General features: G+C 64.9%; 97 protein-coding genes (1 of these 97 running past the window's edge). 61 read left to right on the top strand and 36 right to left on the bottom strand.

The genetic code is table 11. From position 1 onward, the window contains the following. The 3 genes from IFT60_RS15050 to IFT60_RS15040 all read right to left on the bottom strand — a co-directional run. Nucleotides 1-694, bottom strand: the 5' portion of a protein-coding gene (locus IFT60_RS15050; protein ID WP_192052893.1) for a type II asparaginase. 398 nt of this gene lie to the left of the window's left edge; only the first 694 of its 1,092 coding nucleotides appear in the window; the start codon lies at nt 692-694; its stop codon lies off the left edge, out of view. Nucleotides 695-719: 25 nt separating this feature from the next. Beyond that, nucleotides 720-2,003 (bottom strand): metal-dependent hydrolase family protein, encoded by a 1,284-nt coding sequence (locus IFT60_RS15045; RefSeq protein ID WP_192052891.1) that lies wholly within the window; start codon nt 2,001-2,003, stop codon nt 720-722. A gap of 74 nt (nt 2,004-2,077) precedes the next feature. Beyond that, entirely contained in the window at nt 2,078-3,346 is a 1,269-nt protein-coding gene (locus tag IFT60_RS15040) for a dicarboxylate/amino acid:cation symporter (protein WP_192052888.1), read from the bottom strand. Nucleotides 3,347-3,472: 126 nt separating this feature from the next. Here IFT60_RS15040 and IFT60_RS15035 point away from each other — a divergent pair, with 126 nt between their 5' ends. The 7 genes from IFT60_RS15035 (at nt 3,473) to IFT60_RS15005 (ending at nt 9,013) form a co-directional block, all read left to right on the top strand. Then, nucleotides 3,473-4,198 (top strand): amino acid ABC transporter ATP-binding protein, encoded by a 726-nt coding sequence (locus IFT60_RS15035; RefSeq protein WP_192052886.1) that lies wholly within the window; start codon nt 3,473-3,475, stop codon nt 4,196-4,198. Between the two features lie 95 nt (nt 4,199-4,293). Next, entirely contained in the window at nt 4,294-5,208 is a 915-nt protein-coding gene (locus tag IFT60_RS15030) for a transporter substrate-binding domain-containing protein (RefSeq protein ID WP_192052884.1), read from the top strand. Nucleotides 5,209-5,226: 18 nt separating this feature from the next. After that, nucleotides 5,227-5,949, top strand: a complete 723-nt coding sequence (locus IFT60_RS15025; protein WP_192052882.1) for an amino acid ABC transporter permease — start codon at nt 5,227-5,229, stop codon at nt 5,947-5,949. Between the two features lies 1 nt (nt 5,950). Beyond that, complete coding sequence (locus IFT60_RS15020) at nt 5,951-6,646, top strand: amino acid ABC transporter permease (protein WP_192052880.1); 696 nt, start codon at nt 5,951-5,953, stop codon at nt 6,644-6,646. A gap of 31 nt (nt 6,647-6,677) precedes the next feature. Then, complete coding sequence (gene pyrC, locus IFT60_RS15015; protein WP_192052878.1) at nt 6,678-7,727, top strand: dihydroorotase; 1,050 nt, start codon at nt 6,678-6,680, stop codon at nt 7,725-7,727. A gap of 48 nt (nt 7,728-7,775) precedes the next feature. After that, nucleotides 7,776-8,573 (top strand): DUF3025 domain-containing protein, encoded by a 798-nt coding sequence (locus IFT60_RS15010; protein ID WP_229510883.1) that lies wholly within the window; start codon nt 7,776-7,778, stop codon nt 8,571-8,573. Between the two features lie 98 nt (nt 8,574-8,671). Then, the gene (locus IFT60_RS15005; protein WP_197986341.1) at nt 8,672-9,013 is read left to right on the top strand and encodes a hypothetical protein; all 342 of its coding nucleotides are present in this window, start codon (nt 8,672-8,674) and stop codon (nt 9,011-9,013) included. Between the two features lie 351 nt (nt 9,014-9,364). Here the strand turns inward: IFT60_RS15005 and recG are convergent, their stop codons facing one another. Continuing rightward, on the bottom strand, nt 9,365-11,425 hold the full coding sequence (gene recG, locus IFT60_RS15000) for an ATP-dependent DNA helicase RecG (protein WP_192052876.1): 2,061 nt from the start codon (nt 11,423-11,425) through the stop codon (nt 9,365-9,367). Between the two features lie 208 nt (nt 11,426-11,633). Between recG and queA the strand changes: the two genes are divergently transcribed. Continuing rightward, complete coding sequence (gene queA / locus IFT60_RS14995; RefSeq protein WP_192052874.1) at nt 11,634-12,656, top strand: tRNA preQ1(34) S-adenosylmethionine ribosyltransferase-isomerase QueA; 1,023 nt, start codon at nt 11,634-11,636, stop codon at nt 12,654-12,656. A gap of 21 nt (nt 12,657-12,677) precedes the next feature. Then, nucleotides 12,678-13,817 (top strand): tRNA guanosine(34) transglycosylase Tgt, encoded by a 1,140-nt coding sequence (tgt, locus tag IFT60_RS14990; RefSeq protein WP_192052872.1) that lies wholly within the window; start codon nt 12,678-12,680, stop codon nt 13,815-13,817. A gap of 329 nt (nt 13,818-14,146) precedes the next feature. Here tgt and IFT60_RS14985 read toward each other — a convergent pair whose 3' ends face one another. After that, on the bottom strand, nt 14,147-15,247 hold the full coding sequence (locus tag IFT60_RS14985) for an NADH:flavin oxidoreductase/NADH oxidase (RefSeq protein ID WP_192052870.1): 1,101 nt from the start codon (nt 15,245-15,247) through the stop codon (nt 14,147-14,149). Between the two features lie 583 nt (nt 15,248-15,830). On the opposite strand from IFT60_RS14985, the gene yajC reads away from it, so the two are divergent. The 3 genes from yajC to secF all read left to right on the top strand — a co-directional run bounded on the left by yajC (nt 15,831) and on the right by secF (nt 19,136). Beyond that, on the top strand, nt 15,831-16,163 hold the full coding sequence (yajC, locus tag IFT60_RS14980) for a preprotein translocase subunit YajC (RefSeq protein WP_192052868.1): 333 nt from the start codon (nt 15,831-15,833) through the stop codon (nt 16,161-16,163). A gap of 63 nt (nt 16,164-16,226) precedes the next feature. Continuing rightward, nucleotides 16,227-18,104, top strand: coding sequence for a protein translocase subunit SecD (gene secD, locus IFT60_RS14975; RefSeq protein WP_192052866.1), 1,878 nt, complete (start codon nt 16,227-16,229; stop codon nt 18,102-18,104). A gap of 12 nt (nt 18,105-18,116) precedes the next feature. Continuing rightward, on the top strand, nt 18,117-19,136 hold the full coding sequence (gene secF / locus IFT60_RS14970) for a protein translocase subunit SecF (protein ID WP_192052863.1): 1,020 nt from the start codon (nt 18,117-18,119) through the stop codon (nt 19,134-19,136). A 638-nt stretch (nt 19,137-19,774) separates the two neighbouring features. Here secF and IFT60_RS14965 read toward each other — a convergent pair. The 3 genes from IFT60_RS14965 to IFT60_RS14955 form a co-directional block, all read right to left on the bottom strand. Next, entirely contained in the window at nt 19,775-20,608 is an 834-nt protein-coding gene (locus IFT60_RS14965; RefSeq protein ID WP_192052861.1) for an HDOD domain-containing protein, read from the bottom strand. Between the two features lie 80 nt (nt 20,609-20,688). Then, nucleotides 20,689-20,973 carry a hypothetical protein gene (locus IFT60_RS14960; protein WP_192052858.1) on the bottom strand — a complete coding sequence of 95 codons (285 nt, stop codon included), beginning with the start codon at nt 20,971-20,973 and terminating at the stop codon, nt 20,689-20,691. Beyond that, nucleotides 20,970-21,440 carry a MarR family winged helix-turn-helix transcriptional regulator gene (locus IFT60_RS14955; RefSeq protein ID WP_192052856.1) on the bottom strand — a complete coding sequence of 157 codons (471 nt, stop codon included), beginning with the start codon at nt 21,438-21,440 and terminating at the stop codon, nt 20,970-20,972. The genes IFT60_RS14960 and IFT60_RS14955 overlap by 4 nt, the downstream gene beginning before the upstream one ends. A 112-nt stretch (nt 21,441-21,552) precedes the next feature. On the opposite strand from IFT60_RS14955, the gene IFT60_RS14950 reads away from it, so the two are divergent. Together IFT60_RS14950 and IFT60_RS14945 are read left to right on the top strand one after the other, a co-directional pair. Further along, nucleotides 21,553-22,455, top strand: a complete 903-nt coding sequence (locus IFT60_RS14950) for a DMT family transporter (protein WP_192052854.1) — start codon at nt 21,553-21,555, stop codon at nt 22,453-22,455. A gap of 21 nt (nt 22,456-22,476) precedes the next feature. Continuing rightward, nucleotides 22,477-23,418 (top strand): GlxA family transcriptional regulator, encoded by a 942-nt coding sequence (locus tag IFT60_RS14945; protein WP_192052853.1) that lies wholly within the window; start codon nt 22,477-22,479, stop codon nt 23,416-23,418. A gap of 5 nt (nt 23,419-23,423) precedes the next feature. Here the strand turns inward: IFT60_RS14945 and IFT60_RS14940 are convergent, their stop codons facing one another. The 4 genes from IFT60_RS14940 to IFT60_RS14925 all read right to left on the bottom strand — a co-directional run bounded on the left by IFT60_RS14940 (nt 23,424) and on the right by IFT60_RS14925 (nt 26,140). Beyond that, nucleotides 23,424-24,800 (bottom strand): VWA domain-containing protein, encoded by a 1,377-nt coding sequence (locus tag IFT60_RS14940; protein WP_192052850.1) that lies wholly within the window; start codon nt 24,798-24,800, stop codon nt 23,424-23,426. Between the two features lies 1 nt (nt 24,801). After that, on the bottom strand, nt 24,802-25,419 hold the full coding sequence (locus tag IFT60_RS14935) for a TadE/TadG family type IV pilus assembly protein (RefSeq protein ID WP_192052848.1): 618 nt from the start codon (nt 25,417-25,419) through the stop codon (nt 24,802-24,804). Then, nucleotides 25,416-25,844 (bottom strand): TadE/TadG family type IV pilus assembly protein, encoded by a 429-nt coding sequence (locus tag IFT60_RS14930; protein ID WP_374001035.1) that lies wholly within the window; start codon nt 25,842-25,844, stop codon nt 25,416-25,418. The genes IFT60_RS14935 and IFT60_RS14930 overlap by 4 nt, the downstream gene beginning before the upstream one ends. Nucleotides 25,845-25,972: 128 nt before the next feature. After that, nucleotides 25,973-26,140 carry a hypothetical protein gene (locus tag IFT60_RS14925; RefSeq protein WP_192052843.1) on the bottom strand — a complete coding sequence of 56 codons (168 nt, stop codon included), beginning with the start codon at nt 26,138-26,140 and terminating at the stop codon, nt 25,973-25,975. Here IFT60_RS14925 and IFT60_RS14920 point away from each other — a divergent pair. From IFT60_RS14920 to IFT60_RS14820, 22 genes are all read left to right on the top strand, one after another. Continuing rightward, nucleotides 26,139-27,728: a sensor histidine kinase gene (locus IFT60_RS14920; RefSeq protein ID WP_192052841.1), complete on the top strand. Its 1,590-nt coding sequence runs from the start codon at nt 26,139-26,141 to the stop codon at nt 27,726-27,728. The genes IFT60_RS14925 and IFT60_RS14920 overlap by 2 nt on opposite strands. A gap of 22 nt (nt 27,729-27,750) precedes the next feature. After that, nucleotides 27,751-28,404: a response regulator gene (locus IFT60_RS14915; protein WP_192052839.1), complete on the top strand. Its 654-nt coding sequence runs from the start codon at nt 27,751-27,753 to the stop codon at nt 28,402-28,404. A gap of 382 nt (nt 28,405-28,786) precedes the next feature. Beyond that, nucleotides 28,787-28,921 carry a hypothetical protein gene (locus tag IFT60_RS26820; protein WP_267874612.1) on the top strand — a complete coding sequence of 45 codons (135 nt, stop codon included), beginning with the start codon at nt 28,787-28,789 and terminating at the stop codon, nt 28,919-28,921. Between the two features lie 37 nt (nt 28,922-28,958). Then, entirely contained in the window at nt 28,959-29,132 is a 174-nt protein-coding gene (locus tag IFT60_RS14910) for a Flp family type IVb pilin (RefSeq protein WP_192052837.1), read from the top strand. 83 nt (nt 29,133-29,215) lie between these two features. Then, a complete protein-coding gene (locus IFT60_RS14905) occupies nt 29,216-29,785 on the top strand; it encodes an A24 family peptidase (RefSeq protein WP_192052835.1) in 570 nt (189 codons plus the stop codon). After that, nucleotides 29,782-31,143 carry a DUF8689 domain-containing protein gene (locus tag IFT60_RS14900; protein ID WP_374001036.1) on the top strand — a complete coding sequence of 454 codons (1,362 nt, stop codon included), beginning with the start codon at nt 29,782-29,784 and terminating at the stop codon, nt 31,141-31,143. The genes IFT60_RS14905 and IFT60_RS14900 overlap by 4 nt, the downstream gene beginning before the upstream one ends. A 14-nt stretch (nt 31,144-31,157) precedes the next feature. Beyond that, nucleotides 31,158-32,015, top strand: a complete 858-nt coding sequence (cpaB, locus tag IFT60_RS14895; protein ID WP_192052833.1) for a Flp pilus assembly protein CpaB — start codon at nt 31,158-31,160, stop codon at nt 32,013-32,015. A gap of 9 nt (nt 32,016-32,024) precedes the next feature. Next, complete coding sequence (locus IFT60_RS14890; protein WP_192052831.1) at nt 32,025-33,488, top strand: type II and III secretion system protein family protein; 1,464 nt, start codon at nt 32,025-32,027, stop codon at nt 33,486-33,488. Continuing rightward, complete coding sequence (locus tag IFT60_RS14885) at nt 33,485-33,733, top strand: hypothetical protein (RefSeq protein WP_192052829.1); 249 nt, start codon at nt 33,485-33,487, stop codon at nt 33,731-33,733. Before IFT60_RS14890 ends, IFT60_RS14885 begins: the two co-directional genes overlap by 4 nt. 10 nt (nt 33,734-33,743) lie before the next feature. Beyond that, complete coding sequence (locus IFT60_RS14880) at nt 33,744-34,922, top strand: CpaE/TadZ family protein (RefSeq protein WP_192052827.1); 1,179 nt, start codon at nt 33,744-33,746, stop codon at nt 34,920-34,922. Nucleotides 34,923-34,939: 17 nt separating this feature from the next. Next, a complete protein-coding gene (locus IFT60_RS14875; protein ID WP_192052825.1) occupies nt 34,940-36,286 on the top strand; it encodes a TadA family conjugal transfer-associated ATPase in 1,347 nt (448 codons plus the stop codon). A gap of 9 nt (nt 36,287-36,295) precedes the next feature. Further along, nucleotides 36,296-37,270, top strand: a complete 975-nt coding sequence (locus tag IFT60_RS14870) for a type II secretion system F family protein (protein ID WP_192052823.1) — start codon at nt 36,296-36,298, stop codon at nt 37,268-37,270. A 9-nt stretch (nt 37,271-37,279) separates the two neighbouring features. Further along, on the top strand, nt 37,280-38,218 hold the full coding sequence (locus IFT60_RS14865; RefSeq protein WP_192052821.1) for a type II secretion system F family protein: 939 nt from the start codon (nt 37,280-37,282) through the stop codon (nt 38,216-38,218). A gap of 304 nt (nt 38,219-38,522) precedes the next feature. Then, nucleotides 38,523-39,767, top strand: coding sequence for an acetylornithine/succinylornithine family transaminase (gene astC, locus IFT60_RS14860; RefSeq protein WP_192052819.1), 1,245 nt, complete (start codon nt 38,523-38,525; stop codon nt 39,765-39,767). Nucleotides 39,768-39,861: 94 nt separating this feature from the next. Then, complete coding sequence (gene astA, locus IFT60_RS14855; RefSeq protein ID WP_192052817.1) at nt 39,862-40,887, top strand: arginine N-succinyltransferase; 1,026 nt, start codon at nt 39,862-39,864, stop codon at nt 40,885-40,887. 10 nt (nt 40,888-40,897) lie between these two features. Beyond that, the gene (gene astA, locus IFT60_RS14850; RefSeq protein WP_192052815.1) at nt 40,898-41,953 is read left to right on the top strand and encodes an arginine N-succinyltransferase; all 1,056 of its coding nucleotides are present in this window, start codon (nt 40,898-40,900) and stop codon (nt 41,951-41,953) included. Next, on the top strand, nt 41,946-43,415 hold the full coding sequence (gene astD / locus IFT60_RS14845) for a succinylglutamate-semialdehyde dehydrogenase (protein WP_192052813.1): 1,470 nt from the start codon (nt 41,946-41,948) through the stop codon (nt 43,413-43,415). The genes astA (IFT60_RS14850) and astD overlap by 8 nt, the downstream gene beginning before the upstream one ends. A 16-nt stretch (nt 43,416-43,431) precedes the next feature. Continuing rightward, complete coding sequence (astB, locus tag IFT60_RS14840; RefSeq protein WP_192052811.1) at nt 43,432-44,775, top strand: N-succinylarginine dihydrolase; 1,344 nt, start codon at nt 43,432-43,434, stop codon at nt 44,773-44,775. A 328-nt stretch (nt 44,776-45,103) separates the two neighbouring features. Continuing rightward, nucleotides 45,104-49,813, top strand: coding sequence for an NAD-glutamate dehydrogenase domain-containing protein (locus IFT60_RS14835; RefSeq protein ID WP_192052809.1), 4,710 nt, complete (start codon nt 45,104-45,106; stop codon nt 49,811-49,813). 4 nt (nt 49,814-49,817) lie between these two features. Next, nucleotides 49,818-50,816 (top strand): succinylglutamate desuccinylase, encoded by a 999-nt coding sequence (locus tag IFT60_RS14830; protein WP_192052807.1) that lies wholly within the window; start codon nt 49,818-49,820, stop codon nt 50,814-50,816. Between the two features lie 194 nt (nt 50,817-51,010). Continuing rightward, nucleotides 51,011-52,123 (top strand): NADH:flavin oxidoreductase/NADH oxidase, encoded by a 1,113-nt coding sequence (locus tag IFT60_RS14825; protein ID WP_192052805.1) that lies wholly within the window; start codon nt 51,011-51,013, stop codon nt 52,121-52,123. A 119-nt stretch (nt 52,124-52,242) separates the two neighbouring features. Next, complete coding sequence (locus IFT60_RS14820) at nt 52,243-53,109, top strand: head GIN domain-containing protein (RefSeq protein WP_192052803.1); 867 nt, start codon at nt 52,243-52,245, stop codon at nt 53,107-53,109. Nucleotides 53,110-53,137: 28 nt separating this feature from the next. Here IFT60_RS14820 and IFT60_RS14815 read toward each other — a convergent pair whose 3' ends face one another. Together IFT60_RS14815 and IFT60_RS14810 are read right to left on the bottom strand one after the other, a co-directional pair. Continuing rightward, a complete protein-coding gene (locus IFT60_RS14815) occupies nt 53,138-54,331 on the bottom strand; it encodes a globin domain-containing protein (RefSeq protein ID WP_192052801.1) in 1,194 nt (397 codons plus the stop codon). A gap of 92 nt (nt 54,332-54,423) precedes the next feature. Then, nucleotides 54,424-54,891 carry an RrF2 family transcriptional regulator gene (locus tag IFT60_RS14810; RefSeq protein ID WP_192052799.1) on the bottom strand — a complete coding sequence of 156 codons (468 nt, stop codon included), beginning with the start codon at nt 54,889-54,891 and terminating at the stop codon, nt 54,424-54,426. A gap of 167 nt (nt 54,892-55,058) precedes the next feature. Here IFT60_RS14810 and IFT60_RS14805 point away from each other — a divergent pair, with 167 nt between their 5' ends. The 3 genes from IFT60_RS14805 (at nt 55,059) to IFT60_RS14795 (ending at nt 59,602) form a co-directional block, all read left to right on the top strand. Next, nucleotides 55,059-56,525, top strand: a complete 1,467-nt coding sequence (locus IFT60_RS14805; protein WP_192052797.1) for an APC family permease — start codon at nt 55,059-55,061, stop codon at nt 56,523-56,525. Nucleotides 56,526-56,689: 164 nt separating this feature from the next. Further along, complete coding sequence (locus IFT60_RS14800) at nt 56,690-59,167, top strand: MASE4 domain-containing protein (RefSeq protein WP_192052795.1); 2,478 nt, start codon at nt 56,690-56,692, stop codon at nt 59,165-59,167. A gap of 12 nt (nt 59,168-59,179) precedes the next feature. After that, on the top strand, nt 59,180-59,602 hold the full coding sequence (locus IFT60_RS14795; RefSeq protein WP_197986339.1) for a thiol-disulfide oxidoreductase DCC family protein: 423 nt from the start codon (nt 59,180-59,182) through the stop codon (nt 59,600-59,602). Nucleotides 59,603-59,674: 72 nt separating this feature from the next. On the opposite strand, the gene IFT60_RS14790 is transcribed toward IFT60_RS14795, so the two are convergent. The 3 genes from IFT60_RS14790 to IFT60_RS14780 form a co-directional block, all read right to left on the bottom strand. Continuing rightward, on the bottom strand, nt 59,675-61,834 hold the full coding sequence (locus tag IFT60_RS14790) for a S46 family peptidase (RefSeq protein WP_192052791.1): 2,160 nt from the start codon (nt 61,832-61,834) through the stop codon (nt 59,675-59,677). Nucleotides 61,835-61,949: 115 nt separating this feature from the next. Further along, a complete protein-coding gene (locus tag IFT60_RS14785; RefSeq protein WP_374001039.1) occupies nt 61,950-63,227 on the bottom strand; it encodes a phospholipase D-like domain-containing protein in 1,278 nt (425 codons plus the stop codon). Between the two features lie 218 nt (nt 63,228-63,445). After that, complete coding sequence (locus IFT60_RS14780) at nt 63,446-63,715, bottom strand: GlsB/YeaQ/YmgE family stress response membrane protein (protein ID WP_056336677.1); 270 nt, start codon at nt 63,713-63,715, stop codon at nt 63,446-63,448. Nucleotides 63,716-64,013: 298 nt separating this feature from the next. On the opposite strand from IFT60_RS14780, the gene IFT60_RS26575 reads away from it, so the two are divergent. Then, on the top strand, nt 64,014-65,507 hold the full coding sequence (locus tag IFT60_RS26575; protein ID WP_229510882.1) for a hypothetical protein: 1,494 nt from the start codon (nt 64,014-64,016) through the stop codon (nt 65,505-65,507). 73 nt (nt 65,508-65,580) lie between these two features. Here the strand turns inward: IFT60_RS26575 and IFT60_RS14765 are convergent, their stop codons facing one another. Genes IFT60_RS14765 through IFT60_RS14755 form a run of 3 tightly spaced genes read right to left on the bottom strand, consistent with a single transcriptional unit; the run spans nt 65,581 to nt 67,280 of the window. Continuing rightward, nucleotides 65,581-66,150, bottom strand: coding sequence for a YceI family protein (locus IFT60_RS14765; RefSeq protein WP_192052789.1), 570 nt, complete (start codon nt 66,148-66,150; stop codon nt 65,581-65,583). 20 nt (nt 66,151-66,170) lie between these two features. After that, on the bottom strand, nt 66,171-66,722 hold the full coding sequence (locus IFT60_RS14760) for a YceI family protein (RefSeq protein WP_192052787.1): 552 nt from the start codon (nt 66,720-66,722) through the stop codon (nt 66,171-66,173). 21 nt (nt 66,723-66,743) lie between these two features. Then, nucleotides 66,744-67,280 carry a cytochrome b gene (locus IFT60_RS14755; protein ID WP_192052785.1) on the bottom strand — a complete coding sequence of 179 codons (537 nt, stop codon included), beginning with the start codon at nt 67,278-67,280 and terminating at the stop codon, nt 66,744-66,746. Nucleotides 67,281-67,485: 205 nt separating this feature from the next. Between IFT60_RS14755 and IFT60_RS14750 the strand changes: the two genes are divergently transcribed. Further along, nucleotides 67,486-69,456: a TOL_0244 family TonB-dependent receptor gene (locus tag IFT60_RS14750; protein ID WP_192052783.1), complete on the top strand. Its 1,971-nt coding sequence runs from the start codon at nt 67,486-67,488 to the stop codon at nt 69,454-69,456. A gap of 205 nt (nt 69,457-69,661) precedes the next feature. Here IFT60_RS14750 and purB read toward each other — a convergent pair whose 3' ends face one another. Further along, the gene (gene purB / locus IFT60_RS14745) at nt 69,662-71,041 is read right to left on the bottom strand and encodes an adenylosuccinate lyase (protein WP_192052781.1); all 1,380 of its coding nucleotides are present in this window, start codon (nt 71,039-71,041) and stop codon (nt 69,662-69,664) included. Nucleotides 71,042-71,187: 146 nt separating this feature from the next. Between purB and IFT60_RS14740 the strand changes: the two genes are divergently transcribed. Together IFT60_RS14740 and IFT60_RS14735 are read left to right on the top strand one after the other, a co-directional pair. Further along, nucleotides 71,188-71,808: a glutathione S-transferase C-terminal domain-containing protein gene (locus tag IFT60_RS14740; protein ID WP_192052779.1), complete on the top strand. Its 621-nt coding sequence runs from the start codon at nt 71,188-71,190 to the stop codon at nt 71,806-71,808. Beyond that, nucleotides 71,805-72,737, top strand: a complete 933-nt coding sequence (locus IFT60_RS14735; RefSeq protein ID WP_192052777.1) for a PfkB family carbohydrate kinase — start codon at nt 71,805-71,807, stop codon at nt 72,735-72,737. The genes IFT60_RS14740 and IFT60_RS14735 overlap by 4 nt, the downstream gene beginning before the upstream one ends. Nucleotides 72,738-72,942: 205 nt before the next feature. On the opposite strand, the gene IFT60_RS14730 is transcribed toward IFT60_RS14735, so the two are convergent. Beyond that, on the bottom strand, nt 72,943-73,518 hold the full coding sequence (locus IFT60_RS14730; RefSeq protein ID WP_192052775.1) for a TMEM165/GDT1 family protein: 576 nt from the start codon (nt 73,516-73,518) through the stop codon (nt 72,943-72,945). A 169-nt stretch (nt 73,519-73,687) separates the two neighbouring features. On the opposite strand from IFT60_RS14730, the gene IFT60_RS14725 reads away from it, so the two are divergent. Both IFT60_RS14725 and IFT60_RS14720 read left to right on the top strand, forming a co-directional pair. Then, entirely contained in the window at nt 73,688-75,535 is a 1,848-nt protein-coding gene (locus IFT60_RS14725; RefSeq protein WP_192052773.1) for a M1 family metallopeptidase, read from the top strand. An 80-nt stretch (nt 75,536-75,615) separates the two neighbouring features. Beyond that, a complete protein-coding gene (locus IFT60_RS14720; RefSeq protein ID WP_192052933.1) occupies nt 75,616-77,238 on the top strand; it encodes a serine hydrolase in 1,623 nt (540 codons plus the stop codon). A gap of 267 nt (nt 77,239-77,505) precedes the next feature. On the opposite strand, the gene IFT60_RS14715 is transcribed toward IFT60_RS14720, so the two are convergent. Continuing rightward, nucleotides 77,506-78,288, bottom strand: coding sequence for a class I SAM-dependent methyltransferase (locus IFT60_RS14715; protein WP_192052771.1), 783 nt, complete (start codon nt 78,286-78,288; stop codon nt 77,506-77,508). A 362-nt stretch (nt 78,289-78,650) separates the two neighbouring features. Here IFT60_RS14715 and IFT60_RS14710 point away from each other — a divergent pair, with 362 nt between their 5' ends. From IFT60_RS14710 to IFT60_RS14660, 11 genes are all read left to right on the top strand, one after another. Next, on the top strand, nt 78,651-80,288 hold the full coding sequence (locus IFT60_RS14710; RefSeq protein WP_192052769.1) for a TldD/PmbA family protein: 1,638 nt from the start codon (nt 78,651-78,653) through the stop codon (nt 80,286-80,288). Between the two features lie 8 nt (nt 80,289-80,296). Further along, on the top strand, nt 80,297-81,631 hold the full coding sequence (locus IFT60_RS14705; protein WP_192052767.1) for a TldD/PmbA family protein: 1,335 nt from the start codon (nt 80,297-80,299) through the stop codon (nt 81,629-81,631). Nucleotides 81,632-81,830: 199 nt separating this feature from the next. Beyond that, entirely contained in the window at nt 81,831-83,468 is a 1,638-nt protein-coding gene (locus IFT60_RS14700) for a TldD/PmbA family protein (RefSeq protein ID WP_192052765.1), read from the top strand. Nucleotides 83,469-83,477: 9 nt separating this feature from the next. After that, the gene (locus IFT60_RS14695) at nt 83,478-84,815 is read left to right on the top strand and encodes a TldD/PmbA family protein (protein ID WP_192052763.1); all 1,338 of its coding nucleotides are present in this window, start codon (nt 83,478-83,480) and stop codon (nt 84,813-84,815) included. 13 nt (nt 84,816-84,828) lie between these two features. Beyond that, complete coding sequence (locus IFT60_RS14690; protein WP_192052760.1) at nt 84,829-85,449, top strand: DUF4159 domain-containing protein; 621 nt, start codon at nt 84,829-84,831, stop codon at nt 85,447-85,449. Beyond that, nucleotides 85,450-86,457, top strand: coding sequence for an AAA family ATPase (locus IFT60_RS14685; protein ID WP_192052758.1), 1,008 nt, complete (start codon nt 85,450-85,452; stop codon nt 86,455-86,457). Beyond that, entirely contained in the window at nt 86,458-87,345 is an 888-nt protein-coding gene (locus tag IFT60_RS14680; RefSeq protein ID WP_192052756.1) for a DUF58 domain-containing protein, read from the top strand. It abuts the gene before it with no gap. Next, nucleotides 87,342-88,325, top strand: a complete 984-nt coding sequence (locus tag IFT60_RS14675) for a BatA domain-containing protein (protein ID WP_192052754.1) — start codon at nt 87,342-87,344, stop codon at nt 88,323-88,325. Before IFT60_RS14680 ends, IFT60_RS14675 begins: the two co-directional genes overlap by 4 nt. After that, the gene (locus tag IFT60_RS14670; protein ID WP_192052752.1) at nt 88,309-90,279 is read left to right on the top strand and encodes a DUF4175 family protein; all 1,971 of its coding nucleotides are present in this window, start codon (nt 88,309-88,311) and stop codon (nt 90,277-90,279) included. Before IFT60_RS14675 ends, IFT60_RS14670 begins: the two co-directional genes overlap by 17 nt. After that, nucleotides 90,276-91,811, top strand: coding sequence for a hypothetical protein (locus tag IFT60_RS14665; RefSeq protein WP_192052750.1), 1,536 nt, complete (start codon nt 90,276-90,278; stop codon nt 91,809-91,811). The genes IFT60_RS14670 and IFT60_RS14665 overlap by 4 nt, the downstream gene beginning before the upstream one ends. Nucleotides 91,812-91,819: 8 nt before the next feature. After that, nucleotides 91,820-92,350 carry a DUF3592 domain-containing protein gene (locus IFT60_RS14660; protein WP_192052748.1) on the top strand — a complete coding sequence of 177 codons (531 nt, stop codon included), beginning with the start codon at nt 91,820-91,822 and terminating at the stop codon, nt 92,348-92,350. 131 nt (nt 92,351-92,481) lie between these two features. Here IFT60_RS14660 and IFT60_RS14655 read toward each other — a convergent pair whose 3' ends face one another. From IFT60_RS14655 to IFT60_RS14600, 12 genes are all read right to left on the bottom strand, one after another. Further along, the gene (locus tag IFT60_RS14655; RefSeq protein WP_192052746.1) at nt 92,482-94,920 is read right to left on the bottom strand and encodes a TonB-dependent receptor plug domain-containing protein; all 2,439 of its coding nucleotides are present in this window, start codon (nt 94,918-94,920) and stop codon (nt 92,482-92,484) included. Between the two features lie 151 nt (nt 94,921-95,071). Continuing rightward, complete coding sequence (locus IFT60_RS14650) at nt 95,072-95,611, bottom strand: hypothetical protein (protein WP_192052744.1); 540 nt, start codon at nt 95,609-95,611, stop codon at nt 95,072-95,074. A 78-nt stretch (nt 95,612-95,689) separates the two neighbouring features. After that, nucleotides 95,690-96,775 (bottom strand): hypothetical protein, encoded by a 1,086-nt coding sequence (locus IFT60_RS14645; RefSeq protein ID WP_192052742.1) that lies wholly within the window; start codon nt 96,773-96,775, stop codon nt 95,690-95,692. A 61-nt stretch (nt 96,776-96,836) separates the two neighbouring features. After that, nucleotides 96,837-97,616 carry a spermine/spermidine synthase domain-containing protein gene (locus IFT60_RS14640; RefSeq protein WP_192052740.1) on the bottom strand — a complete coding sequence of 260 codons (780 nt, stop codon included), beginning with the start codon at nt 97,614-97,616 and terminating at the stop codon, nt 96,837-96,839. A gap of 48 nt (nt 97,617-97,664) precedes the next feature. Further along, entirely contained in the window at nt 97,665-98,276 is a 612-nt protein-coding gene (locus IFT60_RS14635) for a glutathione S-transferase family protein (protein WP_192052738.1), read from the bottom strand. Between the two features lie 9 nt (nt 98,277-98,285). Beyond that, nucleotides 98,286-99,620, bottom strand: a complete 1,335-nt coding sequence (locus IFT60_RS14630) for a sensor histidine kinase (protein WP_192052736.1) — start codon at nt 99,618-99,620, stop codon at nt 98,286-98,288. A 10-nt stretch (nt 99,621-99,630) separates the two neighbouring features. Next, nucleotides 99,631-100,974 carry a sigma-54-dependent transcriptional regulator gene (locus IFT60_RS14625; protein WP_192052734.1) on the bottom strand — a complete coding sequence of 448 codons (1,344 nt, stop codon included), beginning with the start codon at nt 100,972-100,974 and terminating at the stop codon, nt 99,631-99,633. Nucleotides 100,975-101,026: 52 nt separating this feature from the next. Continuing rightward, nucleotides 101,027-102,259, bottom strand: a complete 1,233-nt coding sequence (locus IFT60_RS14620) for an ABC transporter permease (protein WP_192052732.1) — start codon at nt 102,257-102,259, stop codon at nt 101,027-101,029. 19 nt (nt 102,260-102,278) lie between these two features. Further along, nucleotides 102,279-103,589, bottom strand: coding sequence for an ABC transporter permease (locus IFT60_RS14615; protein WP_192052730.1), 1,311 nt, complete (start codon nt 103,587-103,589; stop codon nt 102,279-102,281). Nucleotides 103,590-103,599: 10 nt separating this feature from the next. After that, nucleotides 103,600-104,301, bottom strand: a complete 702-nt coding sequence (locus tag IFT60_RS14610) for an ABC transporter ATP-binding protein (RefSeq protein WP_192052728.1) — start codon at nt 104,299-104,301, stop codon at nt 103,600-103,602. 25 nt (nt 104,302-104,326) lie between these two features. After that, nucleotides 104,327-105,592: an efflux RND transporter periplasmic adaptor subunit gene (locus IFT60_RS14605; RefSeq protein WP_192052726.1), complete on the bottom strand. Its 1,266-nt coding sequence runs from the start codon at nt 105,590-105,592 to the stop codon at nt 104,327-104,329. A 343-nt stretch (nt 105,593-105,935) separates the two neighbouring features. Beyond that, the gene (locus tag IFT60_RS14600) at nt 105,936-107,717 is read right to left on the bottom strand and encodes a YbhB/YbcL family Raf kinase inhibitor-like protein (RefSeq protein WP_192052724.1); all 1,782 of its coding nucleotides are present in this window, start codon (nt 107,715-107,717) and stop codon (nt 105,936-105,938) included. Between the two features lie 202 nt (nt 107,718-107,919). Here IFT60_RS14600 and IFT60_RS14595 point away from each other — a divergent pair, with 202 nt between their 5' ends. Next, a complete protein-coding gene (locus tag IFT60_RS14595; protein ID WP_229510881.1) occupies nt 107,920-109,518 on the top strand; it encodes a MutS-related protein in 1,599 nt (532 codons plus the stop codon). 149 nt (nt 109,519-109,667) lie between these two features. On the opposite strand, the gene IFT60_RS14590 is transcribed toward IFT60_RS14595, so the two are convergent. Next, complete coding sequence (locus IFT60_RS14590; RefSeq protein WP_192052723.1) at nt 109,668-111,473, bottom strand: phosphoethanolamine transferase; 1,806 nt, start codon at nt 111,471-111,473, stop codon at nt 109,668-109,670. A 354-nt stretch (nt 111,474-111,827) separates the two neighbouring features. Here IFT60_RS14590 and rpsL point away from each other — a divergent pair, with 354 nt between their 5' ends. The 4 genes from rpsL to IFT60_RS14570 all read left to right on the top strand — a co-directional run. After that, a complete protein-coding gene (gene rpsL, locus IFT60_RS14585) occupies nt 111,828-112,214 on the top strand; it encodes a 30S ribosomal protein S12 (protein WP_056336781.1) in 387 nt (128 codons plus the stop codon). A 132-nt stretch (nt 112,215-112,346) separates the two neighbouring features. Beyond that, a complete protein-coding gene (gene rpsG, locus IFT60_RS14580) occupies nt 112,347-112,817 on the top strand; it encodes a 30S ribosomal protein S7 (RefSeq protein WP_192052721.1) in 471 nt (156 codons plus the stop codon). Between the two features lie 90 nt (nt 112,818-112,907). Beyond that, nucleotides 112,908-115,013: an elongation factor G gene (gene fusA / locus IFT60_RS14575; RefSeq protein WP_192052719.1), complete on the top strand. Its 2,106-nt coding sequence runs from the start codon at nt 112,908-112,910 to the stop codon at nt 115,011-115,013. Nucleotides 115,014-115,111: 98 nt separating this feature from the next. Continuing rightward, a partial coding sequence (locus IFT60_RS14570; protein WP_229439571.1) for a GTP-binding protein occupies nt 115,112-115,343 on the top strand: 232 nt, incomplete at its 3' end.

Here is a 115,343-nt window from a genome sequence, read left to right as displayed (position 1 = left end):
GCGTCGCCGTGCGATAGAAATACGGCTTGCCGCCCTGGATGTAACCGAGCATGCCCAGCTCCGACGCCTTGAAGGTGTCGGTGGTGGTGGTGTTGGTCTTGCTGACGTCGCGTGCGCCGTTGATCTGGTCGTTCATCGCGACCAGCACGCCGCGGCCGACCGCCTCTTGCGAGCCGGCCAGCATCACCGCGTTGTACAGGTTGATCGGGCCGTCGGCCGACAGCGCAGTGGAAGGGCGCATCGAGCCGACCACCACGACCGGCTTTTTACTTTTCACGACCAGGTTCAGGAAGTAGGCGGTTTCTTCCAGCGTGTCGGTGCCATGGGTAATGACGATGCCGTCCATGGTCGGCTGCGCCAGCAGGGTGTTGACGCGCTTGGCCAGTGCCAGCCAGTGCTCGTTGCCCATGTTTTCGCTGGCGATCTGGAACACCTGCTCGCCGCTGACGTTGGCGATCTTCGTCATCTCGGGTACGGCCTGGATCAGCGCCTGCACGCCGACGGTGGCGGCCGTGTAGCCGACGGTGGTGGTGCTGGTGGCGCCGGTGCCGGCGATGGTGCCGCCGGTGGCGAGGATGGTCACGTTCGGCAGTTTGACGGCGGCGGCCTGGGTCTGTGCCTGTGCGGCGAAGGCAAGGCACATCAGGAACCCGAACAGCGCGGTGGCCGAGCGGGCGGTTTTCTGGAACAGCATATACATCTCCTTTAACTAAAATCGGTTACGGCTTCTTGTAGACGACGCCGTCTTTCATCACGAAGGTCACGCGTTCGAGCAGTTTGACGTCGCGCAGCGGGTCGCCGTCGACGGCGACGATGTCGGCCGCGAAGCCCGGCGCCACCATGCCCAGGCGCTGTGGCTGGTCGAGCAGCAGGGCGGCGTTGATGGTCGCGGCGCGAATCGCCTCGATCGGACTCATGCCCGCTTCGACCATGTAGCCGAACTCTTTCGCATTCTCTCCGTGCGGGAACACGCCGGCGTCGGTGCCGAAGGCGATTTTTACCCCTGCCTTGTGGGCGCGCGCAAAGGTCGCCTGCAGTTGCGGGCCGATCGCGGCAGCCTTCGGGCGCACCAGTGCCGAGTAGTAGTTCGGATCTTTCGCCTTGTCGGCGACGTAGCGGCCGGCCGAAATGGTTGGTACGTACCAGTGGCCGGTCTTCTTGAACAGCGCCACGGTCTCCTCGTCCATCAGGGTGCCGTGCTCGATCGAGTCGACGCCGGCGCGCAGCGCGCGCTTCATGCCTTCGGCGCCGTGCGCGTGCGCGGCCACGCGAAAACCGTAATCTTTCGCGGTGCTGACGATGGCGCGCAATTCATCCTCGGTGTACTGCGAGTTCTGGCCATTCGCCGCCTGGCTCAGCACGCCGCCGGTGGCGGTGATCTTGATCAGGTCCGCACCTTCCTTGTAGCGCGCACGCACGGCCTGGCGCCCGCCCTCGGGACTGTCGATCACGCCTTCGCTCGGTCCCGGCGTGCCGATCGCCTCGCCCAGGAAGTGCGACAGGTTGTTGGTCGGATCGGCATGGCCGCCGGTGGTGGCAATCGATTTCCCGGCCGTGAACATGCGCGGACCAGGAATGCTGCCGGCGGCGATCGCGCGCTTCAGCGACACGTTCAGCGCCTGTTCCGCGCCGAGGTCGCGCACGGTGGTAAAACCAGCCAGCAGCGTGCGCTCGGCATATTTCACGGAGCGGTAGGCCATGTCGGCCGGGTCGGCAGTCAATCTGTCGCGGTAGGCGTCGATCGCAGGCTGGGTCTGGCTCGTGAGGTGTACGTGCATGTCGATCAGGCCGGGCAGGCAGGACTGGTTCGACAGGTCGACGTGGCCGGCGCCGGGCGCCATCGGCCCGATCGATTGGATGGTGCCGTCTTCGATCACGATGCTGACGCGCTCGCGCCAGCTGCCGCTTTTCACGTCGAGCAGGCGCCCGCAATCGACGGTCTGCGTGGCGCCATGGGCGCCGTTCAATACGAGCAGCATCGCTGCCGCGGCCAGCTGTTTCATCGGGTCGTCTCCATGCTTATTATGAAAAAAAAGGCCTCCCATCGCTGGAAGGCCTCGTGTGCGATGCGTAACGCTTAGCGCAGTGGCGACGTCGCCACGTCCTTGTGCGGCACCGGCTCTTCCAGGTCGCCTTCCCACTTGGCGACGACGGCGGTGGCGATGCCGTTGCCGATCACGTTGGTGGCCGAACGCGCCATGTCGAGGAAGTGGTCGATGCCGAGCAGGAGCAGCAGGCCCGCTTCCGGGATGTTGAACTGGGCCAGCGTGGCGGCGATCACGACCAGAGAAGCGCGCGGCACGCCGGCCATGCCCTTCGAGGTCAGCATCAGCACCAGCATCATCATGATCTGGGTCGTCAGCGGCAGTTCGATGCCGTAGGCCTGGGCGATGAAGACGGCGGCGAAGGTGCAGTACATCATCGAGCCGTCGAGGTTGAACGAATACCCGATCGGCAGGACAAAGGCGGCGAGGCGGTTCTTGACGCCGAATTTCTCCAGGCCTTCCAGGGTTTTCGGGAATGCCGCTTCCGACGACGCGCACGAGAAGGCGATCAGGGTCGGTTCCTTCAGCAGGCCGATCAGGCGCAGCACGCGCGGGCCGAGGAAGGCCATGCCGATCAGGATCAGGATTACCCACAGCAGGATGATGCCGAGGTAGAACTCGGCCATGAAGATGCCGTAGGTCGACAGCACGCCGAGGCCGCTCTTGGCGATGATGCCGGCCACCGCCGCGAACACGGCGATCGGCGCGAAGTTCATGACGTAGGCGGTCACTTTGAGCATGACGTGGGCGACGCCGTCGATGGCATCGATCATCGGCGTGGCGCGCGCGCCGACCGCGGCGGCGGCGGTGCCGAAGAACAGCGAGAACACGACAATTTGCAGGATCTCGTTCTTGGCCATGCCGTCGACGATCGAAGCGGGCACCAGGTGGGTGATGAATTCCTTCATGGTGAGACCGGTGGTGACGATGCCCGACGCCGTGCCGACCGGCGGCAGGTTGCCGGCCAGGGCCATGGCGTCGCCCGGACGGAACAGGTTCACCAGCACCAGGCCCAGCGACAGCGAGATGACCGAGGCGATCACGAACCAGCCCAGCGCCTTGATGCCGATGCGGCCGACTTCCTTGGCGTCGCCCATCTTGGCGATGCCGACCACCAGGGTCGAGAAGACCAGCGGCGCGATGATCATTTTAATCAGGCGCAGGAACAGCGTCGTCACCAGCGCCATCGTGTCGGCGAAGCCGGTAGGATTCTCGGCGTTCGCATTGACGAAGTAGCCGACAACGATCCCCAGCGCGAGGCCGATCAGGATATAGGTGGTAAGGCGATTGCGATTGTTCATTGACTGCTTCCTGTGGTCGGCTTGCGCGAATGGATTTCGATCTGATTATCTTGGCAAGTTCCGCAGTATCCTAGGGGCTGTTAGTGCTGTCAAGCACGCTCGGAAATGTGGCAGGGGTGATAAAAAATGATCGAAATTGACAAGGTCAGTAAATGGTACGGCGACTTCCAGGTGCTGGCCGAGTGCAGCACGCAGGTGGCCCGGGGCGACGTGGTGGTGGTCTGCGGCCCCTCGGGTTCCGGCAAGTCGACCCTGATCAAGACGGTGAACGGCCTGGAACCGGTGCAGGCGGGCGTGATCCGCGTCGACGGAATTACCGTCACCGACCGCAGGACCGATCTGCCCAAGCTGCGCGCCAAGATCGGCATGGTGTTCCAGAACTTCGAATTGTTCCCGCACCTGTCTGTCAGGGAGAACCTGACGCTGGCGCAGGTAAAAGTGCTCGGGCGCGGGAAAAATGAAGCGATCGAGCGCGGCCTGCGCTACCTCGACCGGGTCGGCCTGCTGGCGCACCAGGACAAGTTCCCGGCCCAGCTTTCGGGCGGCCAGCAGCAGCGCGTGGCGATCGCGCGCGCGCTGGCGATGGACCCGGTGGCGATGCTGTTCGACGAACCGACCTCCGCCCTCGACCCGGAAATGATCGGCGAAGTGCTGGAGGTGATGGTCAAGCTCGCCCAGGACGGCATGACGATGATGGTCGTGACCCACGAAATGGGCTTTGCGCGCAAGGTCGCCGACCGCATCGTTTTCATGGACCACGGCCGCATCGTCGAAGACAGCCCGACCGCGCAGTTCTTCAGCGCGCCGAGTTCGGAACGGGCGCGCGAATTCCTGGCCAAAATTATTCATTGAGTCGTTTTTCGTAGGTCGTTCGGTTCCAGTGATATGATCGAGCCGACTGCCTTGGACGCCCTGACCGCTCTTGCCGTACTGGACCGGAGGACATCATGGAACGAATCGCTGTCACTGCACTGCTGGCGCTGCTGGGGGCCGCTTTTCCCCATGCCGACGCCCAGGAAGCGACCGGCACCCTCGCCAAGCTGAAGCGAACCGGCACCATCACCCTTGGCGTGCGCGACGGTTCCGTGCCTTTTTCCTATCTCGACGACCAGCAGCGCTACATCGGCTACTCGGTCGACCTGTGCCTGAAGGTGGTCGATGCGCTGCGCGCGCAGCTGGCGCTACCCGGGCTGAAGGTCAAGATGAACCCGGTCACCTCGGCCAACCGCATCCCGCTCATCGCCAACGGCACCATCGACCTCGAATGCGGTTCGACCACCAACAACCGCGAGCGCCAGCAGCAGGCCGCCTTTGCGCCGACCATGTTCGTCGTCGCCAATCGCCTGCTGTCGAAGAAATCCTCCGGCATCCGCAGCCTGGCCGACATGAAGGGCAAGACGCTGGTCGTCACCGCCGGCACCACCGGCCAGAAGCTGATGACGGTCCTGAACGCGCAGCGCCGGCTGGGCATGAAGATCGTGGTCGGCAAGGACCATCCCGAATCCTTCCTCATGCTCGACACCGGGCGCGCCCAGGCCTTTGCCAACGACGATGTCCTGCTCGCCGCGCAGGTAGCCGCTGCGCGCGCGCCGGGCGACTACCAGCTCTCGGCCGAGGCGCTGTCGGTGGAGCCCTACGCGATCATGATGCGGCGCGGCGACCCGCAGTTCAAGGCCGCGGTCGACAGCGCGTTGCACAAGTTCTATGGGTCCGGCCAGATGGCGGCCACCTATGCCAGGTGGTTCACGCGCCCGATTCCGCCACGGGACATCAACCTCAATTTCCCCATGTCGCCGGCGCTGAAGGCCGTGATCGCCAAGCCCACCGATTCCGCCGACCCGGCGGCGTACGCACTCCGATAGGACATTCATCGGTGCCCGATGAACTCCCACTGGAACTGGCACATCTGCTGGCAGATGTCGCCCGACGGTACGCATACCTACCTCGAGACGCTGCTCGCCGGCCTCGGCTGGACGATCGCCACCGCGCTGTCGGCCTGGGTCATGGCGCTCGTCCTCGGCATTGCGGTGGGCGTTGCCCGCACCTTGCCGCAGCGCGCGCTGCGCGCACTCGGCAAGGCCTGGGTGGAACTGTTTCGCAACATTCCCCTGCTGGTGCAGATGTTCCTGTGGTTTTTCGTGCTGCCCGAACTGCTGCCGACGCCGGTGGGCGACTGGCTCAAGGCCTTGCCCGATGCACCCTTCGTCACCGCCGTCGTCTGCCTGGGCTGTTTCACGTCGGCGCGCGTGGCGGTGCAGGTGGCGGCCGGCATCGAAGCCCTGTCCGGCGGGCAAAGGCTGGCTGCCGTCGCGCTGGGGCTGCGCCTGGGGCAGGTGTACCGGCTGGTCCTGTTGCCGCTCGGCTTGCGCATCATCCTGCCGCGGCTGACCAGCGAATTCCTGAACATCATCAAGAACAGCTCGGTTGCCCTGACCATCGGGCTGGTGGAGCTGACGGCCAGTGCGCGCGCGATGCAGGAATTCTCGTTCCAGGTGTTCGAAGCCTTCAGCGCCGCGACCCTCATCTATGTGGCCGTCAACCTGCTGGCGTTGGCGCTGATGCGCGCACTGGAGCGCCGCGCTGCACTGCCTGGGACCGCCTGACATGTTCGCCGACTTCGACGTCGACGTCATCGCGCGCTCCTGGCCCTACCTGCTGCGGGTCGGGATGGTCTTCACGCTGCAACTGACGGCGCTGGCCATGCTGGGCGGCGTGGTGCTGGGCACGGTGCTGGCGCTGATGCGCACCTCGCGCATCCGGCCGCTGGCGCTCGCGGCCGGCGCCTACGTGAACCTGGTGCGCTCGGTGCCGCTGGTGCTGGTGATCTTCTGGTTTTACTTCCTGGTGCCCTACATGGCGGCGTGGGCGATCGGCGCCGCCGAGCCGGTGCGGGTGGGGGCGTTCTGGTCGGCGCTGGTCACGTTTACGCTGTTCGAGTCGGCCTACTATTGCGAGATCATGCGCAGCGGCATTGCTTCGGTGCCGCGCGCACAGGCATGGGCGGCGCAGGCGCTGGGCATGGAGTACCGCCAGACCATGCGCCACGTGGTGCTGCCGCAGGCGTTGCGCAACATGCTCCCGCTGCTGCTGACCCAGACCATCGTGCTGTTCCAGGACGTGTCGCTGGTGTACGTGCTGTCGATCCCGGATTTTGTCGGCGCCGCCAGCAAGGTCGCGCAGCGCGACGGACGGCTGGTGGAGATGTACCTGTTCGTGGCGGTGGTGTATTTCGTACTGTGTTATGCCCTGTCGCGGCTGGTCGAGCGCCTGCAAGCGCCTCGGTCCGCATGCAAGGGGTAAAATGACGCCGTCCCGCAATCCGAGAGCCGCCATGTCCACCATCGAGATCCCGAATTCCATCACCATCACCCGTCCAGACGACTGGCACCTGCACCTGCGCGACGGCGCGGCGCTGGCCAGTGTGCTGCCGCATACCGCGCGCCAGTTCGCGCGCGCGATCGTGATGCCGAACCTGAAGCCGCCGGTCACGACGACCGCCGCCGCTGCGGCCTACCGCGAGCGCATCCTGGCCGCGCTGCCAGCTGGGATGAGTTTCGAGCCGCTGATGACGCTCTACCTGACCAACAACACCGATCCGGACGAGATCCGGCGCGCGATGGACAGCGGTTTCATCCATGCAGTCAAACTGTATCCGGCCGGCGCCACCACCAATTCTGATGCCGGCGTGACCGACCTGCGCAATTGCTACAAGGTGCTGGAAGTGATGCAGGAAGTCGGCATGCCGCTGCTGGTGCATGGCGAAGTCACCGACCACGACATCGACCTGTTCGACCGCGAAGCCGTGTTCATCGAGCGCGTGATGCGCCCGCTGCGCCGCGACCTGCCGGCCCTGGCCATCGTCTTCGAACACATCACCACCAAGGATGCGGCCCAGTACGTGGCCGAAGCCGAAGGCCCGATCGCCGCGACGATCACCGCGCACCACCTGCTGTACAACCGCAACGAGATCTTTAAAGGCGGGATTCGCCCTCACTATTACTGCCTGCCGGTTTTAAAACGCGAAGAGCACCGCCTGGCGCTGGTGACGGCAGCCACCAGCGGCGACGAGCGCTTCTTCCTCGGCACCGACTCGGCCCCGCATGCAATTGGCGCCAAGGAGTCGAGCTGCGGCTGCGCCGGCTGCTACACGGCGCTGCACGCGATGGAGCTGTACACGCAAGCCTTTGCCGACGCCGGCGCGCTGGATAAGCTCGAAGCCTTTGCCAGTTTTAATGGACCCGCCTTCTATGGCATGCCGCGCAACGAAGGCACGATCACGCTGACGCGCGAATCGTGGACGCTGCCGGCCACGGTGCCGATGGGCGACAACGAACTGGTGCCGCTGAACGCGGGCGAGCGCATCGACTGGAAGATTGTCTAAGTGGCGGCTGCATTGGCGTCGGAATTGGCGTCGGGTTCGGCGACGGAGTTGGCCGCAGAGCTGGCGCGCATCGACTGGTCGCGCCCGTGGTACGACGCCGTACGCCCGGCCTACCGCGCCCTCGGCCTGGAGGGCGAGGAGTTCGCCGGCGCCTTTAACCGCCACGCCGCGCTACTAGCGCTGCGCAACCACCGCGATTTGCCGATCACCTTCGTCCCGCAGGAAGCGCTGCCCGAGGGTATGGCCTACGAAGAATTCATCAGCGCCACCGGCAAGGTGCCAACGCGCGACAACCTGCACGACTTCTTCAATGGCCTGGTGTGGCAGACCTTCCCGCTGATTAAACGCGAACTGAACGCATTGCAGGCGGCGCAAATCGCGGCGGCCGGCGGCACCACCAAAGCACGCGGCCCGGCGCGCGACGCCGCCACCATTTTCGACGAGAACGCGGCGCTGCTGGTGGTGCGCGCGTCGAGCAATGGGCGCGCCCTGGTCGACGAGCTGCGCGCCCATTGCTGGGACGCTGCCTTGTTCGAAAAGCGCGCCATGTTCGGCCGCGATGCCGAGTTGTGGCTGTTCGGCCACGCGCTGATGGAAAAGCTGGTCGCACCGCGCAAGGCGATCACCGCCCACACCCGCATCGTGTTCGCCGAGGGCGACTACTTCGCGCTCGATCCCGTCGCCCGACGCGCCTGGATCGACGCCACCGTGGCCCGGACACTGCGCGACGAGGGCTTGACGACCGCGAGCTTCACGCCGCTGCCGGTTCTCGGCGTGCCGGGCTGGTGGCCGGGGCAGGACCTGGACTTTTACCTGGACACCGGCGTCTTCCGCCCGAAACGGTAAGCACGCAAGGCCATCTGGCGTATGCATGTTGACAACACAGCGTGTCGCGCCAATACTCGGCAGGCTGTTCCGAATCCAACGTCTAGCCAGAGCTTTCCATGCATATTCTTCGCACCGCCATTCTCGCCGCCGCTTTGCTGTCTTCTTCCGCCCAGGCGGCGCCGGTTCCCGTCCCGCCCGAGAAAATGGCCTATGTCGGCGACTGGCAGGGCAAGGACATGCGCATCCAGCTGGCCAAGGACGGTAAAGTTAAATACAAGCGCGACCAGCCCAACAAGCAGATGGACCTCAGCCTCGATTTGCAGGGTTTTAATGGCGACAATTTCGATGTCGGCGTGTTCCTGGTACGGTCGACCTTCGTCGTCAGCAAACCGCCGCACCGCGAGGGCGGCAAGTGGAAGATGACGGTGGATGGGGTGGAGCTGACGCGCGTCGAATGATGCCCGCGGTAATTCAAATGTAGGTGGGCGCCCCGTGCCCACGCGGAACGCCGCCTCGTGTTAGCCCCTATTGTAGACCCGTAAGGTGGGCGGGTTACCGCGGGGCCGCCTAGGCCCACGCGTTCAACGGACGTTTGCATCTCGTAGTGCATCAATAATCGAACACTGGCTGAACGCGTGGGCACAGGGCGCCCACCCTACGAGTGTGTGAAAAAATCGCCATGGCTGCGTTGCCTCGTCTCGCCGTACATTCGTACTGTCTTCGACTCGGCGCCGGGCGGCCGTATCCCTTGCCCTGACGATTTTTTCACACACTCTACGTCCCATGCACGCCCAAGGGGCCAGTCGGCGTCAAACCTTGAGGAACTCTTCGCGCCCGCCCAGCCAGCGCGCCAGGTGCGCATCGACGATCTCCACGTTCGGCCCGGTCTCGCTCTCCAACAGGCTGGCCGCGATGTCGCGCGCATGTTCGACCAGCCACTGGTCGGTCTCGAGGTCGGCAAAGCGCAGCATCGCCTGGCCCGACTGGCGCGCGCCCAGGAATTCGCCCGGTCCGCGGATCTCCAGGTCGCGCCGCGCAATCTCGAAGCCGTCGGTGGTCTCGCGCATCGTCAACAGTCGCTGCTTGGCCACCTGGCCGAGCGGGCTCTGATACAGCAGCAGGCAGACGCTGGCCGCCGAGCCGCGGCCGACGCGCCCGCGCAGCTGGTGCAGCTGCGACAAACCGAAACGCTCGGCGTGTTCGATCACCATCAACGACGAATTCGGCACGTCGACGCCGACCTCGATCACGGTGGTCGCCACCAGCACGTGCACTTCGCCGGCCGAGAACGCATCCATCACCGCCTGCTTTTCGGCCGGCTTCATGCGCCCGTGCACCAGTCCGACCTGCAAGTCGGGCAGGGCTTCGGCCAGGGTCTCGTAGGTTTCGGTGGCCGTCTGCAGCTGCAGCGCTTCCGACTCTTCGATGAGCGGGCAGACCCAGTACGCTTGCCGTCCCTCGAGCACGGCCGCGTGCACGCGTTCGATGACTTCATCTCTCCGGTTCTGGTCGATGGCGCGGGTGACGATCGGGGTGCGCCCCGGCGGCAGTTCATCGATCACCGATACTTCCAGGTCGGCGTAATAGGTCATGGCCAGCGTGCGCGGGATCGGCGTGGCCGACATCATCAACTGGTGCGGCACCAGGCCGTCGCTGCCCTTGTTGCGCAGGGTCAGGCGCTGGCCGACGCCGAAGCGGTGCTGCTCGTCGACGATCACCAGGCCCAGGTTGGCGAACTGCACCGTGTCCTGGATCAGCGCGTGGGTGCCGATCACAAGTCGCGCTTCGCCCGATTCGACCATCTCGTTGGCCGCCGTCTTGTCCTTCTTTTTCAGGCTGCCGGTCAGCCAGGCGACTTTTACACCGAGCGGTTCCATCCAGGCGGCGATCTTCCTGAAATGCTGCTCGGCGAGGATTTCGGTTGGCGCCATCAGTGCCGCCTGGTAGCCGCTGTCGATCGCCTGGGCGGCAGCCAGCGCGGCGACCACGGTCTTGCCGCTGCCGACGTCGCCCTGCAGCAGGCGCTGCATCGGATAGCCTTCGCGCAGGTCGGCGCGGATCTCCTGCAGCACCCGTTGCTGGGCGCCGGTGAGGGCAAAGGGCAGGGCGCCGAGCAGCCCTTCGGTCATGTGGCCCATCGCGCGCAAGTGGGGCGCGCCCTTGTCGCGGCGTGCGCGCTGGGCGCGTTTCAGCGACAGCTGCTGCGCCAGCAGCTCGTCGAACTTCATGCGCGTCCAGGCCGGGTGCGATTTTTCCATCAGCGCGTATTCGTCGACGTCGACCGGCGGATAGTGCAGCAGTTTCACCGCCGGCTGGAAATCCATCAGGTCCATCTGGCGCCGGATCGCCGGCGGTACGGTGTCGGTCCAGTCCACGCGCCGCATCGCCTCCGCAATCGCGCGGCGCAGGATCGGTTGCGACAAGCCTTCGCCCGACGGATACACCGGCGTGAGCGAAGTCGGCAGCGGCGCATTCTCGTTTACGACTTTATACGTCGGGTGCATCATCTCGGCGCCGAAGAAGCCGTGTTTGATTTCGGTACGCGCGCGCACGCGCACGCCCTCGGCCAGCTGTTTGATCTGGCTGCCATAGAAATTCATGAAGCGCAGCAGCAGCTCGCCGCTGTCGTCGGCGATCGTCACCAGCAATTGGCGCCGCGGTTTCAGCGCGATCTCGTTCTTGATGACGATGCCCTCGACCTGCGATACATGGCCGCCGCGCAGGCAGGCTTCGCGGATCGGCACGATTTTCGTCTCGTCCTCGTAGCGCAGCGGCAGGTGCAGGATCAGGTCCATGTCGCTGCGCAGGCCGAGCTTGGCGAGTTTCGTTTGTGTCGTTTTCGGGGCGGGTGGGGTCTTGGGAGCGGGCATGGATGCAGCGTTTTGGCGGGCTTCAGCGTAAAATAGAGGGTTCGCCGCATGACGAACGTGTGAAAAACCTCCAGGGCAAGGCGCATCGTCGAAGACAGTACGCTAGTACGGCGAGACGATGCAACGCCGCCATGGAGGATTTTTCACGCGTTCGTACTTGGGGCCATATTGTAAGGCTGCCAGTACCATTTTCCCAGAATTGACCAGAATGTATTCGCTTTCCGACTTCGATTTCGATTTGCCGCCCGAGCGCATCGCGCAATTGCCCCTGCCGGACCGCAGCGCCTCGCGCCTGCTGCAGCTCGATGGCGAGCAGATCACTGACCGCCATTTCGCCGACATCCTCGACCAACTGCAAGCCGGCGACCTGCTGGTGATGAACAACACGCGTGTATTAAAGGCGCGCTTCTTCGGCGTCAAGGAAACCGGCGGCCAGGTCGAGGTGCTGGTCGAACGGGTGCTGGACAACCGCACGGTACTGGCGCAAGTGCGCGCATCGAAGTCGCCGAAACCGGGCAACCGCATCCGCCTGGCCGACGCTTTTGACGTCACCACCGGCGAGCGCGCCGGCGAATTCTTTACCTTGCACTTCGACGGCGACGTGTTCGACCTGATCGAAGCGCACGGACGCCTGCCGCTGCCGCCCTACATCGAGCACTCCGCCGACGAATTCGACGAGCAGCGCTACCAGACCGTGTATTCGAAAGAGCCGGGCGCAGTCGCCGCGCCGACCGCCGGCCTGCATTTCGACCAGCCGCTGCTCGACAAATTAAAAGCCAAGGGCGTGAACTTCGCCTACGTGACGCTGCACGTGGGCGCCGGCACTTTTCAACCCGTGCGCGTGGAAGACCTCTCGCAGCACAACATGCACACCGAGTGGTACACGATCGCGCAGGAGACGGTCGATGCCGTGCGCGCCGCGAAAGCGGCCGGACGCGACGTCGTTGCGGTGGGCACCACCAGTTTGCGCGCGCTGGAGTCGGCCTCGCAGACGGGCGAGCTGGTGGCCGGCAGCGCCGACACTGCGCTGTTCATCACGCCCGGCTACAAATTCAAGACGGTGACGCGCCTGATCACCAATTTCCATTTGCCGAAGTCGACGCTGCTGATGCTGGTGTCTGCCTTTGCCGGCTATGCCGAGATCCGCAAGGCCTATGCCCATGCGATCGCCAACGAATACCGTTTCTTCAGTTATGGCGATGCCATGCTGTTGACCACCCGCTCTCGCTGAACCTTACGTCAATAAGACCCGATGCTCGAATTTACGCTCCTCAAAAAAGACACCAGCGGCCTGTCGCACGCGCGCCGCGGCCGCCTTACCCTGAACCACGGCACCATCGAAACGCCGATCTTCATGCCGGTCGGGACCTACGGTTCCGTGAAAGCGATGGACCCGGTCGAACTGAAAACGGTCGGCTCGCAAATCATCCTCGGTAACACCTTCCACCTGTGGCTGCGCCCGGGCATCGAAGTGTTCAACAAGTTCGGCGGCCTGCACGGCTTCATGGGCTGGGACAAACCGATTCTCACCGACTCGGGCGGCTTCCAGGTGTTTTCGCTGGGCGCGATGCGCAAGATTACGGAAGAGGGCGTGACCTTCGCCTCGCCGATCGACGGCTCGCGCAAGTTCCTGTCGCCGGAAGTGTCGATGCAGATCCAGCGCGCGCTGAACTCGGACATCGTGATGCAGTTCGACGAATGCACCCCGTATGAAATCGACGGCCGCGCCGCCACCGCCGAAGAAGCGGCGAAGTCGATGCGCATGTCGCTGCGCTGGGCCCAGCGCTCGATGAACGAATTCAAAGGCGGCGAGAACCCGAACGCGTTGTTCGGCATCGTCCAGGGCGGCATGTACGAGCACCTGCGCGACGAATCGCTGGCGGGTTTGGAAGACATCGACTTCCCGGGCCTGGCGATCGGCGGCCTGTCGGTCGGCGAGCCGAAGGAAGACATGAAGCGCATCCTGGCCCACGTCGGCCCGCGCCTGCCGGAAAACAAGCCGCATTACCTGATGGGCGTCGGCACGCCGGAAGACCTGGTCGATGGCGTGGCGAATGGCGTCGACATGTTCGACTGCGTGATGCCGACCCGGAATGCCCGCAACGGCTGGCTGTTCACGCGCTTTGGCGACGTGAAAATCAAGAACGCGCGCTACAAGGAAGACACGGGACCGCTGGACGAATCCTGCGACTGCTACTGCTGCAAGAATTTCTCGCGCGCCTACCTGCACCACCTGCACCGCTCGAACGAGATTTTGGGCGCGCGTTTGAATACGATCCACAACCTGCACTACTACCTGAACCTGATGCAGGAGATGCGCGATGCGATCGATGCGGATGGTTTTAACGCTTTCCGCCTGAAGTTCGCGGCGGACCGGGCACGCGGGGTGTAATCACTGGCGCGGCATCGCTGCCGCTGCTGAACGCGTGGGGTCAGGAGCGGTTCGCCGCCCGCTCCACCCTACGAGGTTGTGAAAAAATCGCCATGGCTGCGTTGCCTCGTCTCGCCGTACCCTCGTACTGTCTTCGACTCGGCGCCGGGCGGCCGTATCCCTTGCCCTGACAATTTTTTCACAACCTCTACGATCGCCGCGTAATCGAGCATGTAGGGTGGAGTCCCGACTCCACGCGTTTTGTACATTAGTTCAACGCACCTTCGCGCAGTCGAACCGTTCATGCACCCACGAAAAAGCGCGGCCAGTTGGCCGCGCTTTTTCATTTTTTACTCCGCCGCGCGATAGCGCTCCAGCCAGTGCGCATACGGCGCCGGCAGCGTCCACGACGGCTTGTCCACGCCCAGCGCCTTGGCCGCCGCATACGCATAATGCGGATTGCCCAGGTGCGCGCGCCCGATCATCACCAGGTCCATCTGGCCATCAAGCACGACACGCTCGGCGACTGCCGGCGAATCGATGTTCCACGACGACGCCACCGGCAGACCGGTTTCGCGCTTCACGCGTTCGGCGATCGGCGCCAGGAAACCGGAACCCCAAGGAATGCTCGCATCCGGCGTCGAGAAGCCGACGCTCACGTTCAGCATGTCGAGGCCGCCGGCACGGAACTGCTTCGTCAGTTCGATCGACTCGGACAAGGTCTCTTCATCGCGCCCGTCGAATTCGATCACGCCGAAACGCGCCGTCAGCGGGAAGCGCTCGGGCCAGACCGCGCGCACGGCGGCGAGCGTCTCGAGCAGGAAGCGGCTGCGGCCGGCGAGGTCGCCGCCATAGCGATCGTCGCGCCCGTTCGCGTGCACCGAGAAAAAGCTCTGGCCGAGGTAGCCGTGGGCGAAGTGCAGTTCGAGCCATTCGAAGCCGGCGTCGAGCGCGCGGCGGGCGGCGGCCACGAAGTCGGCTTTGACGCGATCGATGTCGGCGATCGTCATCGCACGCGGCACGCGCGGCAGGTTGGCGCCGAAAGCGATGGCGGAGGGCGAGATCGTTTCCCAGCCGCTCGGGTCGCCTTCAGGGATGTGGTCGTCGCCTTCCCACGGACGCTGGGCGCTGGCCTTGCGGCCGGCATGGCCGATCTGGATGCCGGGCACGGCGCCGGCCGCCTTGATGTTGGCGGCAATGCGCGCCAGGCCGGCGACCTGGCCGTCGTCCCACAGGCCGAGGCAGCCCGGGGTGATGCGGCCTTCCGGCGAGACGCCGGTCGCTTCGACAATCACCAGGCCGGCGCCGCCGCGGGCGATGCTTTCGTAGTGGGTCTGGTGCCATCCGTTGGTGAGGCCATCGGTGGCGCTGTACTGGCACATCGGCGGCACCGCGATACGGTTGCGCAGGGTGACGTCTTTTAATGTAAACGGGGAAAACAATGCTGACATGGGAAACTTTTTCAATAGATAAGCAGCCAGCGCGCAAGTGCGCGCCGGGCGGCGTATAAGGTGGGATTGTGGCGAAAGGTCTGCCGCATGCGCATGCGGTACTGCGTTTCGCCTGGCAGGATTCTCGCACAGGCTCGAAATGCTTGCTGCCGAGGGCCTCATTCGTAGAGGTTGTGAAAAAATTGTCAGGGCAAGGGATACGGCCGCCCGGCGCCGAGTCGAAGACAGTACGAGTGTACGGCGAGACGAGGCAACGCAGCCATGGCGATTTTTTCACAACCTCGTAGGGTGGGCACTCGTGCCCACGCGGTACCACGGATGATGGTTGAACAGGTTCACCAAGTCCGAAACGGGGCGCATCCAATCGCAGCAAGCTTATACGGTAGGGTCCGCTACAGCACGACCGCGTGGGCACAAGTGCCCACCCTACGGTGCACCGCCGCCAAGGTGCAAAACGCATCAATATCCCTAATTTCCACCTTGCAATTCATTCTTGTCAATCCCATCTACCGCAAATGGCCGCTGGCGATTCGCCGGTGCTAGAATACAGCGCTGTTTTTTTTATCTCACAATCGGAGTCCTTGTGTTCATTTCCAACGCGTACGCGCAAACCACCACCGCTGCCGATCCTGGCCTGATGGGCAACCTGACGACCTTCGCGCCCCTGCTGATCATGTTCGTGGTCATGTATTTCCTCATGATCCGCCCGCAGCAAAAGCGCCAGAAAGAAATGAAAGCAATGATGGAAGCGCTGGCCAAGGGCGATGAAGTCGTCACCGCCGGCGGCATCCTGGGCCGCGTCGTGCAGGTGAAAGACGCCTATGTCACTATCGAAGTGGCCACCGGTACCGAGATGGTCGTGCAGAAAAACGCAGTCACCACGCTGCTGCCGAAGGGTACGCTCAAGTCCCTGTAAGCCCGCGCCGCGGCCCTTCGATCACAAGGGCCGCTGTCGCTCAACACCCAACGCTGGAACACTATGAATCGCTATCCCGTCTGGAAATACATACTGATCGCCGTCGCGCTGCTGCTGGGCGCGCTGTACACGGCGCCTAACTACTTCGGCGAATCGCCAGCGTTGCAGGTTACGACCGGCAAGACGACGGTCAAGATTACGAGCGAGACCACGTCCCGAGTCGCGGACGTGCTGACACGCGAAGGTGTTCCTGCGAACCAGGTCACCCTGGATGGCGCCGGCAACTCGACGGCCGTGCGTGCGCGTTTCGCCACCACCGACGCCCAGTTCAAGGCCAAGCTCGCGCTCGAGCGCCAGCTCAACCGTGACCCGGCGGATCCCGATTACATCGTCACCGTCAACCTGGTGAAGAATACCCCGGCCTGGATGCAGACCCTGAACGCCAAGGCGATGAACCTCGGCCTCGACCTGCGCGGCGGCGTCCACTTCCTGCTGCAAGTCGATTCCAAGGCCGTGCTGGAAACCAAGATCAAGGGCACGCAAGCGAGCGTGCGCAGCATCCTGCGCGACAAGAACGTGCGCCACGCCGGTATCGAGCGTGTCGGCAATACGGTGGAGGTGACCTTCCGCGATGCCGCCACCCGCGCCGCCGCCCGCACCGCGCTGTCGAGCCAGGTGCAAGACCTGGCCTTTGCCGATGCCGCCGACGGTACCGACCTGAAACTGATGGTCACCCTGAAGCCGGAAGCGCTCAAGCGCACCGTCGAAGAAGGCGTGAACCAGAACATCACCACGCTGTCCAAGCGTATCAACGAACTCGGCGTGACCGAGCCGGTCATCCAGCGCCAGGGCGCCGACCGCATCGTCGTCCAGCTGCCGGGCGTGCAGGACGTGGCCCGTGCGAAAGACATCATCGGCCGCACCGCGACCCTCGAAATGCGCATGGTCGATTCGACCATCACCCCGGGCACCGAACTGTCGGCCGCCATTCCGCTCAATTCGGAACTGTTCACCGAAGGCCGCGGCGCCCCGGTCGTGGTGTCGAAAGACATTATTCTGACCGGCGACTACATCTCGAGCGCCGTCGCCACCTTCGACCAGAACCAGCAGCCGGCCGTATCGCTCGACCTGAACGGCGACGGCGGCCGCAAGATCCGTCTCGCTACCCGCGAAAACATCGGCAAGCGCATGGCGATCCTGCTGAAAGAGAAGGGCAAGTACACCGTGCCGTCGGCCCCGACCATCCAGGGCGAACTCGGCTCGACCTTCCAGATCACCGGCATCGGCAGCATCGAAGACGCGAATGAGCTGGCGCTGCTGCTGCGCTCGGGCGCGCTGTCGGCGCCGATGGAATTCATCGAAGAACGCGTGGTCGGCCCGCAGCTGGGCGCCGAAAACATCGACCGCGGCCTGCACTCGACCGTGTGGGGCTTCGTCGCGATCGCCATCTTCATGATCATCTACTATCACATGTTCGGTGTCTTCAGCGCGCTGGCGCTGGCCGCCAACGTGATGTTCCTGCTGGCCTTGCTGTCGATGCTGCAAGCCACCTTGACCCTGCCGGGTATCGCCGCAATCGCGCTGGCGCTCGGTATGGCGATCGACGCCAACGTGCTGATCAACGAGCGTATCCGCGAGGAGTTGCGCGCCGGCGCCACGCCGCAGATGGCGATCACCAACGGCTTCAGCCATGCCTGGGACACGATTTTCGACTCCAACGTGACGACCCTGATCGTCGGCCTGGCGCTGCTGATCTTCGGTTCGGGCGCGGTGCGCGGTTTTGCCGTGGTGCACACGCTCGGCATCCTGACCTCGATGTTCTCGGCCGTGTTCGTCTCGCGCGGCATCGCCAACTTCTGGTACGGCCGCCGCGGCAAGAAGCTCACCAAGCTGTCGGTGGGCACCGTCTGGACCCCGGGCCTGCCCGCTGAAAAGAAATAATTAGGAATCGTCATGGAATTTTTCAAAATCAAGCGGGACATCCCGTTCATGCGCCACGCGTTGATCTTCAACGTGATCTCGGCGCTGACCTTCGTGGCTGCGGTGTTCTTCCTGGTGACCAAGGGCCTGCACTTCTCGGTCGAGTTCACCGGCGGCACCGTGATGGAACTGCGTTATCCGCATGCGGCCGACCAGGAAAAGATCCGCGCCACGCTGCGCAGCATCGGCCATGAAGCGCCGGAAGTGGCCAGCTTCGGCACCGCCCAGGACATCATGCTGCGCCTGCCGCCGGTAAAAACCGCCGCCGGCGCCACCGTGTCGTCGGAAGCTTTCAATGCCGTCTGCGCCTCGGAAGGCGGTACGCCGAAGCAGATCACGGTAACGGAAAAGGGCCAGCCGGTCGAGCGCACCACCTGCGCCAACGCGGCCGGCGCCGAACTGGTGACGCTGCAGCGCGTCGACTTCGTCGGCCCGCAGGTCGGCGACGAACTGGCGCATGACGGCCTGAACGCGCTGATCATGGTCGTGGTCGGCGTGGTGATCTACCTGGCGGTGCGCTTCGAGTGGAAATTCGCCGTCGCCGCGATCCTGGCGAACCTGCACGACGTCGTCATCATTCTCGGCTTCTTCGCCTTCTTCCAGTGGGAATTCTCGCTGACGGTGCTGGCGGCGGTGCTGGCGGTACTCGGTTACTCGGTCAACGAATCGGTCGTCATCTTCGACCGGATCCGCGAAACCTTCCGCAAGCAGCGCAAGATGACGGTCGTCGAAGTCATCGACCACGCGATCACCAGCACCATCTCGCGAACCATCATCACCCACGCCTCGACCCAGATGATGGTGCTGTCGATGCTGCTGTTCGGCGGCCCGTCGCTGCACCACTTCGCGATGGCGCTGACGATCGGTATCTGCTTCGGTATCTATTCGTCGGTGTTCGTGGCCGCCGCGCTGGCGATGTGGTTCGGCGTCAAGCGTGAAGACCTGATCAAGCCGGTCAAGGAAAAAGACGAGACCGACGGCGCCGTCGTCTAAACGTCTAGTCCGAAAAAAATGCCGCCCGGCTGTAAACCGGGCGGCATTTTTATTTGTGCGTGTTTTTTCAAGCAGGCTGGCTCGGCACAATACCGATTTTTACAAGAGAAATTGTCTGAATAATGGATTTGAGTCTCATGTGTGAGTTATCGCACAGAGAACGGGGAGGGCGGAACCTTATAGTGAACCTGTCTCTTTCAGGACATCCCTAGTTTTGGACTTCACCCGCTCCCCCTCCGGAGCGGGTTTTTTTTTGCCCGTCCAGCCTGCGACACAGATTTCAACAAAATGTCACAAATGTGAACTGGCGCACAGAGTTTGCGGGAACCGGGAACTAATATGGACCTGTCTCTTTCAGGACATCCCTAGTTTTGGACTTTGCCCGCTCGCCCCCGAGCGGGCATTTTTTTTGCGGGGTCGAGACGTGGATAATCTGGAAATGTTTGCTGGGGCGACGTAGGGTGGGCGGGTCTCCCGCCCACGCGTTCAACGCACGTCAGCGCTGCCGCACAGTTATTACAAGAAAGTTATCGGGAGGCCAAAGCGGCGCACGAGCCAAGCATGCTCGGTTTGAACGCGTGGGCGGGAAACCCGCCCACCCTACGTCTTGCTGCAAATGTCCAGGATTCGTTCAGGAATTACAACAACGCCGACGTCAAACTCTGCACTTCGTGCGCCGACTCTTCCATGATGCGCGCCAGCGTGCCGTCGCCCACCGCGAAATCGATCGATGCCGCAGCGGCGGCCGTGGTCGCTCCCGGCCGCTCGAGCAGGGGAGAGGCCAGCGGCGACAGGTCGTTCGCCAGCAGCAAGGTGTCCCCCAGGGTTTCCGGCGGCAGGGCGCGCATGCCGTTCCACATGGCTTCGATCGCTCCCATCACCGGCGCCGGCACGCCCAGGCGCAGCAGCACGCCGCGGCCGACTGCCACTTCGCCATGTTCCAGCCACTCGTCGGCATCGCCATCGAGCAGGCCCGGATACAGATGCGCCTGCGACAGCATGTAAAAGCCGCCGACCTCGTGCACGATGCCGGCGAACATGGCCGTTTCCGGATCGACGAACGAGACCCGGCGCGCGATCACCTGCGCCAGCGCCGCCACGTGGGCCGAGTGGCGCCACAGGGCGTCGGCGCGCTTGCGCAAGTCGGGGTCGGAGATTTCGCTGCTCAGCTGGCGCACGATAACGGAGGCGGCCAGCGCGCCCAGCGTTCTAAAACCCACGCGCTGCACCGCCGCACGGACGTTGGTGACGTCGTTGCCGGAGCGGTTATAGGTAACGGAATTGGCGATGGCGACGGTGCGCGCCGCCAGCAGCGGCTCGGCCTGCACCAGGCGGGCGGCCGCGTCGGCGTGGCAGTCGGGATCGTTCAGGGCTTGTTGCAGCCTGAGCGTGGCGTCGACATTCGTCGGAAAGCTGAGTTCGCCGCGGATGGCCTGGGCCGCGATACTCTTAAAGGCGTCGAGTCTGTCCATCGAAAAATTATACTCTGGATGGTTAGACGTACCCCAGGCAAACTTTGCTCTGGGGCACTTTTACAACGCTGCAAAAATGGTCAGTCCGGCTCGCTGAAAATGGCGTCGCAGCCATCCTTCGGCTCTTCGGTATCTTCCAGCTCGTCGACTAGGCCGAGGTCGGCCAGTTCTTCGACGGCGTTCATGAAACTGTTGATCTTGGCCGCGCCGATGAGGCGGTAGATGTCGCCGGCCTCGTTGCGCACGCCGATCAGCATCTTGTGCTGGCGCACTTCGTCTTCCGGCGCTACGTCGAGCAGGATGTTGCCGATGATGTGTTTGTCGAAATGGGCCGGCGTCATGCCGTCGATCAGGGTCGTTTTCAAGATTTTTCCTTTTGTTGGGGTAATAACGGGAGAGGGCGTCCAGCCTGGCCGATGCGCTCGCGCAACCGGGTCAAAACGCCATTCAACTCGTCGAATTCGGTGTCGCTGTACTGCGCAAACAACTGCTTGCCATGGGCAATCACCTTGGGGAACACGTCGCGGAACACCGCATCGCCGGCGTCGCTCAGGCGTACGTGGAACGAGCGCTTGTCGTCGCTGCTGCGCTCGCGCAGCACGATCCCCTTTTGCTCGAGGCGCTCGATGACGCCGGTCAGCGTCCCCTTGGTAATGAGGGTACGCTCGCCAAGTTCCTTGTAGCTCATGCCATCCGTATTGCCAAGCGTGGCGATGATGTCGAATTGCGCGTGCGTCAAACCGTACTGCCGCACCGACTCGCCCGAATACCGCTCGAAGCCTTGCAGGCATTCGGCCAGCAAGCGGACGCTCTTTAAATATCGTTCCCCCATGACTCGGAATTATAGCCGTCCCCGCAGCTGGCAAGGTTCACCATTCGCCTTTTACGGTCGAGGCGCGTACCATACGCGTTTTTGCCGATCCGTCATCACCGCATTGTCTTCCATGCCCCGTCACTTCCACGGCATCCTCGCCCTGTTGCTCGTCACCCTGGTCTGGGGCACGACCTTCCCCGCCATGAAGGATTTAACTGGCCACTTTTCCGCGGTCTGGATCATCCTGGTGCGCTTCGCGCTGGCGGCAGCCATGTTGTCTCCCTTCCTGTGGCGCGCCAAGGGGCAGGACCTGCGCTCGGGCGCCATCCTCGGCTTTTTGCTGTTCTTCTGCTTCGTGTTCCAGGTCGAGGGCCTGGCGCTGACCAGTTCCAATCGCAACGCCTTTATTTGCGGCCTGAACGTGCTGGTGGTGCCGCTGCTCGGCGTGCTGGCCGGGCGCCTGCCCGAACGGCGCATCGTGCTGGCATTGATCATGTCGATCGCCGGACTGGCGGCCCTGTGCTGGGATGGCGGCGCCTGGGGCACCGGCGACTCGCTCGCCCTGATGAGCGCGCTGTGCTTCGGCGTCTACATCAAGGTGATGGAAGTGCGTACCCGGCGCGCCACGCGCCTGCTCAGCGTCACCGCCGCCCAGATCGGCATCGTCGCCGTGTGTGCGCTGGTCTGGCTGCTGGCGCGCGAGCTGCCCGGCGAGGCCGCCGCGCGTAGCGCCTGGCTGGGCGAACGCATGATCGCCATCGGCCAGCACGGCTGGAACCTCGCTTACCTGGGCGTGGTCGCCACCGCCGCCATCATCTCGCTGCAAACCTGGGGCCAGTCGCGTACCACGGCCAACGAAGCGGCCGTGGTCTACGCCTTCGAGCCGGCCGCGGCCGCCTTCTTCGGCTACCTGTGGCTGGGCGAAGCCATGACCGGGCGTGGCTGGCTGGGCGGTTTGCTGTTGATCTCCGGTATGATAGTCAGCCAATGGAATTCCGAACGGCGGCCCGCCGCCGCGCTTGCCCCCGAGTGATGACGTTCACACCCCACCACGATGCCGCCACCTGATTTGCTCCTCCTGGCGCAGGAACGGCCGCTGCGCATCCTGCTCGTCAACGCGGGCGAACCCGACACACTCACCTGGTCGGGCCTGGTACAGCCGCTGCGCCAGGCCGCGAAAATCCTCGGCCCCGAGCGCCTGCATGTGGACGTGCGCAGTCCGGACAAATTCACCAGCGACGCCCAGCGCCACTGGCACCTGGTCCTGCTGGCCGCCGACGAAGCGCAGGCCGGCCTGAAACCGGCCAACTTCCGCGCCCTGGTCGAACGCTGCCGCGCCGCGCCGTTCTGGGGCGGCGTCGGCGCCGGCGTGCTGTGGCTGGCCGAAGCCGGCGCCCTGAATGGCGTGCGCACCGCGCTGCCGTGGTCGCTGTATGCCGACGCCGACAGTCGCGCCGACCAGGCCGTGTTCACACCTCACCTGTATGAAATCGACGGCAACCGCCTGACCTGCTGCGGCGGCGCGGCGTCGGTCGATTTCGCCCTGACCCTGATCGACCTTATCTTTGGCTCGAGCGTGCAGGCGCCGGTGAAAGAGTTGCTGTGCGTCGACCGCGTGCGCGGCAGGGAAGAGCGTCAGCGGGTGGCGCTGCAGGCGCGTTTCGGCACCCTGCAGCCGAAGCTGACCGAAGCGGTAACCTTGATGGAAGCGAATATCGAGGAGCCGCTCTCGACCGACGAGATCGCCCAGCTGGCCGGCGTGTCGCGGCGCCAGCTGGAGCGATTATTCAAACAATACCTCGGCAGTTTGCCGTCGCGTTATTACCTGGAACTGCGCCTGCAACGGGCGCGCCAGTTGCTGATCGATACCAATAATTCGATCGTGCAGGTGGGACTGATGTGCGGCTTTTCGTCGGGCTCGCACTTTTCGACGGCGTTCGGGGCGCTGTTCGGCAACACCCCACGCGAAGAACGCCAGCGCCGCCTGGCCGAATAAAACGCTTATTTCGAGATGCGCAGGATGGCCGAGGCCAGGCGCGAGAAGCAGGGCGTCAGGTCCGCTTCCGTTGCGGCGTAGCAATACATGCCGACCGGCTTGTTCGGGTTATAGCAACGGGAGGGGCCGTCCGCCACGTTGGCCATGCACTTCAGGACGTCTTCGCCGCGTTCGTTGTCATAGCCGCTGCCCGATTTCAACGCGGCGCCCATGCCGAGGGTAAAGACAAAGATTCCTTCGTCGCGTGCCTTGGCTGCGACTGCTTCTGCCAGGTTGCGTGCGGTGCGGTCGATATTGCGATAAGCAATTGCCTTGGTACTCAAGTCAGATGTCACCGAACGGTAGAAACCTGGGGTGCTCGACGTCGTCACAATCGGGAATTCGCGCTTGCTCACATCGTCGCGGGTTTCATAGGTATTGTGCGCGTTATACCAGTCCGGCAATTTCGTGAGGTTGGTGAGCACGCCGCTGTTGTTGCGTGTGAGCGTGCATTTCGTACTGACGCGTACGCCGTCGGTGTCGTCGAGTTCGTACAGGCCGCTGAGGTCGCCATCACTGGAATTGATCACGCCGGGTTCCCGGCAATCGGTGGTCATGTTGAAGTACGACGAGATGCCGGTCGGCGCGCCGTCGGAAAAGAACACGATCACGCGCATCGCCGAGCGGTTCAGCAGCGGTATCCGGTTGAGCTGGTTACGCGCATTCCACATGCCTTCCACCGAACCGGTCCCGCCGACGAACTGGTAAGTGTCGATCTTGCTCAGCATCGAAGTACGGTTGAAGCCTCGGTCGGAGATATAGATGGGATTGTCGACTTCGGTGCCATAGGCGAAGTGCATCAGCGCCACCCGGTCCTGGGTTACGTTGAATTTGTTGAGGAAGGTCTTTGCCGAGGCCTTGACCGCCGTCCGGTTGCCGTTCAGCGAACCTGAGGTATCGACCACAAAGGCCATGTCGAGATCGCGCCGGATCGTCTGCGCATACGCCACCGGATTAAGCGCCGTAAAGCCCAGCACCTGCATGATCGACACCGGCATCGGCGCTTCCGCGCGCACGTCGATGGTGACGGTGCCGCCATTGAACTCGATATTCGTGCTCAGCAGCTTCGGCCTGGACAGCAGATAGGTCGTCGGGATGTTCGCGGCAAAGAAATCGCCGGCCGCCGTCTGGGCGCTGGCCCGCTGCTCGGTCTGGTTGTTCCCGGCCGGCACGGCGCGTGCGGCGGCCAGCGCGGCCGAGTCGACCGCCGCGTTCAATCGCGCCTTGACCAGGTAGGCCAGCCCGGCATCGATGACGAGGCCGACGACGGCGAGCAGCACGAGCATTGCCAGCGCGACCATGATGGCGACAGCGCCGCGCTGCCGGTGGAGTTGTGGGTGCATGTCAGAAAACCGTCATCGAATACAGGTCGGGCCCGATCGTGGGCAGGCTCAGGGCGCCGGTGGCGGCGCTCGTCAGCAGCATGTCGTAGCGATAAAAGGTTTCGACGACGTGGACCACTTCGCCATCGTCGAGCTTGCCGCTCATGATGGTCACGGCGGGACGGCTGCTGCTGCTGAAAGCGGTACACTTGCCGGCACTGCTCCAGGTGCTGCAGTTGTACACCCGGCTGGCGGGTTTGTAGCCGCTGGCGCCGAAGCCGAGTCCGCGTTCGCCGTCGTCCCAGCGGTACTGGTCGAGCACCACGCTGCTATAAATGCCGTTCTTGACGACGCCCATGACGCGCGTGATGTACACCATGCCTTGCTGATTGACGTTCAGCGGCGGCGCGCTGGCCATCAGCGCGTAGATGATGTCCTGGCTGCCGGTGTCGAGCTGCGTATTGCCGCGTGCGACCAGGTTGGCGCCTTCGCGGCTGATGTTGGTCACGATGATGTTCGCCTGCAGTGCGCGTGCGGCGTCGATCATGCCGAAGAGCAGCATGAGCAGGATCGGCAGCAGCAGGGCGAATTCGACCGCGGCCAGGCCACGCTGGCGCGCATGGGGCAGAGCGCGGCTCATAGGAAGAATTCGTTGCGCATGGCGGCGGAGACGGCGAAGCGGTATTTGCCGTCCTGGAAAAACTGCGACAGCAGCGGCGTCGTTACCGGCAAGGTGCAATCGATCTGCAGCACGATGATGCTGCCGGGCTCGCCAAACATGCCGCTGCTATACGTATTGCGCGGATACGCCTTGCCGTTCACCGAAATGACGGGATCCATCTTTTCGTACAGGCCCAGCGCGTTGCTGCTGATGTTGTCGATGATGGCGTTGTAGCGCTGCTGGTCGCTGGTACCCGGGCCGAGGTTGCGCTGGCCCGTAATGGCATAGCGCGCACCTTCGCGTACGGCGTACTGCATCGTCAGCGTGGTAAAAAACATCAGGCTGAGTTCGACCAGGGCCAGCAGGACCAGCAGGAAGACTGGCGCGATAATCGCCATTTCCACGATTGTGGCGCCAGATTGACGGCGAATTGCTGGATTAATCATTGAATTGAATATATATGTCTTGATTTTCGTCAAGTGCGATAAGCTGACGGATTCTACAGGGCAACAATTTATTGTCATGTACTTTTTCACGATTTCGCGCCGGTGTCGGCCTTGAACAACATGCGTTGGTTGCTCAACAGGGCGTCGTCCCTCTCGTACTCCTTCTTTTCTCCCCTTTCGTCGCGCACGCCGGCCGTCTCCGGTCCCGGCGCGCCGGTGACCGTCGGCGCCGAAGCCTGGATGGTGTTCGGCATGCGCATGCTGCTGTCGATCTCGGCGCTCCTGACGCTGTACATCGACGCCAGCATCGTGATGGCCGGCGCCTGGTCGTGGCTGATCTTCGCCGCCTACATGCTGCACAGCCTGGTCCTGCTGTGCGTGGCGCGCTTTCGCGCCGGCTTCTGGCATGGCCCGGTCGTCTACTGGGTCGACATCGGCTGGTATGGGCTGATGGTGTACGTCAGCGGTGGCGTGCCGAGTCCGTTCTTTACCCTGTTCTTCTTCGCCATCCTGGCCGCGTCGTTCCGCCACGGTTTCGAGGCGGGCTCGCGCCTGACGCTGGGCGCGGCCGCGGTCGTCACCACCGCGGTGCTGGTGGCGCACGGCTTCGCCGCCGTGCACATGCTGCTGTTGCGCGCCACCTTCCTGCTCGCCCTGGGCTACATGATCGCGTTCTGGGGCGGGTTGCTGGTCGACCAGCGCCGCCGCCTGGCGCTGCTGCGCGACGTCAGCCGGCTGTCGAACCCGCGCTTCGGCGTCCAGCACACGCTCGACTCGCTGATGGGCAAGATCCTGCGCTTTTATGGCGGCACCACCTGCGTGCTGGTGATGCAGGACAGCGGCGGGCGCTGGATGTTCAATACCGCACATCATCCGCGCAGCGGGCGTTCCGTCAGCCACAACTGGGCCGACGAAATACAGGTGGCGCCCCTGCTCGAGCTGGGCGCGGGCACCACGGCCCTGTACCGCAGCAGCAGCGCCGCGCGCCTGCCGGGCGGCGGCTGCGCCCTGGGCGTGGAGGCGGGCAGCAATGGGTGGCGCGAGATCGATGCCGAGGCGTGCGCGCGCATCGCCGACCTGCTCGATACCGATGCCTTCATCAGCGCCGCGCTGCCGCTGCGCAAGGGAGCGGGGCGCATCTTCGTGACCGCGGCGGCGGCGCTGCGGCGCAGCGACGCCACCTTCCTCAACCACATCGTGCAGCAGGCCTTCCCGGTCATCGAAACCATCAACCTGCTCGACCGCCTGGCCTCCGACGCCGCCTTCCGCGAGCGCCAGACCATCGCGCGCGACCTGCACGACAGCACCATCCAGCCGTACATCGGCCTGCGCCACGCCGTGGCGGCGATCCGCAGCCGCGCCGGCGACGACAATCCGCTCACCGCCGACCTCGACCGCCTGCTGGCGATGAGTACCGACGTCATCGGCGACATGCGCGAGTTCGCCCAGCGCTTCAAGAACGGCCGCCAGCAGGAGCCGGAACTGCTGATCGCGCTGCGCCGCCAGCTCGGCCAGATCCGTTCGTTCTACGACGTCGACGTGACGCTCGACGCGGCGCGGGCGCCCGTCATCCACGACCGTATGGCCGCCGAGGTGTTCCAGATCGTGGCTGAAGGCATCAGCAATATTTGCAAGCACACGCGCGCGCGCAGCGCCCGGGTCGAACTGGCCGAGGACGACGGCCAGCTGGCGATCGATATCGCCAATCCGTCCGAAGAGGGCGTCGCGCCGGCGCCGTTCATGCCAAAGTCGATCGCCGGGCGCGTGCGCGCCCTGGGCGGCACGCTGGCCGTCGACACGGCGGACGGACGCACCCTGCTGCGCATCCGCGTTCCGGCCTGAGCATTTGCCTTCTGGAGAAAGCATGACTATCCGTATTTTGCTGGTAGACGATCACAAGACGATGTTGTGGGGCCTCGAACGCCTGATCCAGGCCGAGGCGCCCGCCTTTACCCTGGCCGGCAGCGCCGGCGACGCCGCCGAGGCGGTGGCCCTGTGCACCGCGCTGCAGCCCGACGTCGTGCTGCTCGACCTCGACCTGAAAGGCAGCAGCTCGCTGGCGATCCTGCCCACGCTGCTCGCTTGCAGCAGCGCCCGCGTGGTGATCTTCAGCGCCAACCGCGACCAGGCCACGCTCACCGAGGCGGTCAAGCTCGGCGCGCGCGGCGTGGTCGGCAAGGAAGCGCCGACCGAAGACGTGCTCGCGGCCGTGCGCAAGGTGCACGGCGGCGAATTGTGGATCGACCAGTCGCTGATGCAGGCGCTGCTCGGCCAGCTGACCGCACCGCCGCCGCCGGCCAACCCGGAAGCGCCGCGCATCGCCTCGCTGACCGCGCGCGAACGCGAAGTGATCGGCATGATCGTGGCCGGCAAGGGCGCCCTCAACAAGGAACTGGCCGAGCGCGCCTTCATTTCCGAGCGCACCCTGCGTAACCACCTCAGTACGATTTACCAGAAGCTGGACGTGGCGAATCGGCTCGAGCTGTACGTCTACGCGACCCGCAACGGGCTGGGCTGAAGGGCTTCGTCTTCGAGACACATACCCGTAAGGTGGGCGGCTATACCCGGCCGCGTGCTTGCCCGCTGCCTGAGCGCCGCCCACGCGTTCAACCACACTCTGAAACTTCGCGACAAATCACCCGCTGGTTGAACGCGTGGGCGGCGCACACGCCGACGGTTCGCACAGTGAAGAGGTGGAGCTGTCCGGTGAACCCGTCATCGAGGCCATTGGCCTCAATGACCCCGTACGGGTCTGTGACATTTGTCCTGGCCCAGCTGGCAAACGATCCTACGCAAAAAGGGAGATTTGACGGATGTCATGAATGTTGCCCGTGCGTAATATGCTGTTCATGCGCTGCGCATCGGAGCACACGATGCGGGGCAACAGGACAGGAGCAACTGTGTACGACAAGGAAGACTCGCCGGAACAGCAGTATGAACGCATCGAAACACCGGCTACGTCGTACATCGTCCTCGTTGCACTGACCGCAGTCGTCGGCTTCATCGCAGTATTGGCTGCGTGGACGAGCGCATAGCCGAGCAATCATTCACTTTTTATATTAAGGCCAGACCATGAAATTCATCAAAAACTTCATCAAAGAAGAAGACGGCGTCACCGCAATCGAATACGCCCTGATCGCTTCGCTGATCGCCGGCGTCATCATCACCGCCGTGACCCTGCTGGGTGGCAACATCAGCAGCATGTTCAACGCGCTGGCCGGCAAGATCTCGACCACCGTCAAGTAATTCGCACGACCCGGCACGCTCTCCCGGGCGCGCCAACGATCCGGAACGGCCCCGTTCCGGATTTTTTTTGACCGGAGTTTTCCTTGGCACTGCTGCCCCTCATCCTGCTGTTTGCGCTGCTCGCAGCCGCCGTCTGGCATGACGCGCGCGCACGCCGCATCCCGAACGCCATTGTCTTCCCGGGCGCACTGGCGGCAGTGCTGCTGCACGCGCTGCTGCCGGCGGGGAGCGGCCTGTTCGGCGCGCCGATGGGCAGCCTGGGCCTGGCGTCGGCGTTCGGCGGCCTGGCGCTCGGACTGGCGGTGCTGATGCCGATGTACGCGCTGCGCCTGATGGGCGCGGGCGACGTCAAGCTGCTGGCCATGGTCGGCGCCTTTGTCGGCGCCGGCCAAATCCTCACCGTGGCGCTGCTGACCCTGGCCGCCGGCGGCGTGCTGGCGCTTGCCTTCGCCGCCTGGCAGCGCAAGCTGCGCCAGCTGCTCGGCAATGCCTGGCACATGGCGCTGCACAGCAGCGTGTCGGCGCTTGCCGGCAGCCTGGCGGTACCGGCGCCCGCCGCCGCCAGCGGCCGCTTGCCGTACGCGGTGGCGATCGCCGCGGCCACCGTACCCTGCGTGCTGTGGCTGCACTTGTTTGGCGAGCTGCCGCTGTGAGCGCGTTCTCCGCCATCCCCGTGCCGGCCGCCGCGCCGGCCGACCTGCGCGCGCCGCGCACGGTCGAGGACACCGGCTTGCCGTTCCTGTTCCTGGCCGAGCTGCTGGCCAAGGTGCTGCACCAGCGCGGCCAGCTGCGCCTGCCGGAACTGGCGGCGCACCTGAAACTCAACGTCAGCGTGATCGATCCGCTGATCGCCTTCCTGCGCGCCGAAAAGCTGTGCGAAGTCGCGCGCAGCGGCAGCAGCGGCACCGATGCCGACCTCTCTTACCTGCTGACCGAAGCCGGCCGCGCGCGCGCCGCCGCCGTCCTGGCGAGGAATGCCTATGCCGGCCCGGCGCCGGTCACGCTGGCCGCCTACACCGCGCAAGTGCAGGCGCAAAGCGTGGCCGGCGTGCACGTCACACGCCAGCACATGGCGGCCACGTTCGACGGCATTGTCGTCAATCCACGCGTGCTGGATCAACTCGGCGCGGCCATGAATTCGGGCCGCGCACTGTTCCTGCACGGCCTGGCCGGCAGCGGCAAGACCTACCTGGCCGAGCGCCTGCGCGACCTGCTGTCGGGCGCCATCGCGGTGCCATACGCGCTGATGATCGACGGCGAAGCGGTGCCCCTGTTCGACAGCGTGCAGCACCGCGCGCTCGAGGTGCCGGCGGAAGCCGCCGCCAGCAGCGGCTTCGATCGCGGCAGCGCGCCCGACATGCGCTGGGTGCGTAACCTGCGCCGCCCGGCGGCGCTGGCCGGCGGCGAACTCACGCTCGACATGCTCGACCTGCATTTCGACGCCCACACCCGCCTGTACCAGGCGCCGCCGCATTTGAAATCGAACGGCGGCATCTTCATCATCGACGACCTGGGGCGCCAGCGCTGCACCCCGGACGCCTTGATGAACCGCTGGATCGTGCCGATGGACCGCAGCGTCGATTACCTGACCCTGCACACCGGCCACACCTTCGAGGTGCCGTTCGACGTGATCATCGTGTTCTCGTCGAACTTCGTGCCGCAGCGCCTGTCGGACGGCGCCTTCCTGCGCCGCCTCGGCTACAAGATCGAAGTCCCGGCCGCCTCGCAAGAGGAGTACGCGCAGCTGTTTCGCCAGGCCTGCGCCGGCGCCGGCCTGGCCTTCGACACCGACGTCTTCGGCTACCTGCTCGACTGCCACCGGCGCCACGGCATCCCGCTGCTGGCCTGCCACCCGCGCGACCTGATCCGCCAGCTGCGCGACCTGGCGCGCTACGAGGAACAGGCGCCGCAGCTGTCGCGCGCCACGCTCGACTGGGCATGGGACAACTATTTCGCGACCGGCAATCCGTCCGGCTGCGCCCTGGAACTGGAACGCCGCGAACGCGGCTAGATGGAGTAAGACTGATGCGTAATTCAAGGGCATTATTGATTATCGGCGCGGCGCTGTTCCTGGCGCTGGCGGCGGTGCTGGTGGCGGCAAAGTGGATGAGCGAGCAGGGCGCCGGCCGCACGCAGGTGGCCGTGGCCGCGGTCGACATCGGCCAGGGTTCGCGCCTGGTCGAGGCCAACCTGAAACTGGTCGACTGGCCGGCGGGCTCGCTGCCGCCGGGCGCGATCCTCGACCTGAAAACCCTGGAAAGCCGGGTCACGCGCGCCAACATCGGCCGTGGCGAACCGGTCCTGGAAACCAAGCTGGCGCCGGCCGGCACGATGGGCGGCCTGTCCGCCGTCGTCGCCGAGGGCAAGCGCGCCATGACGGTGCGCGTCAACGACGTCGTCGGCGTGGCCGGCTTCGCGCTGCCGGGTAACTATGTCGACATCCTGGTCAGCCTGGAAGCTTCGGGCGGCGATGCCGGCGAACGTTCGGCGCCGATCTCGAAGATCGTGCTGGAGCGGATCCTGGTGCTGGCCGTGGCCCAGGAATCGAACCGCGACGACACCAAACCGCGCGTCGTGAACGCCGTGACGCTGGAACTGACGCCGGACCAGGTCGAAAAGCTCGACCTGGCACGCAGCATCGGTTCGCTGTCGCTGGTGCTGCGCAACCAGGTCGATCCGCAGCCGGCGAATACCGCCGGCGCCACGCGCGAATCGGTGCTGGGCCTGCCGCCGGTGCAGCCGGCCGCGCCGGCTCCCGCGCCGCGCGACCCCGCTCCGCGCGCAGCACCGGTGCGGGTCGTGCGTACTCCCGCACCGGCCCCGCGCGCCGAAGGCGTCCTCGTGATCCGCGGCCTCGACGCCGCTCCGCAAGCATTCAACTGAAGAATTCCCATGACCCTCCTGAACAACAAGACCCTGCTGGCCTGTGCGCTGGGGCTGGCCTTTGGCGTCGCCGATGCCGCGACGTCGCCCACTACCCCGGCCACCTCCGCCTGCATCGACCTGCGCGGCAGCGGCGAAGCCGGCCGGCTCGACCTGGTGCGCGGCAAGTCCGTCCTCAAGCGCTTCTGCACGCCGGCATCGCAGGTGACCGTGGGCGCGCCCGAAGTGGCCAACGTGGTCGTGCCGAACGCGAATGAAGTCGTGATCGTGGCGCGCAGCATCGGCACCACTAACCTGATCGTCTCCGGACGCGACGGCCGCTCGACGGTGCTCGACCTGGTGGTCGGCATCGACACGGCGCCGCTGCGCGCCCAGTTCGACACACTGTTCCCGCAAGAGAAGGACATCCGTATCGGCAGCACCGGGAACGCCCTGGTCCTGTCGGGCATGGTGGCCGACGCCGAAGTGGCAAGCCAGCTGATGGCGCTGGCCAACGCCTTCCAGGAGGGCGGGACCCCGGCCGCAGGGGCAGGAGCAGGGGCAGGCAGCCCGGCCCCTGCCGGCGTCGGCGCCCCTGCCGCACCCGCCGCCGCTGGAGCCACCTCGGCTCCGAAAGTACTGAACATGCTGACCGTGGCCGCGCCGCAGCAGGTGATGCTGGAAGTGAAGATCGCGGAAGTGTCGAAGTCGCTGGTCGACAAGCTCGGCGCCGCCGCCGGCTACAGCAAGATCAGCGGCGGCTGGACCTATTCGCTGCTGTCGAACCTGTTGACCAGCGGCGCCGGCATGCTGACCGACGTCAAGGCCAACGGCACCAAGCAGTTCGCCATCGACGGCGAGAACCGCGACGGCCTGGTCAAGATCCTGGCCGAGCCGACGGTGATGGCGATCAGCGGCCAGGAGGCGAGCTTCCTGGCAGGCGGCAAGATCTTCATTCCGGTGGCGCAGAATTCGGTCGGCGGCGCGCCGACGATCACGCTCGAAGAAAAGGAATACGGCGTGGCCGTGAAGTTCAAGCCGACGGTGCTGGCGAACGGGCGCATCAACCTGCGCGTGGCGCCGGAAGTCTCGGAACTGAACCGCGAAGGCATCGGCGTGAATACCAACGGCTCGACCAGCGCGACGGCGATCCTGCCGGCGTTCACGACGCGCCGCGCCACCACCACGGTGCAACTGCAGGACGGCCAGAGCTTTGCGATCGGCGGCCTGATTCGCAACAACGTCACCAGCAACATCAAGCGCTTCCCCCTGCTGGGCGACGTGCCGATCCTGGGCACGCTGTTTCGCAGCAGTGACTTCCAGAACGACCGCACCGAACTGGTGTTCATCGTGACCCCGCGCCTGGCCAAGCCGCTGCCCGATGCGCCGCGCCTGCCGACCGACGATTACCGCCAGCCGACCCGCGCCCAATTCCTGCTCAACGGCCAGCACGAAGACTTTGGCCCAGCCGCCCCATCGAAGGAAAAGCCATGAACCGACTCCTGTCCACCGCGACCACGCTGACCACGCTCGCGCTGCTCGGCGGCTGCGTCGCCACCACCCCTGCGGCCGGCGGCGCCAGCGTGCGCGCCATCATGGCCAGCCAGGCCGTACCGCCGCAGCCGCGTCCGGAAGGCGGCGCGGCCGCCACCACCGCCGTGGCCGCGTACGCCAACTACCAGGGCTCGTACGTCACGCCGGCCGCGCAGAGCGAGCGCGGCACGTTCAGCGGCAAGTAAGGATTCGACCATGAAAATCGCAGTGCTTTCGCGCGACGAGCGCCACCTGATCGACCTGTCGCGCCAGCTGCGCGCGCGTCCGGGCAACGACGAAGTCGACATGATCGCCGGCACGCCGGCGCGCCTGTCGACCCTGGCCGACGAGGCCGTTCCCGACGTGCTGATCGTCGACGAACCGCGCGCCGACGAGGACGACCTCGACCAGATCGAGCGGCTCGGCCACCTGTTCCCGCGCCTCGCCTTTATCGTCCTGTCGGGCGACCTGTCGCAGGAATTCCTGCTGCGCGCGATGCGTGCCGGCGTGCGCGAAGTGCTCCCAAGCGCGCCCGGCGCCGCAGTGCTCGGCCAGGCGCTCGACCGCATCGCCGAAAAGCTCGGCAGCCAGGGCGGCGTGCCCGGCAAGGTGCTCGCCTTTATCTCCTGCAAGGGCGGCAGCGGCTCGACCTTCCTGGCCACCAACCTGGCTTATGCGCTGTCGGCGGGCGGCACGAAAAAAGTCGCGCTGATCGACATGAACCTGCAGTTCGGCGACGCCTCGCTGTTCGTCTCGGACAGCAAGCCGCTGGCCACGCTGGCCGACGTCGCCACCCAGATCCACCGCCTCGACCCGTCGTTCCTGGCCTCGAGCATGGTCAGCGTCACGCCGAACTACGGCATCCTGGCCGCGCCTTCGGACCCGGCGCACGCCAGCGACGTCAAACCCGAACACGTCGACGCCATCATCAAGCTGGCGCGGCGCCAGTACGACTTCATCGTGCTCGACGTCGGCCGCAGCCTCGATCCGGTCAGCATCCGCGCGCTCGACCACGCCGACACGATCTATCCGGTGCTGCAGATGACGCTGCCCTACATCCGCGACGGCAAGCGCCTGTTGACGGTGTTCCGCAACCTCGACTACGGCAAGGACAAGGTCGAGCTGATCGTCAACCGCCACGACAAGAACAGCGACATCCGCCTGAAGGACCTCGAAGAAGCCTTCGATACGCCGATCCTGCGCACCATGCCGAACAATTACGACGCGGCCGCGAAATCGGTCAACCAGGGCGTGCCGGTCACGCGCCTGGCGCCGGACAGCCCCTTGAGCGGCGCGCTGATGGAGATGGCGCGCGGCCTCACCGGCGAGATTGCGCCGGTGCGGCCCACCAGCCTGATGACGCGCCTGTTCAAGCGGCGCATCACCGACGTCTGAACCACAGGACCTGAACCATGAACACCCCAGCCTATTCCCTGCGCGAGCGCCTCGGCAACAGCACGCCGCGCCCGGCCGCCCAGCGCGGCGGCCCGATCGACAACCGCGCCTACCACCAGCTGAAAGCGCGCATCCACGAAACGCTGCTCGACCGCGTCGACCTGGAAAGCATGCAGCGCCTGTCGCAGGACCAGATCCGCCAGGAGCTGCGCCTGCTGGTCGAGCGCCTGCTCGAAGAAGAGATGGTCGTCATCAACGACGCCGAGCGCAAGACGCTGACGCGCGACATCCAGAACGAGATGCTCGGCTTCGGCCCGCTGGAAACGCTGCTGGAAGACCCGACCGTCTCCGACATCCTGGTCAACACCCACAAGCAGGTGTACGTCGAGCGGCGCGGCAAGCTGGAACTGACCGACGTCACGTTTACCGATGACGCCCACCTGATGAAGATCATCGACAAGATCGTCTCGCGCGTGGGCCGCCGCATCGACGAATCGAGCCCGATGGTCGACGCGCGCCTGCCGGACGGTTCGCGCGTGAATGCGATTATCCCGCCGCTGGCGATCGACGGCCCGGTGATGTCGATCCGCCGCTTTTCCGCCGACCCGCTGCGCCTGGCCGACCTGGTTTCCTACGGCAGCATCACGGCCGACATGGCCGAAGTGCTGCAAGGCCTCGGCAAGGCCAAGGTCAACATCCTGATCTCGGGCGGCACCGGTTCCGGCAAGACCACCATGCTGAACGTGATCTCGAATTCGATCAGCAAGAACGAACGCATCGTCACCGTCGAAGACGCGGCCGAACTGCAGCTGCAGCAGCCGCACGTGGTGCGCCTGGAAACGCGTCCGCCGAACATCGAGGACAAGGGAGAGGTGACCCAGCGCGCGTTGGTGAGGAACGCGCTGCGGATGCGCCCCGACCGCATCATCCTGGGCGAGGTGCGCGGCGCTGAAGCGCTCGACATGCTGGGCGCGATGAATACCGGCCACGAAGGCTCGATGGCGACCATCCACGCGAATACCCCGCGCGACGCCCTGACGCGCCTGGAAAACATGATCAGCATGGCCGCCGGCACGCTGCCGCCGAAAGCCATGCGCCAGCAGATCAGTTCCGCCGTGGGCGTGGTGGTGCAGGTCTCGCGCCTGACCGACGGCAAGAGAAAGGTGCTGTCGATTTCGGAAGTGACCGGCATGGAAGGCGACGTCATCACGATGCAGGAAATCTTCGCCTACAAACAGACGGGCGTGGCCGACGACGGCACCGTGATCGGCCATGCCAGCGCCACCGGCGTGCGTCCACGCTTCGCCGAGCGCCTGCGCACCTTTGGCGTGTCGCTGCCGGCGCACGTGTTCGAACCACGCTAAGGCGCACGCATGGATCTCACCTTCGTCCTGTTCGTCCTGCTGCTGTTCGTCGCCATCCTGCTGCTGGTCTGGGGCGTGTACGTCGGCTGGCAGGCGCACCGCAGTCCCGAGGCCGAACGCATCGCGCGGCGCCTGCGCGGCGTGATCGGCGGAGAAGCACGCCAGTCCGACGTCACCATCGTCAAACAGCGCCGCTTCAGCGACGACGCCGAACTGGACACGCTGCTGCGGCGCCTGCCGGGCACCTACCGCCTCGACCGCATGCTGCAGCAAGCCGGCTCGCAGCAGCTGGTGGCCGCCCTGGTCGGCTTTTGCCTGACCGGCTTCGTGCTCGGCCTGCTGCTGGCGCTGTGGCTGGGCATGCCCTGGCTGGGCGTGCTGGTGGCGGCCGGCGGCGGCGCCAGTTTGCCGCTCCTGCGGCTGGCGCGCGCGCGTGCGACGCGCATGGCGCGCTTCGAACGCCAGCTGCCCGACGCGCTCGACATGATGAGCCGCGCAATGCGTGCCGGCCACGCCTTTCCGACCGCACTGAAACTGGTCGCCGACGAAATCAGCGCGCCGCTGGGCGAAGAATTCAAGGCCGCCTTCGACGAGGTCAACTTCGGTGTCGCGATGGCCGACGCCCTCGGCAACCTGGCCCAGCGCGTGCCCAGCATGGACTTGCAGTATTTCGTCGTCGCCGTCCTGATCCAGCGCGAGAGCGGCGGCAACCTTACCGAGCTGCTGTCCTCGATCGCCGGCATCATCCGCGACCGCCACAAGCTGGCCGGCCAGGTGCGCGTGCTGTCGGCCGAAGGACGCATCTCGGCCTGGGTGCTGTGCCTGCTGCCGTTCGGCGCGGGCGCCATGATGTACCTCGCCAATCCAGAAACGATGGGCGTGCTCTGGACCGATCCGGGCGGCCGCAAGATGCTGTACACGGCCCTCGGGATGATGCTGTTCGGTGTGCTCGCGATCCGCAAGATCGTGCGCATCCGCATGTAAGGAACCGCCATGACGACCTCTCAACTCCTGATCCTGGCGCTGCTGTTCCTGCTGATCTTCGGCGTGGCCGCGCTGGCCATGCTGCTGCTGACCCGCAATCCGCTCAAGGTGCGCCTGTCGGCGCTGGACGAGCGCGAAAGCGTCGACCGCCGCCGCCTCGGCACCTGGCGCGCGCAGCTGGCGCGCATGGCCGAGCCGCTGGCGAAACTGTCGGTGCCGGCCGAAGGCTGGGAGAGTTCGCCCGTGCGCCTGCGTTTCATCAACGCCGGCTGGCGCGACCCGGCCACGCCCGGCCTGTTCCACGCCGGTAAGACCGCGCTCACGGTCGGCCTGCCGCTGCTGGCCTGGCTGTTCCTGCGCCAGGACCCGGAACGCGCCTTCGGGGTCACGTTCCTCGGCCTGGTCTCGGCCGCCGCCTGCGGCTACTACGTGCCGGACATCGTCCTGAAACGCCGCATCGCCCACCGCCAGCGCGAGATTTTCGAAAGTTTTCCGGATGCGCTCGACCTGATGGTCGTGTGCGTCGAGGCCGGCCTGGCGATGGACGCCGCGCTGGCACGCGTCGGCGCCGAGATCGGCCTGAAAAGCCCGGTGCTGGCCGAAGAACTGCAACTGGTGACCCTGGAAATGCGCGCCGGCAGCGCCAAGGAAAAGGCCCTGCGCAACCTGGCGCTGCGTACTGGCGTCGAAGACGTCGATTCGCTGGCCAAGATGCTGATCCAGGCCGACCGCTTCGGCACCAGCGTCGGCCTCGCCCTGCGCATCCAGTCCGACCAGCTGCGCACGCGCCGGCGCCAGCTGATCGAAGAGAATGCGGCAAAGATCGCGACCAAGCTGCTGTTTCCGCTGATTTTCTGTATTTTTCCGGCGCTGCTGGTGGTGTTGCTGGGGCCGGCTTGCTTGCAGATCATGCGGACGGTGATGCCGGTGGCGACGGGGGCGAATTAAACCCTGGTATCAGGTCTGACATTTGGACTCCCGCCTTGGCGCGGGCTCTGCCTTATCGCCACGCTTTACGGTCTTGATAGTTAGAATGCCGTGCTCGCCATGCTTCGGATAGATCGAGCAAACAGTTGAGTTTGTGTCTGAATGTCAGACCTGACCCCAATGTTTTTAGCTGGCAAGTTCCGGCCAAAAATGAAAATCCCCGTCGCACTTCAGCAAGAACTTGCCCCACCCCCTCCCTATAATGACCAGGTTCGGCGCCCGTCTCCTGGCGCGCCAGTCACTACCAATGGATGAGGAAAAAGTCATGAATGCAAAGCTCGAATCGGGTGTCACAACGCGGCCTGTCACTCGGCAGACCTTCGATGAAGTCCTCGTTCCGACCTACGCCCCGGCGGCGATGGTGCCAGTGCGCGCGGCGGGGCTGGACGTGTGGGACCAGGAAGACAAGCATTACCTCGACTTCACCTCGGGCATCGCCGTCTCGAGCCTCGGCCACTGCAACCCGGTGCTGGTCGACGCAATGACCCGCCAGATCAACACCCTGTGGCACCTCGGTAACGGCTACACCAACGAGCCGGTGCTGCGCCTGGGTTCGGCCCTGGTCGAAGCGACGTTCGCCGACCGCGCCTTCTTCTGCAACTCGGGCGCGGAAGCGAACGAAGCGGCCCTGAAACTGGCGCGCAAGTACGCGCACACCAAGTTCGGTCCGCACAAATCGCGCATCATTTCCTGCCTGTCGTCGTTCCACGGCCGCACCCTGTTCACGGTGTCGGTCGGCGGCCAGCCGAAGTACACCGAAGGCTTCGAGCCGCTGCCGCAGGAAATCAACCACATCCCGTACAACGACATCGAAGCGGCGCGCGCCGCCATCGGCGACGACGTCGCGGCCGTGATCGTCGAGCCGATCCAGGGCGAGGGCGGCGTCATTCCGGGCAATCACGACTACCTGCAAGCGCTGCGCGAGTTCTGCGACAAGAGCGGCGCGCTGCTGATCTTCGACGAAGTGCAGTCGGGCGTGGGCCGTACCGGCGCCCTGTATGCCTACATGGACACCCCGGTCGTGCCGGACATCCTCACCAGCGCCAAGGCGCTCGGCAACGGCTACCCGGTCGCCGCCATGCTGACGACCGAAGAGATCGCCCAGCACTTCAACGTCGGCTCGCACGGCACTACCTATGGCGGCAACCCGCTGGCCGCGACGGTCGCGCTGAACGTGGTCGAGATGATCAACCAGCCGGCCTTCCTGGCGCGTGTCAAGGAAGCCAGCGCGCAGATCTTCGCCAACCTGGACAAGCTGACCGCGGACTATCCACAGCTGTTCGGCAAGGCGCGTGGCCTGGGCCTGCTCATCGGCCTGCCGCTGGCTGATGCATACAAGGGCAAGGCCAAGGACATCACCAAGATCGCCGAGAAAATGGGCCTGATGCTCTTGATCGCCGGTGCCGACGTGATCCGGTTTGCGCCGGCACTGATCGTGTCGGATGCGCAGATCGCGGAAGCGGACCGCATCCTGCGCGCCGCGGTCGACGAGTTCCTCGCCGCCGCCTGATTCACGCGCAACAGTCAATCCCGGTCCGCGTGGCCGGGATGTGTTCGGACCGCCCCCGCTTTGACCCCGCTTTTACCCTAAAAAGGGAGCACCCATGTATGTTGTCCGTCCGGTAGAACTTGCGGATGTCGACGCGCTCGAATCGCTGGCCGCCATGATGACGCCCGGCGTGCACACGCTGCCGCGCACACGCGACACGATCGGCGCCTTTGTCGAGCGTTCGATCGCCTCGTTCGCCGCGCAAGTCGATATCCCGAGCGAGGAGTCCTACCTGTTCGTGCTGGAAGACGGCGCCACGGGCGAGGTCGTGGGGACGGCCGCGGTGCACGCCTCGGCCGGCTCGAACGGCACCTATTTTGCGTTCCGCAACGACGTCATCGCGCAAGTCTCGCGCGACCTGAACATCTCGCACAGCGTGCACGCGCTCACATTGTGCTCGGAACTGACGGCTTGCTCGCAGCTGGCCGGTTTTCACCTGCGCGACCGCGAGCATGCCGGCATCGAGGCAGCGCTGCTGTCGCGCGCGCGCCTGCTGTACGCGGTGCTGGCGCCGCACCGCTTCGGCGACCGCTTCTTCGTGCCGCTGGCCGGCGTGACGGACGCAGACGGCGAGTCGCCGTTCTGGAATGCGCTCGGCCGCAAATTTTTCAAGATGGATTTCCTCGATGCCGAGCGCGTCATCGGCGGCTCGCGCAACCGCACCATGATCGTCGAGCTGATGCCGCACTATCCGGTCTACGTACCGCTGCTGCCGGGCGACGCCCAGGCGGCGATGGGGCAGATCCACCCGGGCGGCCAGCTCGCCTTCGACCTGCTTACCGCCGAGGGTTTCGAAGCGGACGAATATGTCGACATCTTCGACGGCGGTCCGATCCTGGCCGCTCATAAAATGTCGCTGCGTTCGTTCTGCGGCTCGCAACACCGCCGCGTGCAGAATGCACCTGCAGAGACCTCCGAAAACCTCGTCACCTATGCGGTGGCGACGAATGCCGAGCGCTTCCGCGCCATCACCGTGGCCTGCCCGCCCTGCGACACTTCCGACGCCGTCTGCCTGCCGCTCGATGCGCAGCAGGCGCTGGGCGTGGTCGCAGGCGACAGCGTCATTTGCGTCAGAATCTGAGAGAGGCACCATGCTCGTCATTCGCTCCATCGCCGCATCGGACCTCGACCCGCTCATCGACATGGCGCGCGAAGTCGGTGGCGGCATGACCACCCTGAAACCGGACCGCCAGATGCTGGGCGACCGCGTCGACTGCGCCGTGGCCTCGTTCCAGCAAACCATCCCGCCCGAAGAGCGCGACTACATGTTCGTGATGGAAGACACCGCCACCGGCAAGCTGGCCGGGGTGTGCGCCATCAAGGCCGCGGTCGGGCTGAACGAACCGTTCTATAACTACCGCATCGGCACCCTGGTGCACTCCAGCCGCGAACTGAACGTGTTCTCGCGCATGGAGACGCTGTACCTGTCGAACGATCTCACCGGTGCGACCGAACTGTGCTCGCTGTTCCTGCAGCCGGACTACCGTACCGGCTACAACGGCAAGTGGCTGTCGAAAAGCCGGTTCCTGTTCATCGCCCAGTTCCAGCAGCTGTTCACCGAAAAGATCATCGCCGAGATGCGCGGCTACCTGCTGGAAGACGGCACCAGCCCGTTCTACGAGGGCCTGGGCCGCCACTTCTTCAAGATGGATTTCAACCACGTCGACGGCCTCACCGCGATGGGCAAGAAATCCTTCATCGCCGAACTGATGCCGCGCCAGCCGCTGTATGTCGACTACCTGCCGGAATCGGCGCGCGACGTCATCGGCCAGGTGCACCGCTCGACCCTGCCGGCGCGCAAGCTGCTGGAACAGGAAGGCATGCACTACGAGGGTTACGTCGACATTTTCGATGCCGGCCCGGTGCTGCAGGGGCGTGTAAAGGAACTGCGCTCGGTGCGCGACAGCGCGCTGCGCGTGGCGAGCGAGGGCCGTAGCGAAGGCCGCAGCGAGGGTCGCAGTGAAGATGATGCCGAATGCCTGCTGGTGTCGAACACGAAGCTGGACGATTTCCGCATGGTGCTGGCGCAAGCGGCGGTCGACGGCCACGAGATCGCGCTGTCGGCGCAGGAACTGGCACTGCTGCACGTCCAGGCGGGCGACCCGGTGCGCACGCTGTCACTCAACGTAAGGAAGAACAATGGCTAACCTGTCGAACTTTATCAACGGCGCATGGATCGCCGGCAGCGGCGCGGAACTGGTCACGATCGACCCCTCCAGTGGCCAGCAGACCTGGAGCAGCAACGAATCGACGGCTGAGGACGTGCAGCGCGCCGCGCAAGCCGCGGCCGACGCCTTCGAGGCCTGGGCCCTGCGCCCGCTGGAAGAGCGCATCGCCATCTGCACGCGTTTCCGCGACCTGTTGAAGGAAAACGCGGAGGAGCTGGCAGCGATCATCGCCGAGGAAGTCGGCAAGCCGCTGTGGGAAGCGCGCACCGAAGCGACGACCATGGCGAACAAGGTCGACATCTCGGTGCAGTCGTACGGCGCGCGTACGGGAGAAACGGCGGCAAAGGTCGCCGACGGCAATGCCGTGCTGCGCCACCGTCCGCATGGCGTGTTCGCCGTGTTCGGTCCGTATAACTTCCCCGGCCACCTGCCGAACGGGCACATCGTGCCGGCCCTGATCGCCGGGAACACGGTGGTCTTCAAGCCGAGCGAATACGCACCGCGCACGGCGATGAAAACCGTGCAGCTGTGGGAGCAGGCGGGTTTGCCGGCGGGCGTGCTGAACCTGGTGAACGGCGGGCGCGACACGGGCATCGCCCTCGGCCAGAACGCGCTGATCGACGGCGTGCTGTTCACCGGCAGCAGCCAGACCGGCGCCGCGCTGCATAAACAGTTCGGCGGCCAGCCGGGCAAGATGCTGGCGCTGGAAATGGGCGGGAACAATCCGCTCGTCGTCTGGGATGTCCAGGACATCGACGCCGCCGTCCACCACGCCGTGATGTCCGCCTTTATCTCGGCCGGCCAGCGCTGCACCTGCGCGCGCCGCCTGGTGGTGCAGGACAACGAGCAGGGCCAGCGTTTTATTGAGCGCCTGGTCGAAGTCGCCGCCAAACTGCAGGTCGGCGCCTCGAAAGCCGAGCCGCAGCCGTTCATGGGACCGGTGGTATCAAGCACGGTCGCCGCGCGCCTGGTGCAGGCCCAGGCCGAGATGGAAGCGAAGGGCGGCAAGGTGCTGCTGCAGATGCGCCAGCTCGATCCGAACGCCGGCTTTGTCACCGCCGGCATCGTCGACGTGACCGACGCCCAGGGCATTCCCGACGAAGAGTGGTTCGGGCCGCTGCTGCAGGTGATCCGTGTGAACACCTTCGACGAGGCAATGCGCGCGGCGAACGCCACCGAATTCGGCCTGGCCGCGGCGCTGCTGTCGCCATCGGAAGAACTGTGGAAGCGCTTTGCCATCAAGGCGCGCGCCGGCATCGTCAACTGGAACCGTCCGACCACCGGCGCGGCCAGCTCGGCACCGTTCGGTGGTGTCGGTAAATCGGGCAACCACCGTCCGAGCGCATACTATGCGGCGGATTACTGCGCCTACCCGGTCGCCTCGATCGAGACGGCTGAACTCGAAATGCCGGCCAAGCTGTCGCCGGGACTGCGCTTCTAAAGTTGAACATCTGATCATGCGTAACGCTCGCGAATACAACTTCGACGGCCTGGTTGGCCCGTCCCACAACTATGCCGGCCTCTCGTTCGGCAACGTCGCTTCGTTCAGCAATGTGCGCAGCGCTTCCAATCCGCGCCTGGCCGCCCTGCAGGGCCTGGCCAAGATGCGCAACCTGGCCGCGCGCGGCTTCGCGCAGGCGGTGATGCCGCCGCAGGCGCGCCCCAACTTCCGCCTGCTGCGCCAGCTCGGCTTTTCGGGCACGGACGCCGACGTGCTGGCGCAAGCATGGCGCGAAGCGCCGGTGATCCTGTCCTGCGCCTGGTCGGCGGCGCCGATGTGGACCGCCAACGCGGCCACCGTCAGCCCCTCCGCCGACACGCGCGATGGCCGCGTCCACTTCACGGCCGCGAACCTGAACAACAAGCTGCACCGCTCGGAAGAGCACGTGCAGGCCACGCGCACGCTGCGCGCGATTTTCGCCAATCACGATCACTTCGTCGTGCACGACCCGCTGCCGGCCACGCCGGCATTCGGCGACGAAGGCGCCGCCAACCATACCCGCTTCGCGGCGGATCACGGCGCGGCCGGCGTCGAGTTCTTCGTGTATGGCCGCGTCGAATTCGATCCGTCGGCGCCGTTCCCGAAAAAATACCCGGCGCGCCAGACCCTGGAAGCTTCGCAGGCGGTAGCGCGCCTGCACGGCCTCGATCCGGCGCGCACCGTGTTCGCGGCGCAGAATCCGGACGTGATCGACCAGGGCGTGTTCCACAACGACGTCATCGCCGTCGGCAACGGCAACGTCCTGTTCTATCACGAGGAAGCGTTTGCCGACGAGGCGGCAACGATCGAGGCGCTGCGCCGCTCGGTGGCCGGCGTCGGCGCCGAATTCATGCCGGTGCGCGTGGCAAGCGCGATGGTGCCGGTGGCCGATGCGGTGGCCAGCTACCTGTTCAACAGCCAGCTGCTGTCGAAACCGGATGGCAGGATGGCGCTGCTGGTGCCGCACGAGTGCCGCGAGAATGCGGCGGTGGCGAACTACCTGGCCGGGCTGGTCGCCAGCGGCGGACCGGTCGACGAATTGCTCGAATTCGACCTGCGCCAGAGCATGCGCAACGGCGGCGGACCGGCTTGCCTGCGCCTGCGCGTGGCGCTGACCGACGACCAGGCGGCAGCGATGCACGGGGGCGTGATCATGACCGAGGCGCTGTATGCGCAGCTGGTCACGTGGGTCGAGACGCATTACCGCGACCACGTGGAGCCGAAGGATTTGATGGATCCGCAGCTGGCGATCGAGTGCCAGACGGCGCTGGAAGCCCTGGAGCGGATTTTGGGTTTGCCGGGCTTGTACGATTTGAGTTAAGACGCCGCAAATCGAGCGGTGAGAACGCGTGGGCACGAGTGCCCACCCTACGTTACACCACCGTCTCGATCTTTTTCATGCGGTGGTGGTGCACCGTAGGGTGGGCTCTCGAGCCCACGCGGTACGGCAGCAAAGAGCAGATACAGCAGCAAGGGACCGGGACTGGCGCACAACGCGCCGCCCCGATACACGACGACTTACACGCTTCCAGCACAAGGAAGCCAGGGACCTGGACGGGACAACCCCGTCCAATAAAAACGCCGGTTGCGCGCAAGGCCACAAGCCGCGGCGCCAACGGGCGATAAACATTCGCTTTGGAGAAGCAACGATGAAAGACATGCCGCAAGATTTGCGTACCCAGACCCTGAACCTGGTCACGAACCAGCCGGCCGCCGGCGCCACCGACAACGTGCGCGCCCTGATCAGCGCCTGGCTCGGCTCGCTCGACGAGGAAGACCTGGCCGGCACCGCGCCGCAGGCCCTGGCTCCCGTGCTGTGGGACGGCTTCATGCAGGCCGCCAGGCGCGCCGGGCAGGGCTGCCAGATCGCGCAACTGCGCTACAGCGACGGCAAGGGCGGCATGGCCACGGCGCTGCTGATCCTCAACGAAGACATGCCTTACCTGGTCGACTCGTTCGTCATGGCACTGCGCAAGGAGCGCATGCTGGCCGCGGGCGTGATGAACGCCGTGCTGCCGGTCGAGCGTGATGCCAACGGCGTCGTCACCAATGTCGGCGCTGCCGGCGCCCCGCTCGAATCCTTCGTGCTGGTGCTGCTGAACGACGAACTCGAATTCGCCGAACTCGACCGCCTGACCGCGCGCATCCGCATGGTCGCCAGCGACGCCGCCACCGTGCACCGCGATGCGCTGGCCATGGGCGACCGCATGACGGCCGTTGCCGCCGCCGCTGCCGCCCACGGCACCCCGGCCGGCCAGGAAGTCGCCGCCTTCCTCGAGTGGGCCAAGAACGAAGGTTTCGAACCCTTCGGCTACGCCTACTACGAAGTCCAGCCGGGCCAAAGCCAGCTGGTGCGCGACATCCCGAGCCGCATCGGCGTGCTGAAGGACACCGCGCACCCGGTCTACGGCACCTGCCTGGCCAACATCCCGGGCGAACTGGCGACCCTGTCCGCGCGCGCCGAGACCCTGTCGATCGTAAAAGCCGACGTCGAAGGCACGCTGCACCGCGACCAGCCGCTCGATTTTATTGGCGTGCGCAACACCGATGCGCAAGGCAACATCCTCGGCGAGCACTGCTTCGTCGGCCTGTTCACCCGCGCCGCCACCTCGACCCCGCTGGCGCGCCTGCCGTTCGCACGCGGACGCGTCGCAAAAGTCCTGAGTCTGGCCGGCGTGCGCCAGGAAGGTTTCAGGGCCGAGAAATTCCTCGAAATCCTCGAGTCGCTGCCGCGCACCGAAGCGCTGGAAGCCGATCCGGAATGGCTGGCGCAAGTGTGCAGCTCGGTCGTCTCGCTGTACAAGCAGCCGCGCCCGAAAGTGTTCGCGCGCCGCGACGTGTATGGCCGCCACCTGAACGCGCTGGTCTACCTGCCGCGCGAGCGCTACAGCGCCGCCGTCGCCGCCTCGCTGGCGCAAGCCTTGAAAGACAGCTCGGGCGCGCACGACGTGCGCGTGCAGACCCTGGTCGCCGACGGTCCGCTGGCGCGCGTTTACCTGATCGCCCACGCCGCGCGCAACCCGCTCGACCTGGAAACCGACATCCAGCAACCGCTGCTGGCGGTGCTGGACGGCTGGCATGACCGCTTTGCCGCCATGACCAACGGCGTCGAAGAACACGCGCAGCGCAGCAGCCTGCGCAAGATGGGCACCAACCTGCCGGTGTCGTTCGTCACGGCCACCGCCCCGGACGTCGCCTTCCGCGACCTGCAGGCCATGCTGGGCCTGGGCCACCAGGACCGCGTCGCCGTGCGTATCGAACCTGGCAGCGGCGCCGGCAACGAAGCCCACGACGCCTCGATCCGCCTGTACTCGGGCGAAAACGTGCCGTCGCTGTCGCGCATCCTGCCGGCCCTGCAGAACGCCGGTATCGCGGTCGACCGCGAGCAGACCTGGGCGATCACGACCGCCGACGGCGTGCGCCACCACGTCACCGCGCTGGCCGTGGACGACGAAAGCGGCGACAAGCTGGTGAAGGCCGGCATTGCGCCGGTGGCCGAAGAGCTGTTCACCGCGCTGTTCAACAACGAAGCCGAAGACGGTCGCCTGAACGGGCTGACCATCGAAGGCGGCCTGTCGGTGCGCGAAGTGCAGCTGGTGCGCGGCTACATCAGCTACTGGCGCCAGCTGGGTTCGAAGTTCTCGGTGCGCTACATGGCCGAGACGCTGCGCGCGCAGCCGGCCCTGGTGAAGGAATTCGTCACCGCCTTCTTGCAGCGCTTCAATCCGGCATTGTCGCAGTCCGAGCGCGAGCAGGGCACTGCGAAGCTGGCGTCCCTGCGCGCCGGCCTGTCGAGCGTGAACCACGCCGACACCGAAGAAATCATGACCGCCCTGGTCGAGCTGGCGCTGGCCACCGTGCGCACCAACTACTTCCAGAACACCGGCGAAAAAATCATCTTCAAGTTCGACACCAGCAACCTGTCGCTGGCGCCGGAACCGCGTCCGTACCGCGAAATCTACGTGTTCTCGCGCCGCTTCGAGGGCGTGCACCTGCGCGGCGGCCCGGTCGCCCGCGGCGGCCTGCGCTGGTCGGATCGCATGGAAGACTACCGCACCGAAGTGCTGGGCCTGGTGAAGGCGCAGATGGTGAAAAACGCCGTCATCGTGCCGGCCGGCTCGAAGGGCGGTTTCGTCTGCAAGCAGATGCCGAAGGATGCCGTGCGCGAAACCGTCGCGGCCGAGGGCGAATCGGTCTACCGCCTGTTCATCTCCAGCCTGCTGGAAGTGACCGACAACCGCGTGCGCGGCGCCATCGTCGCGCCTGAAAACACCGTGCGTTACGACCAGGACGATCCATACCTGGTGGTGGCCGCCGACAAGGGCACCGCGACCTTCTCCGACATCGCCAACGGCATCGCCGTGCAGCGCGGTTTCTGGCTGGGCGACGCCTTTGCCTCGGGCGGCTCGAACGGTTACGACCACAAGAAGATGGGCATCACCGCCAAGGGTGCATTCGAAGCCGTGAAACGCCACTTCTACGAAATCGGCCACGACATGAGCACGACCCCGATTACCATGGTCGGCGTGGGCGACATGTCGGGCGACGTGTTCGGCAATGGCGTGCTGCTGTCGCGCCAGCTGAAAGTGCTGGCGGCGTTCGACCACCGCCACATCTTCCTCGATCCGACCCCGGACGTCGCGGTGTCGTTCGCCGAGCGCCAGCGCATGTTCGCGCTGCCGCGTTCGTCGTGGGAAGACTACGATAAATCGCTGATCTCGCAGGGCGGCGGCGTGTACCCGCGTTCGGCCCGTTCGATCGATCTGTCGCCGGAAGTGCGCGCTGCCCTGGATATCCAGGAAACATCGCTGGCGCCGGAAGAGCTGATGCACCGCATCCTGCTGGCGCCTGTCGACCTGTTCTACAACGGCGGCATCGGTACCTACATCAAGGCGTCGACCGAAACCCATGCACAAGTGAAGGACCGCGCCAACGACCGTATCCGCGTCAGCGGCAACGAACTGCGCTGCAAGGTGGTGGCCGAGGGCGGCAACCTGGGCGCGACCCAGGCCGGCCGCATCGAGTTCGCACTGGCCGGTGGCCGCATCTTCACCGATGCGATCGACAACTCGGCCGGCGTGGATTGCTCGGACCACGAAGTCAACATCAAGATCTGGCTCGACACCGAAGTCAACGCCGGCAAGCTGCCTGAAGCCGACCGTAACCGCGTCCTGAACGACATGACCAACGACGTCGAAGTGCTGGTCTTGCGCGACAACACACAGCAGACCCGTTTGCTGACGCGCGAAGTGCAGGCGCAGCAGAACGGCTCGGTCGTCGACAGCTACGCCGCGCTGATCACCAGCCTGGAAGCCGAAGGTGCCGTCTCGCGCGAACTGGAACAGCTGCCGCTAGACGCCGAACTGCAGCGCCGCAAAGCGCTGGGCGTCGGCCTCACCGCGCCGGAACTGGCGGTGGTGGTTGCCAACGTCAAGAACCGTTTCAAGCGCATCCTGGCGGCGTTGCCGTTGACCGACGAGCCATGGGCCGACACCGTGCTGCGTCCGTACTTCCCGGCGCAGCTGGTCGCCACCCGCGATCCGCTCGATCACCCGCTGGCCAACGCCATCCTGGCCACCGTGCTGGCAAATGAGGCGGTCAACCGTTGCGGTCCGCTGATGATCCGCGACCTGGCTGCCGAACACCGCATCGACGAAGCGGAAGTCGTGAAAGCCTGGGGCCGCGCCTGGTCGGCGCTGAACCTGGCGCCGGTGTTCGACGCGCTCGACGCCGATGCCCTGAAGGTGCCGCGCGAAGTCTCGATTGCGGTCGATGCGCGTACCCGTGCACTGCTGCGCGCCCTGATCGAAGGCGTGCTGTCGCTGCCGCAGGGCCAGGACGGCATGGCCGAACTGACCGCGCTGTTTGCCAACGGTGACCAGCTGCGCCAGCTGATGCCGGCCAAGTCGGAAGCCGACGGCCACGCCGGCCTGAACGCCGGCTTCGTGCAGGCCTGGAAGGCGGTCGAGACGATCGAATCGCTGGCCACCTTCCTGTTCGCCGCGGTCTCGGTGCAGCGTCCAGCCGGCATGTCGCTGGCCCAGTTCCTGCAGGTCGGCATGGCACTGCGCGCGAAGGCCGGCATCGATACGCTGGAACGCGGCCTGAAACTGCCGCCGCAGACCAAGTCGCAGGAACAGCTGCGCAACTACGCGATGCAAGCCCTGCGCCGCACCCAGCAGCGCCTGCTGCTGCAGGTGATCGACCGCGCCGGCAATGGCGACGCGCTGGCGGCGGTGGATGCCGTCACGGGCGACATGGGCCTGACCGGTTACGCGCAGCCAACCGACCTCGAACAGGCAATGCTGGACGTCTGGTCGCTGTCGGAAGGTTCGAACCCGGAACGCCTGGCGGCTTGACGCAATGAGCGCACCCCTTCAACCCGTAGTGGTGGCTGACGCGGTGCGCGCGCTGGCCGAAGCCGATTTCGGCACGGTCGCGCAGCGCTTTCGCGATGCCGGCTTCGTCGTCGGGATGCCTGCCAAGGGCATCCTGACGGTGAAGGGCGTGCAGCCCGTCACCCGGCCGGCGCTGCTGCTGTCGGTCGGCGTGCATGGCGACGAAACCGGGCCGATCGAAATGGTCGCGCACGTGATCGAAGCCTTGTCGCGTACCCCGCAGGCACTGATGGTCGACCTGATGCTCTGCGTCGGCAACATCGAGGCCATCGCCGCCGGCAAACGGTTCATCGACGCCGACTTGAACCGCATGTTCAAGCCGGACCGCGGTGCGTTGGCCGACGCTGCTGAAGCGGCGCGCGCGGACGAATTGATCGCCGCCACCGATGCGTTTTTCGAAGGCACCGGGCCGGTGCGCTGGCACCTCGACCTGCACACGGCGATCCGCGCTTCCCACTACCCGATGTTCGCGATCGTGCCTGATTTGATCGCCGACCACGGGAAAGAAGCGCTGATCGACTGGCTGGGGCAGGCGGCGATCGGCGCGATCGTCATGAACCCGAAGTCGGCCGGCACCTACAGCTATTACTCCGCCGAGCACCACGCGGCGGCGGGCAGCACGGTGGAGCTGGGCCGCGTCGGCACGCTGGGCCGCAACAACATGGCCCAGTTCACCGATGCGTCGGCCGCGCTGGCTGCCTTGCTGCGCGGCGAACAGCTTGAAACGCGCAGCGCGCCGCACGTGTTCAAGGTGGCGCAGGAGATCGTCAAGCTGTCCGACGATTTCAAGATGGGTTTCAGCCGCGAGACGCCGAATTTCGCTTCGCTCAAGCGCGGCGACGTCATCGCCACCGATGGCGAGACCGTGTACTCGGTGTTCCACGAGGAGGAGATGGTGGTGTTTCCGAATCCGGATGTGCGGGTCGGCTTGCGCGCCGGGTTGATGGTGGTGCGTGTGAATTGAAGTGTGAAGCCGCGGAGTCCGCGGCTTTTTTTTGCGTCTGCGCGTGTGTTCGCTGACGGCGGGCATGCCCGCCCTACGTTACGCAACGGCCAACGCAGGGGGTACACGTAGGGCGGGCATGCCCGCGCGGAACGGTGTCGGCATAATCGTCCCATGTTCGCTAGACTGTCCGGATCGATCATTCCGGAGTCCGCATGAGCAAGCTGTTTTCCCCCTACGCGCTGGGTCCCCTCCAACTGGCTAACCGCATCGCCATCGCCCCCATGTGCCAGTACTCGGCCGAGCAGGGCCTGCCCACCGACTGGCACATGATCCATCTCGGCCATCTGGCCCTGTCCGGCGCCGCATTGCTGATCATCGAAGCGACCGCCGTGACCGAGGAAGGGCGCATCACGCCCGGTGACCTCGGCCTGTGGTCGGATGCCCACCGCGATGCGCTGCAGCCGGTCATTGCTGCGATCCGCTGCCATTCTCCGATCAAGGTCGGGATCCAGTTGGCCCACGCCGGGCGCAAGGCTTCGAGCGCGGTACCGTGGGAGGGTGGCGCCAACATCCCGCCCGACGCGCCAGGCGGCTGGCAGACCGTGGCGCCGTCAAGCGTGGCGCATGCCGATGGCGAAACGGTGCCGCTGGCGCTCGACGCCGCTGGATTACAGCGCATCAAGCAGGGCTTTGTCGATGCCGCACTGCGCGCCCATGCGCTGGGCCTGGACGCCATCGAGCTGCACGGCGCCCATGGCTACCTGCTGCACGAATTCCTCTCTCCCTTGTCGAACCGGCGCGAGGACGACTACGGCGGTCCGCTGGAAAACCGCATGCGCTTTCCGCTCGAAGTGTTCGAGGCCGTGCGCGCGGCGGTGCCGGAGATGTGCGTCGGCATGCGCATCTCGGCCACCGACTGGGTCGAGGGCGGCTGGGAGATCGAACAGAGCGCGGTGTTTGCGCGCGCACTGGAAGCGCGCGGCTGCCACTTCATCCACGTGTCCAGCGGCGGCGTCTCGCCGCTGCAGAAGATTCCGGTCGGCGCCGGCTACCAGATCGCTTTTGCCGAGCGCATCAAGCGCGAGACGAGCATGCCGACCATCGGCGTCGGCCTGATCACCGAGCCGCAGCAGGCCGAGCACATCCTGCAATCGGGCCAGGCCGACATGGTGGCGCTGGCGCGCGCGATGCTGTATAACCCGCGCTGGCCATGGCATGCGGCGGCCGAGCTGGGCGCGCAGGTGGCGGCGCCGCCGCAATACTGGCGTTCGCAGCCGCATCAGTACAAGGCGCTGTTCGGCGAGACGAAGCTGGGCCAGCGCTGAGTTCCCGGTTTTCACGCTTCAACCCGCCAAACGTGCAGTCCGTCGCAGCCGGCGCGACGGCCGGATAAAACCTTTCTAGAGTGTCCTCATCCCGGACCACGACAAGAAAGGTGTTATCCATGCGTACGCTGCTCGCCCTTGCCTGCACCGCCACCCTCGGCGGCTGTATCGTCATTGCCACGCCCACCGAGACGGGCGGCAAGGACTACCAGGTCCATACCCCGTTCAACAGCCAGGCGATCGACGGCAACGGTATCGCCGCGCGCGACGTCCGTACCGTCGCCCCTGTGGTCGGGCTGGACGTCGGTGGTTCGATGATCGTCGAAGTACGCATCGGCCCGACGCCATCGCTGGTAGTCGAGGGCGACAGCAACCTGCTGCCCTACGTGAAGACCGAAACGCGCGGCTCCTCGCTCTATATCGGGACCGAGCGGCGCCTGCGCAGCAACACGCCGTTGAAAGTGACGTACACGGTGCCGCAATTGACCCACCTGCATTCGGGCGGCTCGGGCCACGTGACGGTGCGCGACCTGAACGGCGGACCCCTGTCGGTGCGCCTGGGCGGATCGGGCGTGGCGCGCCTGGCGGGCGAGGTGGCCGAGTTCGACGCCAAGGTATCGGGGTCGGGCAAGATCGAAGCGGGCGAGCTGCGCGCCCGTAACGCCGAGGTCGACGTCAGCGGCTCGGGCGGCGTCGTGCTGGGCCAGGTGCGCGGCGACTACCTGCGTTCCCAGATCAGCGGTTCGGGCGGCGTGCATGCGAATGGCGCCGTGCGCAGCCTGAACGTGCGCGTGAGCGGTTCGGGCAGCGCCGATCTTACCGGCGTGAGTACCGACCAGGGAGATTTGGCCAGCAGCGGCTCGGGCGGCATTTCAGCCACGGTGCGCCAGTCGGTGTATGCGCGCACCAGCGGTTCGGGGCCGATCCGGGTGTATGGGCAACCGGCCCAGCGCGACGTCGGCGGGCGCGGGGTGCAGATGTTGTAGTCGTCGGTGCGCGCCCCGCCACCGACGATTACAGCAGGTGATCGAGCAAATCCGGCCCGAACACTTCGCGGTGCAGCTTTGCCGCCGGCACGCCGGCGTCGAGCAGCGCCAGCCACTGCGCCTGCATGAACTTCAGCGGACCGCACAGCCAGACGTCCGTCTCGGCCAGGTCCCACTGCGGCAGGCGCGCAATCTCCATGCGGCCGGCCAGCACGCCTGTGGCGTCGCCCACGTGTTCATAAAAGATCGCCACGTGCAGGTTCGGCATGCGCGCCTGCGCGGCGGCGACGTCGTCCCGCAGCGGGTGATGGGCGGCGTCGTGCGCGGCGTAGGCGAAGATGACGCGGCGCTGCGGGTGGACCAGGGCGATGCGGTTCAGCGCCGACACCATCGGCGTGATGCCGACGCCGGCCGCCAGCAGCACGATCGGCGCCTCGGACTCGGTGTCCGGCGTGAATTCGCCGAACGGGTGCGTCACCTGCAGCACGCTGCCTTCCTTGACGTTGGCGTGGATCCAGTTCGACACTGCGCCGGCCGGCGCCTTGTCTAGCGCATCCTCGCGTTTCACCGAAATGCGCAGGCTGTCCAGGCCGACCGCATCGGACAGGCTGTACTGGCGCAGCTGGTGGCGCCCGCCCGGCAGGTCGACCGCGACGCTGACGTACTGGCCGGCCTTGAACGGCGGCAGCGGTTTGTCATCCAGAGGTACGAAGCGGATCGACAGCACGTTGGCGCTCTCGCGTTTTACTTGCGTCACGCGCATCGGGCGGGTTGCTCCCGGTTCGATGCCGGCGGTGCTGTACATCTCGGCTTCGGCCGCGATCAGCAAATTCGCCAGCGAACCGTAGGCCTCAAGCCAGGCGTCGAGCAGCGGTTGCGTCGCGGCGTCGCCCAGGGTGTGCGAAATGGCCGCCAGCAGGTGCTTGCCGACGATCGGGTAGTGCTCGGCGCGGATGCCGATCGAGACGTGCTTGTGGACGATGCGGTTGACGACGGGGCCCAGCGCTTCCGGATTGCCGATGTTGGCGGCGTAGGCGAACACGGCCGAGGCGAGCGAGCCCTGCTGGGCGCCGCTGGCCTGGTTGCCCATGTTGAACACGCGCGTCAGTTCCGGGTGCTCGGCCAGCATGTTCTTGTAGAACAGGGTAGTAATCGCAAGACCATGTTCGCGCAGCACCGGGACGCTGGCATCGATATAGGGGCGGGAAGCGGCAGAGATCATCGTAACTCCTCAGTTCTTGCATTTTAAATGCAAGTTTAAGTTTTAAAAAAACGCCCCGGACCTGGCGATCCTGGGGCGGACAATTCGGGAAATCAGGGCGCCGGGCTGGCGGTTGTTCCGCTCCAGAACATCCTGTGCATGCGCACGATCTGCTCGCCGGTGCTGCCGCCGGTAATCGAGGCCAGCGTGTGCCGGTCCATCTCGGCATAAAAGGCGCGCATGCCCGCTTTGAGCACGCCGCGCAGCTGGCAATCGAGGCTCAGTGCGCAACCAGTCGCTTCGCAGTCGACGAGCTCGTCGTCGCCTTCGAGTTCGCGCAGCACCTGGCCCACCATCAGCACATGCGGATCGGCCGCCAGGCGCAGGCCGCCATTGCGTCCGCGCAGCGCCTTTACCCAGCCGGCGCGCGCCAGGTGGCCGACAACCTTGACCATGTGGTTGTGCGGGATGGCGAACTGGGACGCGATCTCGGCCGCTGTGACCGGATGCGGCCGTTCGCCGGCGCGCTCGAGGTAAATCAGCACGCGCAAACCGATGTCGGAAAAGCGGGTCAGGCGCATAAGATGTCGTTAAGAAAGAACACACACATTCTAGCGCAGAAAACTTGTATTGCAAATGCATCTTTAACTAAAACAATTTTCTCAGCAACGCCTGAACAGTCCTATAATCGCGAACTTTGGCGGCGTTTCGAGCTCAGCCATTTCTCTAGCGACTAAGGATAATTTCCGTGAATCTGACACTGGGCCAGAAGCTGATTCGTACCAAACCGGCTGAGCGCGCACACGAAGACAGCCAGGCCCATGGCGGCGGCCTGAACCGAACATTGGGCCTGTTCCCGCTGACCATGATCGGCGTCGGCGCCACCGTCGGCACCGGCATTTTCTTCACGATGGTCGAAGCGGTGCCCAAGGCTGGCCCGGCCGTCATCCTGTCCTTCCTGATTGCTGCCATCACGGCCGGCCTGACCGCGCTGTGCTACGCCGAACTGGCCGGGCGCGTGCCGGCCTCGGGTTCTTCCTACTCGTTCGCCTACGCCACCGTCGGCGAATTCGCGGCCTTCGTGGTCGCCGCCTGCCTGCTGCTCGAGTACGGGCTGGCCGGCAGCGCGGTGGCGATCGGCTGGTCCGATTACCTGAACAATTTCCTGCAAAACGCCTTTGGCTGGGAAATTCCGGCCCACCTGCGCTCGCCCATGTTCGTCTCCGACCACAGCAACCTGACTGTCCACTCGGGCAATTTCAATTTGCCGCCGGTGCTGTTGATCGTCATGTGCTGCATCCTGCTGATCCGCGGCACCAAGGAATCGGCCACGACCAATGCGGTCATGGTGGTGGTGAAACTGGCGATCCTGGCCTTCTTTTCGGTAATCGCCTTCAGCGGCTTCGATGCCGCCAACTTCACGCCTTTCTTCAATACCGATAACAGCAAGGGTTTCGCGGGCATGGCCGGTGTCACCGCCGCCGCCGGCACCGTGTTCTTCTCCTTTATCGGCCTGGACACGATCGCCACCGCCGGCGAAGAAGTAAAAGACCCGCGCCGCAACGTGCCGATCGGCATCCTGGCAGCGCTGGTGATTGTCACCGCCTTCTACATGCTGGTCGCGCTGGCGGCGATGGGCGCGCAGCCGGCGCACATGTTCGAGGGCCAGCAAGCCGGCCTGTCGGTGATCCTGCAGAACGTCACGGGTAAAGCCTGGCCGGCGCTGGTGCTGTCGGCTGGTGCCGTCGTCTCGGTGTTCTCGGTGACCCTGGTGACGATCTATGGCCAGACCCGCATCCTGTACGCGATCAGCCGCGACGGCCTGATCCCGAAGACCTTCCAGAAGGTCAATCCGCGCACTGGCGCGCCGGTGTCGAACACCCTGATCGTCTGCCTGGTGGTGGGCCTGATCGCCGGCCTGGTCGACTCGACCTTCCTGTGGGACATGGTCAGCATGGGCACGCTGACGGCCTTTATTGTCGTCTCGGTCGCGGTGCCCGTGATCCGCGCCAAGCAGGGCCCGAACGCCGAGCATGGCTTCCGCGTTCCCTTCGGCCCGTACGTGGTGCCGGGGCTGTCGATCCTCGCCTGCCTGTACATCATGAAGGATTTGCCGATGGCTACTTTCCGCGTGTTCTTCATCTGGATGGCGGCGGCGATCGCGACTTATTTCCTGTACAGCATGCGTCATAGCAGGCTGAACAAGAAGATGTGACGATGCCAACGCCGCGCCTGACGCGGCGTTTTTCATGGCGCACACAGTACCGGTTTACCGGGCTTTTTCCTAAAAGGGTGATATTCTGCAACGTTGCGCAAGGACGATGTCACAAATGGGCAGCGTCCGTCCTGCTTTTAGTGGAAATACTTCAGGCACCAGCAATGACCCAGACCATTTCCACCCTTCCCAGTGCCGTCCGCATCGCAGGCAAGCTGCTGTCGTTCCAGCGCCAGGCGCTGCTCGCCGCCCTTGCCATTGCCATACTCACCGCGCTGCTGCTGCCGATTGCCGCCACCAAGTGGCCGGCGATCCCGGCTTTCCTACCCTCGTACCAGACGGCGATCATCGGCGCCTATGCCATTGCCGGCTACCTGTTGTACGGTTACTTCAAGCAGACGGGCACCCACGCGATCCTCTACCTGTGGGGCGGCTCGGTATACACGGCGGCGATCCTGCTGGCCCAGTTCCTGTCGGTGCCCGGCGCCTTTGTTCCGAACGTGCGCCTGCTGGGCGGCGGCCAGACGACGAGCTGGCTGTGGTTCTTCTGGCACCTGGGCGCCACCGGCATGCTGTTCTGCTACGCGCTGGCCGAGCTGCGCGCACCGGGGCGCCGCGTCGCCGATACCCGCGCCGCCTTCCTGCGCTGCCTGGCCTGGACCGGCGTCATCGTGCTGGTCACGCTGGCGGCGGTGACGCTGTGGGAACCGCTGCTGCCGATCGTCGACGTGGCCGGCGACTTCAACCGCATCACGCACAGCGGCTACGCCCCGTTCATCCAGGCAATCATCATGGCCGCCTTGCTCATGCTGTGGCGGGCCACCCGCTTCAAGACCCCGATCAGCGCCTGGATTGGGGTGGCGATGGTGGCCCTTGCCTTCGATAATGCGATCACGATGGCCGGCGGCACGCGCCTGTCGGTCGGCTGGTACGTCGGGCGCATCAATGCCTTGCTGGCGGCGATGGTCATGCTGGGCCTGTACCTGAAGGAGATCAACTGCGTCTACCTGCGCGCCACGCAGCATGCCGGCTTGCTGGCGCAAGCCAACGAGCGCCTGAAAACCGAACATGGACGCCTGCTGAGCCTATTCGAACAGGCGCCGGGTTTCGTGGCCGTGCTTGGCGACGACGAGTGCCACCTGCAGATCGTGAACGCCGCTTTCCAGCGCCTGGTGGGCGAGCGCCTGCTGGTCGGCCTGCCGATTCGCAAGGCGCTGCCGGAACTCGCAGGGCAAGGCTGGTTCGAGTGCATCGATGAGGTTACCCGCAGCAAAAAACCCCACGTCGCCAGCGGCATGACGCTGCGCCTGCGGCGCGGCGCGGATGGCGGCAGCGAGGAGCGCATCATCGACGTGCTGTTCCAGCCCAACATCGGCCCTGACGGCGAACTGGCCGGCGTCTTCATCCAGGGCCAGGACGTCACCGAACAGCATCGCGCTCGCGTCGAGCTCGAGCGGCATCAAAGCCATCTGGAGAGCCTGGTGCAGGAACGCACGCGCTCGCTGGAAGACACGCAGACGGCACTGCTGCATGCGCAAAAGCTCGAGGCCATCGGCAAGCTCACCGGCGGCGTCGCCCACGATTTCAATAATGTCCTGCACATCATCAATGGCAACGTCGACCTGATCAAGATGCTCACCGGCGCCAACGCCAAGGTGCAGGAGCGCTGCCAGTCGGCGCAGACCGCCGTGCGGCGCGGCGCGAAATTGTCGGCGCAGCTGCTGGCCTTTGCCCGCAAGCAGCCATTGCAGCCGACCGCCTTGAAGCTCGGCGAGGTCTTTGCCGGCATCGACCTGCTGCTCAAGCGCGCGGTCGGCGAGCGCGTCGAGATGCGCTTTGCGATCGCGGAGGATGCCTGGAACGTCGAGGCCGACGCCCAGCAGCTGGAAAACGTGATCCTGAACCTGGTCCTGAATGCCAGCGACGCAATGCCGGAAGGCGGCACGCTGGACGTCGCGGTCGCCAACACGCTGCGCGACGGCGCCGAATTTACCCAGCTCTCGCTGCGCGACAGCGGCGTGGGCATGAGCGACGAGGTGCGGGCGCGCGCCTTCGAGCCTTTCTTCTCGACCAAGGGTGTGGGCAAGGGAACCGGCCTGGGCCTGAGCATGGCCTATGGTTTTGTGACGCAAAGCGGCGGCCACATCGACCTCGACAGTACGCCGGGGCAGGGCACGACGGTAAACATCCTGTTGCCGCGCACCAGCGAGGCAGCCAGCATGCGCAAGAGCGAATCGGCGGCATCGGTGACGGGCGGCAGCGAAACCATCCTGGTGGTGGATGACGAAGCCGAGATCCGCGCGAATGTCGCCGCCATGCTGACCCAGCTCGGCTATACCGTGCTGAGTGCGGAGAGCGCCGATGCGGCGGCGGCCATGCTGGAAGGGCCAGGGCGCATCGACCTGCTGTTCACCGACGTCATCATGCCGGGCGCGATGAGCAGTACCACGCTGGCCGAGCGCGCCCGCGCGCGCCATCCGGCCATCCGTGTGCTGTTCACGTCGGGTTATACGGAAAATGCGGTGATCCGCAACGGGCGCCTCGAGGAAGGCGTGAATCTGCTCAGCAAACCGTATGCGCGCGAGGACCTGGCGCGCGCGGTGCGCGGCTTGCTGTCGGCGCCGCTGGGCAAAGCGGCCTGAATGGAGGCGTCGATGCAACGCGTACCCTATCTGAAGGAAGGGGAAAACCTCATCCTGTTCGATGGCGTCTGCAAGCTGTGCAATGCGTGGAGTAATTTTATTATTCGCCATGACGGACGGCGCAGGTTCCGCCTGGCGAGCGTCCAGTCGCCCGAAGGCAAGGCGATCCTGGCACATTTCGGCTATCCGACCGAGCGTTTCGACACCATGCTGGTGGTGAGAAAAGGCGCCTGCCTCGAGAAAGGCGACGCGTTTTTCGCCGTGATGGACGAACTCGGTTTTCCGTGGAACGCGCTGCTTGTCTTCAGGCTGATGCCGAAACGGCTGCGCGACTGGCTGTACGACCGCATTGCCCTGAACCGCTATGCGCTATTTGGAAAATACGATTATTGCTCGCTGCCGAGTCCGGATCATGCGAGCAGGTATCTGGTCTAACTTCAATCCGGAATCAAATAAAAAAGCCACGCGCCTTTCGGCAGCGTGGCTTTTTTAATCCCTAAACGCCAATTACAGCGCGTTCATTTCCTTCAGCAGGTTATCCGCCTTGTCCACATGCTTCATGTTCCACAGCATGTAGCGCACGTCGACCTGAATGTCACGGGTGTTGGCCGCATTGAAGTCCCAGTCCGAGATGATCGAATCGAGGGTGCCGTCGAAGGCCAGGCCGATCAGTTCGCCGCGCTTGTTCAGCGCTGCCGAACCCGAGTTGCCGCCGGTGATGTCGAGCGTCGCCAAGTAGTTCACGGGAACGGTCTTCAGCGTAGGGTCGACGTACTTGCCGAAGTCCTTGGCCTTGATCGCTGCCAGCTGGGCGGTCGGGGCGTTGAACTCGCCTTCGCCGGTGTGCTTCGCGACCACGCCCTTGACGGTGGTGAACGCGGTCCACGAACCGGTGCCGTCGGCGCCGTGCTCGCGGCCCATGATCTTGCCGAAGGTCACGCGCAGGGTGCCGTTGGCGTCTGGATAGACGGCCTGGCCCTTGCTGTTCATGTAGGCGATTTTTGCCTTCATGTAGGCAGCGTACGACTTCTGGATCTTGCCGGCGAGTTCTTCGGCTTTGGCTTCGTCCTTCAGGTCGGCGTCATACATGGCAACGGCGGCCTTGATGAAGCTGTCGTCGCTGGCCTTGAAGTCGGCTGGCGTCTTTTTCAGCCACGCGCTGCGCTCGTCCTTGTTGGCCAGTTTAGAACCGGCGTACATGGTGTCGATCGCGGCTTTCAGTTCGTCCTGGCTCATGCCGGCGCGAATGCCGAGGGCCTTGTTGAAGGCGGTGTCCTGTTCCTTGGCCGGCTGGGCCAGGTACTTGGTCAGGAAGTGCATGACCAGCGCCTTGTCGACTTTTTCGTCGTAGGTGCGGTCCTGGCCGGTGATGACCGAGGTCATGCGGGCCATGTCGCGCTCCTGGTAGCCCGATTTACGCGCGGCGTCCGGCTTGGTGCGCTCGTTGGCCAGGCGGTACAGCGTGCGTGCCGAGCTCAGGAAGCGTGGCTGGGCGTAACCCAGGTAGAAGCCTTCCTTGGTGTGGCTGTCGCGCTCGGCGATCAGCTTTTCCACGGTCTCGATGTCGCCGGCAAACTGCTTTTTACGGGCGGCGTCGCTGTTGACCCAGGCCTTCATCGCATTGTGTTCGGCGGTCTTGCGCTGCAGGAAATCGCTGTTCTCGTAGGAGGTCAGCATGCCCTTGCGGTTCTTGTAGTAATTGTTGACGCCGGCGATCTGGCCTGCGTACTTCAGCTTGGCAGCCGGGTCGTTCTTGGTCTCGCGGTCGATGATGGCGAGCACTTCACCCGAGGCTTGCACGAAGGCAGGGTAGTTCCAGTCGAAGGTGTACTGCACTTCCGACGGCAGGCGGTGGCGGTTGGTACGGCCTGGATAGCCCAGCACCATGATGAAATCGCCTTCCTTGGAACCTTCGGTGGCGATTTTCAGGTGGTGCTTCGGTGCGTACGGGACATTATCCGTCGAGTAGTCGGCGGCCTTGCCGTCTTTCGAGACGTAAGCGCGATAGAAACCATAGTCGCCGGTGTGGCGCGGCCACATCCAGTTGTCGGTGTCGCCGCCGAATTTGCCGACGCCGGCCGGTGGCGCGTGCACCAGGCGCACGTCGCGGATTTCCAGCTGTTTCAGGCGGTAGAACTCGAGGCCGCCATAGTAGCTGGCCACGGTGCAGCGGTAGCCCGGCGTTTTTTCGCAGGCTGCAACCATTTCCTTCTGGTTCTTTTCGATCGCGTCGATACGCGCCTTGCCGGTCAGCTTGGCCACTTTGGCGTCGATGATCTGCTCGGTGACGTTCGCCACTTCCTCGGTCACGAATACGCGGCTGCCAGGCGAGGCCGGCACTTCTTCAGCCAGGGTCTTCGCCAGGAAGCCGTTCGCCAGCAAGTCCTTTTGCGGCGTCGAGTTGACGGCGACGCTGTTGTAGACGCAGTGGTGGTTGGTGACGACCAGGCCCTGCGGCGAGACGAACGAGGCCGAGCAGCCGCCCAGGCTCACCACCGCGCCCATCGGGAATTCGGTCAATTTGGTCAGCGTTGCCGGGTCGAGCTCGAGGCCGGCGGCCTTCAGTTGCTGGGCTACTTGTGGCAGCTGCTGCGGCATCCACATGCCTTCGTCCGCTTGTGCGGCGAAGCTGGTCAGGATGGCCAGCGAGAGGAGAGTCTTTTTCATTCGCGATCGATTAAGAAATTTATCGGATACATCCCGCTCCAAAAGAGCATCCCGAGAGTATCCGTAATCCCTGACCGGCTCGTCAACCGTTATTTCCCGCGCGCGAAAACGGTATTTACAATTGCGAGCCGAACAGCGAGGCGATCTCGCCGCTGATTTTTTCGGTCCACGAACGATTGTTCCAGGCCGCCAACGTCATGCGCCGCGAGCGCTTCCAGTCGTCTTCGAATACCGCCACCTGGGCGCGGGCGAAATCCGGGTCCAGCACGTTCAGGTTGGCTTCGTCGTTGATGCTGAACGAGCGATTGTCGAAATTGGTCGAACCGACCGACACCATCAGCGCGTCGACGATCAGCGCTTTTACGTGGTACATGGTCGGCTGGTATTCGGCCATCTCGACACCGGCTGCGAGCAATTCGCCCCAGCGCTCGCGTGAGGCCAGGCGCACGATGCCGGCATCGATTTCCTTGCCCGGCATGATGATGCGCACTTTCACGCCGCGTTTGGCAGCGGAGGCGAGGGCGCGGATGGTCAGGTCGTCGGGCACGAAATACGAGGCCGACAAGTCGATCGAGGTGCGTGCGGCAGTGATCGCCAGCAAGTACATCAGGTGCATGCTGGCGCTGCCGCCGGTGGGGGAACTGGAAAACATCTGGGCCGGCATGGTGCCGACCGCCTTCAGCGGCGGGAAATACAGCGGGCCGTCGAGCACGACGCCGGTCGATTTGGTCCAGTTATCGGTAAACACGGCCTGCATCTGGCCGACGACCGGGCCCTCGACGCGGAAATGGGTATCGCGCCAGTGGTTTTCGTCCTGTGCGTTGCCGCGCCACTGGTCGGCGATGCCGACGCCGCCCGTAAAGCCGAGCGTGCCATCGACGATCAGGAGTTTGCGGTGGGTGCGGTTGTTCAGGCGCGCCAGCTTCCACCAGGCCGGCTTGTGATAGCGCTGCAATTGCACACCCGCATCGCGCATCTGTTGCATGGCCTCGTCGTTCATCTTCATGCTGCCGATGAAGTCGAGCATCACATGCACTTTTACGCCGGCACGGGCGCGCTCGATCAGCGCCGCGGAAAATTCTTCGCCGATCGTTTCCGACCAGTAGATATAGGTTTCGAAGGTGATGGTTTTCTGGGCGCCACGGATGGCCGCCAGCATGGCCGGGAAAATCTGGTCGCCGTTGAGCAGGGTCTCGACCTTGTTGCCTTCGATGATGGGCGGACCGAGCAGCACGCCCATCGAGCGCCGGAATTGGGCGTCGTGCGCATCGTACTGGCGCACCAGTTGGGTCTCGATCTGCTTTTCGCTCGGCATGAAATTGAGCGCCAGAAAACCCGCGATCAGCGTGAGGATCGACGTAACGATGGAAACAGTAACTTTACTGGCGCTCATAATTGAACCTGCCCCAGCAGGGATGAGTCGTTGCTGACGCGCCTGACAAGCAGGTGCTGCGTTGCTCGTCGTTGCGTGGTCCCGCCACGCGGCCTCCTCGCGCCTTGCCCGCGCTTGTCAGTCATCGCCATCCACTTCCTCCTCCCTACTGGGACAGGTTCATAGGCAAAAAAAAACCAACGCGTGGGAGCGTTGGTTAGGTGGAGCATGACCACTGATTAACGAACGCGGCCGCGACGCAGCAGGTTGACGATCGCCAGCAGGATGACTGCACCCAGGAACGAGACCAGCAGCGACGACACGCTGAAGTCATCCGAATTGATTGTGCCCGTACCGAACAGAGGGGAGAGCAACCAGCCGCCCAGGAAGGCGCCGATGATACCGACCACGACGTTCAGAATCATGCCTTGCTCCGCATCGGTCTTCATGACCATGCTTGCGAGCCAGCCCAGGATACCACCGACGACGATCCAGATGATGAATAGCATTTTAGTTTCTCCTCTTAGTAAATAAACCTACCCGAGGCCAATTGACTGCGTTGACCATGTAAAAAAGTCTACAGATCGATCAGATAGCGGGTCGGTGCGGCAACGAACGTTAGACGATGAATCTGTAAATCGTGTTCCGCGCACCGATTCTTTTTATTGATTGCATTGCTTGTTGGAATATCCTGAAGTGGGTGCGTCAGCGTACAGAAGAGCGTCAGTACGGCGCATATTGTTCGACCACTGGCAACCCGTTGTTGCAAGACCTGAACGCACTACGAACCTTTGAAAGGGATACATCATGAGCTACGAAACGAATAACCAGAATTCGCGCATGGTCACCGGCCTGTTCCCGGACCGCGCCAGCGCAGAACGCGCTTACAGCTCGGTCTCGGACCGTGGATATTCCAGGGACGACGTCAACCTGATGATGTCGGACTCGACCCGCAAGACCCATTTCGCCGATACCGATACCGAACTGGGCAGCAAAGCCGCTGAAGGCGCCGGCATCGGCGCCGGCATCGGCGGCACCATTGGCGCCGTCCTGGCAGGCATCGCCGCCGTCGGCACCACCCTCGTGCTGCCAGGCTTCGGCCTGGTGGTGGCCGGCCCATTGGCCGCGGCCCTGGCCGGCGCCGGCGCCGGCGGCATCACCGGCGGCCTGATCGGCGCCCTGATCGGTGCCGGTATCCCTGAAGAGCGCGCTGCGCACTATGAAGAAGGCATCAAAGGCGGCGGCATCCTGATGGGCGTGAACGCCCGTAGCGATGAAGACGCTGCCCATATCGAACGTTCGTGGACCGAAAGCGGCGGCTCGCACGTGATCGGCACCGGCGTCGGTGCTGTCGGCGGCGCGCTGGCCGGTGCCGGTATCGGCGCTGCGGCCGGTCCGGTCGGCATGGTGGCCGGTGCGGCCATCGGCGGCATCACCGGCGGCCTGGCCGGCAAGGGCGTGGGCGAAGTCGTCAATCCGAAAACCGGTGACGACCTGAACGAACACCACCTGGCCAAGGGCGTTGGCGCCAGCGCCGGTGCGGCTACCGGTGCGGCGATTGGCGCCGTGGGCGGCCCGATCGGCATGGCGGCCGGTGCCGTCGTCGGCGGCCTGGCAGGCGGCGCTGCCGGCCGTGGCGCCGGCGAAGTCGTCAATCCAAAAGCCAACGACGAGCTGGGCGACCATAACCTGGCGCAAGGCGTCGGCGGCGCCGGTGGCGCAGTGGCCGGTGCAACGGTCGGCGCAGCCGCCGGTCCGGTCGGCATGGCGGCTGGTGCGATCATCGGCGGCCTGGCTGGCGGTGCTACCGGCAAGGGCGCCGGCGAAGTCGTCAATTCGACGCCGCAGGACGACCGTGGCGACCATAACCTGGCCAAGGGCGTTGGCGCCGGCGGCGGTGCGGCGGCGGGTGCTTCGATCGGCGCGGTCGGCGGCCCACTCGGCGCAGTTGTCGGTGCCGGCATCGGCGCCGCGGTTGGCGGCATGGCCGGCAAGGGCGTCGGCGGCCTGGTCAATCCAGCGCAGGAAGACGCACACTGGCGCAACGCCTACCAGACCCAGCCGGAATACACCCCGGGCTACACCTACGACGACTACCAGCCTGCCTACGCGCTGGGCTACAACGGCAAGAGCCGTTACCCAGGCAGCTACGAGCAGAACGAGCAGTACCTGTCGGACGAGTGGAACACGACCAAGGGCAACTCGCGCCTGTCGTGGGACCAGGCCAAGTCGGCCAGCCGTGCCGCCTGGCACAAAGTCGAGCGCGCCATTCCTGGCGACTTCGACCGTGACGGCCGTTAATCCGATCCATCAGGGTTCATAAAGCAAAAGCCCCGCTGCCGGAAGGTAGCGGGGCTTTTTTATGGCCAGCGGCTTATTGCTTGACTGCTTCGACCTGGATCGCCAGTTTCACTTCCGGCGAGAAGTTCGGCAGGCCGAAGTTGACGCCGTAGTCGCTGCGCAGGAAGAAGCCGTGCGCATCGGCGCCGCAGACTTCGCGTTTCAGCATCGGGTGCTGGATGCACTTGAACTTGGCGATGTTCAGGGTCAGCGGTTTCGTCACGCCGTGCAGGGTGAAGTTGCCCTCGACGGCGACCAGGTTCTCGCCTTCGAAGCGGAACTTGTTGCCTTTAAAAGTGGCGGTCGGGTACTGGGCGACGTCGAAGATGTCCGGCTTCTTGGCGTGCTCGTTCATCTTGGCGTGGCCGAAATCGATGCTGTTCATGTCGACCGTGATGTCGAAGCTGCCGGTCTTGGCGGCGCGGTCGAGCACGATGGTGCCGTCGGTCTTGGTGAACTTGCCGCGCCAGACCGAAATGCCCATGTGGTCGGCTTCGAAGCTCGGGTAGGTGTGGTTCGGTTCGATTTTATAGGTGTCGGCTGCGGCGCAGGCGACACCAGCGCTGGTAGCGAGGGCGGCGGCGATCAGGAGCTGGAGTTTCATGGGGTTCCTTGGTAAGTAAATTATTGGCCCGCGGCGACGCGGAACTTGATGACAACTTCATCGGCGACCATGCTCGTGTCTTTCCACTCGCCTTCGCCGATATTAAAAGCCAGCCGTTTGATCGGCAACTGTCCTTCAAAAACTTGTTTGTTGGCTTCGGTTTTGACCGTCAGCGGAAAGGTCACATGAGCGGTCTTGCCCTTGAGCGTCAGCTTGCCGTCGACGTTCAATTTGCCGGGGCCGGCCGCTTTGATCGAAGTCGATACAAAACTCGCTTTCGGGAACTGCGCCGTGTTGAACCACTCTTTCTTGGCGACCTCGCGGTTATATTCGGCGTCGCCCAGGTCCATGCTGGCGGTGACGATGTCGACCGAGGCCTTGGCGGCTTCCGGACGCGCGGCGTCGTAGTCGATTTGCGCCGTAAACGTTTTGAATTTCGCTTCGACCGGCACGTTCATCTGTTTGAAGACGGCGGCGACGCTGCTTTTGGCCGGGTCGGTTTTCAGGACGGCGGCGCCGGCAAAGGCGCTGGCGAACAGCGATGCGGCGATCAGCGCGTGTAGAGGTTTCATATGGATTCCTTATTTGGACGCTTATTTAGTCTGAAACGGCAGCATGCGCTGCATGATGCCGTCGCGGTCGATCAGCAGATGTTTAAAGGCAGCCAGCACGTGCAGCGCCACCAGCGCCGCAAGCAGCATGTTGAGCCAATAGTGCAGGGCGCCAAGGACGGGTTTCAGCGCCGCGTCGGCCTCGATCAGCGCCGGCAGCGGCCACAGGCCGAAATACACCACCGGCACGCCGGCGGCCAGGCTGTAGAAATAGCCCGACAGCGGCACGCCGAACATCAGCAGGTACAGCAAGGCGTGCAGCGCGTGGGCGGCGCGGCTTTGCCAGGCCGGCATGGTGGCGGGATAGGCGGGCGGCGTGCGGCGCAGGCGCCACAGCAGGCGCAATGTCGCCAGCGCCAATACGGTCACGCCGGCCCATTTGTGCCAGGAAAAATAGCGCAGCTTGGTCGGCGTCAGTCCCGGGATGTCGGTCATGACCAGGCCCAGCGTAAACGTGCCGACGATCAGGAGCGCGAGCAGCCAGTGCAAGGCAATCGCGGGGAGGGAGTAACGCTGCATGAATGCCGTCTTAGTACTGGTTAGAACTAAACTATAGCAAAAAAGAATGTGTACCGCTCGCCAGCTGCATGTTTCTTTTCGTACACTAGCATGGATTGTTAAACGTGCACAGTAGAGTTGCCGGTGACTGTAAAATCGAGAACAGCGTGGATTTGCAATCGACGCGCAGAATAAAAGCGGGCCAGTCGCCCTGTCGAGGAGTTGTATGTTGAATTGTTCACCAAGCCGGCCGCGCCTGCGCCCGCTGGTCTTGCTGCTCGCTGTCGTGCTGCCTGTCGCTGCACTGGCGCAGCACGCGCATGCGCAGGCGGCCGATCCGCAAGGAGCCGACTTTGCCGACCTGTCGATCGAGGAACTGGCGAATATCCAGGTGACGTCAGTATCGAAAAAGCCGGAACGCCTGCTCGATGCGCCTGCCTCGGTCTTCGTCATCACCGCCGACGACATCCGCCGCGCCGGTAGCCGCAGCCTGCCCGAGGCCTTGCGCCTGGCGCCGAACCTGCATATCGGGCAAGTCAGCGCCCATACGTATTCGATCAGCGCACGCGGCCTGAACGGCTCCGGCAACAGCGGGCCGAACAAGCTGCTGGTGATGATCGACGGCCGCTCCGTATATGCGCCGCTGTTTTCAGGCGTGTTCTGGGACATGCAGGACGTCATGATGGAAGACGTCGAGCGCATTGAGGTCATCAGTGGGCCGGGCGGCACCATGTGGGGCGTGAATGCGGTCAACGGCGTCATCAACATCACGACGCGCTCGGCCCACGCCACCCAGGGCAGCCTGGCGGTGCTGCAGGGCGCCAGCGATGGCGCCGATGCCGCCTTCCGCCAGGGCGGCCGCCAGGGCGATGCCAGCTGGCGCGTGTATGGCAAGGTGCTCAAGCGTTCCCATACCGAAACGGCTGGGGGCGGGCGCGTCAATGATGACTGGAACCAGGCGCAGGCGGGCTTCCGCGCCGACTGGGACCGCGGCAGCGATGTCTTTAGCCTCAACGGCAACGTATTCCGGGGCGAACTGGAGCAGCCCGAGCCGGGCTCGATCTCGGTGACCGGCATGGCGCTGCGCCTGGGCCAGATCGATACCAAGGGCGTAAACCTGACCGGACGCTGGGAACGGGCGCTGGCCAGCGGCGGGCGGCTCAGCATGCAAGCCTACGTCGACCATACGCGGCGCGAGGTGCCGCCGACCTTTACGGAATCGCTGGACCTGGTCGACCTGCAGTTCCAGCACACGCTGCCGGCCTGGGGCGCGCACAGCCTGATGTGGGGCGCGAATTACCGCCACAGCTGGGACCGCGTTATCAACAGCGAGGTGATCGCCTTCCTGCCGGCGCGCGAAGAGCAGACCTGGGCCAGCCTGTTCGCCCAGGACGAAATCGCGCTGCGTCCCGACCTCAGCCTGACGCTGGGCGCGCGCGTCGAACGCAATGACTACACCGGCACTGAATTCCTGCCGACTGCGCGCCTGTCCTGGCGCGTCGATCCGCGCCACGCCGTGTGGACGGCACTCTCGCGCACCGTCCGCGCCCCGACCCGGCTCGACGTCGACGCCTTCATCCCGGGGCGGCCGCCCTACATCCTGCGCGGCGGCGCGGCGGTGCGCTCCGAAGTGGCCAAGGTGTTCGAACTCGGCTATCGCGGCCAGCCGCTGGCCGGCTTGTCCTACTCGGTCACGGCCTTCCACAACGAGTACGACCATTTGCGCACTCAGGAAATCGATCCGACGGTGACCTTCCTCACCTTCGGCAGCCTGATGGAAGGGGAAGCGACCGGCATCGAAATGTGGGGCAGCTACCAGCTGAGCAATGCCTGGCGCATGTCGGCCGGCTATACCGCCCTGCATGAACGCCTGCGCCTGAAGCCTGGCAGCAACGATGCGGCCGGACCAGGCACCGCCGCCAAGGACCCGAACCACACCCTGCAGTTGCGTTCCAACTACAGCTTCGACGAGCGGCGCGACCTGGAGCTGGCCGTGCGCAAGGTGGCGGCGCTGGAAAATCCCCAGGTACCGGGATATTGGGCGGTCGATGCGCGTTTCGGCTGGCGTGTGCGGCCGGGGCTGGAATTGTCGGTGGTCGGGCGTAACCTGAACGGCAGCCATGGGGAATATGGACCGATCGCGACGCGGACCGAGCTGGGCCGTGAGGTAGGGGTGAAATTGGTCTGGCAGAATTAACCCGCGGCCGTGGTGCACCGTAGCACTGTAGGGTGGACTCCCGAGTCCACGCGGTTCAAAGCGTGCAGGCTACGTACAGCGTTTCGACCAGCAGCCGTGCGTAACGCGTGGATTCAGGAGTCCACCCTACGGTATACCGCCGCCGCGTGAATAAAAAAAGCCCACACTATTTCCAGTGCGGGCTTTTCTAATGATGCGATAAAAATTAAATCGCCTTGGCCAATTGCGCCGCCAACCCGGTGTAATTCGCCGGCGTCATCGCCAGCATCAACTCCTTGGCTTCCTGCGGCACGGCGAGGGTGCCGATGAACTCGCGCAGCGCCTCCTTGGTGATGCCTTTGCCGCGGGTCAGTTCCTTCAGCTGTTCGTAAGGATTTTCGATGCCGTAGCGGCGCATCACCGTCTGCACCGGCTCGGCCAGCACTTCCCAGTTGGCGTCGAGGTCAGCTTCCAGCTTGGCCGCGTTCACTTCCAGCTTGTTCAGGCCGCGCAGGCAGCTGTCGTAGGCGAGCAGGGCGTAGCCGAAGCCGACGCCGATGTTGCGCAGGACCGTCGAGTCGGTCAGGTCGCGCTGCATGCGCGAGACCGGCAGCTTTTCCGCCATGTGGCGAAGCACGGCGTTCGCCAGGCCGAGGTTGCCTTCCGAATTCTCGAAGTCGATCGGATTGACTTTATGGGGCATGGTCGACGAACCGATCTCGCCGGCTTTCAGCTTCTGCTTGAAATAGCCGAGCGAGACATAGGTCCAGATGTCGCGGTTCAGGTCGAGCAGGATCGTGTTGGCGCGTGCGATGGCATCGAACATCTCGGCCATGTAATCGTGCGGCTCGATCTGGATCGTGTACGGGTTGAAGGTCAGGCCAAGGCGCGATTCGATCACGTCTTTCGAGAATGCCGGCCAGTCGAAGCCGGGGTAGGCCGACAGGTGGGCGTTGTAGTTGCCGACCGCGCCGTTCATCTTGCCGAGGATCTCGACGTCGCCGATGCGCTTTACCGCACGCTGCAGGCGCGCGACCACGTTGGCGAATTCTTTACCCAGGGTGGTCGGGCTGGCGGTCTGGCCGTGGGTGCGCGAGAGCATCGGCAGCGCGGCATTGGTGTGGGCGATCTCGGTCAGCTTGGCGATGATGGACTCGAGGGCCGGCAGCATCACCGTGTCGCGCGCGGCTTTCAGCATCATGCCGTGGCTGGTGTTGTTGATGTCTTCCGAGGTGCAGCCGAAGTGGATGAACTCGCTGGCCGCGACCAGTTCCGGCACATCCTTGACCTGCTCCTTGAGCCAGTACTCGACCGCTTTCACGTCGTGGTTGGTGACCGCTTCGATTTCCTTGATGCGGGCCGCGTCGCTTTCGGAGAAGTTCGCCGCCATGGCGTCGAGGTGAGCGCTCGCTTCGCTTGAAAACGGCTCGATCTCGTCGAAGCCGGCTTGCGCCAGCGCTTGCAGCCACGCGATCTCGACTTTGACGCGATGGTGCATGAAGCCAGCTTCGGACAGGATCGGGCGCAGCTTGTCGGTCTTGGCGGCGTAGCGGCCATCGAGCGGCGACAGTGCCGACAGGGAAGAAAGTGGGGCGGTAGCGGTCATGGCGGGCGGTCCGTGCAAAAACGCGGATTTTACCATTGGACTGCATGATCGACCTTGTTGCCGCCACAGCGAAACGGGCCTGCCTGGCCGTTTTCGGCAGCCGGGCCGATGTTATACTCATATGACATCCCTCTCTCCGAGCATCTATGAAACTCATCGGTTCGAACACCAGTCCCTATGTGCGCAAGGTCCGCGTCGTGATGGCGGAAAAGAAGCTCGATTATTCGTTCGAGCTCGACAACGTGTGGAGCGCCGAGACGCAAGTCCACCAGTCCAACCCGCTGGGTAAAGTGCCTTGCCTGGTCATGGAAGACGGCAACGCCCTGTACGACTCGCGCGTGATCGCCGAATACCTCGACACCCTGACGCCCGTCTGCAAGCTGTTGCCCTCCAACGGCAACGGACGCGATCGCGCCGACGTCAAAGTGTGGGAAGCGCTCGCCGACGGCGTGCTCGATGCGGCCGTGCTGGTGCGCCTGGAAAAGACGCTGCGCCCGCAAGAGCAGCAGAGTCCGCAATGGATCGAGCGCCAGCTGGGCAAGGTGCATGCCGGCCTGGCGGTGATGTCCGAGAAGCTCGGCGAGCAGCCTTTCTGCATGGGCAAGGCCTACACGCTGGCCGACGTCGCCGTCGGCTGCGCGCTCGGCTGGCTGGGCTTTCGCTTCCCCGACATCGATTGGCGCACGGCGTATCCGAACCTGGCCAAGCTGTTCGACAAGCTGAGCGAACGGCCATCCTTCCGCGACACGGCGCCGTTCGAAGCATGATCAATCCAAACAAGACCACCGTCATCTTCGGCGAAGCCCTGGTCGACGATTTCTCCACCGAGCAGGTTGTCGGCGGCGCGCCTTTCAATGTGGCGCGCCACCTGGCCGCCTTCATGGCGCCGCAACTGATGATCACACGCGTTGGCAAGGACCGCAACGGCGAGAACATCGCGGCCGAGTTCGAGCGCTTCGCCATGGCGCAGGCCGGCCTGCAGGTCGATGCGATCGAGGAAACGGGGCGCGTCATCGTCGAGCGCGGCGCGACAGGACACCGCTTCGTCATCGTGCCGAACCAGGCCTACGACTACATCGCGCGCGATGAAGCGCTGGCGGCAGCCGCCGCGGTCGATGCCGGCGCCTTTTATTTCGGCACCCTGGCCCAGCGCGGCGAGCGTTCGCGCGGCACGCTGAAGGCGCTGCTGTCGAACACAGGCGGCATGCGTTTTCTTGATGTGAACATGCGCGACGGCCAAGTCGACGAGCGCACCATCTCCGACTCGCTGCACGCGGCCGACGTCGCCAAGGTCAACGAAGACGAGTTGCAGGCGCTGTTCGGCTGGTATTTCCAGCTCGGCCCGAACGACCCGCCGCTGGCCGCCGACGAAACCCGCTCGGCCTGCGCCGCGCTGCTGCAGATGTTCGGCCTGCAGGCGCTGATCGTCACGCTGGGCAACCGCGGCTCGGTGTATTTCGGCGCCGGCGGCGTCACCATCGACACCCGCGACACGCCGTCTCCGCCCTTCGTCATCGACACGGTCGGGGCAGGGGATGCATTCTCGGCGATCTTCCTGCTGGGCCGCGCACGCGGCTGGCCGCTCGAACTGACGCTGGCACGCGCCAACGAATTCGCCGGCGCGATCTGCGCCATCCCCGGCGCCGTGCCGCGCGACCTGGGCTTTTACGATCAGTGGATGACGCGCTGGCGGTGAATGTCCGCGTGCCGTCGCGGCGATGCTTTTTAACTGCGGCGGTCGTGCACCGTAGGGTCGGCTCCCGAGTCCACGCGTACGTGCGCATCCGTTAATCGACGGCGGCGACGCATTGCCGCCCGTAACGCGTGGCATGCCCGGTGAACCCGTCATCGAGGCCACTGGCCTCGATGACCCCTACGTTACGCGACGGTCAACGTGTTTTTTAAAAGCCGTAGTTCGCCCCGGCCCCCATCAGCGTCGCCATCCCCAGCCCCATGAAAATCACCGCCGCGATCCCATGCACCAGCCCGAGCGGCACCTTGTTGGCGATCCGCTCGCCGAACAGCACCGCCGGCACGTTCGCGATCATCATGCCCAGCGTGGTGCCGGCCACCACCGCCACCATTTCGGTATAGCGCGCGGCCAGCGCCACGGTCGCTACCTGCGTCTTGTCGCCCATCTCGGCGACAAAAAAGGCGAGCAGCGTCGTCAGGAAGACGCCGAATTTGGCCAGCGAGGCTTCGGTCTCGTCGATGTGGTCCGGGATCATCGCCCAGATCGCCATGCCGAGGAAGGACAGGCCGAGCACCCAGCGCATCACGACAGGCCCCAGCAGTTCGCTCACCAGCACGCCGACGGCGGCGGCAAAGGCGTGATTCAGGAGGGTGGCGACGAAGATGCCGAAGATGATCGGCAGCGGGCGGCGAAAGCGGGCGGCCAGCAAAAAGGCGAGGAGCTGCGTCTTGTCGCCGATTTCGGCGAGGGCGACGATGCCGGTGGCGACAAGGAAGGCATCCATGGAGGGGCAGCGGATAAAACGCAGAGCAAAGCGGAGCGCGGATCATAGCAGAGTCAAGCGGCGGCAGCGCGTCAATACGCGCCGAAGACCGCAGTAAGCCGTGCTTTCGCGCCCCTCCCATAAATGCTATTCTTCTCGCGCCTTCCGCTCAGCCTTTCACGACCACGCCATGAACACATCCCTCCTGCGCGCCACCGCCTGCGCCATCCTCGGCCTGTACGGTGCTGCTGCCCATGCACTTGACCCGCTCAGCTACGCCAACTACGACCAGGTCAAGACGCGCGCCCTGCACCTCGACCTGAAAGCCGATTTCACGAAGAAGACGCTGGCCGGCCACGCCGAACTGACGCTCGACTGGTTGAACAAGGACGCGCGCCGCCTCGACCTCGACACGCGCGAGCTGACGATCTCGAAGATCGAAGCGCTCGACGCGCGCGGGCGCTGGACCAAGGTCGCATACAGGCTCGACAAATTCGACGAGGAGAAGGGCCAGGCCCTGCACATCGACCTGGCGCAGCAGGCGCCGAAGGTGCGGATTTACTATCGCACCGCGCCCACCGCCAGCGCCCTGCAATGGCTGACCCCGGCGCAGACCATGTCGGGCAAGCGTCCCTTCATGTTCAGCCAGTCGCAGTCGATCAACGCACGTTCCTGGGCGCCGGTGCAGGATACGCCGTCGGTGCGTTTTACCTACACCGCGCGCATCGAGGCCCCCGAGGGCCTGCGCGTCGTCATGAGCGCCGATAACGATCCCAAGGCGACGGGCAAGGGCGGCTGGAAGTTCAACATGCCGCAGCCGATTCCCTCCTACCTGCTGGCGATCGGCATCGGCGAACTGGAAGCGCGCACGCTGGGCGGACGCACCGGCGTCTACGCCGAACCGCTGCGCATCAAGGCCGCCGAATACGAACTGGCCGACACCGAAAAGATGGTCGAAGCGGCCGAAGCGCTCTACGGCCCCTATCGCTGGGGACGTTACGACATGCTGGTGTTGCCGCCGTCGTTCCCGATCGGCGGCATGGAAAACCCGCGCCTGACCTTCCTCACGCCGACCATGATCGCCGGCGACCGCAGCCTGGTCGACCTGATCGCGCACGAACTGGCGCACAGCTGGTCGGGCAACCTGGTCACCAACGCCTCGTGGAAGCACTGGTGGCTCAACGAAGGGTTTACTACCTACGTCACCACGCGCATCCTGGAAAAGCTCTACGGCGATGAAGTGGCGACCATGAACCTGCAGCTTGAGCAGGAAGAAGCAATCGAATCGCTGAAAGAGATCCCGACAGAGAAGCAGGCGCTGCTCATGCGCGCGGCCGATACCGGTTCCAACACCTATACCGACGAAGGCCTGGCCTATCCGAAGGGCGCGTGGCTGCTGCGCACTTTGGAACAGCGCGCCGGCCGCGCCGTGTTCGACCCGTTCCTGCGCGGCTGGTTCGACGGCCACGCCTTCCAGAGCGTGACCACCGAGCAGTTCGTGGCTTACCTGCGCAGCAACCTGTTATCGAAACACCCGCAGGTGATGAGCGACGCGGAACTCGACGAGTGGCTGTACGGTCCGGGTATCCCCGCCAGCGCGAAGTATGCGAAGTCGCAGCGCCTGGTGGCGCTGGACGCGACCACCGCGGCCTGGCTCAAGGGAGAGACGCCGACAGCGAAACTCGACACCAAGGGCTGGACCGCGACCGAGTGGATGAAGTTTTTGAACGACATCGACAACAAGGCCGATGCCGCGCGTTTGAAGGAACTCGATGCCGCCTTTGGCCTGGCGAAAACCGGCAACAACGAAGTCGCCTTCCGCTTCTACCGCGCCGCGGTGCACGCCGGCTACCGCGACGTGCGTCCGCAGGTACAAGCATTTCTGATGAGTGTCGGGCGCAAGAAATTCGTGGTGCCGCTGTACGCGGCGCTGCGCGCGAATCCGCAAGACCGCGCCTGGGCCGAGGGCGTGTACAAGGCGGCGCGCGAGCGCTACCACCCGGAGACGCAAGTCGGCGTCGATAAAGTAATGAAGTAAGCGATAAACGCGAAATAAACCGATAAAAACCAGGGGCCGGGAGACGGCCAGACCAGTAAAGGAACCGAAGCGTGCAACACATGAAACACATCGCAGCAGCCATCCTGATCGCGTTTTCCGCCGCCGGCGCGCAGGCGCAGACCACCACGGCGCCAGCCACTGCGTCAGCCCCAGCGGCGGCATTCGACCTCGAACAGGACGTCAACCGCGTCATGAAGGCGTTCGACGTGCCGGGCATCGCGATTGCCGTCGTCAAGGACGGCAAGGTCGTGGCCGCGCGCGGCTTCGGCGTGCGCAAACTGGGCGAACCGGCCAGGGTGGACGGCCAGACCCTGTTCGAGATCGCCTCGAATTCGAAGGCATTCACGGCCGCCGCGCTGGCGATGCTGGTCGACGAAGGCAAGCTGAAATGGGACGACCCGGTGGTAAAACACCTGCCGGACTTCCAGATGTACGACGCCTACGTCACGCGCGAAATGACCGTGCGCGACTTGCTGACCCACCGCAGCGGCCTGGGTCTGGGCGCGGGCGACCTGCTGTGGTGGCCGACGACGAATTTCAGCACCGACGAAATCATCGAGCGGCTGCGCTACGTGAAACCGGCGACGAGCTTCCGCAGTGCCTATGCCTACGACAACCTGCTGTACATCGTGGCCGGCAAGATCATCGCCCAGAAGTCCGGTAAAACCTGGGGGGCCACGGTGCGCGAGCGCATCCTGACCCCGGTCGGCATGAATACCACGACGACCAGCCTGGCCGAAAACGCCGGCAACCCGAACGCCTCCAACGCGCACAGCAAGATCAACGACAAGATTGCGGCTGTCAAATCCATGCCGGTCGATAACGCGGTCGGTGCGGTCGGCATCAACACGAATGCCGACGACATCGCCAAGTGGATGAAGGTGCTGCTCGACGGCGGCCGGATCGACGGCGCCAAAGGTGCGGACGGCAAGGAGCTGCGCCTGTGGAGCGAGGCGCAGTCGCGCGAGATGTGGACCGCGCAGACGCCGATGAAGGTCGGCATGCCGAAGGGGCCGCTGGCCGCCACCCGCGCCAACTTCGCCGCCTACGGCCTGGGCTTCCAACTGCGCGATTACAAGGGCCAGCTGGTCGCCATGCACGGCGGCGCGCTGCAGGGCTTTTATTCGCGCGTGCTGCTGGTGCCGGAATCGAAGCTGGGCGTGGCCATTCTCACCAATGCGGAAAGCGGCGGCGCCCTGAATGCGCTGCAATACCGCCTGCTCGACCAGTACATGACGGGCAGCGCACCGACCGACTGGATCAAGCTGATCGCAGATAACGAGGACCAGAAGCACGCCGAAGAACTGGCGCGCCTGAAGAAGACCTCGGCCACGCGCGTCGCCGCCTCGAAGCCCTCGCTGGCGCTGGCCGAGTACGAAGGCCAATACCTTGATCCGTGGTATGGCGTCATGAATATCAAACGCGACGGCAAGAAGATGATCCTGTCGTTCTCGCGCACGCCCGACCTGACCGGCGAGATGGAGCACTTCCAGCACGACACCTTCATCGTGCGCTGGAAGGAGCGCAACTTCAACGCCGACTCCTACGTCACCTTCGCGCTCGACCACGACGGCAGCATCGAACACGTCAAGATGAAGGCGGTGTCGACCGAGACCGATTTCAGCTACGACTTCCACGATCTGCTGTTCACGCCGGTGAAGCCGGCAAAGACGAAGCTGTAAAAGAAACGGGCCGCTCAACGCGGCCCGTTTTTATGTGCACAACCGGTGACGTGAACCGGATACCCGTAGGGTGGGCGGCTCCACCCGACCATGCGCACGTCCGCAGCGTTGACGCCGCCCGTTCAACCGGCCCATGCAACCTCGCGCCATGCTTGCGTGCGTTGAACGCGTGGGCGGCGCATTGTTCGCGTGGTCATTCCGTGCCCAGTGCAGCCGCCCACCGTACGTCCCTCCGGTCACCGCTGGCGGTGCACGGTCAACTACCCATCACTGCTTCACGAACTTGAGTGTCATCCGGTCGCTCTCGCCGATCGCCATGTACTTCTCGCGATCCTTCTCCTTGTTCGCCAGCACCGGCGGCAGCGTCCACACACCCTTTTCGTGGTCCGCCTTGTCCTTCGGATTGGCATTCACTTCCGACTTGCCGGCCAGTTTGAAGCCGGCGTTCTCGGCCAGCTTGATCACATAGGCTTCGTGCACATAGCCGGTGGAGGCTTTCTCGTCCTGCTTCATCGCCGCTGGCAGGCGGTGGTCGACCACGCCCAGCACGCCGCCCGGCTTCAGCACCTTGTGGATTTCCTTGAACGTCGTCTGCAGGGCCGCCTCGCCGTTGCCGACCCAGTTGTGCAGGTTGCGGAAGGTGAGCACCATGTCGACGCTGTTCGCGGGCGCGATCTCGTAGCGGCTCGGCGGCTCGAACACGGCGGTGACAGCCTTGCCGTACAGGGCCGGATTGGCGTCGAGTTTGGCGCGCAAGGCGATGCCGCCCTTCTTCTCGGGCGCCGCGCCGGCAGCGATGTACTTGCCCTTGTCGCGCAGGTAGGGCGCCAGGATCTCGGTGTACCAGCCGCCGCCGGGCACCAGTTCCACCACCGTCATGGTCGGCTTGATGCCGAAGAAGGTCAGCGTTTCGTACGGATGGCGCGCGCCGTCGCGGGCGGCGTTGGTGGCGCGGTGTTCGCCGGCGATGACGGCTTTCAGGGCGTCGTCGGCCTGCACGGCGCCGGTGGCGCCGGCCACCAGCAGCGCGGCGAGGATCAGTCGTTTCATGGTCGGTGTCTCCAGTAAGGTTGTGGGCCGCCGGCCAGTGCCGTTGCCGCGCGCCGATGATCGAACATGCAACCCGGCCAGTCAAGCGAATCCATGACATATGCACTGTCCACCGGGTGTCCGCGCGGACAGGCGGACACCCGGTGGACAACGTATGTACGCCTCAACACCGCATACCACAGCGGGTCGATCGACACTTTGCGACTGGCATAAAGATTGCCTATTCAAAATCATTGGTTGCTGATAATGTTTAACGGTTTGCCATACGGTTCGCCGTCGCGGCACCACGAGTTCTACACATACATATGCGGCAGTGCCGGTGTGCGCGCCGCTCCCGAAGCAGGTCGAATTCAGGAGACAGAATGGAACGTCGTACCTTTCTCAACATCGGCACCGTGGCGTTTGGCACGATGCTCATTCCCGTCGCCGGCCGTGCGATCGCAGCCGAAGAACTGCTCAGCCCAATGGCGGTCGCCGCCAAAAAGGCGCTGGCCGACACCGCGCTGAACGCCGCCACCAAGGCCGGCGCCTCCTACTGCGACGTGCGCATCGGGCGCTACCTGAACCAGTTCGTCACCACGCGCGACCTGAATGTCGAGAACGTCGTGAATACCGAATCGGCCGGCGTCGGCGTACGCGTCATCTGCAACGGCGCCTACGGCTTTGCCGCCACCTCCGACATGACCCCGGACGGCATCGCCAACGCGGCGCGCCAGGCCGTCGCCATTGCCAAGGCGAATGCCAAGCTGCAGTCCGAACCGGTGCAGCTCGCACCAGTCAAGGGCGTGGGCGAGGTGAGCTGGGCGACGCCGTACAAGAAGGACTGGCGCACGGTGCCGATCAAGGAAAAGGCCGAACTGCTGATCGCCGCAAACAAGGCCGGCATGGACAACGGCGCCAACTTCATGCAGTCGATGCTGTTCCAGGTGAACCAGCAAAAGTATTTCGCGTCGACCGACGGCTCCTACATCGACCAGGACCTGCACCGCCTGTGGGCGCCGTTCAGCGCCACCGCCGTGGACAAGGCGAGCGGCAAGTTCCGTTCGCGCCAGGGCCTCGGCGCCCCGGTCGGCATGGGCTACGAATACCTGGACGCGCGTCCGGAGCACAAGATCAAGGCCGCCGGCGGCGTCGCCACGCTGTACACGAACTCCTACGACATCGTCGAAGATGCGCGCGCCGCCGGCCGCGACGCCAATCGTAAACTCACGGCGAAGTCGGTCACTCCGGGTAAGTACGACCTGATGCTCTCGCCGGAGCACCTGTTCCTGACCATCCACGAATCGGTCGGCCACCCGACGGAACTCGACCGCGTGCTCGGCTACGAAGCCAACTACGCCGGCACCAGCTTCGCCACGCTCGACAAATGGCAGTCGAAGAATTTCAAGTACGGTTCGCCGATCGTCAACATCGTCGCCGACAAGACGACCCCAGGTTCGCTCGGCGCGGTCGGCTTCGATGACGAAGGCGTGCGCTGCAAGGAGTGGAACATCATCAAGGACGGCATTTTGGTCAACTACCAGGCCACGCGCGACCAGGCCCACATCATCGGCGAAAAGGAATCGCATGGCTGCTCGTATGCCGACTCGTGGAGCAACGTGCAGTTCCAGCGCATGCCGAACGTCTCGCTCGCGGCGGGCAAGAAGAAGATGACCCCGGACGAAATGGTCAAGGGCATCAAGAAGGGCATCTACATCGTCGGCGACGGTTCGTTCTCGATCGACCAGCAGCGCTACAACTTCCAGTTCGGCGGCCAGCTGTTCTACGAAATCAAGGACGGCAAGATCGGAGAGATGCTGGAAGACGTGGCCTACCAGGCCAATACCCAGGAATTCTGGAGCGCCTGCGCCGGCATCTGCGACGAGCGCGACTGGCGCATGGGCGGTTCCTTCTTCGATGGCAAAGGCCAGCCGCCGCAGATCAGCATCGTCTCGCACGGTTCCTCGACCGCGCGCTTCAACGGCATCAACGTGATCAACACCGCCCGCAAGATCGGCTAAGGACATTCATGACCATCCTGACCCAGGAACAAACCAAACGCATCTGCGACCGCGTGCTGTCGCTGTCGAAAGCCGACGAATGCACCGTCGGCATCGCCGGCGAACGCAACGGCAACATCCGCTTCGCCCGCAATGCCGTCTCCACCGCCGGCCTGACCGACGACACCACGCTCACCGTGCGCGTCGCCTTCGGCAAGCGCCAGGGCACCGCCAGCATCAACGAGTTCGACGACAAGTCGCTAGAAAAGGCCGTGCGCCGCGCCGAAGACCTGGCGCGCCTGGCGCCGGAAAATCCGGAATTCATGCCGGCCGTCGCCAAGCAGCAGTACAAATCGTCGAATACGTTTGTCCAGAAGACCGCCGACATCGACCCCGAGATCCGCGCCCAGGCCGCCGCCTACGCGATCGAAGCCTGCCGCAAGAAGGGGCTAGTAAGCGCCGGCTTCCTGACCGACACCACCGCCTTCCAGACAGTGGCCAACTCGAACGGCGTGTTCGGCCACCAGGCCTTGACCTCGCTCGATTTCACCTGCACCATCCGCACCGAAGACGGCCGCGGTTCGGGCTGGGTGCGCCGCTCGGCGCGCGACCTGGCGCGTTTCGACCCGCGCGAAGCGGCCGACGTCGCCATCGAAAAGGCGCTGCGCTCGGTCGATGCGAAGGCGCTGGAACCGGGCCGCTATACCGTCATTCTGGAACCGGCCGCCACCAGCGACCTGATGACCTACATGATGAACGGCTTCGATGCACGCCGCTCCGACGAAGGGCGCAGCTTCCTTTCCAAAAAGGGTGGCCTCAACCGCGTCGGCGACAAGCTGTTCGACAGCCAGGTCAACATCTGGTCCGACCCCTGGGACCCGCTGGTGCCGGTGCTGCCGTGGGACGCCAACATGCTGCCGCGCGAGCGCCAGAACTGGATCAAGGATGGCCGCGTGGCCGACCTCGAGTACTCGCAATACTGGGCCAAACAAAAGAACAAGCGCGCCGTCGGCAGCGCCGGCAATTTCATCATGGCCGGCACCAACAAGAGCACCGAGGAGCTGATCGCGAATACCAAGAAGGGCGTGCTGGTCACGCGTACCTGGTACATCCGCATGGTCGACCCGCAATCGGTGGCCCTGACCGGCCTGACGCGCGACGGCACCTTCTATGTCGAGAACGGCAAGATCAAGCACCCGATCAAGAACTTCCGCTTCAACGAGAGCCCGGTGTCGATGCTCAACAATATCGAAGAGATCGGCCGGCCGGTGGTGCTCGGGGGCGACGAGGGGCCGAACCCGATGGTGGTGCCGGCGATGAAGGTACGCGACTTCAATTTCACGTCACTCTCGGACGCGGTTTAAGGAAAATAACCTGCGGCCGGTGATGCACCCTCGGCCGCTGCGCACCGTAGGGTGGGCTCTCGAGCCCACGCGTATTCAGGCCTATGCATCGTCGAGATGCTTTTCGATTCGCACACGCCGCACCGCGTGGGCACGAGTGCCCACCCTACGTTACGCACCAGCCGGTGGTGTATTTCAACCGCCGGCATTTGGAGAATAAATGGAACGACGTACCTTCTTGAAAATCGGCGCCGGCACGGCGGGCGCCATGATCGTGCCGGTGTTCGGCAACGTGATCGCCGCCGAAGACCTGCTCAGCCCCATGGCAGTCGCCTTTAAAAAGTCCCTGGCCGACGCCGCCCTGAACGCGGCAACGGGCGCCGGCGCATCCTATTGCGACGTGCGCATCGGCCGCTACCTGAACCAGTTCATCACGACGCGCGACCTGAACGTCGAGAACATCACGAATACCGAATCGACCGGCGTCGGCGTGCGCGTGATCGCCGGCGGCGCCTACGGTTTTGCCGCCACCAACAGCATGAACCCGGACGCGGTCGCCGCCGCCGCGCGCCAGGCCGTGGCGATTGCCAAGGCCAACGCCAAACTGCAAACCGAACCGGTGCAGCTGGCCCCCGTCAAAGGCGTGGGCGAAGTCGCCTGGGCCACGCCGATCAAGAAGGATTGGCGCGCGGTGCCGGTGAAGGACAAGGCCGAGATGCTGATCGCCGCAAATAAAGCGGGCCTGGAGGCGGGCGCCAGCTTCATGACGGCGAACCTGTTCCAGATTAACCAGCAAAAGTATTTTGCCTCGACCGACGGCTCCTACATCGACCAGGACATCCACCGCCTGTGGGCGCCGATCAACGCGACCGCCGTCGACAAGGTCAGCGGCAAATTCCGCTCGCGCGGCGGCCTCGGTGCACCGGTCAGCATGGGCTACGAATATTTTGATGTGCGCGCACAGGATAAAGTGCGCGCCGCCGGCGGCGTTACCACGCTGTACACCAAATCGTATGACGTCGTGGAAGATGCGCGCCTGGCCGGCAAGCAGGCGCGCGAGAAGCTGTCTGCCAAATCCGTCGAGCCGGGCAAGTACGACCTGGTGCTGGCGCCGGAACACCTGTTCCTGACCATCCACGAAGCCGTCGGCCACCCGACGGAACTCGACCGCGTGCTCGGCTACGAAGCCAATTACGCCGGCACCAGTTTCGCCACGCTGGATAAATGGCAGACCAAAAAATTCAAGTTCGGCGCCGAACGCGTCAATTTCATTGCCGACCGCACCAATCCGGGTTCGCTCGGCCTGATCGGCTACGACGACGAAGGCGTGCGTGCCAAGGAATGGGACATCATCCGCAACGGCGTGCTCGTGAACTACCAGGCGACACGCGACCAGGCCCACATCATCGGCGAAAAGGAATCGCACGGCTGCTCGTATGCGGACTCGTGGAGCAGCGTGCAGTTCCAGCGCATGCCGAACGTGTCGCTCGCCGCTGGCAAATCGAAGCTCACACCAGACGAGATGGTCGCCGACGTCAAGAAGGGCATTTATATCGTCGGCCGCGGCTCCTACTCGATCGACCAGCAGCGCTACAACTTCCAGTTCGGCGGCACGCTGTTCTACGAAATCAGGAACGGCAAGATCACCAATCCGCTGGAGGATGTGGCGTACCAGTCGAACACCCAGGAATTCTGGAATGCCTGCAGCGCCATCTGCGACGAGCGCGATTGGCGCATGGGCGGCTCCTTCTTCGACGGCAAGGGCCAGCCGAGCCAGGTCAGCGCGGTCTCGCATGGTTCGAGTACGACGCGCTTCAACGGCATCAACGTGATCAACACCGCCCGCAAGATCGCTTAAGGACAAACGATGAAACAGCTGAACAAGGAAGAAGCACAACGCATCTGCGAACGCGTCATCAAGTTGTCGAAAGCGGACGAGTGCAGCGTCGACATCAGCGGCAAGCGCGAGGGTAATGTGCGTTTCGCCCGCAACAGCATTTCGACCGCCGGCCTGAACGAAGACATGCAACTGACCGTGCAGGTCGCCTTTGGTAAAAAATCCGGCATCGCCCAACTCAACGAATTCGACGACAAGTCGCTCGAAAAGGCCGTGCGCAGGGCGGAAGAGCTGGCGCGCCTGGCGCCGGAAAACCCGGAGTTCATGCCCGCCGTCGGCAAGCAGGATTACAAGGCGACGCCTACTTTCGTGCGCGCCACCGCCGACATCGATCCCGAATACCGCGCGCAAGTAGCGGCCTACAGCATCGAAGCGGCGAAAAAGGCGGGCCTGGTCTGCGCCGGCTTCTTCAACGACGGCAAGCGCTTCAATACGACCGCCAATTCGAACGGCGTGTTCGGCTTCCAGGAAGCGACCGATCTCGCCTACACCTGCACCGTGCGTACCGAAGACGGCCGCGGCTCGGGCTGGGTGACGCGCTCGGCGACGGACGCCAACCGTTTCGACGCGCGCGAGGCGGCCGGCGTCGCCATCGAAAAGGCGCTGCGTTCGGTCGAGGCGAAGGCGCTGGAGCCGGGCCGCTACACGGTGATCCTGGAGCCGGCCGCCACCTCTGAAGTGCTGGGCAATATGTTCAGCTCCTTCAGCGCGCGCGACGCCGACGAAGGCCGCAGTTTTCTCACCAAGAAGGGCGGCAAGAACCGCCTTGGCGACAAGCTGTTCGACGAGCAGATCAACGTCTGGGCCGACCCGTGGAACGCGGACGTGCCGGTTTTGCCCTGGGATGGCCAGTCGGGCCTGGCGCGCCAGCGCACCGACATCATCAAGAACGGCCGCATCGCCTCGCTCGACTATTCGCGTTACTGGGCGCAGAAGCAGGGCAAGGTCGCCACGGCCGGCCACGGCAACATGATCATGGCCGGCGGCAGCAAGTCGCTGGAGGAACTGATCGCGTCGACCAAGAAAGGTGTGGTCGTCACCCGCACCTGGTACATCCGCATGGTCGACCCGCAATCGCTGCTGCTGACGGGCCTGACGCGCGACGGCACCTTCTATGTCGAGAACGGCAAGATCAAGTACCCGATCAAGAACTTCCGCTTCAACGAAAGCCCGGTCACGATCCTGAACAACGTCGAGGAGCTGGGCAAGCCGCAGGTGATCGGCGGCGACGAGGTGCCGTACCAGATGGTGCTGCCGCCGATGAAGGTGCGCGACTTTAACTTTACGTCGCTCTCCGACGCGGTGTAGATGGCACTCAATAATGGCGCGGTATGACTTTTACTTCACCCGGCTGCTGTACGAGTCGGGTGACTGGGATGTGGATATCCGCATGCCCAGCAACGTGCTCAATTCGCTGGTCGAGTACACCACCTTGAAGGTGGACCCGGCCGAGCGGATGATCGCGCTGTCCGACCCGAAGGTGCTGGAAGCCCCGTTTTGTTATCTCGCCGGGCACAAGCTGGTGCAGTTCACGCCCGCCGAGCGCAAGAACTTCGAGCGCTACGTGCGCGGCGGCGGCTTTGTGTTCGTGGACGACTGCAACCACGACATCGACGGCTTGTTCGCGAAATCCTTCGAGGCCGAGATGGCGAAGATCTTCGGCGCCTCGGCGCTGCGCAAGATCCCGAACAACCACCCGGTGTATTCGAGCTTCTTCAAATTCGACGGCCCGCCCAACACCTCGGTGGAACTGAACGGCTGGGGCGACGACCTGGTGCACGAATACCTGAAGGCGATCGAGATCGGCGGGCGGGTACGCGTGCTGTACTCGAACAAGGATTACGGTTGCGAGTGGGATTACGATTTTCGAAATAAACGGTTTCTCGCGGTGGACAATACCCGCTTTGCGGTGAACATCATTCAATATGCGTTGGGAGCCTAAGTGGCGGAACATGATTCGGCAGTAGCCTGGAGCGAGGCGGAAGTCAGCGAACTGGTGGCAAAGGTAGGGGCGCTCAAGAGCAGCATGGCGCGTGTGATCATCGGCCAGGAAGCGGTGGTCGATTTGCTGGTGACCTGTTTGCTGGCCGGCGGCCACGCGCTGGTCGAAGGTGTGCCGGGCCTCGGCAAGACCTTGCTGGTGAAATCGCTGGCGCAAGCGACCGACATGCAGTTCCGCCGGGTGCAGTTCACGCCCGACCTGATGCCCTCGGATATCGTCGGCACCGAGATCCTGGAAGAAGACGCGGCCACGCGCCAGCGTTCGTTCCGTTTTCAACCGGGTCCCGTGTTCACGCAGGTGCTGCTGGCAGACGAGATCAACCGCGCGCCACCGAAAACCCAGTCGGCGCTGCTGGAAGCGATGCAGGAACGGTCCGTCACCTTTGCCGGCCAGACCCACACCCTGCCACGCCCCTTCTTTGTGCTGGCGACGCAAAACCCGATCGAACAAAGCGGCACCTATCCGCTGCCCGAAGCCCAGCTCGACCGCTTCCTGCTGCGCATCGACGTCGTCTATCCGAGCGAAGACGAAGAAGTCGCGATGGTGGCAATGACGACGCAGTCGCACCTGCAGGACGCCGAGCCGGCCATGGATGTACAGAGTCTGTTACGCCTGCAGCAGCTGGTGCGCGACATCGCCATCGGCGAACACCTGCTGCGCTATGCCACCCGCCTGGTGCGCGCGACGCGCCCGCAAGAGACGACGGTGGCGGCGGTGAAAAAGCACGTCGGCTGGGGCGCGGGTCCGCGTGCCGGCCAGGCGCTGGTGCTGGCGGCCAAGGCGCGCGCGCTGATGGCAGGACGCCTCGCCGTCACGCGCGACGACATCGCGGCGATGCTGCTGCCGGTGCTGGCGCACCGCGTGCTGCGCAATTTCGAGGCCGAAGCCGATGGCGTCGCCATGGCCGATATCCTGCAGGCGATCCGCACCGAGATCCGGGTCGATTAATTGGCCCACGTTAGTTCTGCGCTGATCGCGCACACGACCGACCTCGAACTCGTCATTCGCCACGTGCTGGCGGGACTGGGGCAGGGCGTGCACGCCGGCCGCGAGCGCGGGTCCGGCGTCGAATTCTCCGAGTACCGCGCCTATGCGCCGGGCGACGAGTGGCGCCGCGTCGACTGGAAGCTGCTGGCGCGCGCCGACCGTTACTATGTGCGCGAGGCTGAACGCGACAGCCACGTGGCGGTCTGGCTGCTGCTCGACGCCAGCGCCTCGATGGCGGAACCGAGCCGCAGCATTGCCGGCCTCGACAAGTTAAGTTATGCGCGCACGCTGCTGGCCTGCATCGGCGCGATCGCGCAGCGCCAGGGCGATGCCTTCGGGCTGGCGGTCTTGTCCGGCGGCCGCGTGCAATTCGTACCGGCCGCGCGCGGACCGCGCCAGTTGCAGCGGGTGCTGGCGAAACTGGCGCAGGTGCAGGCCGAGGGCGACTTGCCCGATGCGGATTTGCTGCGCTCCAGCCTGCGCTTTACGGGCTCGCCTTCACTGATCTTTGCCGCCACCGATTTCCTCGATTGGCCCTCGGCGCTGTCGCAAGCGCTGGTGCGCCTGCGCCACATGCGCCACGACGTGCGCGCTGTCTGCCTGCAGACCGAGGCCGAAGCTACGGGCAGTTTCGACAGCAGCCCCGCTTATCGCGACCCGGAGCGTGAGGGCGGCGTCTTCCGCTTCGGCGCCGACCTGCGCGAAGGCTACCTGCGCAACCGCGCACAGCATTTTGACACCGTCAGCGCCGCCTTGCGCGCGAGCGACGTGCAGCTCGCACAGGCCCGCATCGAGCAAGCGCCGGGAGAGCTGCTGCGCCAGTGGCTGCGCCAGGGAGGCCGCCGATGAACAGCCTGTGGTGGCTGGCGCTGCCGACCCTGCTGCTGCCGGTCTGGTGGCACCGCAAGAAGCGCGTGCAAGTCAAGGCCGAGCCGCTGGCCAGCGCGCGCTTCCTGCCGCGCACCGAGCCGCGGCAGATGCGGGTCTGGCGCTGGGCCGACGTCACTCTGTTGATCGTGCGCTGCCTGCTGCTGGCCTGCGCGATCGCCTGGCTGGCCGACCCGGTGTTCCCGTGGCGCGGCGATACGGTGGTTGTCGCCCACGGCAGCGACGCGCAGTGGATCGAACGCGAAATCAAGGCGGCAGGCTACGGCGCGGCCGCGCGCGAGGCGCTGCCCGCGCACACGGCGCTGGCCTGGATCGGCGCCCACGAACGCGAATTCACACCCGAGGCGCGCCTGCTGGTGCTGGGCGATATTCCGATGCCGGCCGGCCTGCCGCAATTTCGCCGTCCGGTCGTGCTGCGTACGCTGGCAAAGCCCGCGCCGCGCACCGAGGCGCACGTCGCCATCGTCAGCGAGCGGGCGCAGGAATGGCGCCGCATGTTCGCTGCGCTCGACGGACCCTTGCGCGTCGCGATCGACGCTGCACCGGGACCGCAGACCGAATTGATTGTCTGGGACCGCCCCGGCGCGCCGCCGCCATCGATGCGTGCGCCGCTGTGGTGGTCTACCGACGCCGGCGCGTTTACCGAACTGGCGCAATCGAAAGCGGTCGGCGGCATCCGTTATGCCGACGGCGTGCGCGGGCGCATCTGGGCTTCGAACGCCTGGCCACCAAGCGATCCCGCGGCGGCACGCGCATTGCTGGAAACCTGGCGCGAACTGCATTACGCACCGGTCCCGTACACCGCGCCCTCCATGACGTTCACCAGGACAAACGCACCCGCGCCCGCCTACGCCAGCGGCGCAGTGCGCGGCTTCCTGCTGTGGGCGCTGGTCGCCCTGTTTGCTATCGAGAGGATCCTGACCCATGCACGGCGACGCTGACATCGCGCAGCGCCTGTGGCGTGCGGCTTTACTGCGGCGCCTGCCGCTGTGGATACTGGGCACGCTGCCCTGGCTGGCGCTGCGCCTGCTGCCCGGCCTGCTGGCCTGGGGCGCCTGGTGCATGTGGGATGCGGCGCGCCTGCGCCAGCAGGTCGCACGCGGCTGGAGCGGCTGGCTCGATGCGGCGGTGCCCGGCATGGAAGACAGCAGCGCGCTGCTGCTTGAAGCGGACACGCCGCTGGCGCGCATGCAGCGTCAGCGCCTGCTGGCGCGCCTGGATACCGCGCTCGACAAGCCGGCCGTGCGCCGCACCGTGCATCCGCACGTCGGTACTGGCTTCATGTGGCTGCTGCCCTGGCTGGCGCTGGCGGCAACGGTCTGGTTCTTCGGCCAGAAGCCGGCAGCGACGGCGCAGGCGGCTGTGCCGGCCATAAATGCGGCCAGGGCGCCCATTGTGCCGCAGCTGACCGTGACCGCCACGCCGCCAGCCTATACCGGCGCCGCCGGCAGCAGCGGTGCGCCGCGCGACATCGCCCTGCCCGAAGGCGGCCAGTTGCGCTGGTGCCTGAAGAACCCCGCGGCCGGCGCGACCACGCTGGAACTGAGCGACGGCCGCAGCTTGACGGTGAACGACCGGTGCGCGACCCTGGTCGCCACCGAATCGCTGTTCTGGCGCTGGCGCGGCACACGCTACACGATCAAGGTGACGCCGGATGCGGCGCCGACCATCACCATCTCGCAGCCGGCGCAGATAATCCAAGAGTTGAAGACGGAGGCGACAACGGCCGCGATGGCGCTCAGCGTTCAGGACGACTACCGCGTCCAGCGCGCCACCCTGCACCTGACGCTGGCGCGCGGCAGCGGCGAAAACATCAAGTTCACCGACCGCGAAATGCCGCTGCCGGCCTCGAATAATCCGCGCCTGCGCAACTGGGCAAAAACCTGGACGCTCGCCGAACTCGGCATGGAGCCGGGCGACGAACTGTATTTCTTCGTGCGCGCGGCCGACAACGCGGCGCGTCCGCACACGGTGCAGTCGCCCACCTACACGCTGCGCCTGCCGGCGCCGGAAGCCGAGGACAGCGAAGAGACGGCGGCCATGCCGATGCTGGTCAAGCCGCAAAGCCTGCGCAGCCAGCGCCAGATCATCATCGATACCGAGCAGCTGATCGCCGACATGAAATCCACGCGCATGAGTGCGGAATCGGTGCGCGAACGCAGCGAATCGATCGCGCTCGACCAGGGCCAGCTGCGCCGCCGCTACGGCCAGTTCCTGGGCGAAGAGTCCAGCCTGTTCGGCGGCGAAGAACACGAGGAGCATGCGGAGGAAAGCGGCAAGATGGACGTGTTGCACCAGTTCGGCCACGCCCACGACGAAGCGGAAAACGCGACCCTGTACGACGAGGGCACCAAGAAAATCCTGCGCCGCGCGCTGGTCGCGATGTGGGATGCCGAAAAGGCGCTGCGCGCGATCACGCCGAAGAGCGCGCTGGCGCCGGAATACAAAGCCCTGGAGGCGATCAAGGAACTGCAGCAGGCCGACCGCATCTACCTGCACAAGACCGCCTTCGTGCCGCCGCCGATCAGGGAAGAGATCCGCATGACGGGCGACGTGGTCGGCGCCGCCAGTTATGCGCGCGAGCAGGGCGGCAACGAGGAAGCGATACCGGTGGCGCTGCGCGAACTGGTGGCAGCGCTCTCCGGCGACGCCGCGCTGCCGGCCTTGTGGACGCGCACTGCCCACGACTGGGTGCGTGAACGGTTAACGGACGACGAACAGCGCCTGGCAGCCCAGCGCGCGATCCAGGACGTGCTCGACGGCTGCGGACGCTGCCGTCCAGCCTTGCGCGCCTGGCTGCGCGCCGGCGTCAAGGAGGCGCCGGTGCTGCTGCAGGCGCAGCCGGTGACTACGACCCCCTTTACACGCGGCTGGCGCGAAGGAGCGAAACAATGACCCCAGCCATTGTCTTGATCGGCGCGGCCAGTGTCCTCCTCTATCTGCGCCGCCGCCGCTGGATCGAGGCGCTGCTGGCACTGGCCGCCACCGCGGCGCTGGCGCTGCTCGCATTGGATATTACAATGCCGGGTGGCGCCGGCGCCACGCTGGCGCTCGATGCCCGCAATCCGCCGGCCGCGCTCGACGGTGTGCGCAGCCTGACGCTGCGGGGCGATGGCTTGCGCGCGGCGCAATGGCAGGATTTGCCGGCGCGTCCGCTGGCCTGGACCGCACCTGTCGGCGCCACCCTGCACCTGGACTTCCCGCGCCGGATGGCGCTGGGCCGCCTGTTCTCCTTGAGCGTGCGCCGCGCCGACCAGGCGCCGGCGCGCCTGCAACTGCTGGCCGAGAATGGCCAGCTGTTGGCGGAGGCGCGCGGCGCCGGCGACCTGAGCGTGTCCTGGCTGCCGCCGCTGGCCGAGACCTTGCTGCTTCGGGCGCGCCTGCTGGACGCCAAGAACCAACTGCTGGCTGAAGGCCCGATTCCAGTCGTCATCGGCGAGACCCGCCCCTTGTCCGTGCGCGGACGTTTCAGCGCGCCTTCGTTCGACGTGCGCGTGCTGAACGATGTCCTGACCCAGAGCCGCGCCCTGGTCGACTGGCAGGTCACGCTCGGCAAGACCGTCACCCGCAGCGAAAGCGCGCGCGAGAAGATCGACCAGCCCGACTTGCTGGTGATCGACGCCGCCTGGTTCGAACGGGCCGCGGCGCCGGCGCGCGCGGCCCTGCTGGAGCAGGTAAGGGGAGGCGCGGCGCTGCTGGTGCTGGCGGCGAACGCGAACGATGCCGGCGTCTGGTCGCGCAGCGTGCAGCTGCCCTTGCAGGCGCAGGATGCCGACCGACGCAGCGGCGGTCCGTTGCCGCTGCCGGTGGCGCCTTTGATCCCCGCCACGCGCCAGGCCGGCGCCTGGAGCGGCAACGAGGCGGGCGTCTGGGCGCGCCAGTGGGGGCAGGGCCGCATCGGCTGGCTCGGCGTGGCCGACTGGCACCGCCTGGCGATCAGCGAGCCGCGCGCGCTGGCGCTGTGGTGGCAGGACGTGCTTGATACGGTGCGCGTCGAGCGTGCGCAAGCCGTGCAGTGGCTGGCGCCGCGCGAGATGCCGCTGCCCGGCCAGCGGCTCGAGCTCTGCGCGTTCGGCGTGCGCGGCAAGGTGCGCTTCCCGGACCTGGGGCAGACGCTCGACTGGCAACGCCGCGTCGAGCGCGTGGATGCTTCCTGCGTGGCCGTCTGGCCGCGCGCGCCGGGCTGGCTGCGCATGGAAACGCAGGGAACGACGGCGCAATCCAAACCGGTGAGCGCCGAGGTCTATGTGTACGCCGCCACCGACTGGCCGCTGTGGCAAGCCGCCGAGCGCCGCGCCGCAACCGCGCGCTATGCGGCGCGCACGCCGGTGGCGCCAGCGCCGGCACAGCGGCCAATCCCGCAATGGCCGTTCGCCGTGCTGTTCGCGCTGGCCATGCTGGGCTTGTGGTGGCGCGAGCGGCGCTGACGAGGCGCGTGAAAGGCAGGAGACGCACGATCGACGCAACGAAAAAACCGCAACCCGGCAGAGCCGCACCGGCGCCTTTCAAGCTTTTCCTCGCTGGATGCCTGATCATCGCGATGGCCATGTCAATGGGCTACTTTACGTTGACAGGGGCGATCGACAAAATGACGTCGCCATCCTGGCCAGGGACCCAGGCCCGGGTCTTGAGCAGCGACCTGAACAGGCAGGTCAAATCGGGTGCGTGGTGCATGCAGGTGCGTTACCAATACCTTGTCGATCACCAGACCTTCGTTTCCAGCCGCTTGTCGCCAATGAGCAAAGTCGCCTGCTACCGCGGCAAACAGGTCGCCGCTGCCGTGTTCGAGCGGGTGCAGCCGGGCGCCATAATCGCCATTCGCTACGATCCGGTCCATCCCGCGAAAGCGATCGTTTATCTGGATGCCCTGGATTTCGCGGATGTCTTGCTGGTCGGATTGATGCTGGCGCTGCTGCCGGCCGGCATCTGGTGCGTCAGGCATGCAGCGGCAAGCATCCGGCGGTGAGACGCTGCTGGGGTCTGACCTGACTCAGGTGTTTACGAAGTTCCGAGTGTGGCTGAACGCGTGGGCGGCATCCAGGCAGCAGGCACGCATGCGCCGACGTGGAGCCGCCCACCTTACGGGTCTGCGCAATCCTAGAACGCGTACTCCGCACGCGCATACATGGTGCGCCCGTTGATCCCGAATGGGCAGGTCTCCCAGCAATGCGTAAAGCCCATCTGCGGGAAGGGCGCGGCGCGGGTCGTGTCCCAGCGTGTCGGGTAGCGGTCGAAGATGTTGTCGACGCCGGCGGCCAGGCTCAGGCTGCGCGTAAAGCGGTAGCGCAGCGCCAGGTCGACCAGCCATTTCGCTTCCCAGGTCTGAACGAAGGGTGCGGTAAATCCCTGGCCTTGGACTTCGCCGTAGTAATTCGCGCGCAGGTTGGCGCCCCAGGCGCCGCGCGCGTAATCGGCTGCGACCACGTGGTGCTGGCGCGGCTGGCCGCGTTCGATCAGCGTCATTTGGGCATCGTCGAACAGCTGGGCGCCGCTCAGCACCGGCGAGGATGACCGGCGCGCCTTGACCTCGGTGCGGTGCAGGCCGAGCTGCCCCGAGAGTGTCAGGGTGCCCGCGGCCAGGTTGCGCGTGGTGTGCTCGGCCACCACGTCCAGGCCGACCGTTTCGGTGTCGATCGCGTTGGTGAAGAACTGGGCCTGGCCCACGCGCAGCGGGTCGAGGATGGCGCGGATCGGACCGGCGCCTGCTTCCGGTGCGATGTTACTGGAAAAGACGATGCGATCGTCGATGTCGGTGCGGTAGACGTCGGCCGTCACCGAAAAATGCGAGACCGGACGCAGCACCATGCCGATGCTGGCGCTGCGCGAAGTCTCATCCTTGAGCGGGGCGATGCCGAAAGCCCGGGTGACGGCGCTGCCTTCGCGCGCGGTCAGGGTGTCGGTCAGCACGCCCGCATTGTTCAGGTTGGTCGATACCGAGCTATAAAACTTCTGCTGCACCGACGGCGCCCGGAAACCGGTCGAGGCGCTGGCGCGGATGCCGAAGGCGCGGGTCGGGTCGAAGCGGGCGATCAGTTTGCCCGTGGTGGTAGTGCCGAAGTCGGAATAGCGCTCGCGGCGCAGGGCCGAGCCCAGGGTCAGCTGCTCGCTCCATTTGTGTTCGAGGTCGATGTAGAAGGCGGTGTTGTGGCGCCCCTCGTAGACTTGCGTGGCCGGGGTATAGCCGGGAAAGCCTTGGATGCCGGCCTGCGCGATGCCGCCCAGCTGGTCGCGGATGACGATGGCGGGGTTGTTGGTGCGGCCATACTGGTACGACACCGGTTCGCCCGCCTCGATGCGGTAGCTGTCGCGCCGGTATTCGAAGCCGGTGGCGACGAAAATCGGCTGGCCGAGGAAGTGCAACTGGCCCTTGATGTCGGCGTTGAAGGTCGATTGCTGGAAGCCGAGCGTGCCGGTGTAGGCTTCACGCGGCGACTGGGCATTGATATCGCAAGGGCAGGTCGGCTCGTACCAGTAGCTGACGTTGATCGAATTGCGTTCGTTGAACACCAGTTCGCTGCGGCCGTGGTTGAAGCTGACATCGTACTTCCAGGTGTCGCTGAAGGCGCCGCGGTAGCCGAACGCCAATGAGGCGTCGCGCACGTCGGTGCGGATGTTGGGCAGGAAGCCGTCCGGATACACCGCCGGCACGTTGCGCGCATCCCCACGCGGGCGATAAAAGCCGGCGGCGTCGCCGCTGCGTTTCGAGGCGCCGCCGAACAAATACAGCTCGCCGCCACGCCCCGCCGGCAGCATGGCGTTGGCCCACAGGTAGGCGTCGCGCGCCAGGCTGTCGCCGATGCGCTGGGTGACGCGCGGCGGGTTCACGCGCAGGGTGTCGACGCCGGCGCGGTTGGTTTCGCCGCGGCGTCGGCCCTCCACCGCCAGGCTCAGGAAGCCGCCGTCCGCGCCCAGCGCGAAGCCGTTGTAGGCACTGGCGCCATAGGTGTCGCCATCGCCTTCACTGGTAGTGGCGGCGCTGGCGCTGGCCAGGCCCTTGCCGGCGCCTTCCTTCAGCACGATGTTGATGACGCCGGCGATCGCATCGGACCCGTACTGGGCGGCGGCGCCGTCGCGCAGCACCTCGATGCGGCTGATGGCCGACATCGGGATGGCATTGATGTCGGTGCCGGCCGAGCCGCGCCCGACCGTTTGCTGGACGTTGACCAGCGCCTGCTGGTGGCGGCGCTTGCCGTTGACCAGCACCAGCAACTGGTCGGGGCCAAGGCCGCGCAGGGTGGCGGGGCGGATGATGTCGGTGCCGTCGCTGATGAACGTCGTGGAAAAATTGAACGAGGGGTCGAGTTCCTGCAGCGCCTTGCCCAGTTCCAGCGTGCCGGTCGAGGCCAGGTCCTTGGCGCTCACCAGGCCGACCGGCACCGCCGTGTCGAGCGCCGAACGGGCGGCGCCGCGCGAACCGACAACCACGACCTGTTGCGCGGCCTCCTCGTCGCCAGGGGCCGTCTGCGCCTGCGCCTGCGGAAAGGCCGCCAGCAGCGCAGCGGTGAGCAAGGTCGGTTGCAGGGTCTTGTGCATCATCGTGATTCCCGTTGAAGAGTGTCAGTGATTGACGAATCTTGCCGGGGCTAACTATTCCGAACTTGCGTTGGAACAATGCTGGCGGGAGAACAGTGTTTCGTGGCTTATCCGTGTATCGCACTGGCAACACGACCTGCGCCTAAGCGGCGCTTCAGATGCCGAAGGCTTTCAGGCCGGCGTCGAGCAGCACTTCCAGCGGATTGTTTTTTTGCCGGTCGGGGCCGGCATTGCGCGGGACTTCCTCGTACAGGTACCAGGCAGCGTCGCCTGCGAACCTGTCGTGCAGCAGCGCCTGCCTGCCGCGCAGGTAGGGCAGGAAGGGTTCGGCGCGCACGGTGGCGTAGCTGGCGCCAGCGCTGAACCCCAGGGTGGCATCCTGGCTGATCGTTCTCCCGCCCGCCGCCTGCTCCAGCCTCACACCGCGCCGGCCATGCAGCACCAGCGTTGCCGGACCCTCGAAGGCCAGATAGCGCAGTTGCAGCGTCAGCCAGGCATGCAGGGTGCCGAGGCGCCAGTGGCTGCGGATGACCGGCCGCTGTCCGCGCTTGCAGATCAGCCCGACCAGGGCGCGCGGCTGCAGCACGACCGCCTCGCCGGCGCCGATCTCGAGCAGCGCGACTTCCTCGAGCGGGTCGACCGTGGACGACACGACAATCTCGGCCGCCTGCGTGGCACGCAGTTGACTGAGCATCCACAGGTGCGCGGCGATGCTGGTGAACGGGTGCCGCCAGTCGAACAGGAGCGCGGTGCTGACGGCGACACCCGCCGGCTAGCTCTGGCAGTATTCGGGCCGGATCAGCAGCGCGTGGCCGGGCGCCAGGCACACGCGCTGCGACACGGCGGAGCGGAAGGCAGCGTGCGTGGCGCACTGCGTCGCGGGCGCGCCAGGGACGATCACGAGCGGCGGCCGGCGCGCGGCGAGCGGCGCCAGCACGAAATAAAACAGGGTGCGGATGGCGGCCGGGACCAGCCACCATGCGGCCAGCACGCCGAACGCAACGGGCAGCACTGGCCGCACGGCCAGCCAGGCCTGCCAGGCGGCGCTGTGCGCTTCCAGCTGTTCGGCCTCGAGAAGCCGCGCGCGCAGCGGTGCCAGCGCCATGCCAAGGCGCGCCTCGTCGACCTGGAAGGCGGTTACCATTCCCGGCGCCGGGAACCTGACGATCAACCCCTGCTGCGCCAGGAAGGCCCCGTGCGCCCTGTCGGTGGCGCCGCGCAAGCGCCGCACCTGCCCGTCGAGGTCGCGCAGTTGCCAGTACGACGGGGTGACGGGGATCCTTGCGCGCAGGCCTGCGGCATCCGCGAAGGCTGCGCGTTGCCGCAGCGCGTCCTGGTAAGCTGCATAGGCGCGCACGTGCGCCAGGCGGCGCTGTTCGAGTCGATCGAGTGCGGCGGCGCGGTTGGCCAGGGCATCGACGCGCCCGCGCAGGAGCAGCAGGTGTGCCCGCTGCTGGCGCCGCAGTTCGATGTCGATGTCGCGCATGGCGGCCTGGCGCAACTGCTGCGGTAGCGGTGCGCCACCCTGCAACGCGGCGGAGAGGAGCGTCGTCTCCTCGCGCTGCCGTTGCAGGCCGGCGATCTCCTGGTCGAGCACGCGGATCTGCGCATCGAGCTGGCCCACGCCGGCGCCGGACAGTTGCCTGGCCTGGCCGGCCAGCGCCTGCGCCAGCGCCGCCTGGTGGTTGCCGGCATCGGCCCAGGCCGTGCGCAGTGCCGGGAGTTCGCCGACGATGCGCTGGATATGCCGCCACTCGCCGCGCAGCCAGCCGCCCGCCGCGAGAACGAGCACGATCGCCGCAAACAGCATCAGGTTGCGGCGCAGGGTGTGGAGCAGCGTGAGGAGGAGTCGGCCCATTCGTCGCGATCAGTGTGCCGGCAATGTTACAGGCAATATAAGCGCAAGGAGACAGCCGGGCTTATTCATGCTGGTCGCGCATCCACTCCTTGAGGCCCTCGACCCATTTTTTCGCCGGCAGGTTCAGGCGCCGCTTGATAGCGCCGGTGCGTTCGTACAATTCCGAAAAATCGAGTTGCGGCGCATTTTTAAAGGCGATGACGACGATGTTCGCGTCATGCACCTCGGGCAGCCAGACGACGGCGTCGAACACTTCGGTCATCGCCGCCAGGTTCTTGTCGTAGTTGCCGAATTCTCCGAACACGTTGGCGGTCATGATGCCGTCCGGGCGCAGGCAGTCGCAGCAGCCCTGGTAGAACGCGACTGAATCGAGCACCGGGCCGCGCGCGTCCTGGTCGTACAGATCGACCTGCAGCGCGTCGACGGTGCCGTGGTTGCGCTTGTCGAGGACGAAGTCGAGCGCATTCATCTCGCGTACCTGCAGGCGGGCGTCGTTCGGCGGCAGTTCGAACAGCGCGCGGCAAATCGCGATCACGTTCGGATTGAGTTCGATGGCGGTGACGCGCGCGTCGGGAAAGCGCCGGTAGCAGAACTTGGTGAGCGCCGCGCTGCCCAGGCCCAGCTGCACGATGTGCTGCGGAGCGTCCTGGAACAGCAGCCAGGCCATCATCATCTGCACGTATTCGAGTTCGATCGCGTCGGGGCGAGAGAGGCGCATCGCGCCTTGCTCCCATGAGGTGCCGAGGTGCAGCGAGCGCACGCCCTCGAATTCGGTGACGGTGGCCGGCGGGTGGCCGGGCTGACTGAAGCGGAGGTCTGGCGAGGAGGAGTTATCGGGCATGGTCGGCGGCGCAGGTAAGGGGCGATCTTACCAGAGCCGGCGCCGTCCTCACGGCACGCCGTTGGCGCACCAGCTGCGGTAGCCCGGCCGTTCTGCCAGGCGCGCCAGGTAGGCGGCCACGTGGGGATAATCCGGACGCGCCATCGGCGTCATCGACCAGCGGTTAAGCGACAGACCGATGACGACGTCGGCCAGCGTGAAGCGCTCGCCCGCGACGTAGGCGCCGGTGGCGGCCAGGTGTGCGTCGAGGATGCCGACGTGGCGGTTCCAGTTGTCGATGCCGGCCGCGAGCTGCGCCGGGTCGGCATGGGCGGGACTGGCGCGCACCAGCGCCATGAAGGCGTAGCGCCAGGCGTTATTCAATTCGGTGGCTTGCCAGTCCATCCACTGCTCGACCCGGGCGCGCTCGCGCGCATCGTGCGGGAGCAGGGCGCCTTCCGCTTCGCTGCCCGCTTTGCGCGCGCACAGATAGCGGCAGATCGCATTCGATTCCCACAGCACGAAGCCGTCGTCGATCAGCACCGGCACCATCCGGTTCGGGTTGAGCGGCGCGTGTTCATCGCGCCAATTCTCGCGTGTGAACGGCAGGTCTAGTTCGACGCAGGTCCACAGGACCTTGCGCACGTTGATCGAGGTCGGTTTGCCGATAATCGTCAGCATGTCGGTTCTTTAAGTGGGCGTCAGCGCCGGCAGGATCATGGTGACTGCCAAGCCGCCGCCGTCGCGGTTCGACAGCAAAATACGCCCCCCATGTGCTTCGGCGATTTCGCGCGCCAGCGCCAGGCCCAGGCCGGTGCCGCTGCGCTTGGTCGAATAAAAGGGGACCAGGGCGTTCGTCAGCACCGCCTCGCTCATGCCGCTGCCGCGGTCGAGCACCTCGATGCGCAGCAGGTCTTGCGTGCGCTGCACCTTCATTTCCACCGCCTCGGGCGCGGAACCGGATTCGTGCGCGTTTTTTAAAAGGTTGAGCAGGGCTTGCTCGAGCTGGGCCTGGTCCAGCAGCGCCGCTTCCGGCGGCAGATCGCCGTCGAGCCGGAACGTCACTTGCGAAGCAAGGCGCGCGATAAAACCCGGCCAGTCGAGGCGCTCGAGGCGCGGCGTCGGCAGCTTGGCGAAGCGCGCGTAGCCGAGAATGAAACTTTCTAAATGGCGCGTGCGTTCGCCGATGGTTTCCAGGATCTGCGGCAGGCGTTCGGTCTGGCCGCGCCGCACCAGCTCGGCGCCAGAGTGGGCCAGCGAAGCCAGCGGCGCGAGGGAATTGTTCAATTCGTGGCTGATCACGCGGATGACTTTTTTCCAGGTCTGCACTTCCTGGCGCCGCAGTTCGGCCGTCAGCTGGCGCAGCAGCAGCAGTTCGTGCTTGCGCCCGTTCAGGCTGAAACTGCTGCGCGCCAGGTGGTAGACCTGCTCGTCCTCACCTTCGCCAGCCGTGAACAGGCCGTCGCCGCCGCGCGCCAGCGCTTCTCCCAGCGCCGGCGAGGATTGCGCCAGCAGGGTGTCGAGCGCGTGGCCCTCGAGCTTGCGGCCATCCGCCAGCAGCTGGCGCGCGGCCAGGTTGGCGTAGACGACGGCGCCGGCGCAGGGACGATGAGGCACGTCGGCCACCAGCAGCATCGCCACCGGGGTGTTTTGCACCATGGTGTCGAGCAGCAGTTCGCGCTGCACCAGGTCGCGCCGCTGCTCGCGCAGTACGTTGCCGAGTTCGTTGTGGGCGCGGATCAGGTCGGCCAGCTCGTCGTCCTGCGGCCAGTGCAGGCTGAACGAAAAGTCACCGTCGCGGTAGCTGGTGACGGTGCCCTCCAATGCGCGGAACAGCGACAGGATCGGCTGCACCTGCGAGCGCACGGTGATGATCGCGACCGGGATCACGCAGGCCAGGCACAGCGCCGCCGCCAGCAGCGGCCGGCCAGGCAGGACGTGGTCGAGCGCGAGGGCGATGATGATGCCGACCGTGAGCAGGGTGCCGACCAGGGCGGAAAAGCGGGTGACGAGAGACAGGCGCATCGCGGTAGTTTTATGTGCGGGCGATACCGAGGCGCTCCATGCGCCGGTACAAGGCCTGGCGCGACAATCCCAGTTCGGCGGCCGCCTGCGAGACCACGCCGCCGGCGCGCGCCAGGGCGGCGGCGATGGTGTCGCGGTCGAGCTCGGCCTCGGGCGCTTGCGGCTGCGGCTGCACCGCCGCTGCCGGCAACCCCAGGTCGGGCGCGCGGATCGTGTCGCCCTGCGCCAGCAGGTTGGCGCGCGCCATCACGTTTTTGAGTTCGCGCACATTGCCGGGCCAGGCGTGCGCCTGCAGCGCGGCTTCGGCGTCGGCATTGAGGCGCTTGCCGGGCGCGAGGAAATTCAGGGCCAGCGGCAGGATGTCGCCCGGCCGTGCACTCAGTGGCGGCAGGCGCAGTTCGATCACGTTCAAGCGGTAAAACAGGTCTTCGCGGAAGGTACCGGCGCGGATCATCGCGGACAGATCGGCATTCGTGGCGCTGATCACCCGCACTTTTACCTGCCGCTCGCGGTTCGAGCCGAGGCGCTCGAAGCGGCCCGTCTCCAGCACGCGCAGCAGTTTCATTTGCCCGGCCGGCGGCAAATTCCCGATCTCGTCGAGGAACAGGGTGCCGCCATCGGCCGCCTCGAATTTGCCTTCGCGTGCGCGCGAGGCGCCGGTGTAGGCGCCGGCGTCGGCGCCGAACAGCTCGGCCTCGATCAGTTCCGAGGGCAGGGCGCCGCAATTGAGAACCACGAAGGGGCCGCTTGCCACCTGCGAATTGGCCTGGATGATCTCGGCGATGCGCTCTTTACCGGTACCGTTCGGGCCCGTGATCAGCACGGGCACGTCGGCGCGCGCGACCTGGCAAGCCAGTTGCAGCACGCGTTCGGTGGCCGGGTCGGCCCAGACCAGGCCGCGCAGATCGTAGTGCTGTTCCAGCTCGCGTTTTTCACGCCGTTCGCGGCCGACGCGCTGTGCCAGCGCGCGGTTGGCCTGGCCGAGTTCCACCAGGTTCGTCACGGTCGCCAGCAGGCGCGCGTCGTTCCAGGGTTTCGGCAGGTAGTCGGCGGCGCCCGCTTTGACCAGGTCGACCGCCGCGTCGAGATGGGTCCAGGCGGTGAGCAGGATCACGGGCAGGTCTGGATACAGGCTGCGGATCCGGCGGAACAGCGCCACCCCTTCCTCGCCCGAGGTCGTGTCCGCCGTAAAATTCATGTCCTGGATCACCAGGTCGACCGGGGCGCGCGCCAGCACGGCCAGCCCCTCCTCGGGCGAGGCCGCATGCAGCGCCGCGATGTCGTGCAGGGAGAACAGCACGTCGAGGGCGAGGCCGACGGCGGCGTTGTCGTCAATGATGAGTACAGTAGGCATGATCGCTAGAATAGCATTGTTTTATTGCCAATAGGCAAGCTCGGCTTCGTGATCATGCACTCCGTGTCGCCAGCGCCGGCGAAATGCTGGCCGCCCGCCAGGCCGGCCCGTACACCGCGATCACGCCCAGCGCCCAGAACACCACGCCGCCGCCGATCAGGTATTCGAGCGGCAGGCGCGCCATTTCCAGCTTACTGACCAGCAGCTGGTTCAGCGCCACGCCCAGCAGCACCCCGCCGAACACGCCGGCGCTGGTGATCATGAAATTCTCGGTGACGAAATAGCGCAGGATATCGCGCTTCTTCGCCCCCAGCGCGCGGCGCACGCCGATCTGCTTGCGGCGCTGCGTGACCCACAGGCTGGCCATGCCGACGATGCCGCTGGCGGTGATCAACAACAGCAGCACGCTGACGGTGACCAGCATCCACGACAGCGCCACGTCGGCGCGGTAGCGGTCCTTGCGGTGCTGCTCAAACGTGATCGATTCGAGGATGACCGGCGTCGGCGACGCGCGGCGCAGTGCCGCCTCGACGTCGCGGATCACGCGCTCGCGCTGGCCGGCTTCGGCGCGCACCGTGTAGGTGGCGCCGGGATAGCCGCCGTAATGACGCATCGGCGCAATGGTGGAGTATTCGCCGCGTTCGGTGACTTGCCCGCTCTGGGTCTGCAGGCGTTCGACCACGCCGACCACGCGCACCTCGATCGCATCCTCGCCGGTACCGAAGTACATGGTCTTGCCGGTTGCCGGCAAGCCCGGCCACATCTTCTCGGCCAGGGCCTTGGTGAGGATCACGTGGCGCGGGTTGACGTCGGTGTTGGAATCGATGTCCATGTATTCGCCCGGCAGGAAGTCGCGCCCTTCGACCAGTTTCAGGCCCCAGGTCTTCACCAGCGAATCGGGCGAAAAGTAGAACGAGGCCGGCGCCGTTTCGTCGACCTGCTTGCGGTCGACCGCCACGCTGTTGTTCCAGCCCGATTGCGACAGCGGGATCTGGTTGACGTTGGCCGCCGAGACCACGCCCGGTACGGCGCGGATGACGTCGGCTTCGCGTTTTTGCGTGGCCAGCTGCTGCTCGGGACCTCCGGCGGTGAGATTGCGCACGCTGATCGAAAACACGGCCTGCTCGTCGGCGACGCCGCTCGGGCGGTTGACGACGGCGCGCCGCTCGCCGACGATGTGCAGCGCGTTGGCCAGGATCGCCAGGCTCAGCGCCACCTGCAGGGCGACCAGGATGGCGCCGGTCTTGTTGCGCAGGAGCGCGGACAGGATGGGACGGATTTCCATATGTGTCTCTCGCTTGTGATTATTGGGACTTCAGTTGGAGGGCGGGCGTCACCTGGCAAGCGCGCCAGGTCGGCAGCAAGCCGGCCAGGATCGCGGCCAGCACCGACAGCGCAAAGGTAAAGGCGAGCATGGTCAGGTCCATGCGCGCGACCACCGCCACTTCGCTGCCTTGCATGGCGAGCAGGGCCAGCGCGCCAAAGGCGAGGATCAATCCCAGCACGCCGCCGGCCAAGCCGACCACGGCGCTCTCGATCAGGAACTGGCGGAAGATCTCGCGGCGCGAGGCGCCCAGGGCGCGGCGGATGCCGACTTCGGCGGCGCGCACCGAGAACTTCGCCAGCAGCAGGCCGATCGTGTTCACCAGGCACAGCAGCAGGAAGCCAAAGGCGAGCCAGGCCGACAGTTTGGTGTCCTTGCCGACCACTTCGCGCTCTTCCATCCACTCGGTCACGTTGAACAGGCCATTCGGCGCGGCGCGCTTCATGCGGCCCAGCTTGCGCTGCTCGCTGGCGTAGCTGTCGATGTAGGCCTGCAGCTGGGCGCGGTCGGCGCTGGACGCGGTCTCGAACCAGAACTGGAGCCAGGTGCAGTTCGAACGCAGGGTGCCTTCGTAGCCGGGGTCGGAGCGCTCGGAGCAGTTCATGCCGCCGTTGCGGCTGGCTTCGTGGCGGATCGCGCTGGCCAGCGGCACGAACAGGTCCTCGCCCTTGCCGAACTGCTCGCCGCCGACCAGCCGGTAGTAGCGCGGCTGCGGCACCCACTTGTCGATCACGCCGACGATGGTGAACGGGGTGTTCATCACGTTGATGCGCTGGCCGATCGGGCTGGCGTCGCCGAACAGTTTTTCGGAAATCTCGCGGCTGAGGACGACGACGTCGGCGCCGCGCGCGTCGTCCTGCGCGCTCCAGGCCTGGCCATGCAGGAAGGGCACGTCGAACATGGCGAAGAAGTCGCGCGTCGGCGCCATGCCGGTGGCGGAAAAGACCGGCAAGTCCTTGCGCGGCGGTTCGATCGGCACCGAGATGCCGTACAGGCCGGTGCGGCGCACGCCCTGGCCGCTTTTCAGGAGATTCATCACGTCCGGATAGCTGACCTGGTTCTCGCGCAGCTTGTCGCCGGGTTTGTAGTTGTCGGCCGGCGCCACGTCGAAGACCGGCACGAACAGGCGGTCGCTCTTGTGCGGGATCGGGTCGCCCGACATCATGTGCAGGATCGTCAGCGTCGACACGCTGGCGGCTACGCCGATGGCCAGGGTCAGCACCATCAGGGTGGTGAGGGCGGGATTGCGGCGCAGGCTGCGCAGGCCGAGCTTGAAGTAGTAGCTGAACATGGCGTACTCCTCAAGCAACGGTGGCGGCCAGCGTCGGGCCCTTGCGCACCAGGTCCGACACCTGGCCGTCGATGATGTGCACGTTGCGGTGCGTGCGCACGGCCAGTTCCGGATCGTGCGTGACCATCAGGATGGTGGTGCCGGCCGCGTTGATCTCTTCCAGCAGCTCCATCACGCCGCGCGCCATTTGCGTGTCGAGGTTACCGGTCGGTTCGTCGGCCAGCAGCAGTTTGGGAGAACCGGCCAGCGCGCGCGCGATCGCCACGCGCTGCTGCTGGCCGCCCGACAGCTCGGCCGGGAAATGCTTCATGCGCGAAGCCAGGCCGACCTTCGCCAGCGCGTCTTCGATGCGCTCCTTGCGCTCGGCCGCGTTGAAGCCGCGGTAGCGCAGCGGCACGTCGACGTTGTCGAACAGGGAGAGGTCGGGGATCAAATTAAAACCCTGGAAGATGAAGCCGAGCTTTTCGTTGCGCAGGCGGCTGCGCGCATCGTCGTTCATGCCCTTCACGTTGACGCCGTCGAGCACGTATTCCCCGCTGGTGAATTCCTCGAGCAGGCCGGCGATGTTCAGGAAACTGGTTTTGCCCGATCCGGAAGGGCCGGTGACGGTCACGAATTCGCCCTGGTTGACCTGGATCTCGAAGCCGCGCAGCGCGTGGGTCTCGATCATGTGGGTGCGGTACACCTTGGAGAGGTTGGTCATGCGCAGCATGGGATGTCCTTTCAGGAGGAAGTTTTTAATTAAGCGAAATGCGGTTCGCGTTCTCGAAGGTGTCGGTGCCGGCGACGACGACCCGGTCGCCGGGTTTCAGGCCTGAGACGATTTCGACGGCGGAGATGCTGGTGGCGCCCAGCTGGATCGGGGTGCGCACGGCGATGCCGTCTCTCACAACGTAGGCGAAGCGTCCGCCTTCGCTTTCGACAAATGGGCCGCGCGGCAGCATGACGACGTTCGGCTTTTCCTCGATCAGGAGGCGCGCGGTGACGCGCTGGCTCTGGCGCAAACCCTTCGGTTGGGCGCCGTCGAAACGCACCCGCGCCAGCACCTGGTTTTTCACCACTTCCGGCGACAGGGCGACCAGCTTGCCGCTGGCAGTGCCGGCGGGCAGGGCGATTTCGGCAGTCATGCCCAAGCCCATGTCGGACACATAGGTCTCCGGCACTTCGAGTTCGACTTCCAGCCGAGAGAGGTCGACCAGCGTCATCAAGGGTGCGTTGGCCGCGACCACCATCCGGTTCTGCACGTTCAGGGTGCCGATGAAACCGTCGACCGGGGCGCGCACGGTGAGTTCGTCGACGCGGCGCTGGGCGTTCGCCATCGACAGGCGCGCACGTTCCATCTCGTTGCTCTTGGTGCGGATCGCCAGGGCGACGTCGTCGCCTTCGAGGGTGGCCGCTTGCGTGGCGTGCCTGGCGCGGATGCCGGCCGAGTTCAGCGCATCTTTCGCTTTCTGGTAGTCGATCTTGGCGATCACGCCGACCTGCGCCACCGACTCGTAGCGCTCCAGCGTGCGCTGGGCCGACAGGCGGTCGATCTCGGCGACGTCGGCCTCGCGCTGGGCGAGCAGCTTCTGCTTACGGGACAGGATCTGCTGGCGCGCGACTTCCGCCTTTAATTGTTCATAGGTCGACTGTTCGCGTTTCAGGGCGTCGGACAGGTCGGGCGATTCGAGCACGGCCAGCACGTCGCCGCGTTTCACGGTATCGCCGGCCGCGACTTTTAAATTGACGGTGGCTGGCGCGGTCGAGAACAGGGTCGGGCTGACGGCGGCGACCACACGGCCGTTGACGGAGGCGTCGCGCACCAGCGTGCCGCGGCCGACTTCGGCGATGCGCAGGCGGCTGGCATTCACCGAGTGTTCGCTGTTGCTCCAGCTGGAGAGCAGCAGGGCGGCAACGGCGGCGATCGCGACGGCGCCACCGGCCAGCAGCGAGCGCCGTTTGATGGCTTGTCCGGGCGGCGCGGCGACGACGGTGTCTTGATGGGATGTATCGCGGATCATGGTGGTGTCGATAACGAAGTAATGCTGTCGTTATTGCACGATCCGTGCCAGAGGCTAAGTGCTTGATTTTATTCGGTGACCGCGCCGGCGGACGGGTGTCCGGGGTGTCCGTATGGTCGCGTCCGTACGTACGCGGACAGGGCGTGTCCGCGTGTTGTGGCGCTATTGGTATGCATGATCCGCGTGGACACAAGTGTCCACCCTACGAGAAACGGTACGTACCCGGGTTTTGTATGATCTCGCCGTTATCGGTGACCGTAGGATGGGCACCCCGTGCCCATGCGGATTCAAAAAACCGATAACAGAGCAGGCAACAGCCCCACGAACCGTCGCCTACCGTCCTTTACTTCTGCGGCTTCTGCTTCTGCCCATACTTCCCGACGATCTCCCCCTTGCCGATCACATGCCCCTGCATCGCCTTGAGCAAGGTATCGCGGTCCGAACCGAACGGCACCTCCAGGATCGCATCGAGCGCATAGACCTGGAAGTGATAATGGTGCGCCGCCTCGCCCACCGGCGGCTTGGGACCGTAATAGCCCATCGAACCGCGCGTATTCCTGCCCTGCAGGACGCCCTCCGGCTCGGTTAGGCGCGGCTGCTCCTGCACGCCTTCGGGCAGGCTGGTGACGGTGGCGGGGATGTTCCAGGCCAGCCAGTGGACAAACGGCGTGACCGGTTTCGCGTCCGGGTCTTCCATGATGATGGCATAGGACTTCGCGTTCGGCACCGCCTTCCACGCCAGCGCCGGCGAAACGCCGTCGGCATATTCGCTGTACTTCTGGTCGAGCATGCCGTTATTTTTGAAGCTGGGCGAACTGACGGACAGGACGCCGGACGATTGCGTCTCCGCGCGCTTGTTTGCCAACGGTACATTATTCCCCTTGTTGGCCTGCTCTTTCATCGGCCCCGCCGGTGGCATCGCTGCTGCACCCGCAGGAGCATTGCCGCTGCCCGTATAAGCGATGCGGTAGATCACGCCATTGCCATCGTCCGCCATCAGCATCGAACCGTCTTTCGCAAAGGCCAGGCCGACCGGGCGCGCGATATGGGTCTTGCCGCCGTCGGTGAGGAAACCGGTAACGAACGGTTCGATTGCTTTCGGCTGGCCGTTTTCGAAGCGCACGCGCACGATTTCGTAGCCGGAGGCCGGGTTGCGGTTCCAGGAGCCGCGCATGGTGGCAAAGGCGTCGCCGCGGTACTCGGCCGGGAAAGCACTCTGGTTGGCGAACACGAATTGCATCGGCGCCGCGTGCGCCGTATAACCCATTACCATCGGCGTGGAGCGGTCGCGCCATTGCTGCTTGGTCAGTTCGCCCACCGGCGTGCTTTGCGGGTAGATCTCGTTGTTGCCGTACACGTGAGGCCAGCCGTACATCTTGCCCATCTCGATCTTGTTCAGCTCTTCCGGCTGCGCGTTATCGCCGAGGAAGTCGATGCCGTGGTCCAGGCCCCACAACTCTCCCGTCTGCGGATGCCAGGCGTAGCCGATCAGGTTGCGCAATCCGCTGGCGAAAATGCTGCGCGACTTGCCGTCGTGCGAGGCGCGCAGCAGGGTGGCGTTTTCCGGATTGCTTTCATTACACGTGTTGCAGGTGCTGCCGACGCTGATGTATAGCATGCCGTCCGGGCCAAAGCCGATCGTGCGGTTCGGGTGCTGGCCGCTGTCGGGCAAGTCGCCGATCAACATTTTTAAATCGCCGAGGCGACCGTCCGGCTTGATGTCCGCCGCGAACACTTCCTTGACGGTGATCAGGTACAGCTTGTTGTCGCGGATCGCCAGGCCGTGGGCGCCGGCGCGGCTCGCGACCTGGATCGGTTCGCCATCGGCGCGGCCGTCACCATTCGCATCGCGCAGCAGCAGCACGTCGCCCTGGTCGCGCCGGCTCACATACACGTCGCCATTCGGCGCCACCGCGATGATGCGCGGGTTTTTCAGGCCGGTGGCGAACGGCGTGACCGTGAAACCGCTTGGCGCCTTGATGCCGCGCATGCGCTCGGGCGTCGGATCGACCTTGTTCGGTTTGAAGATGTTGTTGTTGAGGGCCACCTGGGTGCCGTCGCCTTGCTGGGCGTAGGCGCCGGAGACTGCCATGGCGATCAGGGATGCCGCGAGCGCGCGTTTCATCGTGCGTTCCTTTCGAGTCAGTTGAATTGATTAGCTATCAGTCAATGCTGCCAGAGGCGAGGCCGGCGGTATGTGGGCAAACGAACATTGTTTTCAAGGCTGGGATGATCGGGTAAGCGAATCTGCATAAACCGGCTGTTGAAATTTATCAACTTGCTCATACTTACTGTTCAGACAACCTCGTCATTGCCGGGACATCTGCTTGAAAAACCTTGCTGCGCCCTTGTTCGACACCCTCCATAAGGCCAGCGCCGCCGTGCGCCGCTTCCTGCTGCTGCCGCCCGCCACGCCGCTTGATTACCCCTTCGCCGACAGCGACGTGGCGCAATTGCAGCGCGTGACGGCAGGTCCGGACAGCTTCGCCCTCGACGACCAGACCTGGAACGATTTACTACTGGCGCCGTATCTGGCCGGCCTGTCGGGCGAAGTCAGCATCGCCGGGCGTCAGGAGTTATATCGAAGATTGCGCGCCGGTCTGGACGACGGCGAGCGCACCGCGCTGGCCGAGCGCCTGCGCGCCCTGCAGGCCGACCCGGCGCGCATCGACGCAGTGCGCGCCACTTTGCTCCCGCTGCGCCAGGCCGACACCGAAGTCGCCGCCCTGCTGTTCGAAGGAGAGGCGGCAGCGCCGCCGGCCTGGCTCGGCTGGACCTGGCTGCTGCCGCTGGCGCTGCTCGTGTCGATCGCCGCCGTCATCCTCAGCCCGCTAGCCTGGATTGCCTCGGGCGCCGCGCTGTACGTCCTGGTCGCGCTGCAAATGCGTTACCACGAGCGCGTCGACAGCTGGAAGCATGCGCTCAACACCATCCAGTTGCTGCTGGTCGCGACCGCCCGGCTGGGCGAGGAGACAGCGCAGCATGCCGGCCGCCTCAACCGCAGCCTGTCGCGCTCGCTCGCCGCGCGCATCAGCCCCGGCGCCGCCAGTTACGGCGACTGGTTCGCGCTGGCCAACGTCACCCATTACTTCAGGACGAATGCGATCGTGTTCCGCGAACGCGCCTTTATCCGTACCTGCTGGCTGCACTGCGCCGCGCTGGAAGCCGACGTCGCGCTGGCGCGGCACCTGCTGGCGAAACCGGACTGGTGCTGGGCCGAGCGTGCCGCCGAGAGTACGCTGGCGATCGAGGACGGCATCCACCCGCTGCTGGCGGCGCCTGCCGGGCTGTCGATCGCACTGGCAGGGCAGGGCGCCTTCATCTCCGGCCCGAACGGCGTCGGCAAGAGCACCTTCCTGCGCATGCTGGGCCTGAACCTGGTGCTGGCGCGCGCCTTTGGCTTTTGCCATGCGCGCCGTGCGCGGCTGCCGATGCTGCCGGTCTACGCCAGCATGCAGAACGAGGATTCGCTGGAGGGGGGCCAGAGCCTGTACATCAGCGAACTGGCGCGCGCCCGTGCGCTGCTGGCGGCGGGCGCCGGACCGCATCCGGGCGTCTGTCTGATCGACGAGATTTTCAGGGGCACGAACCACGTCGAATCGGTGGCCGCCGCCGCCGCGGTGCTCGACACGCTGGCGGCGCGCTCGCTGGTGCTGGTGTCGTCGCACAACCTGGAACTGGCGAGCTTATTGGAGCACCGGCTGGCGCCGCACTGCCTGCAGCGTGATCCGAAGGGGCGCTTGGTGCTGGCGTCCGGGGTGCTGGACCGGACCAATGGCATCGCGCTGCTGGGGGCGCATGGGTTTGGGATGGAGATTGAGGAGAAGGCGCAGCGGGTGGCGAGTTGGTTGACCGGGTATTTGGGGAGGCCGGAGGCGGGGACGCATGTGTTGGGAGGAAAAATAGTGCCTGGCCGGGCAGCTTGAGTACGCGTGGGCTCGGGGAGCCCACCCTACGGTGCACCGCCGCCCGTAGCAAGTTCATGGAACGGTGGTGCCCGTAGGGTGGGCACTTGTGCCCACGCGGATCAACATATCAATCGCCTGTACAGGCAACAGCACCATGTCCGTTTGAATCACTTGCGCAGCAACGGCGTCCCCTTGTCGATCACTTCGCGGCAATCGCCTTTTATATTCGCATTGTCGTAATCGGCCCAGCCATAGCTGTCGACATAGCGTTTATGGCGCGTCAGCTGCGCGCTGGCGATGCTGCGCTCGAGCGTTTCGCCCGGATAGCGGATATCGCCGAGATCGACCAGCGTATGGAACATGTTCTCGGTCGAGAGCGGCGCCGTGCGGTGGGCGCGCAGTTGCGCCACCTTGTCCGGGAAGCGCGCGCCGTAGGCATCCGAATACCAGGCAAAGGCGGGCACGTGGAATTCGTGCTGGTTATTGTGGCCATGAAAAACCTGGCGGCAGGCGCCGTCGAACAGGGTCTGGCCGTGATCGGCCACGTACATCAGGGCCGCGGCACGGTCGCCCGTTTTCAGCTGCGCTACCAGCTGCGCCAGGAACCAGTCCGTATACAGAATCGAATTGTCGTAGCTGTTGTTCAGCTGCGATTCCATCGAGGTATCAGTTAGAACGGGTTTATGCACGCCGACCAGCGACGGCTTCCACTGGTCGAAGCGCGCCGGATAACGGTGCGCGTAATTCCAGTGGCTGCCCAGCGTGTGCAGGACGATGAGTTTTTTCGGGGCCGGGTCGGCCAGCGCCCGCGCAAACGGTTTGAACAGTACCTCGTCGTAATTCGAATTATCGGTAAAGCCGCCAAGGTTCAGGAATTCGACCGTGTCCGCCTCCTTGGCGAATACGGACACGGGCGTGTCGAATTTGCCGAACGAGATCTGGTTCGACAGCCAGTAGGTTTTGTAGCCGGCTTCCTTGAACGCGGTGAGGAAGGATTTTTCGGTGAACCCATCTTTTAAACTCTGCATCGCCCGTTTGCGCGAAATGATGACCGGCACCGACAGGCGCGTGGCCGAGACCGAGGTGATCAGGTCGCTCATGCTGATCAGGTTCGGCTCCTGCGACAAGAGCGGATTGGTCGGGCGTGCGTAGCCGTTCACACTCCAGCGGTCGAAGCGCGCCGATTCGCCCAGCACCATCACGATCACGTCCGGGGTATTGGCCGGGTCGGCCTGCACCGCATCGAAACGAAAGGCGGCGCTCCTGCGGTGCAGGTCGGCGAGATACACGCGCTCCTTATAAAAATCGAGGCCGCGCGCCACCACCCCGAACGGCCACGACTGGGCGAAGGCCTTGACTTCGAATGGCGGCTGCGTCCAGTGCGGCAGCGGAGGCAAGGTGGAGGGCGCAATCAGGGGCGTGGCGGAGGCCACGTAACGCATTTTGGCAGCCGGGTCGGGTTTAGCCGGCGCTCCGGTCACGCCCACCTTCTGGCCGTAGGCGAACAGCGCGGCGGCAACAATTACCAGTCCGAGCACCAGCGGGCGCGAGCGGTCATTCCAGTCGAAGTCGCGCGTCGTTAACGCGATTCTCCAGGTCCCCGCCCACCAGGCCACCACGCCCACCATCACCGCCAGCATCAGCCAGGCGCGCGCGCCCAAAAACTCCATCGCCTCAAGCGGACTGGTTTCGGCCATGATGCCGAGGTGGTGGGTCGAGATGCCCTGGCCATAGTAGGCGTACAGGTACAGCTCCGCCGGCAGCGCGATGAATGTCGGCAGCAGCAGCCAGTGAAAGTAGGCCGGGCGTTTGAAGACGGCCCAGACGGCGATCCAGGCGAAGACGGCCATGCCCGCCAGCTGGGCCGGGCGTGCCAGCGGCAAGCCGAGGGTCAGGGGAAAGAAGGGCACCGCCGACAGCACCAGGTAAGTGAGCACCAGGGCCAGGTGGGCGGGGCGCGGCAAAGTTCGCATCAGAAGCGGGGAGCAATAAAAGTCGGCTATTATCCGGCTTTTATTGCCGCCAAAGTTATTTCCTGGCTGAGCACACGCGGCCGCACCCAGTGCCAATTGTGTCAGGACTACCACAGCAGTACGCCCGATCGCCCCGGCAGCTGCCCATCAAATCAGCAAATCGGTTGACCGCGGTTTGCGACAAGTCTATACTTGCGAGTTCTCGATTTATTCTGCACTTGGTATACGCATTCGCAGCCGCTCCTTCGGTGAGTGGCTTTCGGCGCCTGTGCTGTCAGACCATCGGGACTAGGTTTCAGTCCCCGGACAGCTTGTCCGGGTTATCAACTGTAGTACTTTGTTGGATTAGGAACGATGCCAACCATCAATCAACTGATTCGCAAGCCGCGCGTTGCCGCGGTTGTGAAGAGCAAGTCGCCGGCACTGGAAAACTGCCCGCAAAAGCGCGGTGTCTGCACCCGTGTGTACACCACGACCCCGAAGAAGCCTAACTCGGCTCTGCGTAAGGTCGCCAAAGTTCGCCTGACCAACGGTTTCGAAGTCATTTCGTACATCGGCGGTGAAGGCCACAACCTGCAAGAGCACAGCGTTGTCCTGCTGCGCGGCGGTCGTGTGAAAGACTTGCCGGGTGTGCGTTACCACATGGTCCGCGGCGCGCTGGATACCCAGGGCGTGAAAGACCGTAAGCAAGCTCGCTCGAAGTACGGTGCGAAGCGCGCCAAGGCCGGCGCCAAGAAGTAATCTGCGGTTCCGGTCATACCGGGGTCACATATAAACGTTAAGTTGAGCCGGCCGGAAGGCCGAGTAAGTGAGTGGTCATGATGGCCCTCGCGAGTGCGGAACAAGCACTCAACTGAAGATAAAGGAATTGAAATGCCACGTCGTCGTGAAGTACCCAAGCGCGAGATCCTGCCAGATCCAAAATTCGGCAATACCGATGTCGCCAAGTTCGTCAACGTCCTGATGCTGTCCGGCAAAAAGTCGGTCGCTGAAAACATCATCTACGGTGCGTTTGAACATATCCAGCAAAAATCGGGCAAGGACCCGCTGGAAGTGTTCGCAGCCGCGATCAACAACGCCAAGCCGATGGTCGAGGTTAAGTCCCGCCGTGTCGGCGGCGCCAACTACCAGGTGCCAGTGGAAGTTCGTCCGGTTCGTCGTATGGCGCTGTCCATGCGTTGGTTGCGCGAAGCCGCAAACAAGCGCAGCGAAAAATCCATGCCACAACGCCTGGGTGGTGAACTGATGGAAGCCGCAGAAATGCGCGGCGGCGCGATGAAGCGTCGTGACGAAGTGCACCGTATGGCTGAAGCGAACAAAGCGTTCTCGCACTTCCGCTTCTAAGCACAAAGCAGTATCTGTTGTTCAGGCCGGGCACATTTTGTTTTCCAAAATGCCGCCCGGTTTTGTCCATTAAAAGATTTAGGAAAAATTATGGCACGCAAGACCCCCATTGAGCGCTACCGCAATATCGGTATTTCCGCTCACATCGATGCTGGTAAAACCACCACCACCGAACGCGTCCTGTTCTACACCGGCGTGAACCACAAGATCGGCGAAGTGCACGATGGCGCCGCGACCATGGACTGGATGGAGCAGGAGCAGGAACGCGGCATTACCATTACCTCGGCAGCGACGACCTGCTTCTGGAAAGGTATGGCCGGTAACTTCGAGCCGCACCACATCAACATCATCGATACCCCGGGCCACGTCGACTTCACCATTGAAGTCGAACGCTCGATGCGCGTGCTCGACGGCGCCTGCATGGTTTACTGTGCAGTCGGCGGCGTGCAGCCACAGTCGGAAACGGTGTGGCGCCAGGCTAACAAGTACAAAGTCCCACGTCTGGCCTTCGTCAACAAGATGGACCGTACCGGCGCGAACTTCTTCAAGGTCTACGAGCAGATGCGCGCTCGCCTGAAGGCAAACCCGATCCCGCTGCAGATCCCGATCGGCGCGGAAGAGAACTTCCTGGGCGTGGTCGACCTGGTCAAGATGAAAGCGATCATCTGGGACGACGCTTCGCAGGGCATGAAGTTCGACTACCGCGACATTCCGGCCGAACTGGTTGATCAAGCCAACGAATGGCGCGAAAAGCTGGTCGAGACGGCTGCTGAAGCGACCGAAGAGCTGATGAACAAGTACCTGGAAGAAGGCGAACTCTCGGAAGCCGAGATCAAGGCCGCTCTGCGCCAGCGTACCATCGCGTCGGAAATCGTCCCGATGATGTGCGGCACCGCGTTCAAGAACAAGGGCGTGCAAGCCATGCTCGACGCCGTGGTCGAATACCTGCCATCGCCGATCGACATCCCGCCAGTTGGCGGTACCGACGAGGATGACCAGCCGGTCACCCGTAAGGCCGACGACAACGAGAAATTCGCTGCGCTGGCATTCAAGATCATGACCGACCCGTTCGTCGGCCAGCTCATCTTCTTCCGCGTCTATTCGGGCATGGTCAATTCGGGTGACACCGTCTACAACCCTGTCAAGAACAAGAAGGAACGCCTGGGTCGCATTCTGCAGATGCACGCGAACCAGCGCGAAGAAATCAAGGAAGTCCGCGCCGGCGACATCGCCGCCGCGGTCGGCCTGAAAGACGCGACCACGGGCGAAACCCTGTGCGATCCTTCGGCCATCATCACGCTGGAAAAGATGGTGTTCCCTGAGCCGGTCATTCAGCAGGCTGTCGAGCCGAAGACCAAGGCCGACCAGGAAAAGATGGGCCTGGCCCTGAACCGCCTGGCACAGGAAGATCCGTCGTTCCGCGTGCGTACCGACGAAGAATCGGGCCAGACCATCATCGGTGGTATGGGCGAGCTGCACCTGGAAATTATCGTTGACCGCATGAAGCGCGAATTCGGCGTCGAAGCAACCGTCGGCAAGCCACAGGTTGCCTACCGCGAAACGATCCGCAAGGCAGTCACCGACGTCGAAGGCAAGTTCGTCAAGCAGTCGGGTGGTCGTGGTCAGTACGGCCACGCCGTGCTGTCGATCGAGCCGCAAGAGCCGGGCAAGGGCTTCGAATTCGTCGACGCCATCAAGGGCGGCGTGATTCCTCGCGAATACATCCCTGCAGTCGAAAAGGGTGTGCGCGAAACCCTGACCAGCGGCGTGCTGGCCGGTTACCCGGTCGTCGACGTGAAAGTCACCGTGACCTTCGGTTCGTACCACGACGTCGACTCGAACGAGAACGCGTTCCGTATGGCCGGTTCGATGGCATTCAAGGACGGCTGCCGCAAAGCATCGCCAGTCATCCTCGAGCCAATGATGGCCGTGGAAGTGGAAACGCCGGAAGACTACGCCGGTAACGTGATGGGCGACCTGTCGTCCCGCCGCGGTATGGTGCAGGGCATGGACGAAATCCCAGGCGGCGGTGGCAAGATCATCAAAGCCGAAGTGCCTCTGTCGGAAATGTTTGGTTACTCGACCTCGCTGCGTTCGGCGACCCAGGGCCGTGCGACCTACACGATGGAATTCAAGCACTATTCCGAAGCGCCTAAGCACGTGATCGACGCAATCGTCACTGCAAAAGCCAAGTAATTAAGCAAGCTAAAGTAATACGCCTTGTCAGCGGCGTCACCGCCGCTGATAAGGCCGACAACAAAACTAATACATCGTTCTTTTAAAGGAAGATCAAAATGGCAAAAGGTAAATTCGAGCGGACCAAGCCGCACGTCAACGTCGGCACCATCGGACACGTTGACCACGGCAAGACCACGCTGACCGCAGCAATCGCAACCGTCCTGTCGAAGAAATTCGGCGGCGAAGCGAAGGCATACGACCAGATCGATGCAGCTCCGGAAGAAAAAGCACGCGGCATCACCATCAACACCGCGCACGTCGAGTACGAAACGGAAAACCGTCACTACG

It is taken from the genome of Massilia sp. CFBP 13721 (assembly GCF_014842025.1).
In the GTDB taxonomy this organism is placed as follows: domain Bacteria; phylum Pseudomonadota; class Gammaproteobacteria; order Burkholderiales; family Burkholderiaceae_D; genus Telluria.
The sequence above is the reverse complement of the archived record's forward strand: the minus strand, read 5'-3'. Positions and strand labels throughout refer to the sequence as shown.

Coding starts and splice junctions, on each gene's coding strand:
- astB (WP_192052811.1), top strand. CDS start 43,432: ATGCGTAACGCTCGCGAATACAACTTCGACGGCCTGGTTGGCCCGTCC.
- tgt (WP_192052872.1), top strand. CDS start 12,678: ATGCTCGAATTTACGCTCCTCAAAAAAGACACCAGCGGCCTGTCGCAC.
- IFT60_RS14795 (WP_197986339.1), top strand. CDS start 59,180: ATGCAACGCGTACCCTATCTGAAGGAAGGGGAAAACCTCATCCTGTTC.
- purB (WP_192052781.1), bottom strand. CDS start 71,041: ATGACCGCTACCGCCCCACTTTCTTCCCTGTCGGCACTGTCGCCGCTC.
- IFT60_RS14720 (WP_192052933.1), top strand. CDS start 75,616: ATGAAACACATCGCAGCAGCCATCCTGATCGCGTTTTCCGCCGCCGGC.
- queA (WP_192052874.1), top strand. CDS start 11,634: ATGTATTCGCTTTCCGACTTCGATTTCGATTTGCCGCCCGAGCGCATC.
- IFT60_RS15045 (WP_192052891.1), bottom strand. CDS start 2,003: ATGAAACAGCTGGCCGCGGCAGCGATGCTGCTCGTATTGAACGGCGCC.
- IFT60_RS14825 (WP_192052805.1), top strand. CDS start 51,011: ATGAGCAAGCTGTTTTCCCCCTACGCGCTGGGTCCCCTCCAACTGGCT.
- IFT60_RS14750 (WP_192052783.1), top strand. CDS start 67,486: ATGTTGAATTGTTCACCAAGCCGGCCGCGCCTGCGCCCGCTGGTCTTG.
- IFT60_RS14945 (WP_192052853.1), top strand. CDS start 22,477: ATGCCGCCACCTGATTTGCTCCTCCTGGCGCAGGAACGGCCGCTGCGC.
- IFT60_RS14810 (WP_192052799.1), bottom strand. CDS start 54,891: ATGCGCCTGACCCGCTTTTCCGACATCGGTTTGCGCGTGCTGATTTAC.
- IFT60_RS14635 (WP_192052738.1), bottom strand. CDS start 98,276: ATGCTGACGATTATCGGCAAACCGACCTCGATCAACGTGCGCAAGGTC.
- IFT60_RS14780 (WP_056336677.1), bottom strand. CDS start 63,715: ATGCTATTCATCATCTGGATCGTCGTCGGTGGTATCCTGGGCTGGCTC.
- IFT60_RS14625 (WP_192052734.1), bottom strand. CDS start 100,974: ATGCCTACTGTACTCATCATTGACGACAACGCCGCCGTCGGCCTCGCC.
- IFT60_RS14950 (WP_192052854.1), top strand. CDS start 21,553: ATGCCCCGTCACTTCCACGGCATCCTCGCCCTGTTGCTCGTCACCCTG.
- IFT60_RS14690 (WP_192052760.1), top strand. CDS start 84,829: ATGGCGCGGTATGACTTTTACTTCACCCGGCTGCTGTACGAGTCGGGT.
- rpsL (WP_056336781.1), top strand. CDS start 111,828: ATGCCAACCATCAATCAACTGATTCGCAAGCCGCGCGTTGCCGCGGTT.
- IFT60_RS15035 (WP_192052886.1), top strand. CDS start 3,473: ATGATCGAAATTGACAAGGTCAGTAAATGGTACGGCGACTTCCAGGTG.
- secF (WP_192052863.1), top strand. CDS start 18,117: ATGGAATTTTTCAAAATCAAGCGGGACATCCCGTTCATGCGCCACGCG.
- IFT60_RS14920 (WP_192052841.1), top strand. CDS start 26,139: ATGCGCATGCTGCTGTCGATCTCGGCGCTCCTGACGCTGTACATCGAC.
- astA (WP_192052817.1), top strand. CDS start 39,862: ATGTATGTTGTCCGTCCGGTAGAACTTGCGGATGTCGACGCGCTCGAA.
- IFT60_RS14985 (WP_192052870.1), bottom strand. CDS start 15,247: ATGTCAGCATTGTTTTCCCCGTTTACATTAAAAGACGTCACCCTGCGC.
- IFT60_RS14705 (WP_192052767.1), top strand. CDS start 80,297: ATGACCATCCTGACCCAGGAACAAACCAAACGCATCTGCGACCGCGTG.
- IFT60_RS14885 (WP_192052829.1), top strand. CDS start 33,485: ATGAACCGACTCCTGTCCACCGCGACCACGCTGACCACGCTCGCGCTG.
- IFT60_RS15005 (WP_197986341.1), top strand. CDS start 8,672: ATGCATATTCTTCGCACCGCCATTCTCGCCGCCGCTTTGCTGTCTTCT.
- IFT60_RS15040 (WP_192052888.1), bottom strand. CDS start 3,346: ATGAACAATCGCAATCGCCTTACCACCTATATCCTGATCGGCCTCGCG.
- IFT60_RS14645 (WP_192052742.1), bottom strand. CDS start 96,775: ATGGGCCGACTCCTCCTCACGCTGCTCCACACCCTGCGCCGCAACCTG.
- IFT60_RS14605 (WP_192052726.1), bottom strand. CDS start 105,592: ATGATCCGCGATACATCCCATCAAGACACCGTCGTCGCCGCGCCGCCC.
- IFT60_RS14955 (WP_192052856.1), bottom strand. CDS start 21,440: ATGGGGGAACGATATTTAAAGAGCGTCCGCTTGCTGGCCGAATGCCTG.
- IFT60_RS26575 (WP_229510882.1), top strand. CDS start 64,014: ATGAGCTACGAAACGAATAACCAGAATTCGCGCATGGTCACCGGCCTG.
- pyrC (WP_192052878.1), top strand. CDS start 6,678: ATGTCCACCATCGAGATCCCGAATTCCATCACCATCACCCGTCCAGAC.
- astD (WP_192052813.1), top strand. CDS start 41,946: ATGGCTAACCTGTCGAACTTTATCAACGGCGCATGGATCGCCGGCAGC.
- IFT60_RS14785 (WP_374001039.1), bottom strand. CDS start 63,227: ATGAGCGCCAGTAAAGTTACTGTTTCCATCGTTACGTCGATCCTCACG.
- IFT60_RS14710 (WP_192052769.1), top strand. CDS start 78,651: ATGGAACGTCGTACCTTTCTCAACATCGGCACCGTGGCGTTTGGCACG.
- IFT60_RS14870 (WP_192052823.1), top strand. CDS start 36,296: ATGGATCTCACCTTCGTCCTGTTCGTCCTGCTGCTGTTCGTCGCCATC.
- IFT60_RS14830 (WP_192052807.1), top strand. CDS start 49,818: ATGAGCGCACCCCTTCAACCCGTAGTGGTGGCTGACGCGGTGCGCGCG.
- IFT60_RS14675 (WP_192052754.1), top strand. CDS start 87,342: ATGAACAGCCTGTGGTGGCTGGCGCTGCCGACCCTGCTGCTGCCGGTC.
- astC (WP_192052819.1), top strand. CDS start 38,523: ATGAATGCAAAGCTCGAATCGGGTGTCACAACGCGGCCTGTCACTCGG.
- rpsG (WP_192052721.1), top strand. CDS start 112,347: ATGCCACGTCGTCGTGAAGTACCCAAGCGCGAGATCCTGCCAGATCCA.
- IFT60_RS14735 (WP_192052777.1), top strand. CDS start 71,805: ATGATCAATCCAAACAAGACCACCGTCATCTTCGGCGAAGCCCTGGTC.
- IFT60_RS14815 (WP_192052801.1), bottom strand. CDS start 54,331: ATGATCTCTGCCGCTTCCCGCCCCTATATCGATGCCAGCGTCCCGGTG.
- IFT60_RS14610 (WP_192052728.1), bottom strand. CDS start 104,301: ATGCTGCGCATGACCAACCTCTCCAAGGTGTACCGCACCCACATGATC.
- IFT60_RS14665 (WP_192052750.1), top strand. CDS start 90,276: ATGACCCCAGCCATTGTCTTGATCGGCGCGGCCAGTGTCCTCCTCTAT.
- IFT60_RS14615 (WP_192052730.1), bottom strand. CDS start 103,589: ATGTTCAGCTACTACTTCAAGCTCGGCCTGCGCAGCCTGCGCCGCAAT.
- IFT60_RS14640 (WP_192052740.1), bottom strand. CDS start 97,616: ATGCCCGATAACTCCTCCTCGCCAGACCTCCGCTTCAGTCAGCCCGGC.
- recG (WP_192052876.1), bottom strand. CDS start 11,425: ATGCCCGCTCCCAAGACCCCACCCGCCCCGAAAACGACACAAACGAAA.
- IFT60_RS15020 (WP_192052880.1), top strand. CDS start 5,951: ATGTTCGCCGACTTCGACGTCGACGTCATCGCGCGCTCCTGGCCCTAC.
- astA (WP_192052815.1), top strand. CDS start 40,898: ATGCTCGTCATTCGCTCCATCGCCGCATCGGACCTCGACCCGCTCATC.
- IFT60_RS14650 (WP_192052744.1), bottom strand. CDS start 95,611: ATGCTCAGTCAACTGCGTGCCACGCAGGCGGCCGAGATTGTCGTGTCG.
- IFT60_RS14695 (WP_192052763.1), top strand. CDS start 83,478: ATGAAACAGCTGAACAAGGAAGAAGCACAACGCATCTGCGAACGCGTC.
- IFT60_RS14875 (WP_192052825.1), top strand. CDS start 34,940: ATGAACACCCCAGCCTATTCCCTGCGCGAGCGCCTCGGCAACAGCACG.
- IFT60_RS14600 (WP_192052724.1), bottom strand. CDS start 107,717: ATGAAACGCGCGCTCGCGGCATCCCTGATCGCCATGGCAGTCTCCGGC.
- IFT60_RS14835 (WP_192052809.1), top strand. CDS start 45,104: ATGAAAGACATGCCGCAAGATTTGCGTACCCAGACCCTGAACCTGGTC.
- IFT60_RS14760 (WP_192052787.1), bottom strand. CDS start 66,722: ATGAAACCTCTACACGCGCTGATCGCCGCATCGCTGTTCGCCAGCGCC.
- IFT60_RS14700 (WP_192052765.1), top strand. CDS start 81,831: ATGGAACGACGTACCTTCTTGAAAATCGGCGCCGGCACGGCGGGCGCC.
- IFT60_RS14790 (WP_192052791.1), bottom strand. CDS start 61,834: ATGAAAAAGACTCTCCTCTCGCTGGCCATCCTGACCAGCTTCGCCGCA.
- IFT60_RS14670 (WP_192052752.1), top strand. CDS start 88,309: ATGCACGGCGACGCTGACATCGCGCAGCGCCTGTGGCGTGCGGCTTTA.
- IFT60_RS14765 (WP_192052789.1), bottom strand. CDS start 66,150: ATGAAACTCCAGCTCCTGATCGCCGCCGCCCTCGCTACCAGCGCTGGT.
- IFT60_RS14865 (WP_192052821.1), top strand. CDS start 37,280: ATGACGACCTCTCAACTCCTGATCCTGGCGCTGCTGTTCCTGCTGATC.
- cpaB (WP_192052833.1), top strand. CDS start 31,158: ATGCGTAATTCAAGGGCATTATTGATTATCGGCGCGGCGCTGTTCCTG.
- IFT60_RS14910 (WP_192052837.1), top strand. CDS start 28,959: ATGAAATTCATCAAAAACTTCATCAAAGAAGAAGACGGCGTCACCGCA.
- IFT60_RS14730 (WP_192052775.1), bottom strand. CDS start 73,518: ATGGATGCCTTCCTTGTCGCCACCGGCATCGTCGCCCTCGCCGAAATC.
- IFT60_RS14800 (WP_192052795.1), top strand. CDS start 56,690: ATGACCCAGACCATTTCCACCCTTCCCAGTGCCGTCCGCATCGCAGGC.
- IFT60_RS14655 (WP_192052746.1), bottom strand. CDS start 94,920: ATGATGCACAAGACCCTGCAACCGACCTTGCTCACCGCTGCGCTGCTG.
- IFT60_RS14925 (WP_192052843.1), bottom strand. CDS start 26,140: ATGCCGAACACCATCCAGGCTTCGGCGCCGACGGTCACCGGCGCGCCG.
- IFT60_RS14890 (WP_192052831.1), top strand. CDS start 32,025: ATGACCCTCCTGAACAACAAGACCCTGCTGGCCTGTGCGCTGGGGCTG.
- IFT60_RS14620 (WP_192052732.1), bottom strand. CDS start 102,259: ATGGAAATCCGTCCCATCCTGTCCGCGCTCCTGCGCAACAAGACCGGC.
- IFT60_RS14935 (WP_192052848.1), bottom strand. CDS start 25,419: ATGAGCCGCGCTCTGCCCCATGCGCGCCAGCGTGGCCTGGCCGCGGTC.
- IFT60_RS14755 (WP_192052785.1), bottom strand. CDS start 67,280: ATGCAGCGTTACTCCCTCCCCGCGATTGCCTTGCACTGGCTGCTCGCG.
- IFT60_RS14880 (WP_192052827.1), top strand. CDS start 33,744: ATGAAAATCGCAGTGCTTTCGCGCGACGAGCGCCACCTGATCGACCTG.
- fusA (WP_192052719.1), top strand. CDS start 112,908: ATGGCACGCAAGACCCCCATTGAGCGCTACCGCAATATCGGTATTTCC.
- IFT60_RS14630 (WP_192052736.1), bottom strand. CDS start 99,620: ATGCGCCTGTCTCTCGTCACCCGCTTTTCCGCCCTGGTCGGCACCCTG.
- IFT60_RS14965 (WP_192052861.1), bottom strand. CDS start 20,608: ATGGACAGACTCGACGCCTTTAAGAGTATCGCGGCCCAGGCCATCCGC.
- IFT60_RS15030 (WP_192052884.1), top strand. CDS start 4,294: ATGGAACGAATCGCTGTCACTGCACTGCTGGCGCTGCTGGGGGCCGCT.
- IFT60_RS14740 (WP_192052779.1), top strand. CDS start 71,188: ATGAAACTCATCGGTTCGAACACCAGTCCCTATGTGCGCAAGGTCCGC.
- IFT60_RS14915 (WP_192052839.1), top strand. CDS start 27,751: ATGACTATCCGTATTTTGCTGGTAGACGATCACAAGACGATGTTGTGG.
- IFT60_RS14820 (WP_192052803.1), top strand. CDS start 52,243: ATGCGTACGCTGCTCGCCCTTGCCTGCACCGCCACCCTCGGCGGCTGT.
- IFT60_RS14590 (WP_192052723.1), bottom strand. CDS start 111,473: ATGCGAACTTTGCCGCGCCCCGCCCACCTGGCCCTGGTGCTCACTTAC.
- IFT60_RS14940 (WP_192052850.1), bottom strand. CDS start 24,800: ATGCACCCACAACTCCACCGGCAGCGCGGCGCTGTCGCCATCATGGTC.
- secD (WP_192052866.1), top strand. CDS start 16,227: ATGAATCGCTATCCCGTCTGGAAATACATACTGATCGCCGTCGCGCTG.
- IFT60_RS14715 (WP_192052771.1), bottom strand. CDS start 78,288: ATGAAACGACTGATCCTCGCCGCGCTGCTGGTGGCCGGCGCCACCGGC.
- IFT60_RS15025 (WP_192052882.1), top strand. CDS start 5,227: ATGAACTCCCACTGGAACTGGCACATCTGCTGGCAGATGTCGCCCGAC.
- IFT60_RS14725 (WP_192052773.1), top strand. CDS start 73,688: ATGAACACATCCCTCCTGCGCGCCACCGCCTGCGCCATCCTCGGCCTG.